At 72.7% G+C, this 110,514-nt stretch carries 102 protein-coding genes and 1 riboswitch (1 of these 103 only partly in view); of the genes, 43 read left to right on the top strand and 59 right to left on the bottom strand.

The genetic code is table 11. From position 1 onward, the window contains the following. The 3 genes in view from WFI16_RS17240 to WFI16_RS17230 are tightly spaced (at most 13 nt apart) and all read left to right on the top strand, a layout consistent with a single transcriptional unit that may run on beyond the window. Positions 1–360, top strand: the 3' end of a protein-coding gene (locus WFI16_RS17240) for an ABC transporter ATP-binding protein (RefSeq protein ID WP_419899074.1). 594 nt of this gene lie to the left of the window's left edge; the window shows 360 of its 954 coding nt (coding positions 595–954); its start codon lies beyond the left edge, outside the window; its stop codon occupies positions 358–360. Beyond that, entirely contained in the window at positions 353–1,135 is a 783-nt protein-coding gene (locus tag WFI16_RS17235) for an ATP-binding cassette domain-containing protein (protein WP_419899073.1), read from the top strand. The genes WFI16_RS17240 and WFI16_RS17235 overlap by 8 nt, the downstream gene beginning before the upstream one ends. Before the next feature lie 13 nt (positions 1,136–1,148). After that, on the top strand, positions 1,149–2,471 hold the full coding sequence (locus WFI16_RS17230) for an LLM class flavin-dependent oxidoreductase (protein WP_419899072.1): 1,323 nt from the start codon (positions 1,149–1,151) through the stop codon (positions 2,469–2,471). 145 nt (positions 2,472–2,616) lie between these two features. Here the strand turns inward: WFI16_RS17230 and WFI16_RS17225 are convergent, their stop codons facing one another. The 5 genes from WFI16_RS17225 to WFI16_RS17205 all read right to left on the bottom strand — a co-directional run bounded on the left by WFI16_RS17225 (position 2,617) and on the right by WFI16_RS17205 (position 5,573). Continuing rightward, positions 2,617–3,336, bottom strand: a complete 720-nt coding sequence (locus WFI16_RS17225; RefSeq protein ID WP_442970704.1) for a YoaK family protein — start codon at positions 3,334–3,336, stop codon at positions 2,617–2,619. 103 nt (positions 3,337–3,439) lie between these two features. Beyond that, positions 3,440–3,790 carry a hypothetical protein gene (locus WFI16_RS17220; protein WP_419899071.1) on the bottom strand — a complete coding sequence of 117 codons (351 nt, stop codon included), beginning with the start codon at positions 3,788–3,790 and terminating at the stop codon, positions 3,440–3,442. Positions 3,791–3,938: 148 nt separating this feature from the next. Continuing rightward, positions 3,939–4,532 carry a peroxidase-related enzyme gene (locus tag WFI16_RS17215; protein WP_419899070.1) on the bottom strand — a complete coding sequence of 198 codons (594 nt, stop codon included), beginning with the start codon at positions 4,530–4,532 and terminating at the stop codon, positions 3,939–3,941. Next, positions 4,529–5,035, bottom strand: coding sequence for a CMD domain-containing protein (locus WFI16_RS17210; protein WP_419899069.1), 507 nt, complete (start codon positions 5,033–5,035; stop codon positions 4,529–4,531). The genes WFI16_RS17215 and WFI16_RS17210 overlap by 4 nt, the downstream gene beginning before the upstream one ends. An 82-nt stretch (positions 5,036–5,117) precedes the next feature. Next, positions 5,118–5,573, bottom strand: coding sequence for a winged helix-turn-helix transcriptional regulator (locus tag WFI16_RS17205; RefSeq protein WP_419899068.1), 456 nt, complete (start codon positions 5,571–5,573; stop codon positions 5,118–5,120). 195 nt (positions 5,574–5,768) lie between these two features. Between WFI16_RS17205 and WFI16_RS17200 the strand changes: the two genes are divergently transcribed. The 3 genes from WFI16_RS17200 (at position 5,769) to WFI16_RS17190 (ending at position 9,362) form a co-directional block, all read left to right on the top strand. Continuing rightward, positions 5,769–6,872 (top strand): hemin-degrading factor, encoded by a 1,104-nt coding sequence (locus tag WFI16_RS17200; protein ID WP_419899067.1) that lies wholly within the window; start codon positions 5,769–5,771, stop codon positions 6,870–6,872. A 101-nt stretch (positions 6,873–6,973) separates the two neighbouring features. After that, positions 6,974–8,968 (top strand): TonB-dependent receptor domain-containing protein, encoded by a 1,995-nt coding sequence (locus WFI16_RS17195; protein ID WP_419899066.1) that lies wholly within the window; start codon positions 6,974–6,976, stop codon positions 8,966–8,968. A 91-nt stretch (positions 8,969–9,059) separates the two neighbouring features. Continuing rightward, positions 9,060–9,362 (top strand): hypothetical protein, encoded by a 303-nt coding sequence (locus WFI16_RS17190; protein WP_419899065.1) that lies wholly within the window; start codon positions 9,060–9,062, stop codon positions 9,360–9,362. Here the strand turns inward: WFI16_RS17190 and WFI16_RS17185 are convergent, their stop codons facing one another. The 3 genes from WFI16_RS17185 to WFI16_RS17175 all read right to left on the bottom strand — a co-directional run bounded on the left by WFI16_RS17185 (position 9,363) and on the right by WFI16_RS17175 (position 11,846). Beyond that, positions 9,363–10,679 (bottom strand): sensor histidine kinase, encoded by a 1,317-nt coding sequence (locus WFI16_RS17185; RefSeq protein WP_419899064.1) that lies wholly within the window; start codon positions 10,677–10,679, stop codon positions 9,363–9,365. It abuts the gene before it with no gap. Between the two features lie 11 nt (positions 10,680–10,690). Next, a complete protein-coding gene (locus WFI16_RS17180) occupies positions 10,691–11,107 on the bottom strand; it encodes a hypothetical protein (protein ID WP_419899063.1) in 417 nt (138 codons plus the stop codon). Positions 11,108–11,261: 154 nt separating this feature from the next. After that, positions 11,262–11,846: a class I SAM-dependent DNA methyltransferase gene (locus tag WFI16_RS17175; RefSeq protein WP_419899062.1), complete on the bottom strand. Its 585-nt coding sequence runs from the start codon at positions 11,844–11,846 to the stop codon at positions 11,262–11,264. 266 nt (positions 11,847–12,112) lie between these two features. Between WFI16_RS17175 and WFI16_RS17170 the strand changes: the two genes are divergently transcribed. Both WFI16_RS17170 and WFI16_RS17165 read left to right on the top strand, forming a co-directional pair. Then, the gene (locus WFI16_RS17170; RefSeq protein ID WP_419899061.1) at positions 12,113–13,138 is read left to right on the top strand and encodes a 4-hydroxyproline epimerase; all 1,026 of its coding nucleotides are present in this window, start codon (positions 12,113–12,115) and stop codon (positions 13,136–13,138) included. Between the two features lie 5 nt (positions 13,139–13,143). Further along, entirely contained in the window at positions 13,144–14,382 is a 1,239-nt protein-coding gene (locus tag WFI16_RS17165; protein ID WP_419899060.1) for an NAD(P)/FAD-dependent oxidoreductase, read from the top strand. On the opposite strand, the gene WFI16_RS17160 is transcribed toward WFI16_RS17165, so the two are convergent. Further along, entirely contained in the window at positions 14,353–15,564 is a 1,212-nt protein-coding gene (locus WFI16_RS17160) for an MFS transporter (RefSeq protein WP_419899059.1), read from the bottom strand. The genes WFI16_RS17165 and WFI16_RS17160 overlap by 30 nt on opposite strands. A gap of 225 nt (positions 15,565–15,789) precedes the next feature. On the opposite strand from WFI16_RS17160, the gene ada reads away from it, so the two are divergent. The 3 genes from ada to WFI16_RS17145 all read left to right on the top strand — a co-directional run bounded on the left by ada (position 15,790) and on the right by WFI16_RS17145 (position 19,230). Then, positions 15,790–16,899: a bifunctional DNA-binding transcriptional regulator/O6-methylguanine-DNA methyltransferase Ada gene (gene ada / locus WFI16_RS17155; RefSeq protein ID WP_419899058.1), complete on the top strand. Its 1,110-nt coding sequence runs from the start codon at positions 15,790–15,792 to the stop codon at positions 16,897–16,899. Beyond that, complete coding sequence (locus WFI16_RS17150) at positions 16,896–17,615, top strand: 2OG-Fe(II) oxygenase (RefSeq protein ID WP_419899057.1); 720 nt, start codon at positions 16,896–16,898, stop codon at positions 17,613–17,615. The genes ada and WFI16_RS17150 overlap by 4 nt, the downstream gene beginning before the upstream one ends. Before the next feature lie 118 nt (positions 17,616–17,733). After that, positions 17,734–19,230, top strand: coding sequence for a calcium-binding protein (locus WFI16_RS17145; protein ID WP_419899056.1), 1,497 nt, complete (start codon positions 17,734–17,736; stop codon positions 19,228–19,230). Here the strand turns inward: WFI16_RS17145 and WFI16_RS17140 are convergent, their stop codons facing one another. Beyond that, on the bottom strand, positions 19,231–19,479 hold the full coding sequence (locus WFI16_RS17140) for a hypothetical protein (protein WP_419899055.1): 249 nt from the start codon (positions 19,477–19,479) through the stop codon (positions 19,231–19,233). 304 nt (positions 19,480–19,783) lie between these two features. On the opposite strand from WFI16_RS17140, the gene WFI16_RS17135 reads away from it, so the two are divergent. Both WFI16_RS17135 and WFI16_RS17130 read left to right on the top strand, forming a co-directional pair. After that, positions 19,784–20,644, top strand: a complete 861-nt coding sequence (locus tag WFI16_RS17135; RefSeq protein WP_419899054.1) for an IclR family transcriptional regulator — start codon at positions 19,784–19,786, stop codon at positions 20,642–20,644. Positions 20,645–20,668: 24 nt separating this feature from the next. After that, entirely contained in the window at positions 20,669–21,685 is a 1,017-nt protein-coding gene (locus WFI16_RS17130; RefSeq protein WP_419899053.1) for a Bug family tripartite tricarboxylate transporter substrate binding protein, read from the top strand. A 144-nt stretch (positions 21,686–21,829) separates the two neighbouring features. Here WFI16_RS17130 and WFI16_RS17125 read toward each other — a convergent pair whose 3' ends face one another. The 11 genes from WFI16_RS17125 to WFI16_RS17075 form a co-directional block, all read right to left on the bottom strand. Then, a complete protein-coding gene (locus WFI16_RS17125; protein WP_419899052.1) occupies positions 21,830–22,705 on the bottom strand; it encodes a LysR family transcriptional regulator in 876 nt (291 codons plus the stop codon). A 61-nt stretch (positions 22,706–22,766) separates the two neighbouring features. Then, complete coding sequence (locus WFI16_RS17120) at positions 22,767–24,725, bottom strand: hydantoinase B/oxoprolinase family protein (RefSeq protein ID WP_419899051.1); 1,959 nt, start codon at positions 24,723–24,725, stop codon at positions 22,767–22,769. Beyond that, complete coding sequence (locus tag WFI16_RS17115) at positions 24,725–26,761, bottom strand: hydantoinase/oxoprolinase family protein (RefSeq protein ID WP_419899050.1); 2,037 nt, start codon at positions 26,759–26,761, stop codon at positions 24,725–24,727. Before WFI16_RS17115 ends, WFI16_RS17120 begins: the two co-directional genes overlap by 1 nt. A gap of 184 nt (positions 26,762–26,945) precedes the next feature. Further along, on the bottom strand, positions 26,946–27,704 hold the full coding sequence (locus WFI16_RS17110; RefSeq protein WP_419899049.1) for an alpha/beta hydrolase: 759 nt from the start codon (positions 27,702–27,704) through the stop codon (positions 26,946–26,948). A gap of 5 nt (positions 27,705–27,709) precedes the next feature. Continuing rightward, positions 27,710–28,936 (bottom strand): flavin-dependent oxidoreductase, encoded by a 1,227-nt coding sequence (locus tag WFI16_RS17105; protein WP_419899048.1) that lies wholly within the window; start codon positions 28,934–28,936, stop codon positions 27,710–27,712. Positions 28,937–28,943: 7 nt separating this feature from the next. Next, on the bottom strand, positions 28,944–29,393 hold the full coding sequence (locus tag WFI16_RS17100; RefSeq protein ID WP_419899047.1) for a cupin domain-containing protein: 450 nt from the start codon (positions 29,391–29,393) through the stop codon (positions 28,944–28,946). Positions 29,394–29,461: 68 nt separating this feature from the next. Next, positions 29,462–30,217 carry an ABC transporter ATP-binding protein gene (locus WFI16_RS17095; RefSeq protein ID WP_419899046.1) on the bottom strand — a complete coding sequence of 252 codons (756 nt, stop codon included), beginning with the start codon at positions 30,215–30,217 and terminating at the stop codon, positions 29,462–29,464. Continuing rightward, on the bottom strand, positions 30,210–31,229 hold the full coding sequence (locus WFI16_RS17090) for a branched-chain amino acid ABC transporter permease (RefSeq protein WP_419899045.1): 1,020 nt from the start codon (positions 31,227–31,229) through the stop codon (positions 30,210–30,212). The genes WFI16_RS17095 and WFI16_RS17090 overlap by 8 nt, the downstream gene beginning before the upstream one ends. Then, a complete protein-coding gene (locus WFI16_RS17085) occupies positions 31,226–32,149 on the bottom strand; it encodes a branched-chain amino acid ABC transporter permease (RefSeq protein WP_419899044.1) in 924 nt (307 codons plus the stop codon). Before WFI16_RS17085 ends, WFI16_RS17090 begins: the two co-directional genes overlap by 4 nt. Beyond that, positions 32,149–33,333: an ABC transporter substrate-binding protein gene (locus WFI16_RS17080; RefSeq protein WP_419899043.1), complete on the bottom strand. Its 1,185-nt coding sequence runs from the start codon at positions 33,331–33,333 to the stop codon at positions 32,149–32,151. Before WFI16_RS17080 ends, WFI16_RS17085 begins: the two co-directional genes overlap by 1 nt. Positions 33,334–33,434: 101 nt before the next feature. Continuing rightward, the gene (locus tag WFI16_RS17075; protein ID WP_419899042.1) at positions 33,435–34,868 is read right to left on the bottom strand and encodes an amidase; all 1,434 of its coding nucleotides are present in this window, start codon (positions 34,866–34,868) and stop codon (positions 33,435–33,437) included. A gap of 143 nt (positions 34,869–35,011) precedes the next feature. Between WFI16_RS17075 and WFI16_RS17070 the strand changes: the two genes are divergently transcribed. Beyond that, complete coding sequence (locus WFI16_RS17070) at positions 35,012–36,592, top strand: ABC transporter substrate-binding protein (protein WP_419899041.1); 1,581 nt, start codon at positions 35,012–35,014, stop codon at positions 36,590–36,592. Between the two features lie 55 nt (positions 36,593–36,647). Here the strand turns inward: WFI16_RS17070 and WFI16_RS17065 are convergent, their stop codons facing one another. From WFI16_RS17065 to WFI16_RS17020, 10 genes are all read right to left on the bottom strand, one after another. Further along, on the bottom strand, positions 36,648–37,463 hold the full coding sequence (locus tag WFI16_RS17065; protein WP_419899040.1) for a methyltransferase domain-containing protein: 816 nt from the start codon (positions 37,461–37,463) through the stop codon (positions 36,648–36,650). Between the two features lie 241 nt (positions 37,464–37,704). Further along, positions 37,705–38,943, bottom strand: a complete 1,239-nt coding sequence (locus WFI16_RS17060; protein WP_419899039.1) for an aminotransferase class III-fold pyridoxal phosphate-dependent enzyme — start codon at positions 38,941–38,943, stop codon at positions 37,705–37,707. A 63-nt stretch (positions 38,944–39,006) separates the two neighbouring features. After that, on the bottom strand, positions 39,007–41,175 hold the full coding sequence (locus WFI16_RS17055) for an alpha-ketoacid dehydrogenase subunit alpha/beta (protein ID WP_419899038.1): 2,169 nt from the start codon (positions 41,173–41,175) through the stop codon (positions 39,007–39,009). A gap of 73 nt (positions 41,176–41,248) precedes the next feature. After that, on the bottom strand, positions 41,249–43,498 hold the full coding sequence (locus WFI16_RS17050) for a N,N-dimethylformamidase beta subunit family domain-containing protein (protein WP_419899037.1): 2,250 nt from the start codon (positions 43,496–43,498) through the stop codon (positions 41,249–41,251). Next, entirely contained in the window at positions 43,495–43,839 is a 345-nt protein-coding gene (locus tag WFI16_RS17045) for a hypothetical protein (RefSeq protein WP_419899036.1), read from the bottom strand. Before WFI16_RS17045 ends, WFI16_RS17050 begins: the two co-directional genes overlap by 4 nt. A 15-nt stretch (positions 43,840–43,854) precedes the next feature. Beyond that, the gene (locus tag WFI16_RS17040) at positions 43,855–44,910 is read right to left on the bottom strand and encodes an extracellular solute-binding protein (protein WP_419899035.1); all 1,056 of its coding nucleotides are present in this window, start codon (positions 44,908–44,910) and stop codon (positions 43,855–43,857) included. A 25-nt stretch (positions 44,911–44,935) separates the two neighbouring features. Beyond that, the gene (locus tag WFI16_RS17035; protein WP_419899034.1) at positions 44,936–45,649 is read right to left on the bottom strand and encodes a GntR family transcriptional regulator; all 714 of its coding nucleotides are present in this window, start codon (positions 45,647–45,649) and stop codon (positions 44,936–44,938) included. Beyond that, positions 45,642–46,478, bottom strand: coding sequence for an ABC transporter permease (locus WFI16_RS17030; RefSeq protein ID WP_419899033.1), 837 nt, complete (start codon positions 46,476–46,478; stop codon positions 45,642–45,644). The genes WFI16_RS17035 and WFI16_RS17030 overlap by 8 nt, the downstream gene beginning before the upstream one ends. Next, complete coding sequence (locus WFI16_RS17025) at positions 46,478–47,344, bottom strand: ABC transporter permease (RefSeq protein WP_419899032.1); 867 nt, start codon at positions 47,342–47,344, stop codon at positions 46,478–46,480. Before WFI16_RS17025 ends, WFI16_RS17030 begins: the two co-directional genes overlap by 1 nt. Further along, positions 47,344–48,441, bottom strand: coding sequence for an ABC transporter ATP-binding protein (locus WFI16_RS17020; RefSeq protein WP_419899031.1), 1,098 nt, complete (start codon positions 48,439–48,441; stop codon positions 47,344–47,346). The genes WFI16_RS17025 and WFI16_RS17020 overlap by 1 nt, the downstream gene beginning before the upstream one ends. 107 nt (positions 48,442–48,548) lie before the next feature. Here WFI16_RS17020 and WFI16_RS17015 point away from each other — a divergent pair, with 107 nt between their 5' ends. Both WFI16_RS17015 and WFI16_RS17010 read left to right on the top strand, forming a co-directional pair. Beyond that, the gene (locus WFI16_RS17015; protein ID WP_419899030.1) at positions 48,549–50,891 is read left to right on the top strand and encodes a penicillin acylase family protein; all 2,343 of its coding nucleotides are present in this window, start codon (positions 48,549–48,551) and stop codon (positions 50,889–50,891) included. Positions 50,892–51,063: 172 nt separating this feature from the next. Beyond that, positions 51,064–52,752, top strand: coding sequence for a methyl-accepting chemotaxis protein (locus WFI16_RS17010; protein ID WP_419899029.1), 1,689 nt, complete (start codon positions 51,064–51,066; stop codon positions 52,750–52,752). Between the two features lie 25 nt (positions 52,753–52,777). On the opposite strand, the gene WFI16_RS17005 is transcribed toward WFI16_RS17010, so the two are convergent. Beyond that, positions 52,778–53,437, bottom strand: a complete 660-nt coding sequence (locus tag WFI16_RS17005; RefSeq protein WP_419899028.1) for a flavin reductase family protein — start codon at positions 53,435–53,437, stop codon at positions 52,778–52,780. Then, positions 53,434–54,162, bottom strand: coding sequence for a GntR family transcriptional regulator (locus WFI16_RS17000; RefSeq protein ID WP_419899027.1), 729 nt, complete (start codon positions 54,160–54,162; stop codon positions 53,434–53,436). The genes WFI16_RS17005 and WFI16_RS17000 overlap by 4 nt, the downstream gene beginning before the upstream one ends. Positions 54,163–54,291: 129 nt before the next feature. Here WFI16_RS17000 and WFI16_RS16995 point away from each other — a divergent pair, with 129 nt between their 5' ends. Both WFI16_RS16995 and WFI16_RS16990 read left to right on the top strand, forming a co-directional pair. Then, positions 54,292–55,503 (top strand): amidohydrolase family protein, encoded by a 1,212-nt coding sequence (locus WFI16_RS16995; RefSeq protein ID WP_419899026.1) that lies wholly within the window; start codon positions 54,292–54,294, stop codon positions 55,501–55,503. Continuing rightward, positions 55,500–56,969: an amidohydrolase family protein gene (locus WFI16_RS16990; RefSeq protein WP_419899025.1), complete on the top strand. Its 1,470-nt coding sequence runs from the start codon at positions 55,500–55,502 to the stop codon at positions 56,967–56,969. Before WFI16_RS16995 ends, WFI16_RS16990 begins: the two co-directional genes overlap by 4 nt. Here WFI16_RS16990 and WFI16_RS16985 read toward each other — a convergent pair. After that, positions 56,966–57,829 carry an alpha/beta fold hydrolase gene (locus tag WFI16_RS16985; protein ID WP_419899024.1) on the bottom strand — a complete coding sequence of 288 codons (864 nt, stop codon included), beginning with the start codon at positions 57,827–57,829 and terminating at the stop codon, positions 56,966–56,968. The genes WFI16_RS16990 and WFI16_RS16985 overlap by 4 nt on opposite strands. 102 nt (positions 57,830–57,931) lie before the next feature. Here WFI16_RS16985 and eutC point away from each other — a divergent pair, with 102 nt between their 5' ends. After that, positions 57,932–58,696, top strand: a complete 765-nt coding sequence (eutC, locus tag WFI16_RS16980) for an ethanolamine ammonia-lyase subunit EutC (protein WP_419899023.1) — start codon at positions 57,932–57,934, stop codon at positions 58,694–58,696. Here eutC and WFI16_RS16975 read toward each other — a convergent pair whose 3' ends face one another. Beyond that, the gene (locus WFI16_RS16975; protein ID WP_419899022.1) at positions 58,697–59,137 is read right to left on the bottom strand and encodes a VOC family protein; all 441 of its coding nucleotides are present in this window, start codon (positions 59,135–59,137) and stop codon (positions 58,697–58,699) included. Between the two features lie 81 nt (positions 59,138–59,218). Then, positions 59,219–59,641 carry a nickel-responsive transcriptional regulator NikR gene (nikR, locus tag WFI16_RS16970; protein ID WP_419899021.1) on the bottom strand — a complete coding sequence of 141 codons (423 nt, stop codon included), beginning with the start codon at positions 59,639–59,641 and terminating at the stop codon, positions 59,219–59,221. 74 nt (positions 59,642–59,715) lie between these two features. On the opposite strand from nikR, the gene nikA reads away from it, so the two are divergent. From nikA to WFI16_RS16925, 9 genes are all read left to right on the top strand, one after another. Next, the gene (nikA, locus tag WFI16_RS16965) at positions 59,716–61,305 is read left to right on the top strand and encodes a nickel ABC transporter substrate-binding protein (RefSeq protein WP_419899020.1); all 1,590 of its coding nucleotides are present in this window, start codon (positions 59,716–59,718) and stop codon (positions 61,303–61,305) included. A 4-nt stretch (positions 61,306–61,309) separates the two neighbouring features. Then, positions 61,310–62,248, top strand: a complete 939-nt coding sequence (nikB, locus tag WFI16_RS16960; RefSeq protein WP_419899019.1) for a nickel ABC transporter permease subunit NikB — start codon at positions 61,310–61,312, stop codon at positions 62,246–62,248. Next, complete coding sequence (nikC, locus tag WFI16_RS16955) at positions 62,245–63,060, top strand: nickel ABC transporter permease subunit NikC (protein WP_419899018.1); 816 nt, start codon at positions 62,245–62,247, stop codon at positions 63,058–63,060. The genes nikB and nikC overlap by 4 nt, the downstream gene beginning before the upstream one ends. Further along, positions 63,057–63,818, top strand: coding sequence for an ATP-binding cassette domain-containing protein (locus tag WFI16_RS16950; protein ID WP_419899017.1), 762 nt, complete (start codon positions 63,057–63,059; stop codon positions 63,816–63,818). The genes nikC and WFI16_RS16950 overlap by 4 nt, the downstream gene beginning before the upstream one ends. Continuing rightward, positions 63,815–64,612, top strand: a complete 798-nt coding sequence (locus WFI16_RS16945; protein WP_419899016.1) for an ABC transporter ATP-binding protein — start codon at positions 63,815–63,817, stop codon at positions 64,610–64,612. The genes WFI16_RS16950 and WFI16_RS16945 overlap by 4 nt, the downstream gene beginning before the upstream one ends. Then, positions 64,607–64,803, top strand: a riboswitch (cobalamin riboswitch). It overlaps the preceding gene by 6 nt. A gap of 32 nt (positions 64,804–64,835) precedes the next feature. Further along, the gene (locus WFI16_RS16940; RefSeq protein ID WP_419899015.1) at positions 64,836–65,882 is read left to right on the top strand and encodes an ABC transporter substrate-binding protein; all 1,047 of its coding nucleotides are present in this window, start codon (positions 64,836–64,838) and stop codon (positions 65,880–65,882) included. Next, positions 65,879–66,937, top strand: a complete 1,059-nt coding sequence (locus tag WFI16_RS16935) for a FecCD family ABC transporter permease (RefSeq protein WP_442970703.1) — start codon at positions 65,879–65,881, stop codon at positions 66,935–66,937. The genes WFI16_RS16940 and WFI16_RS16935 overlap by 4 nt, the downstream gene beginning before the upstream one ends. Then, positions 66,934–67,698 carry an ABC transporter ATP-binding protein gene (locus WFI16_RS16930; protein ID WP_419899014.1) on the top strand — a complete coding sequence of 255 codons (765 nt, stop codon included), beginning with the start codon at positions 66,934–66,936 and terminating at the stop codon, positions 67,696–67,698. The genes WFI16_RS16935 and WFI16_RS16930 overlap by 4 nt, the downstream gene beginning before the upstream one ends. Before the next feature lie 12 nt (positions 67,699–67,710). Beyond that, positions 67,711–68,151: a pseudoazurin gene (locus tag WFI16_RS16925; RefSeq protein WP_419899013.1), complete on the top strand. Its 441-nt coding sequence runs from the start codon at positions 67,711–67,713 to the stop codon at positions 68,149–68,151. On the opposite strand, the gene metF is transcribed toward WFI16_RS16925, so the two are convergent. Beyond that, positions 68,120–69,061, bottom strand: a complete 942-nt coding sequence (gene metF / locus WFI16_RS16920) for a methylenetetrahydrofolate reductase [NAD(P)H] (protein WP_419899303.1) — start codon at positions 69,059–69,061, stop codon at positions 68,120–68,122. The genes WFI16_RS16925 and metF overlap by 32 nt on opposite strands. A 239-nt stretch (positions 69,062–69,300) precedes the next feature. On the opposite strand from metF, the gene WFI16_RS16915 reads away from it, so the two are divergent. From WFI16_RS16915 to arsH, 4 genes are all read left to right on the top strand, one after another. Beyond that, complete coding sequence (locus WFI16_RS16915) at positions 69,301–69,654, top strand: ArsR/SmtB family transcription factor (RefSeq protein ID WP_419899012.1); 354 nt, start codon at positions 69,301–69,303, stop codon at positions 69,652–69,654. Continuing rightward, positions 69,651–70,079, top strand: coding sequence for an arsenate reductase (glutaredoxin) (gene arsC, locus WFI16_RS16910; RefSeq protein WP_419899011.1), 429 nt, complete (start codon positions 69,651–69,653; stop codon positions 70,077–70,079). Before WFI16_RS16915 ends, arsC begins: the two co-directional genes overlap by 4 nt. 70 nt (positions 70,080–70,149) lie before the next feature. Further along, positions 70,150–71,463, top strand: coding sequence for an arsenic transporter (locus WFI16_RS16905; RefSeq protein ID WP_419899010.1), 1,314 nt, complete (start codon positions 70,150–70,152; stop codon positions 71,461–71,463). Between the two features lie 57 nt (positions 71,464–71,520). Further along, on the top strand, positions 71,521–72,336 hold the full coding sequence (arsH, locus tag WFI16_RS16900) for an arsenical resistance protein ArsH (RefSeq protein WP_419899009.1): 816 nt from the start codon (positions 71,521–71,523) through the stop codon (positions 72,334–72,336). On the opposite strand, the gene WFI16_RS16895 is transcribed toward arsH, so the two are convergent. Further along, positions 72,275–73,528: an MFS transporter gene (locus tag WFI16_RS16895; RefSeq protein ID WP_419899008.1), complete on the bottom strand. Its 1,254-nt coding sequence runs from the start codon at positions 73,526–73,528 to the stop codon at positions 72,275–72,277. The genes arsH and WFI16_RS16895 overlap by 62 nt on opposite strands. 16 nt (positions 73,529–73,544) lie before the next feature. Further along, the gene (locus WFI16_RS16890; protein ID WP_419899007.1) at positions 73,545–73,967 is read right to left on the bottom strand and encodes a PadR family transcriptional regulator; all 423 of its coding nucleotides are present in this window, start codon (positions 73,965–73,967) and stop codon (positions 73,545–73,547) included. Between the two features lie 225 nt (positions 73,968–74,192). Between WFI16_RS16890 and WFI16_RS16885 the strand changes: the two genes are divergently transcribed. Continuing rightward, positions 74,193–76,331: a PAS domain S-box protein gene (locus WFI16_RS16885; protein WP_419899006.1), complete on the top strand. Its 2,139-nt coding sequence runs from the start codon at positions 74,193–74,195 to the stop codon at positions 76,329–76,331. A gap of 5 nt (positions 76,332–76,336) precedes the next feature. Here WFI16_RS16885 and modC read toward each other — a convergent pair whose 3' ends face one another. From modC to modA, 3 genes are read right to left on the bottom strand one after another with little or no spacing between them, the layout of a single operon-like run. After that, entirely contained in the window at positions 76,337–77,455 is a 1,119-nt protein-coding gene (gene modC / locus WFI16_RS16880; RefSeq protein ID WP_419899005.1) for a molybdenum ABC transporter ATP-binding protein, read from the bottom strand. Further along, the gene (gene modB / locus WFI16_RS16875) at positions 77,455–78,171 is read right to left on the bottom strand and encodes a molybdate ABC transporter permease subunit (protein ID WP_419899004.1); all 717 of its coding nucleotides are present in this window, start codon (positions 78,169–78,171) and stop codon (positions 77,455–77,457) included. The genes modC and modB overlap by 1 nt, the downstream gene beginning before the upstream one ends. Before the next feature lie 18 nt (positions 78,172–78,189). Further along, a complete protein-coding gene (gene modA / locus WFI16_RS16870; RefSeq protein WP_419899003.1) occupies positions 78,190–78,999 on the bottom strand; it encodes a molybdate ABC transporter substrate-binding protein in 810 nt (269 codons plus the stop codon). Between the two features lie 151 nt (positions 79,000–79,150). Between modA and WFI16_RS16865 the strand changes: the two genes are divergently transcribed. After that, positions 79,151–80,029, top strand: coding sequence for a Suppressor of fused protein (SUFU) (locus WFI16_RS16865; RefSeq protein WP_419899002.1), 879 nt, complete (start codon positions 79,151–79,153; stop codon positions 80,027–80,029). A 41-nt stretch (positions 80,030–80,070) separates the two neighbouring features. Here WFI16_RS16865 and WFI16_RS16860 read toward each other — a convergent pair whose 3' ends face one another. The 6 genes from WFI16_RS16860 to putA all read right to left on the bottom strand — a co-directional run bounded on the left by WFI16_RS16860 (position 80,071) and on the right by putA (position 88,584). Continuing rightward, entirely contained in the window at positions 80,071–80,514 is a 444-nt protein-coding gene (locus WFI16_RS16860; RefSeq protein WP_419899001.1) for a MucR family transcriptional regulator, read from the bottom strand. 118 nt (positions 80,515–80,632) lie between these two features. Then, positions 80,633–81,319, bottom strand: a complete 687-nt coding sequence (locus WFI16_RS16855; protein WP_419899000.1) for a CBS domain-containing protein — start codon at positions 81,317–81,319, stop codon at positions 80,633–80,635. Between the two features lie 112 nt (positions 81,320–81,431). Next, positions 81,432–82,751, bottom strand: coding sequence for a leucine-rich repeat-containing protein kinase family protein (locus tag WFI16_RS16850; RefSeq protein ID WP_419898999.1), 1,320 nt, complete (start codon positions 82,749–82,751; stop codon positions 81,432–81,434). Positions 82,752–82,802: 51 nt separating this feature from the next. After that, positions 82,803–83,294: a peptide deformylase gene (locus tag WFI16_RS16845; protein ID WP_419898998.1), complete on the bottom strand. Its 492-nt coding sequence runs from the start codon at positions 83,292–83,294 to the stop codon at positions 82,803–82,805. A gap of 24 nt (positions 83,295–83,318) precedes the next feature. Next, positions 83,319–84,905: an ABC transporter substrate-binding protein gene (locus WFI16_RS16840; RefSeq protein WP_419898997.1), complete on the bottom strand. Its 1,587-nt coding sequence runs from the start codon at positions 84,903–84,905 to the stop codon at positions 83,319–83,321. A 64-nt stretch (positions 84,906–84,969) separates the two neighbouring features. Further along, on the bottom strand, positions 84,970–88,584 hold the full coding sequence (gene putA / locus WFI16_RS16835; protein WP_419898996.1) for a trifunctional transcriptional regulator/proline dehydrogenase/L-glutamate gamma-semialdehyde dehydrogenase: 3,615 nt from the start codon (positions 88,582–88,584) through the stop codon (positions 84,970–84,972). 119 nt (positions 88,585–88,703) lie between these two features. On the opposite strand from putA, the gene WFI16_RS16830 reads away from it, so the two are divergent. After that, positions 88,704–89,168, top strand: coding sequence for an Lrp/AsnC ligand binding domain-containing protein (locus tag WFI16_RS16830; RefSeq protein ID WP_419898995.1), 465 nt, complete (start codon positions 88,704–88,706; stop codon positions 89,166–89,168). On the opposite strand, the gene WFI16_RS16825 is transcribed toward WFI16_RS16830, so the two are convergent. The 5 genes from WFI16_RS16825 to WFI16_RS16805 form a co-directional block, all read right to left on the bottom strand. Next, entirely contained in the window at positions 89,161–91,479 is a 2,319-nt protein-coding gene (locus tag WFI16_RS16825; RefSeq protein WP_419898994.1) for a xanthine dehydrogenase family protein molybdopterin-binding subunit, read from the bottom strand. The two genes, WFI16_RS16830 and WFI16_RS16825, sit on opposite strands and share 8 nt — an antisense overlap. Then, positions 91,476–92,201: a 2-phosphosulfolactate phosphatase gene (locus WFI16_RS16820; protein ID WP_419898993.1), complete on the bottom strand. Its 726-nt coding sequence runs from the start codon at positions 92,199–92,201 to the stop codon at positions 91,476–91,478. The genes WFI16_RS16825 and WFI16_RS16820 overlap by 4 nt, the downstream gene beginning before the upstream one ends. 342 nt (positions 92,202–92,543) lie before the next feature. Then, on the bottom strand, positions 92,544–93,665 hold the full coding sequence (locus tag WFI16_RS16815) for a siderophore-interacting protein (protein WP_419898992.1): 1,122 nt from the start codon (positions 93,663–93,665) through the stop codon (positions 92,544–92,546). A 5-nt stretch (positions 93,666–93,670) separates the two neighbouring features. Next, the gene (locus tag WFI16_RS16810) at positions 93,671–94,783 is read right to left on the bottom strand and encodes an ABC transporter substrate-binding protein (protein WP_419898991.1); all 1,113 of its coding nucleotides are present in this window, start codon (positions 94,781–94,783) and stop codon (positions 93,671–93,673) included. A gap of 92 nt (positions 94,784–94,875) precedes the next feature. Continuing rightward, positions 94,876–97,065 (bottom strand): TonB-dependent siderophore receptor, encoded by a 2,190-nt coding sequence (locus WFI16_RS16805; RefSeq protein ID WP_419898990.1) that lies wholly within the window; start codon positions 97,063–97,065, stop codon positions 94,876–94,878. A 229-nt stretch (positions 97,066–97,294) separates the two neighbouring features. On the opposite strand from WFI16_RS16805, the gene WFI16_RS16800 reads away from it, so the two are divergent. The 3 genes from WFI16_RS16800 to WFI16_RS16790 all read left to right on the top strand — a co-directional run bounded on the left by WFI16_RS16800 (position 97,295) and on the right by WFI16_RS16790 (position 100,039). After that, positions 97,295–98,587, top strand: a complete 1,293-nt coding sequence (locus tag WFI16_RS16800; RefSeq protein ID WP_419898989.1) for a D-amino acid dehydrogenase — start codon at positions 97,295–97,297, stop codon at positions 98,585–98,587. Further along, positions 98,584–99,489, top strand: a complete 906-nt coding sequence (locus WFI16_RS16795; protein ID WP_419898988.1) for a LysR family transcriptional regulator — start codon at positions 98,584–98,586, stop codon at positions 99,487–99,489. The genes WFI16_RS16800 and WFI16_RS16795 overlap by 4 nt, the downstream gene beginning before the upstream one ends. A 148-nt stretch (positions 99,490–99,637) precedes the next feature. Beyond that, entirely contained in the window at positions 99,638–100,039 is a 402-nt protein-coding gene (locus tag WFI16_RS16790) for a hypothetical protein (RefSeq protein WP_419898987.1), read from the top strand. Positions 100,040–100,074: 35 nt separating this feature from the next. On the opposite strand, the gene WFI16_RS16785 is transcribed toward WFI16_RS16790, so the two are convergent. Genes WFI16_RS16785 through WFI16_RS16765 form a run of 5 tightly spaced genes read right to left on the bottom strand, consistent with a single transcriptional unit; the run spans position 100,075 to position 105,091 of the window. Further along, entirely contained in the window at positions 100,075–101,055 is a 981-nt protein-coding gene (locus WFI16_RS16785; protein WP_419898986.1) for a Bug family tripartite tricarboxylate transporter substrate binding protein, read from the bottom strand. 22 nt (positions 101,056–101,077) lie between these two features. Further along, the gene (locus WFI16_RS16780) at positions 101,078–102,310 is read right to left on the bottom strand and encodes a CaiB/BaiF CoA transferase family protein (protein WP_419898985.1); all 1,233 of its coding nucleotides are present in this window, start codon (positions 102,308–102,310) and stop codon (positions 101,078–101,080) included. Between the two features lie 10 nt (positions 102,311–102,320). Beyond that, on the bottom strand, positions 102,321–103,310 hold the full coding sequence (locus tag WFI16_RS16775; protein WP_419898984.1) for a Bug family tripartite tricarboxylate transporter substrate binding protein: 990 nt from the start codon (positions 103,308–103,310) through the stop codon (positions 102,321–102,323). A 37-nt stretch (positions 103,311–103,347) separates the two neighbouring features. Then, complete coding sequence (locus tag WFI16_RS16770) at positions 103,348–104,244, bottom strand: HpcH/HpaI aldolase/citrate lyase family protein (protein ID WP_419898983.1); 897 nt, start codon at positions 104,242–104,244, stop codon at positions 103,348–103,350. Positions 104,245–104,254: 10 nt separating this feature from the next. Then, positions 104,255–105,091 carry an amidohydrolase family protein gene (locus WFI16_RS16765; protein ID WP_419898982.1) on the bottom strand — a complete coding sequence of 279 codons (837 nt, stop codon included), beginning with the start codon at positions 105,089–105,091 and terminating at the stop codon, positions 104,255–104,257. A 169-nt stretch (positions 105,092–105,260) separates the two neighbouring features. Here WFI16_RS16765 and WFI16_RS16760 point away from each other — a divergent pair, with 169 nt between their 5' ends. The 4 genes from WFI16_RS16760 (at position 105,261) to WFI16_RS16745 (ending at position 108,067) form a co-directional block, all read left to right on the top strand. Next, positions 105,261–106,175 carry a LysR family transcriptional regulator gene (locus WFI16_RS16760; RefSeq protein ID WP_419898981.1) on the top strand — a complete coding sequence of 305 codons (915 nt, stop codon included), beginning with the start codon at positions 105,261–105,263 and terminating at the stop codon, positions 106,173–106,175. A 58-nt stretch (positions 106,176–106,233) separates the two neighbouring features. Then, on the top strand, positions 106,234–106,536 hold the full coding sequence (locus WFI16_RS16755; protein WP_419898980.1) for a hypothetical protein: 303 nt from the start codon (positions 106,234–106,236) through the stop codon (positions 106,534–106,536). 93 nt (positions 106,537–106,629) lie between these two features. Then, a complete protein-coding gene (locus WFI16_RS16750) occupies positions 106,630–106,929 on the top strand; it encodes a hypothetical protein (protein ID WP_419898979.1) in 300 nt (99 codons plus the stop codon). Between the two features lie 88 nt (positions 106,930–107,017). Beyond that, on the top strand, positions 107,018–108,067 hold the full coding sequence (locus tag WFI16_RS16745; protein WP_419898978.1) for an Ldh family oxidoreductase: 1,050 nt from the start codon (positions 107,018–107,020) through the stop codon (positions 108,065–108,067). Here WFI16_RS16745 and WFI16_RS16740 read toward each other — a convergent pair. Beyond that, positions 108,064–108,978 (bottom strand): SH3 domain-containing protein, encoded by a 915-nt coding sequence (locus WFI16_RS16740; RefSeq protein WP_419898977.1) that lies wholly within the window; start codon positions 108,976–108,978, stop codon positions 108,064–108,066. The genes WFI16_RS16745 and WFI16_RS16740 overlap by 4 nt on opposite strands. Before the next feature lie 98 nt (positions 108,979–109,076). On the opposite strand from WFI16_RS16740, the gene WFI16_RS16735 reads away from it, so the two are divergent. After that, positions 109,077–110,069, top strand: coding sequence for a hypothetical protein (locus WFI16_RS16735; protein ID WP_419898976.1), 993 nt, complete (start codon positions 109,077–109,079; stop codon positions 110,067–110,069). The last annotated feature ends 445 nt before the right edge of the window (positions 110,070–110,514 follow it).

Raw genomic sequence — 110,514 nt, 5'->3', positions numbered from 1 at the left:
CGGAAGCGGCTGTCGGCGGCCTTCGTCTTCATCACCCATGACATCGGCATCGCCGGCCAGATCAGCGACCGCATCGCGGTGATGTATGCCGGCGAGATCGTCGAGCAGGGCCCCGCCGCCGAGATGCTGGCCGCCCCCCGCCATCCCTATACGCGCGGCCTGATCGCGACCGCCCGCGCGCTGGCCGCCCGCGCCGGGCAGCTGGCCGAGATCCCCGGCCATCTGCCGGGTCCCGGCCAGCGGCCCTCGGGCTGCGTCTTCCGCCCGCGCTGTTCGGAGGCGCGCCCCGGCTGCGAGGCGCCGCAGCCGCTGCGCGAGATCGCCCCCGGACGCCAGATGCGGTGCCTGCTCGATGCCTGACGCGCTGCTCGACCTCCAGGACCTCGGCGTCCACTTCCCCGACCGCAACCGCCCGGGCGGCGTGCTGAAGGCGGTGGACGGCGTCAGCCTCTCCGTCGCCCCCGGCGAAATCCTGGGCCTTGTCGGTGAATCCGGCAGCGGCAAGACGACGCTCGGGAAGACGCTGCTGCGGCTCTACGAGCCGGTGGCCGGAAAAATCCTGCTGAACGGCCGCGACATCACCCATCTGGACGAGGCGGCGCTGCGCCCGCATCGCCGCGCCATGCAGATGGTCTTCCAGGACCCGCTGTCCTCCTTCAATCCGCGGCAGACCATCTTCACCGCGATCGCGACGCCGCTGCTGCTGCACCGCCTCTGTAGCAGGGCCGAGCTGCCCGCGCGGATCGCCGCGATCCTGGCCGAGGTCGGGCTGCCGGCCGACTTCGCCGCCCGCTACCCGCACCAGATGTCAGGCGGCCAGCTGCAGCGCGCCGCCATCGGCCGCGCCCTGGCGCTGGCGCCGCAGCTGATCGTCGCCGACGAGGCGGTCTCCAAGCTCGACGTCTCGGTGCGCGCGCAGATCCTCAACCTGCTGCGCCGCCTGCAGGCCGAGCGCGGCCTGGCCATGGTCTTCATCACCCACGACCTGCATGTGGCGCGCTTCCTCTGCCACCGCATCGCGGTGATGCATTTCGGCAAGCTGCTGGAGCTCGGCCCCACCGAGCAGATCTTCGAGAACCCCGCCCACGACTATACGCGCGCCCTGATCGGCACGCTGCACGACCTGCCCGCCTGAGGAGACGCCCGCCATGACCCGACAGATGAGCCTCGGCCTGTCGATGCGCTATCTCGGCTACCACGCCGCCGCCTGGCGGCATCCGCAGGTCGATCCCGGCGGCGCCTCCGACTTCCGCCACTTCCTGCGCGTGGCGCAGCTGGCCGAGGCCGCCAAGTTCGACATGGTCTTCCTGGCCGATGGCATCGGCATCCGCGCCAAGGACGAACCGCCGGGCTCGCTCTGCCGCTCCGCCCAGACCGCGGAGCTGGAGCCGCTGACGCTGCTCTCGGCGCTGGCCCCGATGACCAGCCGCATCGGCCTGGTGGCCACCGCGTCGACCACCTACAACGAGCCCTTCCACATCGCGCGGAAATACGCCTCGCTCGACAAGATCAGCGGCGGCCGCGCCGGCTGGAACATCGTCACCAGCTGGTCCGATGCCGAGGCGCAGAACTTCAACCGCGACGCCCATCTCGACTACGGCACCCGCTACGAGCGCGCCGGCGAGTTCGTCGAGGTGGTCAAGGGCCTCTGGGACAGCTGGGACGCCGACGCCTTCGCGATCCGCGACAAGGAAAGCGGCATCTTCTTCGACGCCGACAAGCTCCATGTGCTGAACCACCAGGGCAAGCACTTCAAGGTCAAGGGCCCGCTCAGCGTCGCGCGCAGCCCGCAGACCCGGCCGATCCTGGTGCAGGCCGGCGCCTCCGAGGCCGGCATGGAGATCGCCGCCACCAGCGCCGAGGTGGTCTATGCCGTCCCGCACGAGCTGGAGACCGGCCGCAGCTACTACGCCGACCTCAAGCAGCGCACGGCCAAGGCCGGCCGCGACCAGAACGGGCTGAAGATCATGCCCGGCATCACCCCCTTCATCGGCGCGACCGAGGCCGAGGCGCGGGAGAAATACGACCTGCTCAACGCCCTGGTCGCCCCCGAGCTGGGCCTGTCCTACCTCTATGCCCAGATGGGCGACCTCTCGGCCTATCCGCTGGACGGCCCGGTGCCGGAGCCGAACGATCCCCGCGTCCGCAGCATCGCGCAGAACCTGCTGAAGCTGGCCCGCCGCGACAACCTGACGATCCGCGGCCTCTACACCACCATCGCGGCCGGCTTCGGCTCCCGCATCCTGATCGGCACCGCGACGCAGATCGCCGACGAGATGCAGGCCTGGATGGAGGCCGGGGCCGCCGATGGCTTCAACATCTGCCCGCCGGCGCTGCCGATCGGGCTCGAGGATTTCGCGGCCACGGTGATCCCCGAGCTCCAGCGTCGGGGGATCTTCCGGAGAGAATACGAAGGCACCACACTGCGCGAGCATCTTGGAGTGCCAGTGCCGGTCAGCCGGTACGCCTGAAGAAGAGGCAGGCCAGGGGAATGAATTCCCCTGGACCCCTTCTTTTTTCTGTCGGATTGCCATGTCCACGTGGAAACGGCCGGTGACAGAAGAAGATGATGGGGGTCCGGGGGAAGAATTCATTCTTCCCCCGGCCTTCGAAGGCTTACTGGACTTCTGCTTCCCCCAGCAGCAGCACCACCCCCGCGAGCGGCAGGCAGCAGACGAAGCCCAGCCGGCCGAAGCCCAGCGCCCCGGCGACGCCGCCCAGGAAGAAGCCGCCCAGCAGCACCCCCAGCAGCCGCAGCTTGCCGCGGTCGGCGCGGACGAAGCGGGCTTCGCTGCCGCGGTTCCAGTAGAGCAGCTTGCCCAGCTCGATGCCGATATCGGTGGCGATGCCGGTCACATGGGTGGTGCGGATGCGGGCGCCGGAGATCTTGGTGATGGTGGCGTTCTGCAGCCCCATCAGGAAGCAGAGCAGCGGCACGGCGGGGACGATCACCAGCGGGCTGTCCTGCCAGAGCGCGCCGAGCAGGCCGAAGCCCAGCAGCAGCGCCGCCTCCAGCCGCACCGGCAGGGCGTGGCTGCGGCGGTGGGCGTGGCGGCGGGCCCAGTTGACCAGCATAGCCGAGGTGGCAGCGCCGGCCAGGAAGGGCAGCAGCGCCGCCAGCCCGCCCAGCACCGCGGCCCAGGCGCCGAGCGCCAGGTGGTCGGCCAGCGCCGAGACCGTGCCGGTCATGTGCGAGGTGTACTGCCCCACCAGCAGCAGCCCGCCGGCATTGATGGCGCCGGCGACGACGGTCAGCGCCAGGCCGAAGCCCGCCTCGGTCAGGCGCGGCCGCGCCCGGCCCTGGCGCGCGATCGGGCGCGGCATCGTCGACGGCATGGGCGGCCTCCCTGGGCTGGCAGGGACAGCATAGGCCGGGCCGCGGGCAAAAAAAGAGCCCGGCGGGCGCTCGCCCCCGGGCTCCGGTCGGTCGGGGCGGCCCTCAGGCCTCCTCGTCCTCCTCGCTGTCGTCGTCCGGATCGGTGATCGGGATCAGGAACAGGACCACGGCGGCATCGTCGTCGTCCTCGTCCTCCTCGTCATCCGCCTCGTCATCGGCCGCATCGGCGAAATCGTCTTCCTCGCCCTCGTCGCTGGCCTCAAACTCGGCGATCTCCTCCTCGGTCGCGGCGCGCACGGTCAGGGCGGCCTGGCCGTCCCAGATCGGCTTGTCCTCGCTCAGCAGGCGCTTCAGGTCTTCGCGGAAGGGGGCGCTGTCGACCAGCTCGCGCGCATCCTCCTCGTCGGTGTCGATGACGGCAATCGGCCGGCCGCCGATCTCGAGCGTGAACATGGCTATGGGTACTCCCGTTGGCAGGCGCCCGTCCGCGCCGCGGTCGCGACGGGCCGGGCGCTTCGCCGGCCATGAAGCACAGCTGGCCGGCCGCTGTCAGCCACCGGGCGTCGGGAATCCCCCCGATGGGCCCGATTTCATGACTTTTTCAAGCGGGGGCGCCGCCATCCTCGCCCTCCGGCGGCAGCGAGCGGCCCAGCGCCTGCATCAGCCGGTTGGCATTGGCGAACATCGCCACGGCATGGATCAGGTCGAGGATCTCGAGGTCGGAGAGCCCCGCCGCGCGCAGCGGCGCCAGCTCGCCCGCCGTGGTGGCGGCGGGGTCGCGGGTCAGGCTGGCGGCATAGTCGACGATCGCCCGCTGCCGCGCGTCCAGCCCCTGCACCGCGACGCCGTGCTCGAGCAGGGCGCGCATCACCGCCTCCTGCTTGCTGAGCTCGACGAAGCGGCGGGCATGCACCGAGGTGCAATAGACGCAGCCATTGACGATCGAGACCACGGCGGTGGCCAGCTCGCGCTCGGCCCGCGGCAGGCCCTTCGGCGCGTACATCACCTTGGTGAACAGCGCGCCGCGCTCGCCGAGCGAGGCCGGGTCATGCACCAGGGTGCGGAAATAGATCGAGTGGCGCTGCCCCGGCGGGCAGGCCTCCAGGGCGGCGAGCTGCGCCGGGGTGGCGGTGGCGGTCTCGACCGGCGGCAGGCGGGGCTCCCAGCCGACCTCCTCCAGGGTGAAGCGGCTCATGCGGCGGGCTCCTGCTGCAGCTGGCGCAGCCCGGCCAGCAGCCGGGTCTGGTAGGGGATGAAGGCGACCAGCTGGGTCACCGCGACGATGTCCTGCGGCGTCAGGCCGAAGCCCGTCAGCCGGTCGATATCCGCCTGGCCGCAATCGGCCGGGCGCTCGGCCACCATGTCGGCATAGCGGAACAGCACGGCCAGGCGGTCCTCGCCCGGCGGCGCCGGGAAGATCTCGGCCGCGGCGATCAGGGCCGCGTCGCCGCTGGCCGCCAGCAGGGCGCGGTAATGCGCGGCCAGTGCCGTCTCGCGCTCGATCAGGGCGCCGCGCAGCGCCAGGGCGGCGCGCTCGGCCAGGCTGACCTGGCCGGGATCCTCCGGCAGCACCAGGGCGCGATAGGTCCCCTCCTCATGGCCGAGGATCTCGGCGCGCTGGCGGCGCAGCTGGCCGAGCGGGGAGGCGGCGTCGAGGCCGAGCAGATGCTCGGCGAGGTCGGGAATGCGGGTGGGCATGGCGGGCGACCTTCCGGGATGGCGGGCGCGGGCATCATAGACCAGCCCGCCGCGCTGCCCAGCGGCGGCGGCGGACCGGCTTTCAGCCGGGTCCGGCGCCCGCGTCGTAGCGCTGCCGGGCGCCGTGCATGGCGCCGCCGTTGCGCGCCGCCCAGTCGATGATGCCGAGCAGCGGCGGCAGCAGCGACATGCCCATCGGCGACAGCCGGTAGTCGACCCGCGGCGGCACCGCGGCATGCAGCGCGCGCTCGACCAGCCCGAGGCGTTCCAGGTCGCGCAGCGTCCGGGTCAGCATGCGCTGCGAGATGTCAGGGATCTCCCGCCGCAATTCGCTGAAGCGGCGGGTCCGCCGGCTGAGCGCGATCACCACCAGCACCGTCCAGCGGCTGCCCAGATGGTCCAGCATGTCGCGGATCGGGCAGCCGCGCGGCGGGTCGGGCGCCGGCCTGGCGGCGCCGCGGCCGGGACAGCCGTCCAGGCTGCTCTGCAGCGCGGCGGCGGCGGGGAGGAGATGGTTACCTGGAGAATACTTGGTCACGCGAAACTGCCTTCTTTCCTGGTTTCGACGAATACCCTAACCCTGTCAGGGCGATTTGCTCCGCCGCCCCATCGTCAAGTGAAGCCGCAATAGAGCCCATGCCGGGCCGGGCGGCGTCCTCTCGTGTGGAATGATAATGATAATGACTCTCATTCACAAGAATTCTCGCCCGCGCCGCCTTTGGGCCGCCGGCTGATGCCCCGCTCGGTCCCCCCGGATAGCCTGGCGCGGCTGGCCGCGGCGTATCAGGCGCTGCGCGATGGCGGCAGCCGGCTGCGCCCGCGCGACGCCGCCGCGGCGCTCGGCGTCACCGAGGCGGCGCTGCTCGCCTCCGGCGCGCTCGGCCCGGTGACCCGGCTGCGCCCCGACTGGCTGGCGCTGCTGCGCGGCCTGGCGCCGCTCGGCCGGGTCATGGCGCTGACCCGCAACGCGCTGGCGGTGCATGAGCGCCAGGGCGTCTATGAACGCGTCGAACCGGCCGGGGCGGCGCTGCTGGTGCTCGGCCCGGAGATCGACCTGCGGCTCTTCCCGCGTGGCTGGGGGCAGGCCTATGCGCTGCAGGGCGAGCGGCCCTCGCTGCAGATCTTCGCCGCCGATGGCAGCGCCGTGCACAAGGTGTATGCGACCGAGGCGACCGACCGCGCCGCGTGGGCGGCGCTGGTCGCGGCCTTCGCCGACCCGGCGACCGACGCCCCGCCGATCGCCGCCCCCTCTGCCGCAGCCCCGCCTGACGAAACCCAGTCTGACGAGACGCCGTCTGACGAGACGCCGGCCGGGGCCGCGGCGCTGCGCGCGGACTGGCTGGCGCTGCGCGACCCGCATGACTTCCACGGCCTGCTGCGCCGCCACGGGGTGAGCCGCCGCCAGGCCTTCCGCCTGGCCGGCCCCGATCTGGCCCGGCGGCTGCCGGCCGGGTCGGCCGCGCAGGCGCTGCGCCGGGCCGCCGCCGCGGCGCTGCCGCTGATGGTCTTCGTCGGCAACCGCCACGCCATCCAGATCCATACCGGCCCGGTCAGCCGCCTGGTCGAGGCGCAGGGCTGGTTCAACGTGCTCGACCCGGCCTTCAACCTGCACCTGCGGGAGGCGGCGGTGGCCGAGACCTGGCGCGTGGTGAAGCCCACCGCCGAGGGCGGCGTGACCTCGATCGAGCTGCTCGACGCGGCGGGCGAGGTGGTCGCCCTGCTGTTCGGCGCCCGCAAGCCCGGCCAGCCCGAGCTGCCCGCCTGGCGCGCCCTGGCCGAGGGGCTGGCCGAAGATCCGGCCGGGGCAGCGACGCCGGAGCGCCGCTTTTCGTATTGATACTGAGAATCATTCGCATATAAGCGGGAGCCTGACCGCGCGGCGCAGGCGGCAGCCACCGCCCGCCGCGCCGCCGCCCGCGCCGAGAGAGGACCGACCGCATGAGGACCACCCTGCCTTCGCTGATGGCGAGCACCGCCATGGCCGCGGCGCTCGCCGTCGCGGCGCCGGCCGCCGCGCAGACCGCGCCGATGGCCATCCCGCAGGTCGATGTCCCGGCCGAGGCGGGCGAGGCCGCTGGCAATGCCAGCAGCCTCGGCCGCGAGCGGCTGACCAGCGAGGGCGTCAACCGCATCGGCGACGTGCTGCGCACCCTGCCCGGCGTCTTCACCCGCGAGAACGCGCAGCAGCCCGGCGTCGCGGTGAACATCCGCGGCTTCGAGGGGCAGGGCCGGGTCACCACCATGATCGACGGCGTGCGCCAGAGCTTCCGCTTCACCGGGCATGAGGCCGGCGGCTTCACCTATGTCGATCCGAACCTGCTGGCCGGCATCGACGTGATGCGCGGCGCCGTGGTCGGCACCGGCGGCGGCGGGCTGGCCGGCAGCGTCAACCTGCGCACCCTCGATGTCGAGGATGTGCTGCTGCCGGGCCGCGAGATCGGCGTGCTGTCGCGCCTCGGCTGGGGCAGCAATGGCGTCGATTTCCAGGAGATGGTCGCCGGCGCCGCCAAGGCCGGCCCGGTCGGCATCGTTGGCGCGATCAGCGCCCGCTCGTCGCGCAACTACCAGGACGGCGGCGGCAATTCGGTCGCCGGCACCGGGCAGGACCTGATGTCGGGGCTGGTGAAGGCGCGCGTCGATCTTGGCGGCGGGCACAGCCTGGGCCTTGGCGTCGTCGCCTATGACAACGACTTCTTCGCCAATTCCTATGCCCAGACCGTCAACAACAAGACGGCGACGGCGAACTACCGCTACAATGCCGGCGATCCGCTGGTCGATCTGCGGATCAACGGCTTCTACAACGACCTGACGATGAAATACACCGGCGGCACCGGCAGCGCCGTCGGCCGCGTCATCGAGGACCAGGGGCTCGGCTTCGACGTTTCCAACACCTCGCGCTTCAGCCTGGGCGCGGTGAATGTCGTCAGCACCAACGGCGTCGAGTTCTTCCACGACGATGTCAGCTCGACCAATGGCGGCGTCAATCCGGGCAGCGGCACCGCCAGCCAGTGGGGCGTCTTCAGCAACACCACCTTCAGCCACGGCATTTTCGAGCTGACGCCGGGGCTGCGCTACAACCACTACGCGCTGCAGGGCTCGGGCTATACCAGCACCCGCTTCGGCGCCTATGACGTCGATATCGCCAAGGGCTCGCTGGACCCGCGCCTCACCCTGGCGGCGAATGTCACCCCCTGGCTGCAGCCCTATGTCACCTGGTCGCGCAGCCAGCGCGCGCCGACGCTGCAGGAGACCATGCTGGGCGGCGACCATCCCGGCGGCGCCTCGGCCAGCTACATCCCCAATCCGAACCTGGTGCCGGAGAAGCAGCAGGGCTGGGAATTCGGCGTCAACATCCACCGCCGCGGCCTGCTGCGCGACAATGACGCGCTGCGGGCGCGGGCCGCCTATTTCGTCATGGATGTCGAGGACTATATCGCCGCCCGCTATGTCACCGCGCAGCGCGTCTTCCAGAACACCAACATCCCCGGCACGACGAAGCAGCAGGGCTTCGAGGCGGAGCTCAGCTACGACGCCCGCATCCTCTTCGCCAGCCTGAGCTACACCCATATCGACAGCGACCTGCCGAGCCAGATGCCCGGCATCGGCGCCAGCCAGTACCTGCCGGACGACGTGGTCTCGGCCAGCCTGGGCGGCCGCTTCCTGGAGGAGCGGCTGACCCTCGGCGCCCGCTATGATTATGTCTCGGGCGGCCTGGTCTCGGGCACCAACCGGACCTTCACCGCGCCGGCGGTCAGCGACAACACCGAGGGCTACCACTTGGTCGGGCTCTTCGCTGTGGCCAGGGTGACCGAGAATGTCGAGCTGAACGCCCGGGTCAGCAACCTGCTGGACGAGAAGTACGTCCCCTTCCTCAGCACCACCGGCAATGGCCAGGGCCGCACCTTCTATCTCGGCACCCAGCTGCGCTTCTGAGGGAAGGGAGGGGCATTACCGCTCACGGCGGCGCGAGCCCGGCAAACCGGCAGGGGGCTCGGCCGTTGCTGGCGCAAAGGAGATTTGCGCCATGCCCGCCGCCACCCCGTCCGAGACCCCGCTGCAGACCGCCGCCGCCGCGCTGACCAGCCGCGGCTTCCTGACCGACGAGCACGAGGTGGTCGACCGCCGCGGCCAGCTCGCCGCCGCACCCGAGGCGCTGGAGCAGGCGCTGCGCGAGGCCGGCCATGCCACCCGGCTGCAGGGCATCACCCTGGAGCACCAGGCCATGGGCCGGGTCGGCGCGGTCTGGAACCGCGACGTCTTCGACAGCGAGGCGGCGGCGCGCGACGCCATCCGCAACTGGCTCGACGTCAACTTCGACCAGAGCTGATCAGCGCCGCGCCGCGCTCGTCGCCGCCGGGCAGGCGGTGCCGGGGGCGGCCGGCGCGGCCAGGGGGGCGGCGGTGACGATCGCCGGCGCCCCCGGCCGGTGCTGCGCCAGCAGCGGCGCCGTCGCCGGGGAGAGCATTGCCGCCGGGCGCGCCGCGCTGCCGGCCGGCGTCGCCGCCACCACCCGCTCGCGCGGCAGCCGCAGCTCGCAGACCAGCCCTTCCGGCCGCCAGCAGCGGGTCACCGTGCCGCCCAGCTGCAGCGTCGCCGTGGTCTGGATCAGCCGCATGCCCAGCCCCTGGCCATCCGGCGGCGCCACCAGCGGCGGCCCGCCGCTTTCCGTCCAGACCAGCAGGAAGTCGCTGCCCTCGACCTGCCAGCGCAGCGTCACCCGACCGGCCGGCCGGGCCAGGCTGCCATGCCGCGCCGCGTTGGTGGCGAGCTCGTGCAGCACCATGGCCAGCGGCTGCACCGCCGCCGAGAGGATCGGCGTCGCCGTGCCCAGCAGGGCAATGCGCCCGGCATCGGCCGGCCCCGCCTTGTCGGAGGCCAGCTCCTGCTCGGCCAGGCGGCGGAACTCGGTGTCGCGCCATTCGCCGCTGGCCAGCAGGTCATGCGCCCGGCCGAGCGCCGCGACGCGCGCCAGCACCGAGCGGGCGAAGCTCTCCGGGTCCGACTTGCGCGCCAGCCGGACGATCGACTGCACCACCGCCAGCACATTCTTGGCGCGGTGGTCGACCTCGCGCGCGACCAGCATGCGCTCCTCCTCGGCGCGGCGGCGGTCGTCGATATCCTCCAGCACGCCGGTCCATTCGACGATCGCGCCGGCCGCGTACGGGCTGCCGAGGGGGGCGCGGATCGGCACGCCGCGGGCGCGGCACCAGTGCCAGCCGCCGCTGGCGGTGCGGGCGCGGAATTCGAGGGCCAGCGGCTCGCCGCTGCGCAGCGCGTCGCGCCAGGCAGCGCCGGCGGCGGCGCGGTCCTCCGGATGCACCATCACCATCCAGCCGTGCCGCGCGGCGGCGGCGGCGGTCTGGCCGGTCAGCCGGGTCCAGCCCTCGGCGGCGGTGATGCGGCCCTGCGGATCGGCGCGCCACAGCGCCAGGGCGCCGGCCTCGGCCAGGGCGCGATGGCGCCGCTCGCTGGCGGCGAGCGCGTCGGTGGCCTGCCGCGCCACCGCCTCGCGCCGGGCGATCATCGCCAGCGCCTCGGCGGTCTCGCGCCGCACCCGCCGCTCCCACAGCGCGAAGACGATCAGCGTGGCGAGGCCCGCGAGCAGCAGCACCAGCAGCAGCGCGAGCAGGAAGCCGACCGGCATCGCCGCCTCCCTCAGCCCGACCGGGCCAGCAGGCGGCCGGCCAGGCCGGCGATCTCGCTGCCGTGCCGCAGCAGGCCGAGCGCGGTGGCCAGGCTGGCGATCAGGGTGACGCTGCAGGCGGCGGCGTCCAGCCAATAGGCCCAGCCGCCGACGAACAGGGTCAGCACCTTGGTCAGGTGCGAGGCGCCGCAGGCCAGGATGAAGAGGACGAACATCACCAGCACCGAGCGGAAGGGCAGCAGCGCGGTCTGCCGCAGCAGCCGCGCCAGGCAGAGCGGGATGGCGAAATAGGCCAGCGCCACGCCGAGATGGGTGACCGCGGTGAGGGCGAGCAGCGCCGGGTCCTGCAGCAGGCAGACCGCGTGCGGCGGCATGGCGCCGCCATACTGCGCCAGCGCATAGGCGGCATCGGCGACACGGTCGAGCATGGCGGCGCTTCCCCTTTCCTGGCCGCCGGCGATCCCGTGCCGGCGCCGGTCGGCAGGCTAGGCGGCCTGGCTGGCGAAGCGGTTAGCGCCTGGCCCGCCGGGCGGGCACTGCCGCGTGCTTGACGGGCATGTGAAGCGGCGGGCGGCATCGCGCTCAACCGCGCCGCAGCAGGTCCATGCGGTAGCGCGGCGCACGCGACTGCCACTGGAGCGTCAGGGTGGGGGCGGTGGCGGCGATGAAGGCCTCGGCCGCCGCGTCGCCGGAGAGCGGATAGTCGGTGGTGCCGGTCCAGTGCACCATCAGGATCTCGCCGCCCGGCTGCAGCGCGCGGCGGCACTGCGCCGCTACCTGGGCCAGGTCCTCGGCGTCCCAGTAGTAGATGACCTCGGAGAGCAGGATCAGGTCGAAGCGGCCGGCCGGCCATTGCCGCGGCACCTCGCGCTGCTCGAAGGTGAGGCCGGGCAGCGGGCCGACATCGCGCCGGGCGGTCGCCAGGGCGCGCGCCGAGCCGTCGATCGCCAGCAGCCGGTCGCAGCGCGGCGCCAGCAGCCGGGTCAGCACGCCGATCGAGCAGCCGATCTCGAGGGCCGCGGCATAGCGCGGCCGCGGCAGGGCGGCGAGGGTCGCGGCGTATTTCTCCGCCTCGTACTGGCTGGTGCGGAAGTCCCAGGGGTCGGGGTCGCCGGCATAGAGCGCCTCGAAATAGGCGGCCGGCAGGGAGGGGACGGTGGTGGTCAAGCGCGGGCTCCTGATGCGCTGCGATGCAAACGCCGCGCGGCGGCCGCCGTCCACTCAAGCCGTGGGGAGGCCGCCGCCTTTCCGTTCAACAGACGGACAGGAGCCGTCCGGCCAATGCTTTCCAGCCGCGACTTCCCAGCCGCGACTTCCCAGTCGCATCGGGGGATGCCAGACTTCAGCGCCGCCGTGCTGGCGGGCGAAGGAGGAACCGGCATGCGCGCCTGCCCCGCCCCTGTGGTCCGGCCCGCCTCGCGGCGCGGCGGCTGATGCAGGGCGCTCCCCTGCCGGTGCCGCCCGGCAATCACAGCTTCGCCTGCATCGACGGGCATACCTGCGGCAATCCGGTGCGGCTGGTCACCGGCGGCGCGCCCTTCCTGCGCGGCGCCACGATGCGCGAGAAGCGCCAGGACTTCCTGCAGCACCATGACTGGATCCGCCGCGCGTTGATGTTCGAGCCGCGCGGCCATGCGGTGATGTCGGGCTCGATCCTCTACCCGCCGACCCGCGACGACTGCGACGTCGCCGTGCTGTTCATCGAGGTCTCCGGCTGCCTGCCGATGTGCGGCCATGGCAGCATCGGCACCGTCACCATGGCGCTGGAGAACGGGCTGGCGCGCCCGGCGGTCGAGGGGGTGCTGAACCTCGACACCCCGGCCGGCCGCGTCACCGCCCACTACGCGCGCAACGGCGAGCACATCGACAGCGTCCGGCTGCGCAACGTCGCCTCCTACCTGGCGCTGCCCGAGGTCGAGGTGGAGATGCCGGGCCTCGGGCGGCTCCGCGTCGACATCGCCTATGGCGGCAATTTCTACGCCATCATCGAGCCGCAGCCGGGCTTCGCCGGGCTGGAGAGCCTCTCGGCCGATGACGTGCTGCGCTTCAGCCCGGAGCTGCGCCGCCGGCTGAACGCCCTGGTCAGCGTCGCCCATCCGGACGACCCCACCATCCACGGCGTCAGCCATGTGATGTGGACCGGCGCGCCGCGCGACCCGCGCGCCCATGCGCGCAACGCCGTCTTCTATGGCGACCGCGCCATCGACCGCTCGCCCTGCGGCACCGGCACCTCGGCGCGCATGGCGCAGCTGGCGGCGCGGGGCAGGCTCGCGGTCGGCGACGACTTCATCCATGAGAGCATCATCGGCACCCTGTTCGACGGCCGCGTCGAGGCGGCCACCCGCCTCGGCGGCCATGACGCCATCATCCCGAGCATCGCCGGCTGGGCCCGCATGCACGGGCTGAACACCCTCTTCGTGCGCGAGCGCGACCCGCTGCGCGCCGGCTTCCTGGTCTGACCCGCATGGCCCCGCCCCTTCCGATCGGCGTGGTCGGCGCCGGCATCATCGGCGTCGCCTGCGCCCGCGCCCTGCAGCGCGCCGGGCACCGCGTGCTGCTGGTCGATCCGGCGCCGCCCGGCAGCCTCTGCTCGGCCGGCAATGCCGGGCATATCGCCATCGACCATATCCGCCCGCTGGCGCGGCCCGAGGTGCTGCGCGCCGTGCCCGCCATGCTGCTGCGGCCGCTCGGGCCGCTGACGCTGCGCTGGTCCGGCCTGCCGGCGATGCTGCCCTGGCTGCGGCATTTCGCCGCCGCCAGCCGGCCCGGCCGGGTCGAGGCCGGCACCACGGCGCTGGCCGGGCTGCTGGCCACGGCGCGGGCGGATTGGGAGACCGAGCTCGGCCTGTCCGGCCTGGCCTCGATCCTGCGCCAGCAGGGCGCGCTGAACGTCTTCGAGACCGAGGCCGGCCAGGCCGCCGCCCTGGCGGAGACGCCGGTGCTGGCGCGCTTCGGCATCCGCACCCGCGACCTGTCGCCGGACGAGGTGCTCGCCCTGCTGCCGGGCTTGAGGAAGAAGCCGGCGGGGGGGCGGATCTTCACCGATGCCGCCCATGTGCTGAACCCCTATCGCCTGGCGCGGGCGCTGGCGGAGAAATTCGTGGTCGAGGGCGGCGGGCTGCTGGCCCGGCCTGTCACCGGCTTCCGGCGCGAGGGCGGCCGCATCGCCGCGCTGACCCTGCCGCAGGGCGAGCAGCCGGTCAGCGGCCTGGTGCTGGCCAGCGGGATCGCCAGCGCCGGGCTGGCGCGGCAGCTCGGCGTCCACCTGCCGCTGACCGCCGAGCGTGGCTACCACGTCATGCTGGCGCCCGGCGGGCCGGATTTCGCCCTGCCCACCACCTTCAACGAGCGCGGCTTCGTCGCGACGCCGATGGAGATGGGCACCCGGCTGGCCGGCACGGTGGAATTCGGCGCCGGCGGCCGGCCGCCCAACTGGCGCCGGGCCGAGGTGCTGGCCCGCCACGTCCAGGACCTCTATGGCGCTGCCCCCGGCATCGCCGAGCGCTGGAGCGGCGACCGCCCGACCCTGCCCGACTACCTGCCGGCGCTGGGCCGGCTGCCGGGGCTGGAGAATGCCGTGGTCGCCACCGGCCACCAGCATCTGGGCCTGACGCTGGCCGCCACCAGCGCCCGGCTGGTGGCGGCGCTGTTCGGCGGCGGCCCGGCCCCGGCGCTAGCCGCCTTCGACCCCGGCCGCTTCTGAGCGCCGCGCCGGGGCCAGGCCGATCACCAGCAGGGAGGCGCCGAAGCAGGCCAGGGCCAGGCCAAGCCCGGCCGCCGGGCCGCTGGACGCCGCCAGCCACCCCGCCGCCAGCGCGCCGAAGGGCCGCACGCCGTAATTGGCCAGTTGCAGCACCGCGCCCACCCGGCCGAGCAGCGCCGGCGGCACCAGCGCCTGGCGGATCGACATCTGGCAGACCAGCCAGAGCATCGGCCCGAAGCCGACCAGGAACTGCGCCAGCAGCGCCAGCGCCAGCCCCATCGTGCCGGCCGGGGCGGCCAGCAGCAGCGCCGGGGCCAGCGCCGAGAGCGCCGGCCCCTGCAGCAGCACCGGCGCATCGCCGAAGCGCGCCAGGCACCAGGGGGCGAGGGCCGCCCCGGCCAGCAGCCCGGCGCCCAGCCCCGCCTGGGCCAGCCCGGCCTGCCCCGGCAGCAGCCCGAGCGGGCCGAGCGCGAAGGGCACGAAGGCGGTCAGCAGCGCGAAGAAGCCCATGTTCCAGAACAGCGCGCAGAGCCCGATGGCGCGCAGCAGCGGATGCCGCAGCAGGAAGCCGGCGCCGTCGCGCAACTGGGCGAGCGGGCTGCCGCCGGCCGGCGCCGAGGCCGCTGCGCTGGCCGGCAGCAGCAGCGCGCCGGCCAGCGCCAGCAGCGCGCCGGCAAGCCCCAGCGCATAGGCCAGCGGCAAGGCGCCGCGCGCCGCCAGCGCCCCGGCCGCGACCGGCGCGGCCAGGGTGACCAGGGCGCGGGCCAGTTCCAGCCGGGCATTGGCGCGCCGCCGCCCGGCCGGCGGCACCAGCGCCGGCACCGCCGCCCCCGCCGCCAGCACGAAGAGCGCGGTGCCGCTGGCGCCGGCGAAGCTGCCGAGGCCGAGCAGCCAGGCCTGCCCCGCCTGCAGCCCGGCCAGGGACAGCGCCAGCCCGGCCGCCGCCGCCGCTGCCGCCAGCGCCAGCATCCGGCGGCGCGGCCAGCGATCGACCAGCAGCCCGGCCGGCAGCGACCAGACCAGCCAGGCCAGGCCCTGCAGCGCCAGCAGCCGGCCGAGCAGCCCGGCATCGCCGCCGAGCCCCAGCACCACGGCCAAAGGCAGGGCGGCGACCGCCAGCTGGTCGGCCGCATGCAGCCCGGCGGCGGCGCCGAGCAGGGAGGGGAAAGGGGAAGGGGGCATCGGCACGGGCTCCGGAGGAGGGTCCTCTTGTCGTGCCGCGCCGGGGCCCGGCGCGGCGCTCCGCTTCTTGCGGCCATTGCCGAAAAACCCCGGGTCGGCCAAATCCGGGTGACGCCAAATCCGAATTCGCCCGCAAGCGGCGGAGCGCGGCGGCCCGGCCCGGGCGGCAGACTGGCGGGCACCGGGCGCCGGCATCCCGCCGCGCCGCCGCACAGGAGGGGGATCATGGCCCTGGACGCGACCGCGGGCTCGCCGCAGGATTTCTCGACCGAGGCCGCGCGCTGGGAGGCGGTGCGGCAGCGCGACCGCGCCGCCGATGGCCGCTTCGTCTATGCGGTGCTGACCACCGGCATCTATTGCCGGCCGAGCTGCCCCTCGCGGCCGAAGCGCGCCGAGAACGTCTCCTTCCACGCCAGCCCGGCGGCGGCCGAGCAGGCCGGCTACCGCCCCTGCAAGCGCTGCCGCCCGGACGGCCCGGCGCCCGAGGCAGCGGAAGCCGCCGCCATCGCCCGCGCCTGCCGGATCATCGAGGAGTCGGAAGAGATCCCCGCGCTGGAAAGCCTGGCGGCGGCGGTCAGACTCAGCCGCTTCCATTTCCACCGCCGCTTCCGGGCGCTGACCGGGGTGACGCCGCGCGACTATGCGGCGGCGCACCGCGCCGCCCGGCTGCGCGACGGGTTGGACAGCGGGCAGACGGTGACGGCGGCCTATCACCGGGCCGGCTTCGGCTCGAACGGCCGCTTCTATGCCGAGGCCGGCGGGCTGCTCGGCATGCGCCCCGGCGCCTGGCGCGATGGCGGCCGCGACGCGGCGATCCGCTTCGCGCTCGGCGACTGCTCGCTGGGCGCCATCCTGGTGGCGGCGACCGAGCGCGGCCTCTGCGCCATCCAGTTCGGCGACGCGCCGGAGCCGCTGCTGGAGGCGCTGCAGGCCCGCTTCCCGAAGGCCCGGCTGATCGGCGGCGACGCGGATTTCGAGGCGCTGGTCGCCCGTGTCGTCGCCCTGGTCGAGCAGCCGGCGGGGCCCGGCGCCGACAGCCTGCCGCTGGATATCCGCGGCACCGCCTTCCAGCAGCGGGTCTGGAAGGCGCTGAGAGACATCCCGGCGGGAAAGACGGAAAGCTATGCCGAGCTCGCCGCGCGGCTGGGCCAGCCGACGGCCGTGCGCGCCGTCGCCCGTGCCTGCGCCAGCAACGAGATCGCGCTGGCCATCCCCTGCCACCGGGTGGTGCGCACCGGCGGCGCGCTGGCCGGCTATCGCTGGGGCATCGCCCGGAAACAGGCGCTGCTCGAGCGGGAGGCGGGCCGCGAGACAGGCCGGGAGGGGGGGCGGTGAGGGCGGTGCTCGACGGGCTCGACTGGGAGGCGATCGGCGCGCGGCTGGATGCGGAGGGCCATGCCACCACCGGCCCGCTGCTGACCCCGGCGCAATGCGCGGAACTGGCCGCCCTCTATGCCGACCCGCCCGAGGGCCGTTTCCGCAGCCGCATCGTCATGGCCCGGCACGGCTTCGGCCGCGGCGAGTACCAGTATTTCGCCACTCCGCTGCCGCCGCTGGTGCAGGCACTGCGGGAGGGGCTCTATGCGCGGCTGGCGCCGGTGGCGAACCGCTGGCAGGCGGCGCTGGGGCAGGAGACGCGCTTCCCGCCGGCGCATGGCGACTTCCTGGCGCGCTGCCACGCGGCCGGGCAGTTGCGGCCGACGCCGCTGCTGCTGCGCTACGGCACCGGCGACTACAACGCGTTGCATCAGGATTTGTATGGGGAGAATGTCTTCCCGCTGCAGGTGGCCTTCCTGCTCTCCACCCCCGGCGAGGATTTCGCGGGCGGCGAATTCGTCCTCACCGAGCAGCGGCCGCGGATGCAGTCGCGCGCCATGGTGGTGCCGCTGGCCCAGGGCGAGGCGGTGATCTTCGCCGTCCACCACCGCCCGGCGCGCGGCACGCGCGGGACCTACCGTGTCACCCTGCGGCACGGCGTCTCGGCGCTGCGGCCGGGGCGGCAGAAGGCCGAGCGCTACACCCTCGGCATCATCCTGCACGACGCCGCCTGACGGCGGCCGGCGGCCGGCCCCGTAACCCTTTCTTCACCGACCGGGCGGCAGACTGCCGCCCGGCCCATGACGGGCCGCGCCGTCTCGCGGCGGACACCAGAAGGGAAGGGGCGCGCGGATGGCGGTGCGATCGGCGATCCTGGCGCAGCGCCTGGCGACCGGCACCGCCGGTCCCGACCGGCTGGAGGGGACCGAGGGCGACGACACCCTCGACGGCGCCGGCGGCGACGATCTGCTCTACGGCTTCGGTGGCGCCGATACGCTGATCGGCGGCGACGGCAACGATACCCTGGATGGCGGCAGCGGCGCCGATCTGCTGCAGGGCGGGCCGGGCGACGACCTGTTCATCGTCGACCATCCGGGCGACCGGGTGCGGGAGGCGCCGGGCCAGGGCAGCGACACGCTGCGCGCCAGCGTCAGCTTCAGCCTCGCCGGCCAGTTCATCGAGCATCTGCAGCTCACCGGCCTCGCCGCCATCGACGGCACCGGCAATTCCCTGAACAACCGCCTGACCGGCAACCGCATGGCCAATACGCTCCATGGCCTGGGCGGCAACGACATCCTCGATGGCGGGGCGGGGGCGGACCGGCTGCATGGCGGGCCGGGCGACGATCTCTTCTATGTCGACGATCCGGGCGACCGGGTGATCGAGCGCAGCGGCGAGGGCAGCGACACCGTCATCGCCAGCATCGACTTCACCCTGGCCGGCCAGTTCATCGAGAAGCTGACGCTCGCCGGCACCGCCCTGGCCGGCACCGGCAACAGCCTGGCCAATACCCTGACCGGCAATGCGTTGGGCAACCGGCTGGAGGGGCTCGGGGCCAATGACCGGCTGCTCGGGATGGGCGGCGACGACTGGCTGCTGGGCGGCGATGGCGCCGATATCCTGGAGGGCGGCGAGGGCGACGACCGGCTGGATGGCGGCCCTGGCGCCGACCGCATGATCGGCGGCCCGGGCAATGACAGCTTCTTCGTCGACGACCCCGGCGACCGGGTGATCGAGACCAGCCCCGAGGGCCTCGACACCGTCTACAGCATCCTCGACTTCTCGCTGGCCGGCGGCTTCGTCAACGACCTGGTGCTGCTGGGCTTCGCCGACCTGCAGGGCATCGGCAACGGCACCGCCAACCGCCTGCTGGGCAATGCCGGGGCCAACCGGCTGGCGGGCGGCGACGGCAACGACATGCTGGATGGCGGCGACGGCAACGATATCCTGGAGGGCGGGGCGGGGGCGGACCGGCTGCTCGGCGGGGCGGGCGACGACATCCTGATCGGCGGCGCCGGCTACGACATCCTCGAGGGCGGCGCCGGCATCGACCGCTACCGCATCCTGGCGCCGAATGACGGCTATGACAGCCTGGCCTATGTCCCCGGCGAGGATGTCATCGAGATTTCCGCCGCGGCCTTCGGCGGCGGGCTGGTCGCCGGCATGGATCTCGGCGCCAGCGGCTACTACCTGCCCGGCGCCACCACGGCGACGGCGGCACACGGCCAGTTCCTCTCGGTCGGCGGGGTGCTGAGCTACGACGCCAATGGCAGCGCCCCGGGCGGCAGCATCCTGGTCGCCCGCACCGGCGTGCCGGTGGCCTTCGACGACCTGGTGATCATCGCCTGATCACTCGAAGGGGCTGGTGTAGTTCCGGACCGGCATGACGCCGCCGGCGATGCCGTCCAGCGCGTCGTCGTCCAGCATCGCCTCGCTCTGCCGCAGATGCTCGGGCCCGATGCGGTAGCCGGCGGATTGCAGCAGCACCGCGGCCTCCAGCGGCGGCGCGCCGGGCGCAAGGGCCGGGGCCAGCCGCGCCCGCAGCGCCACGTCCCGGCTCAGATCCATCGTCAGCCGCTGCATTTCCGACGTGCTCATGCCGGCCCCTCTTGCTGGCCAATGTCACCCTGGCTGGCACCATCCCGCACCGATGGCAGGATGGCAGCCGGCGCGGCCGAGTCCCGGCCTGGCGACTCGGCCCGCCCGCCCAGTCTAGCAAGCGGGACGGCGCAGGCCATGACCGCTGTATCTCGAAATTATTACGTAATGTCTCAGGCCCCGCGCGCCAGGCGATACTGTCGCGGTCCGGCTTATTGTTTCCGCAGGTTGGAAGAAAAAAACCACTTCCTTCCACATTAGGGAATTGCTGCGCTGCCGTTGCGCTGGCTAGTCTGCCAGCGAAATGGACAATCTTTCTTCTCTGCAGGGCGTCGATGCCGAGCCGACCGGCGGCGACACCCCCTCGGGCCGCGCGGAATCCGGCATCCAGGTGCTGGACCGCGCCATCGGCCTGCTGCAGGCCCTGGGGCAGACCGGCAATAACGGGCTGCAGCTGTCCCGCCTGGCGGCGCAGCAGGGGCTGAGCCTCTCGACCACCCACCGCCTGCTGACCGCGCTGGAGCGGCATGGCTGGGTCGAGCGCGTCGCCGGTAGCAAGCGGCTGCGCCTCGGCCTGGCGCTGCTCGGCCTGTCCGGCCAGGCGGCCGATGGCAGCGGGCTGCGCCGGCTGTGCCGTCCCGCGCTGCTGCAGCTGTCGGGCGAATTTGGAGAAACCTTCTACCTGATCGTGCGCAGCGGGCTGAACGCCCTGGTCGTCGACCGCCAGGAAGGCGCCTATGTCATCGAGAGCCTGACCCAGGGCATCGGCGGCATGATGCCGCTCGGCATCGGCGCCGGCAGCGCCGCCATCCTGGCCTCGCAGCCCGCCGCCGAGGTCGAGGCGGTGCTGGCCGCCAATGCCGCGCGCTACCCCCAGTTCGGCACCAGCCTGGCCCAGGTGCGCCGGCGGGTCGAGCAGGTGCGGCAGGACGGCCATCTGCTGAGCGATGATTCGCTGATCGCCGGCCTCGCCGTGCTGAGCGTGCCGATCCGCCCGAAAGGCCACGCGGTCACCGCCGCGCTGGCCACCAATTTCATCGCCAGCCGCCACGATGCCGCCGGCCGCCTGGCCTTCCTGGCCCGCATCCGCCAGGAGGTCGCCACCATCGAGGCCGGGCTGACCGCCAGCGCCGCGGCGCATGCCAGCTTCAATCCCGGGCGCTGAGCGCCTCTCGCCGGAGAACGCCGCATGAAGACTTCCCCGCTGTGCCGCCGCAGCCTGCTGGCGGTGACGCCGGCGCTGCTCGCCGCCCCGGCTGTCCCCCTGGTCACTTCGCCGGCCGTGGCGCAGGAGGCCGCCGGCTGGCCGAACCGTCCGATCCGCATCGTGGTGCCCTTCGCCGCCGGCGGCGCCTCGGACGTCTCGACCCGCGTGCTGTCGCAGAAGCTGGCCGAGCTGCTGGGCCAGCCGGTGGTGGTCGAGAACCGCCCCGGCGCCGGCGGCACCACGGCCACCGACTACGTCGCCAAGGCGCCGGGCGATGGCTACACCTTCATCATGGCCTCGGTCTCGACCACGGCGCTGGCGCTCGGCCTCTACAGCAAGCTGCCCTATGACCCGGTGAAGGATTTGGCGCCCGTGGCGCCCGCCGTGCTGGCGCCGATCGGCATCGCCGTGCGCAAGGATCTGGGCGCCAGCACGCTGCAGGAATTCATCGCGCTGCTGAAGGCCAATCCGGGCAAGTTCACCTATGGCAGCGCCGGCAATGGCAGCTCGGGCCATATCTCCTGCGTCGCCTTCCTGCAGAAGACCGGCACCCAGGCGATCCACGTGCCCTATCGCGGCAGCGGCCCGGTGTTCAACGATCTCCTCGCCGGCCATGTCGACTTCACCGCCGACGTGCCCGGCCTGATGAAGCCGCATGTCGAGACCGGCGCGCTGAAGGCGCTGGTGATGGCGACCGAGCAGCGTTCCTCGGTGCTGCCGGAGGTGCCGACCAGCGCCGAGGCCGGCCTGCCGGGCTACAAGGCCTATTCCTGGTTCGGCCTGTTCGCGCCGCCGGCGACGTCCCCGGCGGTGATCGACAGGCTGGCCAAGGCGGTCGACACGGCGCTGCGCGATCCTCATGTCATCGCCCGGCTGGACAGGGACATGGGCCTGCCGCCCTTCCACGACTACACCCCGGCCCGCTTCGCCACCTTCCTGCGCGAGGAGATCGACTACTGGGTGCCGATCGTGAAGGCTTCGGGCGCGCGGGCAGACTGAAGCGAAGGCCAGTGCGCAGGGCGACCTTTGATGGCGTCCCGCCGTGATGCCCGCGTGTCGGTGTCGGTGAGGTACTGGTCTGGACACGGCCGGTGATCAGAAAAAAGAAGGGGTCCAGGGGAATTCATTCCCCTGGCCTTCTCTTTATTTCAGCTTCTCAACGAGAAGATCTTTCAGCCGATCCACCAAGGCCGAGGCCCCCAAAGCCTCGCTCTGCAGCATCAGCACATCCCGCCGCACTTCCGGCAGGAAGCGGCGCGCCACCACGCCGGCCGGCAGGTGCCGCGCCGCCAGCCCGTCGAGGATGGCGAAGCCGAGGCCTTCCTGGACCAGCGCCAGCGCGCTGACCGTCGTGCCCACCTCCACCGCCAGGTTGCGCTGCGCGCCCTGCTGGGCGAAGGCCAGGTCGAGGCTGTGGCCGAAATCCTGCCAGCCGGCGAAGCCCACCTCGGGCTCGTCGCGCAGCTCGGCCGGGGTCAGGGTGGCGTGCCGGGCGAGGCGGTGGGCGGCGGGCAGCACCACGACGCAGGGCAGGCTGCCGAGCGCGGTGGTGCGCAGCCCGGGCAGCGGCATCGGCGTCATCGCCAGGCCGACATCCAGGCGACGCGCCTGCAGCGCCTCGCCGAGCTCGCGCGCCGGCAGCAGATGCAGGGTGAGGCGAGCTTCCTGGCGCTCGCGCTTCAGCGCGGCGATGGCCTGCGGCAGCACGGAGACGGCGAGCGATGAGGTGGCGCCGAGCCGCAGCAGCCCGCCGCGATGGCTGCCCAGGTCGCGGGCGAAGCTCTTGAAGCCCTGCAGCTCCTGGAACAGCCGCTCGGCCTCGGGCAGCAGGGTCTGCGCCTCGGCGGTCGGCACCAGCCGGCCGGAGCGGCGCTGGAACAGCTGGAAGCCGAGGCGGTCCTCGCAATGGCGCAGCGCCTTGGACAGCGCCGGCTGCGAGACGTGCAGCACCTGCGCCGCCGCGCTCAGCGAGCCGCTCTGCATGACGGCGCGGAAGATCTCGATGTCGCGGGCGTTCACCGCCATAGCATAGACCGGAAACCGGCCCGGCCGCAGGGGGTGTGCTGCGGCCGGGGCCGGGTCAGGCGCCGCGGGCCTTGGGCGCGGCGAAGCCGGCGATCACCTCGGCGGCGCTGCGGTCCGGGGCGGCGCGCACGGCGGCGAAGACCTGCCGCTTCAGGCGGCCGCGCCAGGCCGGCGGCTGGCTGGCCATCAGCCGGCCGAAGGCGGCATAGGCCGCCTCGGTCCAGCGCGCCTCATGCGCGCGGCGGGCGCGGCCGCCGTCGAAGCCTTCCCGCCGGGTCATGCAGGCGCGGCGGGCGGTGGTGGCGGCCTCGTCCAGGCTGCCGGTGGCATCGACCACCACGCCGTAATCCTCCTTGGCCGCGCCCGGGCTCAGGCGGCCGGCGCGCAGGTCGCGCAGCACCGCCTCGACCGGGCGGGTGGCCGGGTCGCCGCGGCCGCCGCCGCCAGGCGAGACGATGCGCACCACGTCGCCGGGGGCGGGGTTCAGCAGGTCGGTATTGCCGAGGTCCTTCTCCTGCGGCGTGCCGGGGTTCAGGGTGAAGCTGCTGGGCGCGCCGGGCCTGCCGCCGAGGATGCCCCAGGGCTGGAAGATCGAGCGGTCGCGGTTGCGGGCGGTCACCGTCGCATCCGGCGCGTCGGTGGTGAATTCCAGCACGGTGGCCAGCCCGCCGCGATGCGCGCCCGGGCCGCCGGTGTCGGGCATCAGCCCGTAGCGCAGGATGCGCACCGGCGCCTCGGCCTCGGTGATCTCGATCGGGCTGTTCTTGAGGTAGGCGGCGTCCGCCCCGGAGCCGTCGGTGCCGTCGCGATGCGGCATGCCGCCGCCGCCGCCGACGATCGGCGCGATGGCGGCGATGCTGCGCCGGCCGGTGCGGATGTTCTCGGCGGCGAGGTTGAGGATCGAGGAGGAGCCGGCGGGGGCGGCCGGCAGCCGCTCCGGCGCCGCCTGGGCGAAGGCGCCGAAGACCAGGCTGCGCAGCCGGGCGCAGGTCAGGCTGCGCATGCCGACGGCGGCGGGCGCCAGCGGGTTCACCACGCTGCCTTCCGGCAGGATGCAGGTGAAGGGCCGCGTCGTGCCGAAGTTCAGCGTGATGCCCGGATGCAGCGCCGAGAGCACGTAATAGACGCCGACCAGCACCAGCGAATGCCGCGGATGCCCGCCGGTCGGCACGTTCATCGAGCAGAGCGTCTGCGGATCGGTGCCGGTGAAGTCGAGCTCGGCGGCATCGCCCTGGATGCGCAGCGTCAGGTTCAGCCGCAGCGGATCGCCGCCGACGCCGTCCTCGTCGCAATAGTCGGTGAAGCGGTAGGCGCCGTCGGGCAGGCTGGCCAGGACGGCGCGCGCCTGCTTCTCGCCATAGTCGAGCAGGTCGGCCAGCCCGTCGACCAGGGTGGCGACGCCGAAGCGGCGCACCAGGTCGAGGATGCGGCGCTCGCCGGTGTTGACGGCGGCGACCAGCGCCTTCAGGTCGCCCCAGTTCTGGTCGGGCACGCGCACATTGGTCTGGATGGTGCGCAGCAGCGTCTCGTCGAGGCGGCCGGCGTGGTAGAGCTTGCTCGGCGGAATGCGCAGCCCTTCCTGATGCACCTCTGTCAGTGTCCGCGACAGGCTGGCCGGGACCGCGCCGCCGACATCGACATTGTGGATATGGCCGCCGGCGAAGGCGATGATTCTGCCTTCGTGGAACACCGGCTTCCACATGTTCGTGTCAGGCGAGTGCGTCGACAGGTAGCCGGAATAGGGATCGCTGGTCATGGCGATGTCGCCGGGCTGATAGCCGCCCGGGACCAGCGCGATCGCCGCCTCGTAGTCGACGCCGGGATACCAGGTGGCGCCCAGGTCCAGCGGCACGGCGCAGGTCTTTCCCTGCGCATCCAGCAGCTGAATGGTAAAATCTTCCGTCTCTTTGACGAAGGTCGAATGCGCGGTGCGGTAGAGCGTGGTCGCCATGCTCTCGGCGGCGGCGCGGCAATGGTTGCGCAGCACCTGCAGGGTGACGGGATCGGTGCGCATCAGATCTGCTCCATCACGAGGTTGCCGAGTTCGTCGGTGCTGGCGCTCCAGCCGGCCGGGATCAGCACGGTGCAATCGGACTGGGTGACGATGGCCGGGCCGGACAGGCGGCCGCCCGGATGCAGCTGGGCGCGGCGATACAGCCCGGCCTCGCGCCAGGCGCCGTCGAGCCGCAGCTGAATCGTCTTCTCGGGGGCGATGACGGCGTCCACCAGCGGGTGGCGCGGCATCGGCACCGGGGGTGCCGCGCGGCGGGCGGCGGCGCGCAGGCTGACCACCTCGATCGGCGCGCCCGGGTCGCTATGGCCGAAGGCCTCGTCATGCGCGGCATGGAACAGCGCGGCCAGCGCGGCGGCCGAGGGCGTCTCCAGCAGGCTGGGGGCCACCGGCACCTCCAGCTCGAAGGACTGGCCGCGATAGCGCAGGTCGGCCGCCATCTGCAGGCTGCTCTCGCCAGCGCCGCCCATCTCGGCCAGCGCCGCCTCGGCCTCGCCGGCGATCGCCGCGAAGCCGGCGGCGATCTGCGGCCAGGAAGCATCCTCCAGCGGCAGCAGCACGGTGCGCATGGTGTCGCGCCGCAGGTCGGCGGCCAGTGCGCCCAGCGCGCAGAGCGTGCCCGGCACCGGCGGCACCAGCACGCGGCGGATGCCGGCGGTCTCGGCCAGCAGCGCGCCCAGCATCGGGCCGGCGCCGCCGAAGGGCATCAGCACCAGCTCGCTGGCATGCAGCCCGGCGCGGGCCAGCAGCTTGTCGATCTCGACCAGCATGCCGCTGATCGCGACCTGCAGCACGCCCTCGGCGGCGGCGGCGGCCTCCACGCCCAGCGCGCTGGCGATCGGCGCGATGGCGGCTTCCGACAGGCTGCGGTCGGGCGCGATGGCGCCGAAGCCGAGCTCGCCCTGGCCGAGGATGCCGCAGAGCAGCGCCGCATCGGTCACCGTGCAGCGCGCCCCGCCGCGGCCGAAGCAGGCCGGGCCGGGGGTCGAGCCCGCACTCTCCGGCCCCACCTGCAGCACGCCTTGCGCGTCGAGATGCGCGATCGAGCCGCCGCCCTGGCCGCTGGAGATGACGGCCACGGTCGGGATAGCGAGAGGAAACTCGCCGATGGTCTGGCCGCTGCCGAAGGCGGGGACGCCGTCGATCAGCAGCGCCACATCCGCGCTGGTGCCGCCGACATCGAGCGTCAGCACCGCCGGCACCCCGGCCGCCTTGGCGACGACCCCGGCGCCGACGACGCCGGACGCCGTGCCCGACAGCAGCATGCCGACGCAGTCCCGCCGCCCGCGCTGCGCCGTCATCGTCCCACCCGCCGAGGTGGTCAGCAGCAGCGGCGCCGCGATCCCCGCCGCCTGCAGCTGGCCCTCGACCCGCTCCAGATAGGCGTCGATGCGCGGATGCACATAGCCGTTCAGCACCGCTGTCGTGGTGCGCTCGTATTCGCGGATCGCGGGCCAGACCTCGCTGCCGCGGAACACGAAGATCTCGGGCGCCAGCTCGGCCAGCAGGCTGGCGACCGCCTGTTCATGCGCGTCGTTGCGCCAGGCATGCAGGAAGGAGACGACGATGCCCTCGCAGCCCGCCGCCCGCGCCGCCGCCAGCGCCGCCTTGACGGAAGCGGCCTCGGGGGCCGTCACTGTCCGGCCCTCGGCATCCATGCGCTCGGCGATGCCGAAGACATGCTCGCGCGGCACCAGCGGCGCGGGGCGCTCGCAGAACAGGCTGTAGGGGTCCGGCATGCGCAGCCGCGCCAGCTCCAGCAGGTCGGTGAAGCCGGCGGTGGTGAACAGCGCCAGCCGCGTGCCGCGCCGCTGGATGATGGTGTTCACGCCGACCGTGGTGCCATGCACGAAACGCTCGACCGCCGCCGGCACCAGCCCGGCATCGGCCACCAGCCGGCGCAGCCCGGCCGCCACATCCTCGCCCGGGGCGGTGGGGGTGGTGAGCACCTTCAGCGTCGAAAGCCGCCCGCTCTCCAGGTCCAGCGCGGCGAAATCCGCGAAAGTGCCACCAATATCCACGCCGACGCGCCAGGCCATGCGCAACCCCTCTCCATAACCGGGGCGACAAGGTGGGACGCAAAAATGCCGTCCGCCATTGCTATGATGACGGTCGGCTATAGCCAAGGGTTATAGACGAAGGTCGGGGGAAGGAATTCCCCCGAACCCCCATCTTCCTTCTGTCAGTGCTGCCGCCCAGGGCAACACCGCGGGACACCCCAACTCAGGCGTCGAGCCAGCCTTGGAGCAGGCCAGGCACGGCGTCCAACAGGGAAAAATGGTCGGCGCCGGGCACCACCACGGGCGCCACGCCCCAGGCCACGGCCATCGCGGCATTCTGCGCCAGAAAGGCCGGCGTCTCCGCCCCGCCCACCGCGAACAACCCGCGTGGCAACGCGCCCTGCACCCGGAACAGGGGCGACAACCGCCGCGCCGCCGCCGCATCCAGCCGCAGCTTGTCGTTCAGCGGCGTCCCCAGCAGCGGCACCAGGTCATAGACGCCGGAAAACGCCGCCACCCCCGCCAGCGGAATCCCGGCCAGCGCCAGCTCCGCCGCGATATGCCCGCCCGCCGAATGGCCGGCGGTGATAAGGCCCGCGCCGCCGCGCCCGGCCCAGTCGGCCACCGCCGGCACCGCCTGCCGCGTCGCCGCCAGCAGCGCGTCCAGGGACACGTCGGGGCAGAGCGGATAATTCACCACCGCCACGTCCAACCCCATCGCCACCAGCGGTGGGGCCAGGAAGCGGAACAGCGCCTTGTCGCGCGACTGCCAGTAGCCGGCATGGAACCACAGCAGCGTCCCGCGCCAGGGCGCCGTGGCGCGGAAGCCGTCAAAGACCATGCGCGGATGCGCGCCATAGGCCAGGTCCAGATCGGGACCGAGCTCGGCCACCGCTGTGGCGCTGTCGGCCAGGAAGCGGTCCAGCAGCGCCGGATGGCCGGGGCGCAGCTGGCCGTCCAGGTAGTTCCAGCGGGCATCCATCGCGGTCAGCCTCCGGCCGGCCGGGCGAAGCCGGCGAGCTGCGCATAGCCGCCGCAGATGGCGGCGATCTCTTCCGGGGTGGCGATCTCGCCGATGTCGCGGAAGCCGCCCGGCGCGCGCTGCGCCACCAGCCCGATCACCCGCTCCGGCCCGCCGCTGCGGTTCGACTGCACGATGGCCGTCGTCGCCGGGCGGCGCGCGGCGTCATAACCGGCCAGGGCTTCTGGCGCGGCGTGGCCGGCCAGCAGATCGGCCAGGCAGCGCGCATCCAGCACCGCCTGCGAGGCGCCGTTGGAGCCCACCGGATACATGGCATGCGCCGCATCGCCCAGCAGGCTGACGCGGCCCTGCGTCCACCAGGGCAGCGGGTCGCGGTCGACCATCGGGTATTCGAAGATGTCCGCCGTCGCGCCGATCATGGCGGCCGTGTCGTTGAAGGGCAGCGACAGCCGGTCGACCAGATGGCGGAAATCATCCAGCCGGCCGCGGCGCGACCAGTCCTCGCGCTTCGGAGGCGCCGAGCCGTCCTCGCCGGTCTTGGCGTAGATCACCCAGTTGGTCAGGCGGGTCTCCGGCGTCAGGCCGGGGGCGATGGGATAGAGGACCAGCTTGGCCATCGCGTCGCCGGCGATCACCATGGCGTCGCCGCCGTCGAATTCCGGCCAGTCCACCGCGCCGCGCCACATCTGGATGCCGTTCCAGCGGATGCCGCCATCCGCCGGATGCAGCAGGGCGCGCAGCGTCGAATGGATGCCGTCGGCGCCGATCAGCGCATCGCCGGTCAGGGAAACCTCGCCCGAGGCCGTGGCGAAACGGGCGGTGATGCCGTCCCCGTCCTGGGTGAAGCCCAGCAGGCGGTGGCCGCAGCGCAGCGCGCCTGGCGGCAGGCGCTCGGCGGCGGCCTGCCAGAGCATCGCCTGCAGCCGCCCGCGATGGATCGAGAATTGCGGCATGTCATGGCCGCCGAAGGTGCCGCGCGGCTCGGACCAGATGGTCTGGCCCAGGTGGTTGGCATAGGTCAGCTGCCGCGTGCGGATGGCGATGGCATCCAGCCGCGGCAGCAGGTCGAGCGCGGCCAGCTCGCGGATGCAATGCGGCAGGGCGTTGATCCCGACGCCGAGCGGGCGGATGTCCTCCGCCGCCTCCAGCAGCGTGCAGGCGATGCCGCGTTGCTGGAGCATCAGGGCCAGGGTCAGCCCGCCGATGCCGCCCCCGGCGATCAGGATCGACACGGCAGCCTCAGCCCGGCGGCGGCAGGAAGTGGATGTTGTGCTCGGCGGAGACGCGGACCACCTCGGCCGGGTCGGTCAGGCGGTCGAGCCTGGTGAACAGCTCGAACAGCTTGCGCGAGGGGGCGACCCAGAACAGCGCGCGGACCGGCGCATCGCTGCGGTTGAAGATGCCATGGGTCGAGCCCTTCGGCATGCGGATCAGGTCGCCGGCCGCGGCCTTGATCTCCTCGCCGTCGAGGATCAGCTCGAACCGGCCTTCCAGGATGCGGATGAATTCGTCCTGGTCGGGATGGATATGCGGCGGCACGAAGGTGCCGGGCGGGAACAGCGTGTCGAAGGCGAAGGAGGCTTCCGACAGCTGCACCGGCTTGTAGGTCTGGCCGAGGATATCCCAGGAGATGCCGCCGAGGCCTTCGCCGGCGCGCGTCACGCCTGCTTCAGGGAAGGGGAAGGTCATCCTCGTTGTTTCCTCTTACTGGCAGAAAAAAGAAGGGGTCTGGGGAATTCATTCCCCGGCCTTTCTTACTATGCGAATTCGTCCTCGCCCAGGTAGGCGGTCTGGACTTCGGGGTGCGCCTGGATTTGTGCCGCTGATCCCGTGACGATCAGCCGGCCCTGGTTGAGCACCGAGATGCGGTCGGCGAGCGCGAAGACCGCCTGCATGTCGTGCTCGACCAGCAGGATCGGGCAGCGGGCTTTCAGCCGTTCGAGCAGGGCGATCAGCCGCTCGGTCTCTTCCGGCCCGGCGCCGGCCAGCGGCTCGTCGAGCAGCAGCAGGCGGGGCCGGGTGGCGATGGCGACGGCGAGTTCGAGCTGGCGGCGCTCGCCATGCGACAGGGCGCCGGCCGGGATGCCGGCCCGCGCGCCGAGGCCGACCTCGTCCAGCACCGCCTGGGCGGCGTCGTTCAGCCGGGTCTCGCGATGCGCGGCGCGGAAGAAGCGAAAGGAGGAGCCGTCCTGGGCCTGGACCGCCAGGGCGACGTTTTCCAGCGCCGAGAAGCCAGGGATGACGCAGGTGATCTGGAAGCTGCGGGCCAGGCCGAGCCGCGCGCGCTGCGGCAGGGAGAGCCGCGTCACGTCGCGCCCGTCGAGCAGCACGCGGCCGGCATCCGGGCGCAGCGTGCCGCTGACCAGGTGAATCAGCGTGGTCTTGCCGGCGCCGTTCGGCCCGATCAGCGCGTGGATCTCGCCGGGGCGCAGGTCGAGCGAGACCTGCTGCGTCACCGCCAGCCCGCCAAAATGCTTTTCGAGGTTGTCGAGGACCAGGATGGGCTCAGGCATCGGCGCGGCGCTCCCCCGGGCTCTTGGGGCGGCGGCGCCAGGGCAGCCACCCGGCCAGGCGGCCGCTCCGCCCGCCGGGCAGCCCGCCGGCGATCCCCCCGGTCAGGCCGCCGGGCAGGAAGATCACCGCCAGCACCAGCAGCGGGCCGAAGACCAGCTTCCAAGCGGTCATGACATGGGCCAGGCCCTCCTCCAGCAGGACGAAGGCCAGGGCGCCGACCAGCGCGCCGGGCAGCTGCGCCACGCCGCCGAGGACGACCATGAACAGCAGCTCGGCCGAGCGCGGCCAGGAGGCCAGGGCCGGGGAGACGAATTCCATGGCGTTCGCCAGCAGCGCGCCGGCGAGGCCGGCGATGCCGCCGGCAATGACATAGGCCAGCAGCCGGTAGGGGTAGGGGGAGAAGCCGAGCGCCTCGACGCGCAGCGGGGTCTCGCGGGCGGCGCGCAGCACCCGGCCGAAGCGGCTGCGCGAGAGCAGGGCGCAGAGCCCCCAGCTGGCGGCCAGCAGGCCGAGGCAGAGGAAGTGGAAGTTCAGCCGCGGGGCCAGGAGATCGGCGCCGAACAGGGTGTTGCGGCCGTACAGCGTATAGCCGTCATCCCCCCCGAGAGCCGACAGGGCGGAGAGCGTGAAGAACAGCATCTGGCCGAAGGCCAGGGTGATCATGATGAAATAGACGCCGCTGGTGCGCAGCGCGACCAGCCCGGTGATCCCGGCGAAGCAGGCGGCGGCCAGGATGGCGGCGGGGAAGGCGATGGCGCCCTCGGTGATGCCGGCGAGGTCGAGGGCGGCCACCACATAGGCGCCGATCCCCATCATCGCCGCATGGCCGAGGGAGGCGAGGCCGGCGCCGCCGACCAGCAGCGACAGGCTGACCGCGGCCATGCCGAGGATCATCGCCCGCGCCAGCAGGGTCAGCGCGAAACGGTCGCCGAAGCCGAGGAAGGGCGCGGCGGCCAGCGCGGCAAGCGCCAGCAGCGGCAGCAGCAGCGCGGGGCGCAGCAGCCGGCTCATGCCCGCGCCGCCGGGAACAGGCCGGCCGGGCGCCAGGCCAGCACCGCCGCCATCACCGCATAGACCAGCATCGAGGCGATCGCCGCCCCCGCCTGCCGCGCGGCGGAGGCGTCGAGGAAGAGGCGCATCAGCTCGGGCATCAGGGCGCGGCCGAGGCTTTCCACCAGGCCGACGGCCAGCGCCGCGATGAAGGCGCCGCGGATCGAGCCGATGCCGCCAATGACGATGACGACGAAGGCCAGGATCAGCACCTGGTCGCCCATCCCCGGCACCACGGCGAAGACCGGCCCGGCCATGGCGCCGGCGAAGCCCGCCAGCATGGCGCCGACGCCGATGACGCCGAGGAACAGCCGGCCGGTATCGACGCCCAGCGCGCGCACCATCGGCGCGTTGCTGGCGCCGGCGCGGATCAGCATGCCGAGGCGGGTGCGCTCGACCACCAGCCACATCAGCGCTGCCACAGCCAGGCCCGCCGCGATGATCGCCAGGCGGAAGCTGGGATAGGTCAGGCCGGCCATCAGCGTGATGCCGCCGGAAAACCCCTCGGGCTGGGGGACGTTGAGCGGCGCGCTGCCCCAGAGCTGGCGGACGCCCTCGTCGATCACCAGGATGACGCCGAAGGTGGCCAGCACCTGGGCCAGGTGGTCGCGGGCATAGAGATGGCGGAAGACCAGCCATTCCAGCGCCAGGCCGAAGCCGAGCGACAGCGGCAGGGCGATGAGCAGCCCCAGCCAGAAGCTGCCCAGCGCGCCGCCGACCGAGGCCGCCAGATAGGCGCCCAGCATGTATTGCGCGCCATGCGCCAGGTTGATGAAGTCCATCACCCCGAAGACCAGGGTCAGCCCGGCGGCGACGAGGAACAGCAGGATACCCAGCTGCAGCCCGTTGAGGAGCTGCAGCATCAGCAGGGACGCCGTCATCAGGTGGCGCGCATCCGGCAGTCGCCCGCATAGGGGTCGACATCGTCGGACAGCACTTTCCGGACGGTCGAGGTGGCGAACTTCCCATCGGGGCGCTGCACCACCTTGCACAGGTAGAAATCCTGCACCGGGTAGTGGTTCCGGCCGATGCGGAAATTGCCGCGCAGCGAGGTGAAGGCGGCCTTCTCCATCGCCGCCCGCAGCCCGGCCTTGTCCGACAGCTTGCCGCCGACCGCCTTCACCGCGGAATCGATCAGGGAGGCGGCGTCATAGGCCTGGGCGGCGTAGTTGCCGGGGACATAGTTGTACTCGGCCATGAAGTCCTGCACGAAGCGCTGGCTCTGCGCATTGGCGAAGTCCGGCGCCCAGGTGGCGGCGGTGTAGAAGCCGAGCGCCGCCTCGCGCTGGGCGGGCAGGGTGGCCTCGTCCACCGTGAAGGTCGACAGGAACGGAATCTCGGCCAGGCCGGCCTGGCGGTACTGGCGGACCAGGGCGACGCCGAGGCCGCCCGGCATGAAGGTGAAGACGGCGTCGGGCTTGAGGGCGGCGATCTTCGCCACCTCATTGGCGAAGTCGAGCTGGTTCAGGGGGACATAGATCTCGTCCACCACCTCGCCCTTGAAGCGGCTGCGGAAGCCGGCGGCGGCATCCTTGCCGGCCTGGTAGTTGGGCACCAGGACGAGGACGCGCTTGTAGCCGAAATCCTGCGCCACCTGGCCCATGGTCGCGTGCGGCTGGTCGTTCTGATAGGCCGTCGTGAAGAAATACGGGCTGCAGCCGCGGCCGGCGAAGGTCGAGGGGCCGGCATTGGCGGTGACCAGGAAGGTCTCGTTCTCGGTGACCGGCCGGAAGATCGCCTGCAGCATGTTGCTGAAGACCACGCCGACCACGAAATCGACCTTGTCGCGCTCCAGCGCGGCGCGGACGCGGGTCAGGGCGGTCTCGGGCTTCAGCTCGTCATCGATCACCAGGGTCTCGACCGGCAGCCCGCCCAGCCTGCCGCCCAGATGCTTGATGCCGGCCGCCCAGCCGTCGCGCAGCTGCACGCCGAGCGCTGCCGCCGGGCCGGAGAGGGTGGCGACGAAGGCCACCTTCACGCCGGCCGACTGCGCACGCGCCGCCGGGATGATCGCCGGCATGGCCAGCAGCGAGGCGCCGGCGCCGAGGAAGGAGCGTCTGTCCATGAAAGCCACCCTGAGTTTGTGAACAAAGTGCAAAGGGGGGAGGCCGGCAGGCAAGGCCCCCGGATGGCCGTGGCGCTTTTTTTTCTGTTTGTGGCGCCGTTTCAGGCCCCGGGCGGCCAGTAATCGGCCCAGGGGGCGGCCGCCTCCAGCAGCCCGGCCAGCCGCAGCAGGTCGAGGTCGCCGCCCCAGGGGCCGACCAGCTGCACCGCCGTCGGCAGCCCGTCGGTGCCGAAGCCGTTCGGCACGGTCAGCGCCGGATGGCCGGTCAGGTTGAAGGGATAGACATAGCTGCTCCAGCCCTGGCGGGTGATGCCGCAGAGCTCGCCCTCGACCTCCACCTCGTCATCGGCGGCGTCGAAATCGGCCGGCAGGGCGGTGCGGCTGAGGGTCGGGGTGACCAGCAGGTCGAAGCGCTCGAACAGCGCCTGGATGCTGCGGAACAGTCGCGTCCTTGCGTATTGGCCCTGCCGGAACTCGTGCAGGCCGAAGCCGTTCCCTCGCTCGACGAAGGCCAGCAGCACCGGGTCCATCCGGTCCTGCCACTGGGGAAGATGGCGGGCCATGGAGACGGCATAGTTCGCCTGGTAGAGGATGCGGGCCGGGAACTCGATCCAGTCGATCGGATCGGTGACCGGGGTGACCACGGCGCCCAGCCCCTCCAGCACGGCGAGCGAGCGCCGGGTGGCCTCCGCCATGTCGGCCGCGAGCCGCGGATTGGTGGCGCGCTCGATATAGCCGATGCGCAGGCCGGAGAGGTCGTTGCCGGCCAGCGCCGGGTTCAGCCGCGGCGGCGAGCCCGCCTGGGCCAGGCTCCAGGGATCGGCCGGGGAGGGGCCGGCCATGGCGGTGAACATGACGGCGGCATCGGTGACGCTGCGGGTCATCGGCCCCGCATAGGTGTAGTTGCCGAAGGTGTCGCTGCCCTGCTGCCAGGGCAGGGTGCCGAGCGTCGGCTTCAGCCCGACCAGCCCGCAGCAGGCCGCCGGGATGCGCACCGAGCCGGCGCCGTCGGTGCCGAGCGCGACCGGCCCGATCCCCGCCGCCACCGCGACCGCCGCGCCGCCGCTGCTGCCGCCCGCGGTGCGGGACGTGTCCCAGGGATTGGCGGTCAGCCCATAGACCGGGCTGTCGGTCAGGCCCTTGTGGCCGAATTCCGGCAGCCGGGTCTTGCCGAAGATGATGGCGCCGGCCTCGCGCAGCCGGCGGACCAGGATATCGTCGCCAGCGGCCGTGTTGTCGGCATAGACTGCCGAGCCATGGCCGGTGACCACGCCCGCCATGTCCACCTGGTCCTTCACGCTGACCGGCACGCCATGCAGCGGCCCGAGCGGGCGGCCGTCCATCACCGCCTGCTCGGCCGCGCGGGCGGCGGCCAGCGCCTGTTCGGGCAGCAGGGTGGCGAAGGCGTTCAGGTCGGCGCGGCGCCCGGCCTGGTCGAGCACCGCCTGGGTGTATTCGACCGGGGAGAGCTGCTTCGCCCGGATCAGGGCGGCGGCGCGGGCGGCGGTGAGCTGCGTCGGCTGGGTCTCGGGCATGGTCCTGGCGGCCTCCGGCTTTCCTGTTGGCCGCAGTCTGATATTGGATATATCATCCTTGCAAGCCTGCGCCGGCGAGAGGTCCGCAGAAGCCTCCCCGCGCAGCCCGCCAGAGACAGCGGCCACAGGGAGAGACTCTCACCATGCACCCCATCCGCCCTTCCGCAGGCCCCGGCCGCCGGCAGATCCTGGCCGCCGGCGCGGCGCTGCCCTTCCTCGCCGCCCCCCGCCTGGCGCGGGCCGCCGGCGGCACCGTCACCGCCGTGCTGGAATCCGAGGTCGTCATCCTCGACCCGCATGTCACCACGGCGGCGATCACCCGCAGCTTCGGCTACCATGTCTTCGACACGCTCTTCGCCATGGACGGCCAGGGGCGGATCCGGCCGCAGATGCTGGAGGGCCACACCGTCTCGGCCGACCAGCTGACCTGGGATTTTGCCCTGCGTCCGGGCCTGACCTTCCATGACGGCGCGCCGGTGACTGCGGCCGATTGCGTCGCCTCGCTGAACCGCTGGGCGGCGCGCGACAGCCTCGGCCGGATGCTGCTGGCCTCGCTGGACAAGCTGGAAGCGGTCGACGCCACCCGCTTCCGGATGAATCTGAAAAAACCCTTCCCGCTGATGCTGGACGTGCTGGGCAAGCCGAACGCGCCGGTGCCCTTCATCATGCCGGCCCGCGTGGTCCAGGCCGCCGGCGAGCAGCGGATCAAGGAGATCATCGGCTCCGGCCCGTTCCGCTTCCGCCCCGACCAGTTCCGCCCCGGCGACCGCATGCTGCTGGAACGTTTTTCCGCCTACTCGCCCCGCGCCGAGGAGCCCGATTTCCTCGCTGGCGGCAAGGCCGTGCGCATCGAGCAGCTGCTGCTGAAGACCATGCCGGACGATGCCACCGGCGCCAGCGCGCTGACCGCCGGCGAGATCGACTACATGCAGTACCTGCCCTTCGACCACCTGGCGCCGCTCGGCCGCAACCGGCAGGTGAAGCTGATCGGGCTGGGCGGCATCCACATGTTCCAGGGCAATTTCCGCCTGAACCATGCCAGCGGCCCCTTCGCCGATCCGGCGGTGCGCCGGGTGCTGTGGAAGCTGGTCGACCAGGCGCAGATCCTGCAGGCGATCGGCATCCCCGAGCAGTACCGCCTGGACAGCTGCCCCAGCTTCTGGATGTGCGGCACGCCGCTGGAGACCGCGGCCGGCGGCGAGGTCGCCAGGCTGGACATCGCTGGCGCCCGCGCCGAGCTGGCCCGCACCGGCTACAAGGGCGAGCCGGTGGTGATGCTGGAGGTGCAGGGCTCGATCTCGCAGACCGCCGGCCAGGTGCTGGCGCAGAACATGAAGCAGGCCGGCTTCACGGTCGACGAGCAGGTGATGGACTGGGGCACCGTGCTGGCCCGCCGCGCCCGCAAGGAGGGATGGAGCCTGTTTCCGGTCTATTCCAACGGCGTCGACAATGTCTCGCCGCTGACGCATTTCTATGTCGCCAACAACTGCGCCGACTATCCGGGCTGGAGCTGCGACACCGGCATCACCGGCCTGCTGGAACAGTTCGCCGCCGCGCCCGACCTCGCGGCGCGCAAGGTTCTGGCGGAGAAGATCCAGGCGGCGTCCTATGCGCTGACACCCTCGGTGATGTGGGGCCAGTTCGCGCGGCCGGCCGGCTATCGCGCGCGGCTGAAGAACTTCGTGGAGTCGAGCTTCCCGATGTTCTGGCAGGTCGAGGTGTAGGCAAGAGAAGGAAGGCTGGGGGAAGGAATTCCCCCAGACCCCCATCTTCTTTCTGTCAGACAGCCTTGGCCTTGCGGGTCATCCAGAGCCACGGCGTCGGCCCGGCGCGCCATTCCCACAGCGCCAGCAGCCGGTCGAGATCCGACAGGCTTTCCATCCAGCCGGGCAGGGCGGCGTCACTGACCGCCCGGTCGATCCTTTGCACGTGATGCGAGGGGGCGAAGCGCCCGGCGATCCGTGCCGACAGGCCGGGGCTGAAGCAGTCATGGCATTCGACCAGGATGTCCGCCTGCCGCAGCCCGGGCGCCAGGTCAGGATCCAGCAGCCGCTCCTCCTCCCCCTCGATGTCGCAGACCACCACCGTCGGCTGCGCCTCGGCCAGGGCGAAATCGGCATGGGTGAAGGCGCCCCCGACCTCGACCCGTCCGGCCACGCCATTGGCTTCCGCCAGCGCGGCGCAGAGCTCCCGCGCCGCCGGGTCCAGGTCGCGCGCCAGCACGCGCGCCGCCGGCATCCGCCGCGCCAGGCCGACGGCGTAATAGCCCTCGGCGCAGCCCACATCGATCACCAGGGGATAGTCCCGGGCCACGATCGCCTCGATCACCGGGGCCAGCGATGCCTCGTAGAGGCCCAGGATCCGGGCCGCCGCGGCGCCCTCGCTGGCCTGCACCGGGTAGTGCATCCCGGCGAAGGGGCCCTGCGGCAGCACCGGGTCACCCCGGGCTGCCAGCGTGTTGGCGATCACCTGGCTGCGCCACTTCGCCAGGTCGCGCAGCGCCAGCTCCAGCATCCTGGGCGAGGGCGCGCCGTCCAGGCGGCTTTTCAGCAGCTCGACCACATGCAGCGTCAGGGGCGATGCGGCCTGGCTCAACGGCTCGCCTCCCGCTCCGCCATGGTCCCGCCGAGGGCGGTTGCGAGGTCAAAGGCCGGCATCGCGATGGTTCCCCTGTTCCGGACCGTGGTCAGCGCCCGCGCCGCCTGCGGAACACGCCATCCCGGCGGGAGGGAGGGGGCGAGGTGTCCGGCGGAGGCGATGCTGCCGGCCTCGCCCCACACTACCCGGTGACCCGGCCGGCTTGAAGCCCCGCGCCCGGGGATGCCCGCTGTCCTGCCTATCCCAGGCTTTTCTTCACCGCCGCGAACCCAGCCTCCGCCGCGACGAGGGCGGCGTCGATATCCGCCTCGCCATGCGCGCAGGACAGGAACATGTTGTGGCGCGGGTGGAAATAGGCGCCATGGCGCAGCGCCGCGCTGCAGAAGGTGTCGCCCATCTTCCAGTCCACATCGCCCGCGAAGGTCATCAGCGGCATCTGCGCCGGGCCGGTCTGGTTGACCGCCAGGTTGTGGCGGCGGGCGAGCAGGCCCAGCCCGTCGCGCAGGCGCTGGCCCATGGCGCGCATCCGCTCCGGCCCGTCGATGCGCTTCAGCTCCTGCAGCGTCGCCAGGGCGGCCGCCATCGGCACCGCGCCGCACCAGAAGGAGCCGGTGGTATAGACCTGGGTCGCTGCCTCGCGGAAGCGCTCGCGCCCGGCCAGCGCCGCCAGCGCATGGCCGTTGGCGATCGCCTTGCTGTAGGCCGAGAGATCCGGCCGCACGCCGAGCGGCTCCCAGGAGCCGCCGAGATCGATGCGGAAGCCGGCGCGCACATCGTCGAGGATCAGCGCGGCGCCGGTGGTGTCGCAGACCTGCCGCGCGTGGCGGGCGAAGTCGACGGTGGGCAGCTCCTGGTCGCGGGCGAAGTCGTGGCGGAAGGCGGTGACGATGATCCCGGCCAGGTCGCCGCCCGCCTCGGCCACCGCACGGTCGAGGCTGTCGGTGTCGTTGTAGTCGAAGGCGATCAGATGGGCGCGGTCCTCGGCGGTGACGCCGGCGACCGAGGGCGAGCACCAGGGCACCGCGCCATGATAGCTGCCGCGGGCGATCAGGATCTTGCGGCGGCCGGTGGCGGCGCGGGCGATGGTGACGCAGGCGGTGGTGGCGTCGGTGCCGTTCTTGCCGAGCACCACCCAGTCGGCATGCGGGATCATCGCCACCATGGTCTCGGCCAGCTCGACCAGCACCGGCGCGGGGCCGTTCATGGTGTCGCCGCGCTCGGCCTGGGCGCGGGCGGCGGCCTCGACCGCCGGATGCTTGTGGCCGAGCACGATCGGGCCCCAGGAGCACATGAAGTCGATGGTCTCGCGCCCGTCGACGTCGCGCAGCCGGCAGCCCTCGGCCTCGGCGAAGAACTGCGGATAGCCCTCCGGCAGCTTCGCCGCGTTGAGATGGCCCCAGAGACCGCCGGGGATCACCTGGCGGGCACGGGCGCGCAGGGCGGCGTCGCGGCCGGGGGAGAGGTTGAGCTCGGACATGGCGCTATCCCGTTGTTTCAGGCCGTGGTCACGAGTCGATATATCATATTTCCTAACGCCGAGTCACGCGACCAGGCGCCGCAGCGCGGCTTCGACCCGCGTCTGGTCGCCGAGCGCCGCCAGGTTCAGCGGCAGCGAGACCACCGGCGCCGCCTCGCTGCCGCTGACCCGCAGGATCTCGGCGTCGAGCCAGTCGAAGCAGCGCTCCTGGATCTCCTGCGCCAGCCGCGCGCCATGGCTGGTGCCGCGCGCCGTCTGCTCGGCGATCAGCACGCGGTTGGTGCGGCGGATGCTGGCGGCGACCCCCTCCCAGTCGAGGCCGGTGGGGTCGAGGCTGCGCAGGTCGATCACCTCCGCATCGATGCCGGTGGCCTCGGCGGCGGCGATGCTGGGCGCCACCATGGCGGCATAGGTCAGCACCGTGCAGGCCTGGCCCGGCCGCGCCACCCGCGCCCGGCCGAGCGGCACGCAATAGTCGAGGTCGTCGCGCGGCACCGGGCCGCTGGTCTGGAACAGCCCCTGGTGCTCGATCACCAGCACCGGGTCGTCGCAGCGCAGCGCCGCGTTCATCAGCCCGATATAGTCGTGCGGCGTCGCGGGCGAGACGATCCGCCAGCCGGGATAGAGCGCGAACAGCGCCGAGGGGTCCATCGAATGCTGCGAGCCGTAGCCGGCGGCCGGCGAGACGCGCGCGCGCACCACCACCGGCACGCCGAAGCCGCCGCCGAACATATGCGCGAACTTGCCGATGCCGTTGAACATCTGGTCGGCGGCAACGATGCAGAAATCGCCGAACATGATGTCGACCACCGGCCGCAGCCCGCAGACCGCGGCGCCGAGCGCCATGCCGGTGAAGCCGTTCTCGCAGATCGGCGTGGCGAAGACGCGCTCGGGGAAGCGCTCCACCACCCCGCGCGAGGAGCCGGAGACGCCGCCGCGCAGCCGGTGGACATCCTCGCCGATCAGCACGATGCGCGGGTCGCGCGCCATGTTGTGCAGCAGCACCTCGGCCACCGCATCGATGTATTTCTTCTCGACGGTCGCGGTGGCGGGCAGCGCGGCGGCCTCGACGAAGCGCTCGCCGCGCAGCTCGGAGAGGTCGCCGCGGATCCCCTCATCCACCCGCGCCGCCTCGGGATAGGCGCCGGCGCGGATACGCGGCTGGTTGGAATCGCGCGGCAGCTCGGTCAGCGCGGCGGCGGCGGCCTCGACCATGGCGTGCGCCCGCCGGTCGAGCGCCGCCAGCCCGGCGGCATCCAGCACGCCCATCGCCTGCAGCCGCTCCGGCATCCGCGCCACCGGGTCGCGGGCGCGCCAGGCCTCCTCCTCCGCCTTGTCGCGGTAGCCGAACTGGCTGCCGAGCAGCGGGCCGCTCTGGTGCAGGAAGCGGTAGCACAGCGCCTCGACGAAGACCGGGCCGCCGGTCTCGCGGATCTGCGCGCGCGCCCATTGCATGGCGCGGCGCACCGCCACCAGGTCCATCCCGTCGCATTCGACCGAGGGCACGCCGAACATCGCGCCGCGCGTGGTCAGCCGGGTCTCGCGTGTCTGCTCGGCGACATGGGTGGAGACGGCGTAGAAATTGTTCTCCAGGAAGAAGATCACCGGCAGCCGGTAGAGCGCGGCCAGGTTGATCGCCTCCATCGACTGGCCAGCCATCAGCGTGCCGTCGCCGAAGAAGGCGACCGAGACCTGGTCGCGCCCCAGCACCTTGTCGGCCAGCGCATAGCCCACCGCATGCGGCAGATTGCCGCCGATGATGGCGCTGGTGCCGACGATGCCCGCCTCGGCCCAGCGCATGTGCATCGAGCCGCCGCGGCCGCCGCAGAACCCTTCCTGCAGCCCCATGATCTCGGCCATGGCGCGGCGCAGCAGGTCGCCTGCGGCCTCGACCGGCGCGTCGCGGCGCGGGTCGTAGCCCTCGGGCAGCGCGCTGTTCAGCAGCTTGGCCAGGATCTGGTGATGCGCCCGGTGGGTGCCGTTCAGCTTGTCGGCGGTGCCCAGCACCGACATGGCGCCGACCGCGCCGGCCTCCTGGCCGATCGAGGCATGCGCCGGGCCATGCACCAGGCCCTGGCCGTGCAGTTCGAGGATCTTCTCCTCGAAGCGGCGGATCAGCAGCAGCTGCTCCATCCAGCGGGCGAGCTGCGCCGGGTCCTCGGCGCGCCAGTCCGCCTCGTCGACCTCCAGGCGGAACCAGGGGACGGTGGTGGTCAGGTCGGTCTGCTTCATGGCGGCTCCTCCCGGGAGCGCGGGGATGGCGGGGGGAAGACGATCCCCCGCGCCCCTTTTTCTCTTGTCGGTTCTAGAAGCCCGCGAAGGGGCTTTCGTCGAGGAAGCGGCGCAGCACATTGCCGGTCAGCCGGGCGACGGCATTGTCATAGCCCTGGCAGGACAGGGCGCAGGCCCAGGCGATCGAGCCGGTGGAGAAGACGGCGCCGCCGCGCGCCGTCGGCGTGAAGGCGATATCGGCGCGCACCCGGGCATTCTGGTCGCCCATGGCGCCGCGATGCAGGGTGCGCAGCTCCTCCAGCGTCGGCACGCCGCCATAGTCGAGCCGGTCGGCGGTGGCGATCCAGACCTGGCCAGGGGCCGAGCCCAGGGTCGGGTCGACGCGGTCCACCTCGAGCCCCGCCGCGCCGCCGCCGCGCAGGCCGAAATCGCCGAGCGGCGCCGCGAGATCGAGCCCCTCGACCAGCCAGGCGAGACGCGGGTCGCGCGCCCCCTCCAGCCAGCGATAGGGGTAGGAGCGGGTGAAGACCTGGGCGTCGAAGCCGACGCCGACCAGCCGCTGCGGCGGCCGGCCATTGGCGCGCCACAGGCCGGAGGGCTCGCCGGAGAAGGACAGCGAATGCTCGCCCGCCTCGCCCTCCCAGGTGCGCAGGCCGAGCATGCCGCGGCGGATCTCCATGGCATGCGGCATCGTCGGGTGGAAGGCGATGCGCCAGTAGAAGCCGTTGCCGCCGAGATAGAGGTGCCGCCCGCCATCGCGCTGATAGGCGTCGAAGGCATCCAGCATGGCGCGGGAGAAATACTCGGGATGCGAGCCGGTGATGACGCAGCGGTAGCCGGCCAGCAGCTGCGCGCCGTGCCGGTCGATGTCGTCATCGGTGATGACGTCGTATTCCTGGCCGATCTGCTCCAGCCAGTCGATGATGTGGGTGTCGTTGCCGTAGTTGAAGGTGGCGCCGCGCGGCCGCATGTTCAGCACCGGGCGCTTGGCGGTGGAATAGCACCAGCCGCTGCCGTCGCTGTGGGTGTCGTAGGTCGAGAGGCCGAGCTCGCGATGCTCCTGCAGGTAGACATCGTCGCGCGACAGCGCGATCAGCCCCTCCAGCATCGATTCGGCATGCACCTGGTCGAGCCGCAGCGCGCTGTTGGCATAGGCCAGGAAGGTCGCGGTGCTGGCGACGAAGGCCAGCGGCGCGCGCGCCTGGCCGAGCGGGGCGCGGACGAAGAAGGCGACGAAGCTCTCGACCGGATCGTCGCTGTCCTGGCGGGCGCGCAGGCGCAGCGCGTAGAAGCCGCTCTTCCAGTCGCGCGGCACCCGGAATTCCAGGTCGGCGTCCCAGCCGGCATCGTGCATGTCGTCGCGGTGGAAATGGATGGCGCCGTAGAGATGCGGCTTCTCGGTCCATTGCTGGGTGCTGCCGTCCCAGTTGGCGCCGGTCATGGCGCGGGCCGGGCATTGCCGCAGCCAGCCATCCAGCCGGTTGGCCGAGAGATCGTGCAGCAGATCGGTCGACATGCCGCGCGAAAAGTCCCAGGCGCCGAGCAGGTCGGGGTCGCCCGGGGGCGGGTTCAGCGCCTCGGCCAGGGCGCGCAGCCGGTCGAAGGACCAGGCGCCGGCGCCGAGCCGCGGCCGGTCGATCTTGCCGTCGTAATGCGCGGTGGTCAGCGGCGCGACGCCGGTCTCCAGCGCCTGCGCCGCGAAGACCAGCGCCACGTCGGCGGGCGGCGTGAAATGGCGCGGCCCCTCGGCGCGGGCCGTCTCGCCGGTGTCGCGGCCGCCCTGCGGGTCCAGGCTCTGCTGCTGCAGCAGCAGCGCGCCGGCCTCGGCGTCATAGACGGCGGCGACGAAGACCCATTCGCGCTCGCGCAGCGGCCGGGCCGTGGCGACGCGCCACTGCCGCTGCCCGTCGCCGAGCACGAATTCCAGGCAGCCGGTCGCATCGAGGCCGAGCCGCCAGCCCGCTGACGTGTCGTCGCGCCAGCGCGCCATGACCGCCTGCGCCGCGCTGCCCGGCGCGGTCGGCCAGAGGAAGCCGCCGAGCGAGAAGGAGCCAGCGCGGCGCAGCGCCGGCGCGTCGCCGACGAGGCCGCAGGAACCCGGGCGCAGCGGCTGGTGGCGCAGCGGCACGCGCCCGTCGAGCGGCGTGCCCGGCGTCTCGAAGCGCAGCCCCGGCCCATCGGGGTCGGGATCGGCGCAGCGCACCCGCAGCAGCGTCGCTTCCGCCTCCGGCAGGGTGGCGCTGGAGAGATGGAAGCGCACCGCCTCGCCGGGCGAGACGGTGAGCGGCCAGGCATAGCCGAGGACGGCGGTGGTGTCGGTCATGGGCTCGGCTTCTCATCCTGCAGCGGCACGCCGGTCAGCGCTTCCCAGCGCAGCACGAAGACGGCCCATTCCGCCTCGGCCAGGCTGGTGAAGACCCGGTTCGGAAAGGTCTCGATGGGCGCGCCGCGCGTCGCGGGCATGCGCGCCAGCATCCAGCGGCGGTTCGGCTCCAGCACCACCAGCACGTGGCGCCGGCCGACGCCGGACCAGCGCATGCGGTGCAGCAGTTTTTGGAGCGCATCGCTGTGCGGGCCCCGGGGAGCGCGGCGGAACTCTTCCACCAGATCAAGGCGAGTGGGATCGACCGGCCAATGCGCGGCCTCGGGATCGTTGACCAGCATCGGCCGGGACCTTCCTTACTGGGTCAGCCAGGTCACCCAGCGCTCGCGCAGCGCGGTGCGGTTGGCGGCGATCCAGGCATAGTCGGCGATCACCAGCTTCTCCCAGTTCGCCGGCCAGGAGGCGCGGTAGCGGCGCTCGCCCTCCGGCACCATGGTCGGCGCCTCGCGGTTGTTGGAGTCGAAGCTGACCTTCTCGCTGAAGGCGAGATGCTCCTGCGGGTTCTGCACGAAGAAGTCGAGGAAGCGCATGGCATTGGCCGTGTTCGGCCCGCCCTTCAGCACCGCCCAGTTGCCGACGTCGCGGATCGCCTGGTTCCAGGTGAAGTCGAACTCGCCCGACTTGGCCAGCGGCACGGCGCGGCTGGAATAGACCATGGTCATCACGGCATCGCCGCCGCGCATGATCTGCATCGAATTGTCGCCGCTCTTCCACCAGGCGGCGACATGGCGCTTGAGGGTGTCGAGCTTGCGATAGGCCCGGTCCACATCCATCGGAAACAGTTTTTCCCGTTCGACGCCATCGGCCATCAGTGCCGCCAGCGGCACCCACCATTCGCGGTCGCCGGTGTCGGGCAGCGAGCGGGAGCCGGGGAACTTCTGGACATCGAAGAAATCGGCCCAGCTCTGCGGCCCGCCATTGGGGAAGGCCTTCTTGCTCCAGGTCAGCGCCATGCCGCCGGCGGTGCGGATGATGCCTTCGGGGAAGCAGCCATTGGGCAGGGCATGCGCGGCGATGCCGGGCATGCTGCAGTCGACCGGGGCCAGGATGTCGGCGTGCTGGATCAGGTCGGGCGGCGTCGCGGTGACCACGTCGAAGGGAACATTGCCGCTGCGCTGGCCGGCGCGCGCCCGCGCCCACTGGTCGGGCAGCTCGATCGGCACCGAGCGGACGCGGATGCCGACCTCGGATTCGAAGCGCTTGTAGAAATGCTCCTGCAGGCTGCGTTCCATCAGCCCGCCGGTGGCGGCAACGATGACCTCGCCCGAGCCGCGCTGGGCGAGGGCAGGGCGGGCGAGCGGCGTGATGCCGGCGGCGCCCAGGGCAAGAAGGTGTCTCCGCAGCAAGGCCATGATGCAGCTCCTTCGGGGAGTGACGTTATTTGGGAGGCGTCCAGGCGGCCTCGCGCTCCAGCCGGCCGAGATAGGCGACCAGATTGGCGCCGCCCTCGGTCAGGTCGGCGCAGAGCGCGAGGCGCGTCGCCGCCGGGTCGCGCGCGCGCAGCCCGTCGAGGATGTCGAGATGGCGGTGCCGCCCCGGATAGCTCGGCCGCGCATGCGGATAGAGCAGGGCGTGCATCGGCCCGTTGCGCAGCCAGATGCTCTCGATGATGGCGAGCAGCTCGGGCATGGCGGCGGCGCGGTAGAGGCCGTGGTGGAAATCCCAGTTGGCGCGGTTGGCGGCGATCGGCTCGCCGGACTCCTCCGCCGCCATCAGGCGTTCATGCGCCTCGGCCAGCGCGTCGATGGCACTGGGCTGGATGCGCAGCGCCGCCGCCTCGGCGGCCAGCGCCTCGAGCTCGAGGCGGATGGTGCGCAGCTCCAGATACTGCTCCAGGCTGAGGCCGGCCACGGTGATCGAGCGCGCCGCCTCCATGCGCAGCGCCCGCTCGCGCGCCAGCTGCACCACGGCCTCGCGCACCGGGGTCTCGGAGACCTGCATGGCGGCGGCCAGGTCGCGGATCTTCAGCCGCTGGCCGGGGCGCATGCGGCCCTCGAACAGCGCCGATTGCAGCTCGGCATAGACCTTCGCCGCCAGGTTCTCGCGCCCCACCGGGGCGACGAAGGGAAAGATTTCTGCGCTGTCAGCCATGGTCACCACCTTCTCCCGCCGCCGCGGCGGCGCGCCGCTCCATAGCACGCTTCAGCGCATAGCCGAGCAGCAGGGCGGCGACCGTCAGCACCGTCAGCATGGTGGCCACCGCCGCCAAAGTGGGGGAGATGTTGTAGTCGATATCCTCGAACATCTTGCGGGGCAGGGTCTTGCGGTCGAGGCCGGAGATGAAGAAGGAGACCACCGCCTCGTCGAAGGAGATGACGAAGGCGAAAAGCGCGGCCGAAACGACGCCGGGCGCGATCAGCGGCAGGGTGACGTGGAAGAAGCCGCGCACCGGCCCGGCGCCGCAGGACAGCGCCGCGCGCTCCAGCTCGGCATCGAAGCGGTAGAGGGCGGCGAGCACGGTGAAGACCACGAAGGGCAGGGCCAGTACCGTATGCGCCATGGCGAAGCCGAGCAGCGTGCCGGTCAGCCGCAGCTGCTCGAAGACCAGGAACATCGCCACCGCCAGCGCCACATGCGGCACGATGACCGGGCCCACCACCAGCAGCTCGATCAGACCGCGTCCGGGCAGGCGGCCGCGAACCAGCGCGAGGGCCAGCAGGGTGCCGACCAGCGTGGCGCAGACCGCCGAGATCACCCCGGCCTCCAGGCTGAAGAAGGTGGCGCGCAGCCATTCCTCGTCGCGGAAATATTCCAGGTACCAGCGCAGCGAGAAGCCGTTAGGCGGAAACTGGAGAAAACGTTCCGGCCCGAAGGACATCGGGATGATGATCAGCGTCGGCAGCAGCAGGAAGACGGTGACGGCATAGGCCGCGGCGTTCAGCGCCAGGCGGCCGGCCCGGTTCGGCGCGGTGCGCGTCATCAGCCCTGCCCCACGAAGCGGTCGAGCCGCACGGCGCGGCGGAAGACCACCGTCAGCAGCAGGACGAAGGCCAGAAGGATGCCGACCAGGGCGCCGGCGAAGGACCAGTCCAGCATCTCGCGCACCTGCTGCGAGACCAGGGTCGCGATCATCATCTGCTGCGGCCCGCCGATCAGCGCCGGCGTGACGAAGAAGCCCAGCGCCAGAAGAAAAACCATCAGGCAGCCGGAGGTGACGCCGGGCAGCGCCAGTGGCCAGATCACCTCGCGGAAGCTGGCCCAGGCCGAGGCGCCCAGCATCTGCGCGGCGCGGGTATAGTCCTCGGGGATGCCCTTCAGCGCCGAATAGATCGGCAGCACCATGAAGGGCAGCAGCACATGGCTCATCGCCAGCACCACGGCGGGCTCGGTGTAGAGCAGCTTCAGCGGCGCGTCAGTCAGCCCCAGCTTCTGCAGCCACTGGTTGATGACGCCGTTGCGTTGCAGCAGCACCATCCAGGCATAGGTGCGCACGAGAACCGAGGTCCAGAGCGGCAGCAGCACGGCCGCGGCCAGCAGCGCCAGGCCCAGCCCCTTGCTGCGCGCCATCACCCAGGCCAGCGGCCAGGCCAGCAGCAGGGCCAGAACCGTCACCTGCGCCGCGATGCGCAGGGTGCGCAGCATGACCCGCAGATAGACCGGCTCGGCCAGGGCGCGCTCGTAATGCTGCAGCCCGGGCGTCGGCAGGAACAGCGATTCATGCAGCAGCGTCGCCAGCGGCAGCAGGAAGACGACGATGATCAGCAGCAGGAAAGGGGCCGCCAGCAGCAGGCTGGCCGCCGGGCTGTAGCGGCGGCCGGCGAGACGGAAGGAGGCCGGGCGCCGCATCAGGCGGCCACCGGGAAGGCGCGGGCATCGCCGGCTTCCCATTGCAGGGTGACCTGTTCCCCCGGCACCGGCTCGGCGAAGCCGGCGCCGGCGGGGATGCGGGCGCGCAGCGTCGCGCCGCCGGGCCCCTGCAGCAGCAGGGTGGTGGCATTGCCGACATAGATCGCCTCGCGCACCTCGGCCGCCAGGCCCGGCGCGCCGGCCGGCGCCAGGCGCAGCCGCTCCGGCCGCAGGGCGAGGGTCAGCTTCGTGCCGGCGGCGATCGGACCGACGGCCAGGGCACCGGTCGCGGTGCCGTCCTCCAGCTGCACGGGGAACAGCTGGCCATCCGCCGCCGCGCCCCCGGCGCGGCCCTGAAAGAAATTTGTCTCGCCGATGAAGCGGGCGACGAAGGGGGTTTCCGGCGCCTCGTAGAGGGCGCGCGGCGCGCCGAGCTGCTGCAGCCGGCCATGGTCGAGCACGGCGACGCGGTCGGCCATGGTCAGCGCCTCGGTCTGGTCATGCGTGACGAAGACCACGGTGATGCCGATCTCGCGCTGCAGCTGCTTGATCTCGATCTGCATCTCCTCGCGCAGGTTCTTGTCCAGCGCCGAGAGCGGCTCGTCCATCAGCAGCACGCGCGGGCGATAGACGATGGCGCGGGCGATGGCGACACGCTGCTGCTGGCCGCCCGAGAGCTGCGCCGGGCGGCGCTCGCCGAAGGCCTCCAGCCGCACGGTGCGCAGGGCGGCGCGCGCCCGCTCCTCCCGCTCGGCGCGGCCGACGCCGCGCATCTTCAGCGGGAAGGCGATGTTCTCCAGCACCGTCATGTGCGGGAACAGGGTGTAGCGCTGGAACACCATGCCCAGGTTGCGGCGGTTGGGCGGCGTCCAGGTGACGTCCTCGCCGCCGATCACCACCCGCCCGGCATCGGGGAACTCGAACCCGGCGATGGTCATCAGAATCGACGTCTTGCCGGAGCCGGAGGGGCCGAGCAGCGCCAGGAACTCGCCGGGCTGCACCGCCAGCGAGACGCCGTCGATCGCCGCCACCGGCCCGAAGCGCTTCACCAGCCCTTCCAGCAGAATCCCGCCCTGGTCGCGCGCCGCTTCCGCCATGCCCCGCTTGCCCAACCCCGTTTCCCGATAGACTATTTGATATATCGTCGAGCCTGCAAGCGGGTCGAAGCCCGCCGAAGCGGCCCAAGCAGCCAGGAGGGACCGGGATGCTGCCCAAGATTTCCGCCGAAAGCCTCAGCCCTGAGCAGATCGCCGCCTGCCTGCCGCCGCTGGACGGGAGCGTGGCCCTGCCCGGGCTCTCGGGGCCGGTCGCGCTGCTGCGCGACTCCTGGGGCATCCCGCATCTGAAGGCGGCGACCGCGCGGGACGCCTGGATGGCGCTGGGCTTCACCCATGCCCAGGACCGGCTGTTCCAGATGGAGCTGACCCGGCGCCGGGCGCTGGGCCGCGCCGCGGAATGGCTGGGGGAGGGGGCGGTGGCCTCCGACATGCTGGCCCGCCGCCTCGGCATGGAGGCGGCCTGCCGGCGCGATTTCGCGGCGCTGGGCGAGGCCGCGACGGCGATGCTCGAGGCCTATGCGGCCGGGGTGAACGGCTTCCTGGCCTCGGGCGCGCCGCTGCCGGTGGAATACCGCCTGCTGGGCGAAACGCCCGAGGCCTGGGAGCCCTGGCACAGCATTGCTGTGATGCGGCGGCTCGGGCTGCTGATGGGCTCGGTCTGGTTCAAGCTGTGGCGCGCCGCCGCCCTGCCGGTGGTGGGGGCCGAGCATGTCGGCAAGCTGCGCTACGATGATGGCGGGCGCGACCTGCTGGCCATCCCGCCCGGCACCGAGGCCGCCCGCCATCAGGCCGATCTCGCGGCGCTGGCCCCGGCGATCGGCGCGCTGCTCGAGTCGCTCGGCCGCGAGGGGCCGGGCGACGAGACCGCCGGCGGCAGCAACAACTGGGCGGTGGGCCCTGCGCGCAGCGGCAGCGGGCGGCCGGTGCTGGCCGGCGACCCGCACCGGGTCTTCGAGATCCCCAACATGTATGCGCAGCACCATGTCGCCTGCGACGATTTCGACATGGTGGGGCTGACCGTTCCGGGCGTGCCCGGCTTCCCGCATTTCGCCCATAACGGCCGCATCGCCTATTGCGTCACCCATGCCTTCATGGACATCCACGACCTGTTCCTGGAGCGCTTCTCCGAGGATGGCAGCGCCACCCGGCATGGGGACGGCCTGGCCCCGGTCACGCGGCGGCGCGACAGCATCAAGGTGCGCGATGCGGCCGACCGCGACTTCGAGATCGTCGAGACGATCCATGGCCCGGTGATCGCCGGCGACCCGGCCAGCGGCACCGCGCTGGCGCTCCGCTCGGTGCAGTTCGCCGAAGCCGATCTGTCCTTCGACTGCCTGCCGCGGATGACGCAGGCGAAGACGGTGGCCGGGCTGTTCGAGGCGACCCGCGGCTGGGGGCTGATCGACCACAATCTGGTCGCCGCCGACACGGCCGGCCAGATCGGCCATCTGGTGCGCGCCCGGGTGCCGCGCCGCACCGCCGCGCATGGCTGGCTGCCGCTGCCCGGCTGGGACCCGGCCCATGACTGGCAGGGCTGGATCGCGCATGAAGAGATGCCGCAGGTGATCGACCCGCCCGAGGGGCTGATCGTCACCGCCAACAACCGCGTCGTCGCCGACGACCATCCGGATTATCTCTGCACCGACTGCCACCCGCCCTATCGCGCGTCGCGTATCCTGGAGCGGCTGCGCGCCATGCCCGGCTTTACGCCCGGGGATGCGGCGGCGCTGCATGGCGACACGCTCTCGCCCAATGCGCTGCTGCTGCGCGACCGCCTCGGCGGGCTGGCCCAACCGGCCGATCCGGCCGCCGCCGCGCTGCGCCGGAAGCTGCTCGGCTGGGACGGGCAGATGCGGGCCGGCGACCCGCGGCCCGTCGCCTATATCGCGCTGCGCCGGGCGGCGACGCGGCAGCTGGCCGAGCGCAGCGGCCTCGCCGAGGTCGGAAAGCACCCCTGGACCGCGGTGGCGCCGGGCGTGGTGCCGCAGAACCAGCTGTGGTGGACGCTGCCCGACCTGATCCGCCGCGACGATGCTTCCCTGCTGGGCGGCGCCGGCTGGGACGCGGTGCTGCAGGAGGCCCTGGCCGAGGCCGCCGCCGCGCCCGAGGTGGTCGCCGGGACGCCCTGGGGCGAGGTGCACCAGCCCCGCTTCGTGCATCCTCTGTCCGAAAGATATCCGGCGGCGGCGGCGCTGCTCGACCCGCCCTCGCGCCCGGTCGGCGGCGATGGCGACACGGTGCTGGCCAACGGGTTGCTCTGCGGCGCCGGGCCGCGCGCCACCTATGGCGCGCTCGCCCGCTATGTCTTCGATGTCGGCGCCTGGGAGAACTGCCGCTGGGCGGTGTTCCACGGCGCCTCCGGCCAGCCCGGCAGCCCCTTCTACACCAACCAGAACGAGGCCTGGTCGGACTGCGCCATGGTGCCGATGCTCTATGACTGGCCGAGCATCGAGGGGCAGGCCCGCCACCGGCAGCAGCTGACGCCCTGAGACCCGCCTGCCCGGATCGGCGCCGCCAAGGGGCGGCGCCGGGGAGGCGCTGGGGGACCGGGGGAGACCTGCTGCGCTCGCGACGGAGCGATCATTGCTTAATCAGTGACCGCTAGTCTGGCGGGCGCGGCACGGCGGCGCCGATCCGCCCCCCCCGGCCCAGGACCTGACGATGCTCTCTCCGGCCCATCTCAGCGTGCGCGGCAAGCTTGCCGCCGCCTTCGGCGCCCTCCTCCTCGTCCTCGTCGGGGTGGGCGCCACCGGGCTGCGCCAGGCGCAGGAACTGAACGGCGCGGCCGAGCGCATCGGCCGCACCGAGCTGCCGACCGTGCGCGTCCTCGGCGAGCTCGGCCAGGGCATGATGCGCTACCGCCAGCTGCAGGGCTCGCTGATCCTCTCGGCCGATGCCGAGAGCCGCCGCCAGGTCGCCGCCCGCGCCCGCGACACGGCGCAGCGGCTGGAGCAGGACTGGGCGCGCTACACCGCGCTGGTGCGCCCCGGCCCGCAGCAGGCGCTGACCACCGCGCTGCGCGGCGCCTGGGACGCCTATCTCGGCCAGGAGGCGCGGCTGACGGCGCTGATCGAGGCGGGTCGGGCGGCCGAGGCAGGGCATTTCTACAATATCGACATGGCCCGCTTCTCGGCGCAGCTGCGCGAGGCGCTGGCGGCGGCGGTGGAATTCAGCGACCGGACGGCGCAGGCCGAGGTCGAGGGCGCCGATGCCGCCTATGGCCGGACGCTGGCGGTGATCCTGGGCGCCACCCTGCTGGCCGGGGTGATCGCGCTGCTCTCGGCGCTCTGGCTGAACCGCAGCGTCGCCGGCCGGGTGGTGGCGCTGGCGGCGGGGATGCGGCGGCTGGCGCGGCGCGACTACGGCTTCGCCCTGCCCGGCCGCGCCATGCTGGACGAGATCGGCGAGATGACCCGCGCCATCGAGGAATGCCGCAACGGGCTGCAGCGCGCCGATGCCCTGGCCGAGGAACAGGCGCGCGAGCAGGCCCGCCAGCTGGCGCGGGCCGAGGCGCTGGAGCGGCTGACCCGGGAATTCGAGGCCTCGGCGCGCGAGATGGTCGGGCTGCTGGACGCCTCGGCCGGCGCGCTGCACGGCACCGCGCGCACCATGCATGACAGCAGCGGCACGGCGACGCGGGAGGCCGATGCGGTGGCCAGCGCCGCCCGCGCCGCCTCGGTCAATGTGCAGACCGTCGCCGCCGCGGCCGAGGAGCTTTCCGCCTCGATCGCCGAGATCGCCCGCCAGGTCGGCCAGTCCGCCAGCGTCGCCGGCCGCGCCGCCGCCGATGCCCGCCGCACCGACGCCACCGTGCGCGCCCTGGCCGAGGGCGCCGCGCGCATCGGCGAGGTGGTCGGGCTGATCAGCCAGATCGCGCGGCAGACCAACCTGCTGGCGCTGAATGCCACGATCGAGGCCGCCCGTGCGGGCGAAGCCGGCAAGGGCTTCGCGGTCGTCGCCAGCGAGGTGAAGACCCTGGCCACCGAGACCGCCCGCGCCACCGAGGAGATCGGCAGCCAGATCGGCGCCATCCAGGCGGCGACGCGGGAGGCGGTGGCGGCGATCGGCGGCATCGCCGGCACCATCGACGCGGTCAACCAGATCGCCGGCGCGATCAGCGCGGCGGTGGAGGAGCAGGGTGCCGCCACCCAGGAGATCGCCCGCAATGTCGCCGGCGCGGCCGAGGGCACGCGGGCGGTGACCGAGCGCATCGGCACCGTCAGCCGCGCCGCGGCGGAAACCGGCGAGGCCGCCGGCGAGGTGCTGCGCGCCGCCGGCGAGCTGTCGCGCCAGTCCGAGCGGCTGGGCGCCGAGGTGCGCGGCTTCCTGCAGGGCGTGCAGGCGGCCTGAGCCGCGCGGCCGGGGGGAGGGCGGTTCAGCCCGGGCGGATCCGCCCCTGCGGCAGGCCCTCCTCGAAGGCGGCCAGGCTCATCGTCGGCAGGTCGAAATAGTCGCGGGTCGAGACATAGCCATGCCCGCCCATCCGCCCCACCGCGTCGATCAGCCGGGGATCGATGTGCAGCTGGGCATTCACCGCGTCGGCACGGATATGCGCCTGCACCACCTCGCCCAGGATGATCTCGCGCGAGCTGCCGATCTCCAGGAAGGAATGCAGCCGGCATTCCAGCGCCGCCGGGGCCAGCGCGATGCGCGGGCAGGCGATGGCGGTGCCCGGCACCATGGCGAGGCCGGCGCGCTCCAGCTCGTCCACCTCGGGGCCGAAGGGCACGGCGCAGACATTCATCGCCTCGACCAGCGCGTCGGAGACGATGTTGACGGTGAAGCAGCCGGTGGCCCGGATGTTGCGGCCGGTGTCCTTCGGCGCGCCATCCGCCTTGACCTCGACGCCCAGCGCCACGATCGCCGGATCGGCCGAGAGGCAGTTGAAGAAGCTGAAGGGCGCCGCATTGGCGCGCCCCTCGGGGCTCGCCGTGGTGACCAGCGCGATCGGCCGCGGCACCACCGTGCCGATCAGGATCTTGTAGCGCTCGCGGGGCGTGAGCTGGGCGAAGTCGAAGCTGGCAACATCGGTCATGCGGATCGGGCCTTTGCGCGGCGCGGCGGGGAAGGGGGGGTGGGGCCGGCATAGCGGGCCAGGACCGCGCGCATGTCGCCGGGCGGCTGCGGCAGCAGGGCGCGGCCCATCACCGCATCCAGGTGGTGCTCCATCAGGGCGCGGCAGGCGGGGGCGTCGCCCGCGCGCAGCGCCGCGATCAGCGCGCGATGCTCCTCCACCGCGCAATCGGCCGAATGCGGCCGGCCATACAGCGACAGGATCAGCGAGCAGCGCGAGGCGAGCTCGGTGACATAGCGCTGCAGCAGGGCATTGCCGGTCAGCTCGGCCAGCAGCAGGTGGAATTCCCCGGCCAGCCGGATCGAGGTGGCATCGCCCAGCGGCTGCGCCGCCGCCTCGGCCTCGACATGCGCCAGCAGCCGCGCCTCCTGCGCAGGCTCCAGCCGGCCGCAGAGCGCGTCGACGGCCAGCAGCTCCATGGCGCGGCGGATGGCGAAGACGTCGCGCGCCTCGGCCAGGCTCGGCGCGGCGACGCTGGCGCCGCGGTTGTGCCGCAGCTCGACCAGCCCCTCGCCGGCCAGCCGCCCCAGCGCCTCGCGCACCAGGGTGCGGCTGACGCCGAACTGGCTGGCGATCAGGTCCTCCGGCAGCTTGGCGCCGGGCGCCAGGGCCTGTTCCAGGATGGCGCGGCGCAGGGCCTCGTGGATCGCGGCGGCGCGGGAGTTCTTCGGCGGGTTCTCGGTCATCCGGGCAGGGGCTGGCGGTCGAAGGGCGCGGAACAGGGTGGCGCCGGAACAAGATCGCCATTGCCGGCCCCACGGATTGCATACAATACTGCGGGAAATTGTTGAACATTTTTTGTGACGGAGCCGGCCATGTCCCCTGCATCCTCCCAGGACCTGCTGCTGAAGACCGTCCGCCCGATGGGCGGGGCCAGCACCGACGTGCTGATCCGTGGCGGCCGCATCGCCCGCATCGCGCCCGACCAGACGCCGCCCGACGGTGTCCATGTCGAGGATGGCTGGGACGCGCTGCTGCTGCCCGGCCTGGTCGAGGCGCATACCCATCTGGACAAGACGCTCTGGGGCATGCGCTGGGTGCCGAATGGCGCGGGGCCGCGGCTGATCGACAAGATCGACAATGAGCGGCAGAACCGCCAGGCGCTGGGCATTGACCCGGCGCGGCAATCGGCCCGCCAGCTGGTGCAGTCGCTGGCCAAGGGCACGACGCATATCCGCACCCATGTCGATGTCGATACCGTGGTGGGCCTGGCCGGCATCGAGGGGCTGCTGGCCACCCGCGAGCGCTACCGCGACGTCATGGATGTGGAGATCGTCGCCTTCCCGCAATCCGGCCTGCTGGTCCGCCCCGGCACGCTGGAGCTGATGGCGGAGGCGATGAAGCTGGGCAGCGAGGTGGTCGGCGGCCTCGATCCCTGCGGCATCGACCGCGATCCGAAGGGGCATCTGGACGCGGTCTTCGAGCTCGCCCAGCGCTTCGGCAGGCCGGTCGACATCCACCTGCACGAGGCCGGGCTGCTCGGCGCCTTCAGCATGGAGCTGATCTTCGAGCGCACCCGCGCGCTCGGCATGCAGGGGCAGGTGGTAATCAGCCATGCCTTCTGCCTGGGCGACCCCGACACGGCGATGGTCGACGGGCTGCTGGACGAGATCGCGGCGCTGGACATCGCCATCATGTCGACCGGCTCGGCCAGCCGGCCGGTGCCGCCGGTGGCGAAGCTGACCGCGCGCGGCATCCGCATCTGCGCCGGCAATGACGGCATCCGCGACAGCTGGGGCCCCTATGGCAATGGCGACATGCTGGAGCGCGCCATGCTGCTCGGCCTGCGCAACAATTTCCGCACCGACCCGGAGGTGGAACTGGCCCTGGCCGTCTGCACCACCGGCGGCGCCGGGACGATGCGCCTGCAGGATTACGGCGTCGCCGAGGGCTGCCAGGCGGATCTCGTGCTGGTCGATGGCGAGACCCTGGCGGAGGCGGTGGTCAACCGCCCCGAGCGCCGCCTGGTGGTCAAGCGCGGCCGCGTCGTCGCCCGCGCCGGCCGCGCCCTGGTCGACGCGCCGTGAGCGCGGCGCCCCGCACCCTGCTGACCGCCCGCTGGGTGCTGGGCCATGCGGAGGGCCGGCACCAGCTGCTGCGCGATGGCGAGCTGGTGGTGCAGGGCGACCGCATCCTTTTCGCCGGCCGGCACTTTCCCGGCGCGGTCGATGCCCGCTTCGACGCCGGCGAGGCGCTGATCGCGCCGGGCTTCATCGACCTGGATGCGCTGGCCGATCTCGACACCACCATCCTGGCGCTGGACAACCAGCCCGGCTGGCGCAAGGGGCGGGTCTGGCCGCGCAGCTACCAGGAGGCCGGCCCGGCCGAGATGTACTCGGCGGAGGAACTGGCCTTCCAGAAGAGGCACGCCTTCGCGCAGCTGATCCGCAACGGCGTCACCTCGGCGCTGCCCATCTCGTCGTTGTTCTATCGGGAATGGGGCGAGACCGTCGAGGAATTCGAGGCGGCGGCCGAGGCGGCCATCGCGCTGGGGCTGCGCGTCTGGCTGGGGCCGGCCTATCGCACCGGCCACCTGCTGGTCGACGAGGCCGGCGCCATCAGCGAATATTTCGACGAGGCGCGCGGGCTGGCCGAGCTGGACAACGCCCTCCGCTTCTGCCGCGACCAGGCCGGGCGCGGCGGCGGGCTGGTCTCCGCCATGCTGACCCCCGACCGGATCGAGACCTGCACGCCCGCGCTGCTGCGCCGCACCGCCGAGGCGGGCCGCGAGCTCGGCGTGCCCGTTCGTCTGCATTGCTGCCAGAGCCTGCTGGAATACCAGACGGTGCTGCGGCTGCGCGGGATGACGCCGCCGGAATGGCTGGACAGCCTGGGCTTCCTGCGCCCCGGCGTGCTGCTGCCGCATGGCGTCTGGACCAATGACAGCCCTGGCATCGCCCGCCCCGGCCGCGACCTGGAGATCATCGCGCAGTCGGGCGCCAGTATCGTGCATTGCCCGCTGGTGATGGCGCGCGGCGGCAGCATGCTGCGGTCGTTTCCGAAGCTGCGGGCCCTGGGCATCAATATCGGGCTCGGCACCGACACCGCGCCGCCGGACTTTTTTCTCAATATGCAGCTCGGGCTGATGCTGGCGCGGATCGCCGAGGGCTCGCCGACCGCCTGCCGCTCGGAGGACATGCTGGACGCGGCGACGCTGGGCGGGGCGATCGCGCTGGGCCGCGACGATCTCGGCCGGCTGCAGCCGGGCGCCAGGGCCGATCTGATCGTGGTCGAGCTCGGCCGGCCGCAGCATGGCCAGGTGATCGACCCGGTGCAGACGCTGATGGTGGCCGGCCAGGGCCGCGACGTGCGCGACGTGATGATCGACGGCCGCTGGGTGATGCGCGACCGCGTCATCCCCGGCGTCGACGAGCTGGCCGATGCCGCCCGCGCCCAGGCGCAGTTCGACCGGCTGGTCTCGCGCTACCCGCAGCGCACCCTCGGCCACCCGCCGGTGGCCGAGATCTTCTCCAGCAGCTATCCCAGAGGCTAGCGGCCGACAAAGCCGGTGATCGCGTCGAGCAGCGCCTCGGGCTCGTCGGCGCGGATCGAGTGGCTGCTGTGCTCGAAGATGCGCAGCGCGCTGCCCGGGATCAGCCGGTGGATCTCCTCCGAGAATTCCGGCGGGCAGATCCAGTCATGCCGCCCGGCGAGGATCAGCGTCCTCGCCGTGATCTTCGCCAACTCGTCGCGGATGTCGTAGTCGCGCAGGAAGCCACCGGGGCCGAAGGCGCGGTTGAGGGCGGCGGGCTCGTGCAGGGTGCGGGCGCGGGCATCGGCGCCGGCCGCCGGATCCTGGCCCTTCACCGAATAGAGCGGCCCCATCACGGCGTAGTAGTGCTTCAGCTTCTCCACCGTATCCAGCGCGCCGTCCCACAGCATGGCGCTCACCCGCTGCTGCTCGGGCGTGCCGCGCGCGGCGACGATCCGCTCGGCCGCCTGGCGGAAGCCGCCATGCGCCGCGGTGACGATGGCGATCAGGTGCGAGACGCTGTCCGGATAGCGCGCGGCATGCGCCATCGACACCATGCCGCCATAGCTGGTGCCGATCGAGACGAATGTCTCGATGCCGAGATACTGGCGCAGCGCCTCCAGGTCCTCGACATTCTCGTCCAGCGTATAGCCGTCCGGGTCGCCCTTCTGCGAGCGCCCCTGGCCGCGATGGTCGACATAGACCAGCTGCATCCGCGCGGCCAAGGGCGAGAAGGCCGGCTTGAAGCCGCTATGGTCGCCGCCCGGTCCGCCGTGCAGGATGAAGGCCACCGGCCGCTGCCGCATGGCCGGGCCGTCGGGCACCAGCCCGGCGCCCTCGATATCGAAGAAGATCCTGGTGCCGCGAATGCTGGCATACATGGCGGGGCCTCGTGCTGATCGGGGCATGATCCTGGCCCCGGCCCCTGGTCCCGGCAAGCCGGCTGCGGCAAGCTGGCGCTCCTGCGACAGCGGAGCCGGACGATGACCACCGACACCCCTGCCAATCCTGCCACCGACCCCGCCACCGACCCTTGGGCGCGGCTGCGCCAGGCGACGCCGGCCCGCATCGGCCTGGGCCGCGCCGGCGACGCGCCGCCGCTGCAGGCGGTGCTGGCCTTCCAGCTGGCGCATGCCCGGGCGCGCGACGCGGTGCATGCGCCGCTCGACATCCCGGCCATCCTGGCCGGGCTGGGCGGCACGCCGCACCATCTCGTGCAGAGCCGGGCGGTGGAGCGCGGCCTCTATCTGCGCCGCCCCGATCTCGGCCGGAGGCTGGCCGAGGACAGCCGCGCCGCGCTGCCGGCGGGGCAGTGGGACGCGGTCTTCATCATCGCCGACGGGCTCTCGGCCACCGCCGTGCAGCGCCATGCCGTGCCGCTCTGGGAGGCGACGGTCGCCAGGCTGCCGGGCTGGAAGCTGGCGCCGGTGGTGGTGGCGACCGGCGCGCGCGTGGCGCTGAGCGACGAGATCGGCGCGGCGCTCGGGGCGGAGCTGGCGGTGATGCTGATCGGCGAGCGGCCGGGCCTGTCGGTGGCCGACAGCCTCGGCGTCTACCTGACCTGGGGGCCGAAGCCAGGGCTCCGGGATGCTGCCCGCAACTGCATCTCGAACATCCACCTCTCGGGCGGGCTGTCCTACCAGGCGGCCTCGGCCAAGCTGGCCTGGCTGATGACCGAGGCGCGGCAGCGCCGCCTGACCGGCGTCGCCCTGAAGGACGAGCAGCCGGCGGCGCTGCCGGGCGCCTGATCAGACGGCGGCGAGCGCCGGCTGCGCCGCGAAGATCGCCGCGTCGTCGGTGAAGCCCTTGAACTCCAGCGCATTGCCGGAGGGGTCGAGGACGAAGAGCGTCGCCTGCTCGCCCGGCTGGCCCTCGAAGCGGATCTTCGGCTTCAGGCACCAGACGGTGGAGGGCTCGGCCTCGAGCCGCGCGGCCAGCTCGCGCCAGGCCGGCATGTCGAGCACCACGCCGAAATGCGGGATCGGCACGGCATCGCCGTCGACGCCGCCGCGCACCGGGGCGCGCGGCGCGTCGGGCAGCAGGTGCGCCGACATCTGGTGGCCATAGAGATCGAAGTCGATCCACTTGCCCGGGCTCTCGCGGCCGATCGCGCAGCCCATGACCTCGGCATAGAAGTGGCGGGTGGCCTCCAGGTCGGAGACGGGGAAGGCCAGGTGGAACGGACGCATTGACAAACAATCCTGTGCAGGCCGAGGCAGTTCGGCGGGCGGCTGACTAGCCGCTCGGCACGCCGAAGGAAAGTTGCGGCCTCATTCCCCGTGGTGGTGGTGGCCCATCGTATCCGGCGCCACCACCAGCAGGCGGCCGTGGCGGACGCCGCGCTGGCCGGTCACGGCCTCGGCGAAGCGGCGGATCTCGGCGCCCTCGCCCTTCAGCACGGCGACCTCCAGGCAGTTGTGGTGGTCGAGATGCACATGCAGCGTCGCCACCGACAGGTCGTGATGGTCGTGGAAGGCGCTGGTCAGCCGTTCCGGCAGCTCGCGCCGGTGGTGGTCGTAGACATAGGCGATGGCGGCGGCGCAGCGGCCTTCCGGCGGGCGCTCCGCCTCGGCCTGGCGCAGCCCGGCGCGGAGCAGGTCGCGGATGGTCTCCGAGCGGTTGCCGCCGGGCGGCGAGGCGGCATCGACCGCCTGCAGCAGATCCTCGTCCAGGGTGATGGTGATCCGCTGCATGCCGGTCCGATTCCGCCTGTTGATATGACGTTTCGCCGAAATTAGCATACGCGCCGGATCGAGGAACCCGCCGGATGCTGCGTCGCCGCCTGCTGCAAAGCCTGCCCCTCCTGGCGACACCCGCCCTGGCAACCTCTCTGGCGGTACCGACCGCCGGGACAGCGCGCGCGCAGCCGGCCGGGAAGCGGCTGGTCTTCTCCTGGCCCAGCCATGCCGGGCCGCTGCATCCGCATCTCTATTCGCCGAACCAGATGTATGCGCAAGCCATGCTCTACGAGCCACTGGTGCGCTATGTCGAGGGCGGCGGCCTGGCGCCTGGCCTGGCGACCTCCTGGGAACTGGAGCCGGATGGCCGCAGCTGGCGCTTCGCGCTGCGGCCGGGCGTGCGCTTCTCCGACGGCACGCCCTTCGACGCGGCGGCGGTGGTCGCCAATGTCGAGGCGGTGCTGGCCAACCGCCCGCGTCACGCCTGGCTGGCGCTGGTCGAGCGGATCGAGGGCGTCGAGGCGTTCGATCCGATGACCGTGCGGCTGCGGCTGAAGGGCGCCTATTATCCGGCCCTGCCGGAACTCGCCCTGCCGCGGCCGCTGCGCTTCGCCTCGCCGGCGGCGCTGCGGCCGGATGGCAGCCTGGCGGCGCCGATCGGCACCGGCCCCTGGCTGCTGGCCGAGACCAGCCGCGGCCGGCACGACCTGTTCCGCCGCAACCCGCATTACTGGGGCGCGCCGCCGGCGCTGGAGGAGGTGCTGGTGCGGGTGGTGGGCGACAGCAATGCGCGGGCGCTGGCGCTCGAAGCCGGCGAGATCGACCTGGCCTATGGCACCGACCAGCTGGATGGCGACAGCTTCCGCCGCTTCGCCGCCGACCGGCGCTTCGTCACCGCCGTCTCGCCGCCGCTGGCGACACGGCTGCTGGCGGTGAATTCCGCCCGCTTCCCGACCGATGACCTTGCCGTCCGCCAGGCCATCGCCCAGGGCATCGACCGCGCCGCGCTGGTGAAACACGTCCTGCTCGACAGCGAGCCGGCGGCCGAGACGCTGTTCGCCACGAATTTCCCCTATACCGATCTCGGCCTGCGCGCCCCCGCCTTCGACCGCGCCGCCGCCATCGCCCGGCTGGAGGCGGCGGGCTGGCGGCTGCCCGCCGGCGGCCGGGTGCGGATGCGCGAGGGCAGGGCGCTCAGCCTCGACCTCTGCTTCACCGGCAGCGACGCGCTGCAGAAGGCGCTGGCCGAGGCGATCCAGGGCGACCTCGCCCGGATCGGCATCGAAGGAAAACTGATCGGCGAGGATGCCGGCACCTATCAGGGCCGCCAGCGTTCCGGCGAATTCGGCATGATCTTCGGCGATACCTGGGGCGCGCCCTATGACCCGCATGCCTTCATGGGCTCGATGCGGGCGCCGGCGCATGCCGACTACCAGGCGCAGCGCGGCCTGGCGATGAAGGCAGAGATCGACCGCCGCATCACCGGCGTGCTGACCACCACCGACGAGACGGCGCGGGCCGGGGAATACCGCTGGCTGCTGACCACCCTGCACGAGCAGGCGGTGTATTTCCCGGTCTCCTTCCTGACCAACAAGATCGTCCATCGCCGGGAACTCGGCAGGGTGCCGTTCGGCGCGACGCAGACCGACATTCCCTTCGAGCTGATCGGGCGCGTCTGACCCGATGCTGCGCTTCGCCCTGCGCCGGCTGGCCAGCCTGCTGCCGCTGCTGCTGTTCCTGTCCTTCGGCTTCTTCGCCATGCTGCGGCTCGGCCGCGGCGATCCGGCGCTGGACTATCTGCGCCTGGCGCAGATCCCGCCGACCGATGCCGCGCTCGCCCTGGCGCGCGCCGAGCTCGGCCTCGATCGGTCGATCCCGGCGCAATACCTCGCCTGGCTGGCCGGGGCGCTGCGCGGCAATCTGGGCGACTCCTGGTTCACCGGGCGGCCGGTGCTGGAGGAGATCGCGCATTACCTGCCGGCGACCCTGCAGCTGGCGGGCACGGCGATGCTGGTGACCATCGCGCTGGGCGTGCCGCTTGGCCTCTGGGCGGCGCTGCACCGCGACCGCTGGCCGGACCAGCTGACGCGGGCGATCTCCTTCCTCGGCGTGTCGCTGCCGAATTTCTGGCTGGGGTTCCTCTTCGTGCTGGTCTTCGCCGTCACGCTCGGCTGGCTGCCGGCGATCGGCCGCGACGGGCCCTCCAGCATCATCCTGCCGGCGCTGGCCACCGCCACCATGTCGGCCTGCGTCATGCTGCGGCTGGTGCGCGCCTCGGTGCTCGGCGTGCTCGGCGAGCCGCATCTGCGCTTCGCCCGCGCCCGCGGCCTGCCGCGGCGGATTCTGATCGGGCGGCACGTCATGCTGAACGCGCTGCTGCCGCCGCTGACCGCCATCGGCCTGCATCTGGGCGAGCTGATGGGCGGCGCGATGGTGGTGGAAAGCGTCTTCGGCTGGCCCGGCCTTGGCCGCTATGCGCTGGCCGCCATCGCCAACCGCGACTATCCGGTGCTGCAGGGCTTCGTCCTGGTGATGACCACCATCTTCGTGCTCTGCAACCTGGTGGTCGATATCGCCTATGCCTGGCTCGACCCGCGCATCCGGCTGGAGGGCGCGGCATGAAGCGCCTCGTCATCCCGGCCGCCGCCGGGCTGGTCGCGCTGCTGCTGCTGGCGGCGGCGCTCGCCCCCTGGATCGCGCCCTATGATCCGACGCTGACCGACCTGCCCGGCCGGCTGCAGCCGCCCTCGGCCGCGCATTGGCTGGGCACCGACCATCTCGGCCGCGACATGCTGTCCCGGCTCCTGTGGGGTGCGCGGGCCTCGTTCGGTGCGGTGGGGATGATCCTGCTGCTGGTGCTGAGCTTCGGCTGCGCGGTCGGCCTGCTGGCGGGGCTGGCGGGGGGCGTGGTGGATGCGGTGCTGATGCGGCTCTGCGATGCCTTCATGACGGTGCCGACCCTGGTGCTGGCGCTGTTCATGATCGGCGCGCTGGGCACCGGCCTGACCAATGTCGTCGTCGCCATCGCGCTCTCCCACTGGGCCTGGTATGCGCGGCTGGTGCGCGGCGTCACCCTGTCGCTGCGGAGCCGCGACCATATCGCCGCCGCCCGCATCGCCGGGCTGTCGCGCCTGGCCATCGCGCGGCGCCACCTGCTGCCGGCGCTGGCCGGGCCGCTGGCGGTGCTGGCCAGCCTCGATCTCGGCCACTGGATGCTGCATGTGGCGGGACTTTCCTTCCTGGGCCTCGGCCTGGCGCCGCCGGCCGCCGAATGGGGCATCATGATCAACGACGCGCGGCCCTTCTTCCGCGCGGCGCCGCTGCTGGTGCTGCTGCCCGGCGCCGCCATCCTGCTGACCGTGCTGGGCTGCAACCTGCTGGGCGACGCGCTGCGCGACCGGCTGGACCCCGGCATGCCGGACCACCTGCATTGAGCCCGCGCAGCCTCTCCCTCCTCGCGCTGCACCTGCATGACGGCGGGCATGCGCTGGTGCGCGATGTCAGCCTGACGCTGCGCCGCGGCCGTGTGCTCGGCCTGGTCGGCCCCAGCGGCGGCGGCAAGAGCCTGACGACGCTGGCCATCCTCGACCTGCTGCCGCCGGGGGTCAGGCGGGTCGCCGGGCTGGTGGCGCTCGACAGCCAGCCGGTCGAGCCGGCCTCGCTGCGCGGCCGCACCGTCGGGCTGGTGCAGCAGGCGCCGCGCGGCGGCTTTAACCCGCTGGTCAGCATCGGCCGCCACTTCCTCGAGACCTTCGCCTGCGACGGGCTGCGCGGCGCCCCGGCGCGCGAGAAGATGCAGGCCCTGCTGGCCGAGGTCGGCTTCGAGCGGCCGGGGGAGATCGCGCCGCTCTACCCCTCGCAGCTCAGCGGCGGGATGCTGCAGCGGGTGATGCTGGCCCTCGCTTTGGCGCGCGACCCGCTGTTCCTGCTGGCCGACGAGCCGACCACCGATCTCGATTTGGTGGTGCAGGCCCGGCTGCTCGACCTGCTGGAGGGGCTGGTGCAGCGCCGCGGCATCGGCCTGCTGCTGGTGACCCATGATCTCTCGGTTATCGCCCGCCTGGCCGACACGGTGGCGGTGATGGACCAGGGCCGCATCGTCGAGCTGCAATCCGCCACAAGCCTGTTCGAGGACCCGGCGCATCCGCGCGCCCAGGCGCTGGTCGCGGCGCACCGGGCGCTCTACGCATGACGCTGCTGCGGCTCGACGACGTCCACCACGCCTATCGCCAGGGCGGCATCTTTGCGCGACGCCGCCGCCACCCGGTGCTGGAAGGCGCGACGCTGACCATCGGCGCCGGCGAATGCGTGGCGCTGCTCGGCCCCACCGGCTCGGGCAAGAGCACGCTGGGCCGGCTGGTGCTGGGGCTGGAACGGCCCGATGCCGGCCGCATCCTGGTCGACGGCGCGCCGCTGACCGATGCGCGGGGCCGCATGGCGCCGGACACCCGCCGCGCCCTCCAGGCGGTCTTCCAGGACCCGCAGGCCGCCACCAGCCCGCGCTTCACCGGCTATGAGGTGGTCGCCGAGCCGCTGACCGTCCGCGGCGAGGCCAGCCGCGACCGCGTCGCCGCGCTGCTGGCCGAGGTCGACCTGCCGGCCGCGCTGCTCGACCGCCCGGCGCACCGGATGAGCGGCGGCCAGCTGCAGCGGCTCTGCATCGCCCGCGCGCTGGCGACGCGGCCACGGCTGGTGGTGCTGGACGAGGCGGTGAACAGCCTGGACCTGGAGACCCAGGCGACGGTGCTGGCCCTGTTGAAGCGCCTGCGCGAACAGCACGGCATGGCCTTCCTGTTCATCACCCATGACCTGCGGCTGCTGCGCGGCTTCGCCGACCGCAGCTACGTCATGCAGGACCGCCGCCCGGTGGAGGTGGCCGATCCCTTCGGCCCCGGCCCGCTGCCGCCGGTGCTGCAGGCCCTGCGCGACGCCATCCTGCCCGAGATGCCGCGCCCGCGCTTGCCGGCCCGCCGCGCCGTCGGCTAGACAGGCGGCGCCGGTTTCCGAGAGGAATCAAAAGGGAATCCGCTGGGGTCCGCCAGGGCCCCGAACCGGAACTGCCCCCGCAACTGTAGGCGGCGAGCCTGCTCCGAACACGCCACTGGGAGCCATCCCGGGAAGGCCGGAGAGGGCGTCGACCCGCCAGTCAGGAGACCTGCCGGCATCGTGCAACAGCCCATCCGGCGGGGTGTCCGGGGAGGATTTTTCTATGCGTTATCCGCAGGGCCGCGCGCGTCGCGGCCTCTTCCTGCCTGGCGTCTTCTCGCTGGGCCTCGGCGCCGCGCTGCTGGCCGGCGCGCCCGCCGTCGCGCAATCCACGGGCTATCCGCTGACCGTCGAGAATTGCGGCCAGACGCTGCGCTTCCCGGCGGCGCCGCGCAACGTGGTGACCATCGGCCAGGCGGCGACCGAGACGCTCTATGCGCTCGGCCTCGGCGAGCGCATGGCCGGCACCTCGCTCTGGTTCAACGCGGTGCTGCCGGAATTCGCCGCGCAGAACGACCGCGTGCCACGGCTCGACAACAACGCGCCGAGCTTCGAATCCGTCATCAACAGGCGTCCCGGCCTGGTCGCCACCCAGTTCGAATGGATGATCGGCGCCCAGGGCGTGGTCGGCACCCGGCCGCAATTCCATGAGCTCGGCGTGCCGACCTACATCATGCCCTCCGACTGCGAGGGCAAGAACAACCTGGTCGGCGCCGACGGCACCCGCACGGCGCCCTTCACCACGGCCACCATCTACAAGGGCATCGAGCAGCTGGCCGCCATCTTCGACCGCCAGGCCGAGGGCGCCAGGCTGGTCGCCGATCTGCGCGCCCGCGAGGCGGCCGCCGTGGCGCGCGCCCGGGCGCTGCGGCTGGCCGATGCCTCGGCCGCCTTCTGGTTCTCCAGCGCCGACCTGGACATGGACCCCTACATGGCCGGCCAGAAGGGCATCCCCGGCTACATGATGCGCACGCTTGGCCTGCGCAACGTCGTGCAGTCGGACGAGGAATGGCCGACCGTCGGCTGGGAGAGCATCGCCCGCGCCAACCCGTCCGTTCTCGTCATCGCCCGCATGGACCGCCGCCGCTTCCCCGCCGACGATGTCGAGAAGAAGCTCGCCTTCCTGCGCGGCGACCCGGTGACGCGGGAGATGCGCGCGGTGCGCGAGGGCCGCATCGTCATCCTCGACGCCCATGCCATGCAGGCCACCATCCGCCTGGTCGGCGGGCTGGAGGCGCTGACCGAGGCCATGGCCCAGCTGCGGCCGTGACCCCGCTGGCGCGGCCGCTCGCCAGGCTGGCGGCCCGCTGCGCCCTGCAGGCCGGCGGGATCGGGCTGGTGCTGGCCGCCGCCATCCTGGCCGGCATCTGCATCGGCGAGACCGCCATCCCGCTGGCCAGCGTCTGGCAGACCCTGGCCAACCGGCTGTTCGATGCGGGCCATGCCCTCGACCGCATCGACCAGGGCATCATCTGGAACTACCGGCTGACGCGGGCGATCATCGCCGCCTGCTGCGGCGCTGCGCTCGCGGTCTCCGGCGTCATCCTGCAGGCGCTGCTGCGCAACGCGCTGGCGGAGCCCTATCTGCTGGGGATTTCCGCCGGGGCCTCGACCGGCGCGGTGCTGGTCACGGTGGCCGGCCTCGGCGCCGGGGCGGTGTCGCTCTCCGCCGGGGCGCTGGGCGGCGCGCTCTCGGCCTTCCTGCTGGTGGCGCTGCTGGCGCGCGCCTCGGGCGGCGGCGCCGGACCGCGCGCGGCGGGGCAGATCGTGCTGGCCGGCATCGCCGGCTCGCAGCTGTTCAACGCGCTGACCGCCTTCATCATCACCCGCTCGGCCAGCGCCGAGCAGGCGCGCGGCATCATGTTCTGGCTGCTCGGCAATCTCAGCGGCGCGCGCTGGGACAATGTCGGGGCCGCCGTGCCGGTGGCGCTGGCGGTGACGCTGGCCGGGCTGTGGCAGGCGCGCGCGCTGGACGCCTTCACCTTCGGCGCCGAGTCGGCCCTGTCGCTCGGCGTGCCGGTGAAGCGGGTGCAGGCGCTGCTGATCCTGGCGGCCGCGCTCGCCACCGCGGTGATGGTCAGCATCGTCGGCTCGGTGGGCTTCGTCGGCCTCGTGGTGCCGCATGCGGCGCGCTTCCTGGTCGGCGTCCGGCATGCCCGTCTGGTGCCGGCCTCCGCCCTGATCGGCGCGGTCTTCCTGATCGGCGCCGATGTGGTCTCGCGCGTCGCGGTGCCCGGCCAGGTGCTGCCGATCGGCGTGGTCACCGCGCTGGTCGGCGCGCCGGTCTTCGCGCTGATCCTGGTGCGGCGGAGGCCGGTCAGATGAGGCTGGAGGCGGAGAACCTGTCCTGGTCGGCCCGCGGCCAGCCCATCGTCGAGCGGGTCGCGCTGCGCGTCGAGCCCGGCGAGCGCCTCGGCCTGATCGGCCCGAACGGCTCCGGCAAGTCGACGCTGCTGCGTCTGCTGGCCGGCGTGCTGGCGCCGGGCGCCGGCCGCGTGCTACTCGATGGCCGCCCCCTGTCGGCGCTGCGCCGGCGCGAGGTGGCGCAGGTGCTGGCCCTGGTCGAGCAGCAGGCGGAGACCGCCGACCGCATCACCGTGCGCGACGCGGTGGAGCTCGGCCGCACGCCATTCCTCTCCGTGCTGCGGCCCTGGGGGCCCGAGGACGATGCCATCGTCCGGCGCGCCCTCGCGGTGGTCGAGATGGCCGACCGCGCGGCGCGCGACTGGATCACCCTCTCGGGCGGCGAGCGGCAGCGGGTGCACATCGCCCGCGCCCTGGCCCAGCAGCCGCGCATCCTGCTGCTGGACGAGCCGACCAACCATCTCGACATCCACCACCAGCTCGGGATTCTCGGGCTGGTGGCGGGGCTCGGCGTCACCACGGTGATCGCGCTGCACGACCTGAACCAGGCGATGGGCTGCGACCGGCTGGGGGTGATGCAGGGTGGCCGGCTGGTGGCGCTGGGGCGGCCGGCGGACATCCTGACGCCCGGCCTGCTGCGCGACGTCTTCGGCGTGCGCGCCAGCTTCCTCACCGATCCGGCGGATGGCAGCCGGATCCTGCGTTTCCAACCGCTCGACTGAAGGCTGTTCCCGATGCGAATGATGCTGGCGCTCGCCGCCACCCTGCTGCTGGCCCGTCCCGCGATGGCCGAGACGCACGAGGTCCGCATGCTGAACCGCAACGACACTGGTGGCATGGTCTATGAGCCCGACTACCTGCGGATCGCGCCGGGCGACACGGTGAAGTTCATCGCCACCAACGTCTCGCACAACGCGGCGACGATCCCTGGCTTCTGGCCGGAGGGCGCGGCGACCTTCCGCGGCCGCATCAACGAGGAGATCGAGGTCACCTTCACCACGCCCGGCTTCTACGGCATCCAGTGCATCCCGCATTACGCCATGGGCATGGTGATGCTCGTGCAGGTGGGGACGGAGAAGCCTTCGGCCGCCGCCGTGCCCGAAAGCCTTCCCCCCCGCGTGCGTCAGCGGTTTGCCGACATCATCACCCGGGCGGAGGCGGCGCCGGCGCCCTGACGCCCAGCACATGCGCGATGGCCAAAGTGAGTTCCGGCCGGTTCAACGTGTAGAAATGGAACTCGTCGATGCCGTTGGCCTGCAGGGTGCGCACCTGCTCGGCGGCGACGATGCTGGCGACGATGCGGCGGATCTCCGGCGCATCGTCGGTGCCCTCGAAGAGATCGGCGAGCCAGCCCGGCACGCGGGTGCCGCACATCGCCGAGAATTTCTTGGCGTTCGCGAAATTGGAGACCGGCATGATGCCCGGCACGATCGGCGCGGTGATGCCGGCGGCGAGGCAGCGGTCGAGGAAGCGCAGATAGCTGCCGGTATCGAAGAAATACTGGGTGATGGCGCGCGTCGCCCCGGCATCCAGCTTGCGCTTCAGATTGTCGAGATCGGCCTGGGCGCTGGCGGCGCCGGGATGCACCTCCGGATAGGCGGCGACCGAGATCTCGAAATCGCCGATCCGCCGGAGCCCCGCGACCAGGTCGCTGGCATAGGCATAGCCCTGCGGGTGCGGGGCATAGTCGGTGCCGGCCGGCGCATCGCCGCGCAGCGCGACGATATGGCGCACCCCCGCCTCCCAGTAGCCGCGCGCGACCTCGTCGATCGCCGCGCGCGTGGCGCCGACGCAGGTCAGGTGGGCAGCGGGCACCAGGTCGGTCTCGCGCGCCAGCCGGGCCACCGTCGCATGGGTGCGCGCCTGCGTCGTGCCGCCGGCGCCATAGGTCACCGAGACGAAGCGCGGCCGCAGCGGCGCCAGCCGCCCGATGCAGGACCAGAGCTGCTGCTCCAGCGCCTCGGTGCGCGGCGGGAAGAACTCGAAGGACAGCAGCGGCAGCGGCTGCGTCGCGTCGCGGGCGGGCAGCGGCGCATGGCGCTCGCCGGCCAGCCAGCGTTCCAGCACCGGCGGCACCCGGGTCATGTTGGACATGCGTCTCTCCGTCTTGGCAGTCCCGCCACGTCCCGCCGCGCTGTCCCGGCGCGTCGGGCGAGGCCCGGCCGCGCCATCTCAACCAGCCGGGGCATTCCTGTCAATTGGCATAAAGATATCTTTATGCGTCAACAGCCCTTCGCCGAGGGGTCATCCCCGCACCGCCGCCGGCCTGCCGGGCAGGGCCGCGCCGCGCTTGACCGCCTCTTCCCATCGATTATTCTCGATACATGGATTCCGAAGAGGCTCTCGCCTGCCTGGGCGCGCTGGCACAGGCCACGCGCCTGGAGACCTTCCGCCTGCTGGTGCGCCACGAGCCCGCCGGCCTGCCCGCCGGCGAGATCGCCCGCCATCTGGCGGTGCCGCAGAACACGCTGTCGACGCATCTCGCCATCCTGGCGCGGGCCGGGCTGCTGCGCCCGGCGCGCCAGGGCCGCGCCATCCTCTACCGCGCCGAGCTGGACCGCCTGCGCGCGATGATGCTGTTCCTGGCGCAGGATTGCTGCGCCGGGCGCGCCGAGCTCTGCGCGCCGCTGATCGCCGCGCTGCTCCCCTGTTGTCCGCCGCAGAAGGCCGCCCCATGACCGACGATGTCGTCATCTATCACAATCCCGCCTGCGGGACCTCGCGCAACGTCCTGGCGATGATCCGCAATGCCGGCCTCGAGCCGCATGTCGTCGAGTACCTGAAGACGCCGCCCTCGCGGGCGATGCTGCTGCAGCTGCTGCAGCGGGCCGGGCTGACGCCGCGCGCGCTGCTGCGGCAGAAGGAGGCGCTCTGCGCCGAGCTCGGCCTGGACGACCCGGCGCTGCCCGATGAGCGCCTGGTGGAGGCCATGCTGCAGCACCCGGTCCTGATCAACCGGCCGCTGGTGGTGACCCGCCTGGGCGTGCGGCTCTGCCGCCCCTCCGAGGCGGTGCTCGAGCTGCTGCCGCGGCCGCAGCAGGGCGCCTTCGCCAAGGAGGACGGCACGCCGGTGGTCGACGGCGCGGGCCACCGGCCCGGCTGACCGCGCCCGCCTTCTCCCCCTGCCGGCGCGGCCGGTGCCGCATCGACCGTCCCGCAGCGAGTGCTTGCCCATGCCCGCCCTGGCCATCTTCGTCCTCACCCTGGTCCTCGTCATCTGGCAGCCGCGCGGCCTGGGCATCGGCTGGTCCGCCATGGGGGGCGCCGCGCTGGCGCTGCTCACCGGCGTGGTCGGCTGGGCCGACGTGCCGGTGGTCTGGGGAATCGTCTGGGATGCCACCTTCACCTTCGTGGCGCTGATCGTCATCTCGCTGCTGCTCGACGAGGCGGGGTTCTTCCAGTGGGCGGCGCTGCATGTGGCGCGCTGGGGCGGCGGCCGGGGACGCCGGCTGTTCCCGCTGGTGGTGCTGCTCGGCGCCGTCATCGCCGCCTTCTTCGCCAATGACGGGGCCGCCCTGCTGCTGACGCCGATCGTCATGGCGATCCTGCTCCGGCTGGACTTCCCGGCCGGCGCCACCCTGGCCTTCATCATCGCCTGCGGCTTCGTCGCCGACACCACCAGCCTGCCGCTGGTGATCTCCAACCTGGTCAACATCGTCTCGGCCAACTACTTCGGCATCGGCTTCGACCGCTATGCCGCGGTGATGGTGCCGGTGAACCTGGTGGCGCTGGCGGCGACGCTGGCGGTGCTCTGGGCCTATTACGGCCGCCAGCTGCCCGCCCGCTACCGGATGGACGCGCTGGAGGCGCCGGGCAGCGCTATCCGCGATCCGCTGGTGTTCCGCGCCGCCTTCCCGCTGCTGGGGCTGCTGCTGCTGGCCTATTTCGTGCTGGCGCCGCTCGGCGTGCCGGTCGCCGCCGTGACCGGCGCCGCCGCCCTGCTGCTGCTGCTGCTGGCCGGGCGCTGGCACCGCGGCGGCGCCGGCCGCGTGGTCTCGGTCCGCAAGGTGCTCGGCGGGGCGCCCTGGCAGATCGTCGTCTTCTCGCTCGGCATGTATCTCGTGGTCTATGGCCTGCGGAATGCCGGGCTGACCGGCCAGCTGGCGGCGGCGCTGCAATGGCTTGCCGGGCACGGGCTCTGGGCCGCCACCCTGGGCACCGGCCTCGGTGCCGCGCTGCTCTCCTCGGTGATGAACAACATGCCCGGCGTGCTGGTGGGGGCGCTGGCCATCGAGCAGGCCGCCGGCATCCCGCCGGCGATCCGCGAGGCGATGATCTACGCCAATGTCATCGGCTGCGACCTCGGCCCGAAGCTCACCCCGATCGGCAGCCTGGCGACGCTGCTCTGGCTGCATGTGCTGGCGCGCAAGGGCACCACCATCAGCTGGGGCCAGTACATGAAGGTCGGCCTGGTCATCACGCCGCCGGTGCTGCTGGTGGTGCTGGCCGCGCTGGCGCTCTGGCTGCCGGTGGTGGCGCCGGGCTGAGCCGCGGCGATTCCTCCGCCCCTCCCGAGCCCCCATCCTGACCCCCGGGAGACCCCGATGCGCGCCGAGCCCGATCCCTCGCTGCCCCAGCTGGCCGCCGACCACCTGCCGCTTCCCGACCCCGCCCGCCTCGGCCCCGGCGGCGCCACGCACCCGCCGCGCATCCTGCTGCTCTACGGCTCGCTGCGCGAGCGCTCCTACAGCCGTTTCCTGACGCTGGAGGCCGAGCGCATCCTGCGCCATCTCGGCGCCGAGACGCGGGTCTTCGATCCGCGCGACCTGCCGCTCGCGGACAGCGTGCCGGACGGGCATCCCCGCGTCGCCGCGCTGCGCGAGGCGTCGCTGTGGTCCGAGGGGCAGGTCTGGTGCAGCCCGGAGCGGCACGGCGCCGTCACCGGCATCCTGAAGAACCAGATCGACTGGCTGCCGCTGGAGAGCCGCGGGCTGCGGCCGACCCAGGGGCGCACCCTGGCGGTGATGCAGGTCTCCGGCGGCTCGCAGAGCTTCAACGCGGTCAATACCCTGCGCCTGCTCGGCCGCTGGATGCGGATGATCACCATCCCCAACCAGTCCTCGGTGCCCCGGGCCTATGAACAGTTCGACGCGGCGGGGCGCATGCTGCCGGGCCCGCTCTATGACCGCGTGGTCGATGTCATGGAGGAGCTGGTGAAGTTCACCCTGCTGACGCGGGGCGTCGCCGGCCAGCTGACCGACCGCTACAGCGAGCGCAAGGAGCGGGCGGAAGGCCAGGCGCGGGCGGACCTGGCCAGCCTGTCCGGCGCCGTCGCCCCACCCGTGGCCAGTCCCGTAACTACCCCGTCGCCCGGCCCCGGCGCGCCGCCGGCAGCAGGGCCGCCACCAGCAGGATGTTGAGCAGGGCGCCGCCGCCCAGCACGCCCAGCGTGGCGGCGGCGCCGAGCCCGTCCAGCAGCCAGGCGCCCAGGAAGGGCGAGGCCGCCTGGGCGATGAGGGTCGGCATGGCGATGCGCCCCATCAGCACCGCGTAGCCCTCGCGGCCGAACAGGGCGAGGGGCACCGTGCCGCGGGCGATGGAGCGGATGCCGCTGCCCATGCCGTAGAGGACGATGCCGGCGGCGGCGACGCCCGGCGCCACCAGCCCGGCGGCGGCCAGCATCCCGAGGCCGGCCGCCACCAGCACGGTCGAGGCAAGCAGGCTCCAGATCGGATGCGCCCGCTGGCCGAAGACCATTTCCAGCAGCCGCGCGCCGACCTGGGCGGGGCCGATCAGCGTGCCCAGCGCCACCGCCATGGCCAGCGGCAGCCCCTGCGACTGCAGCAGGGTCAGCAGGTGGACCGAGACCACGGTCATGATTACCGCCGCCAGGGTGAAGCCGGCCGCCAGCAGCAGGAAGGCGCTGCCCGGGCCGGGCTGCCGCCGGCTCCGCGGCGCGGCGGCCTGCGGCGCCGGCGCGGGCCTGGCCGCCTCGCGCGGGATGCCGGCCAGGTAGAGCGGCAGCACCACCGCCAGGTGGATCGCCGCATAGCTCAGGCAGGCGCCGCGCCAGCCGAGATGCTCGACCAGGAAGGCGCTCAGCGGCCAGCAGACGGTGCTGGCGAAGCCGCCGAACAGGGTGACATGGGTAATCGCCGGCCGCGCCTGCTCGCCATAGAGCCGGCCCAGCGTCGAGAAGGCGGGATCGTAGAGCCCGGCGCCCATCGCCAGCCCGAGCACCACCCAGGCCAGCACGAAGACCGGCAGGCTCGGCGCCAGGCCGAGCAGCAGCAGGCCGGCGCAGAGCAGGGCGGCGCTGGCGGCCAGCACCGGCCGGCCGCCGCGCCGGTCGATGAGGTGGCCGATGCGCGGCGAGACCAGGCCGGAGACCAGCATGCCGAGGGAGAGGGCGCCCATGATCCAGGTCAGCGGCCAGCCGGTATCCGCGGCGATCGGCCCGGCGAGGACGGCCAGCAGGTAGTAGGAGGAGCCCCAGGCCAGGATCTGGCCGATACCGATGGCCGAGACCACCCGCAGCCGGCGTGGCGGCGCCGCGGCGGGGCCGCCGGTCATCGCCCGGCCGCCCGGACAGGGCCGCGCCAGGCGCAGCATCGGGGCGCGGCGCCGCTCAGCATCCGCAGGCCCCGCCTGCGCGGCCGCGGGCGGCGGCGCTGCGGTCGGTCTCGGCCAGGGTGGCGGTCGCTTCCATCCAGGCGGCCAGGCCGGTCCGGAAGGCCTCGCGGCCCTTGTCGGTCAGCGTATAGACCTTGCGCTCCCGGCCGGAGACGATCTCGGCGGCGCCGGTGACGTAGCCGCCCTGCTCGAATTCGCGCAGCGTCGGATAGAGGGCGCCCTCCGAGGGCGAGCAGCAGCCGCGGGTGGTGCGCTCCACGGCGCGGGCGATGTCGTAGCCATGCGCCGGCCCGTCATGCAGCACCTGGAGGACGAAGAACCGGCTGAGCGCCATCTTGATGGTCCCCGCCCAATAGGCGCGGTCGGTGAGGTCCGGCGCGGGACGCGGCAGGGCGGCAGGGGCGGCCTCGCGGGACATGCCGCCAGGCTATGCCTTGGGGGGCGATGCATCAAGACGGTTCCGCATCGCCCGCCGCCCTTCATGGGAGACACGGAACAGGAAATGAGACGATCCCCCGGGAAACTTGCGCCGTGGTGAGTCGCTTGATCATATGATATTCGTATCTTCCTATCGAGCCGAGGGCAGGGGTTCTCTCTCCCGCAGGGCGCACGGTGCACGCTCAGCGGAGAGCGAAGGGCTGAAATGCCAGACAGTGCGGATCAGCCGGAGCGCCAGCCGACCAGCCGCCTCCGCCTCAGCCTGAGAACCTGTCTCGGCCTGCTCGCCGCCGCCGCCCTGCTGCCGGCGCTGACGGTCGGCGCCGCCTCGCTGAAGACGGCGCTGGACGGCCAGCGCACCGCTTTCGAGGTCGGCCTGCGCAGCAATGCGCGCACCCTGGCGCTGGCGCTGGACGCCGAGATCGCCTCGCATGTCTCGATCCTGACCGGCCTGGCCACCTCGCGGCGGATGGATGCGGAGGCGACCGAGGCCGACATCGTCGAATTCAGCCAGCGCGCCAAGGAACTGGCCGATTCCCTGGGAACCTGGCTGCGGGTGATCGGCCCGCCGCCCGAGTTCCGGACGCTGGCCCATACCGGCGTGCCGGCGGGGACGCCGATGGGCCGCGGGCTGCGGCTGCCCGAGGCCGACGCGCCGCTGCCGCGCGTCTTCGCCACCGGCCGGCCGGCGGTCGGCGGCTTCGCCCAGGGCAGCATGCTGCGCCGCCCGACCGGCGCCATCTTCGCGCCGGTGATGCGGAACGGCCAGGTCATCCGCGCGCTCGGCATGGGGCTCGAGCCGGATCGCCTCTCCACCCTGCTGACCGCGCAGGCGCGCGGCGGCTCCTTCGCCACGGTGATCGACAGCCGCAACATCATCGTCGCCCGCTCGCGCGACTACGACCGGGTGGCCGGGCAGGAGATCTCGCCCTGGATCGCGGCGGGCACGGCGGGGCAGCAGACCGGCCTGCTGCGCGGCACCAACCGGCTGGAGGAGGAGGTGATCATCGCCTTCCACCGCCTCGCCAGCGCGCCCGGCTGGATGGTCGTCGTCGGCGAGCCGCTCGCCGCCCAGCAGGAGGCGGTGTGGCGGCCGACGCGCGCCCTGCTCTATGGCGGGCTGGCGGCGCTCGGCCTGGCGCTGCTAACCACCTATGGCATCGGCCGCTTCATCCTGCGGCCGGTGCGCGACCTGACCCGGCAGGCGGAGGCGATCGCCACCAGCGGCGGCGAGCGGGTCGGCGAGAGCGGCCGCCCCTCCGGCGTGGCCGAGTTCGAGCGCCTGCGCGCGGCGGCGCAGCAGGCCCATGCGGCGCTCCGCGCGCGGCTCGCCGACATCGCGCTGGGCGAGGCCCGGCTGCGCGCCGTCCTCGACACCGCCGCCGACGCCATCGTGGTGATCGACGAGGCGGGCACGGTCCTCTCGCTCAACCGCGCCGCCGAGGCGATCTTCGGCTATGCGGAGGGGGAGATGGCCGGGCAGGCGGCCGCCGCCCTCTTCGCCGGCGACCAGGACGTCCTGCGGCAGGCCGGCGACCCGGCCGGGGAGGCCGGCGGCCGCCGCGAGGTGGTCGGGCAGCGCCGGGATGGCACCCTCTTCCCGCTCGAGCTGGCGGTCGCGGCCTGGCAGGGCGCCGACGGGCGGCGCGGCCTGACCGCCACCATGCGCGACATCACCGCGCGCAAATGGACCGAGGAGCAGCAGCGCCTGCTGGTGCGCGAGGTCGACCACCGGGCGAAGAACGCCCTGGCCGTGGTGCAGTCGATCCTGCGCCTCACCCCGGCCGGCGAGCCGGCGCTGTTCCGCGCCGCCGTCGAGCAGCGGGTCGCCGCCCTGGCCCGTACCCACAGCCTGCTGGCGCAGCATGGCTGGGCGGCGACCGAGCTGCGCGACCTGCTGGCGGTCGAGCTGTCGCCGCACCGGCCGGCCGAGGGCCTGGCCGTCCAGTTCGAGGGGCCGTCGGTGATGATCGCCGCCCGGGCGGGCCAGCCGGTCGCCATCCTGGTGCACGAGCTGGCGACCAATGCGGCGAAATACGGCGCGCTCTCCGTGCCGGGCGGCCGCGTCGCGGTGACCTGGCGGATCGACGCCGCCGCGCCGCGGCCGAGCCTGCTGCTGCGCTGGGCGGAGAGCGGCGGCCCGCCGGCCGGCGTGCCGTCGCGGCAGGGCTTCGGCTCGCGGGTGATCGCCGCCACCGCGCGCCGGCAGCTCGGCGGGTCGGTGGCCTGGCACTGGGAGCCGGGCGGCCTGGTCGTCGACATCGTCCTGCCGCTCGCCGCCGTGCTGAACGAGGCCGAGCCGGCCCGCAGCCCGGAGCCGTCCGGCAGCGCGCTCCGCTCCTGAAACGGTCAGCCGGCGCCGCGCGCCGCCGCGCTGCCTTCCGCGCTCCCGGCCGCGACGAAGGCGACGGCCTTGATCAGCGCCCAGACCGGCAGGCCGGGGACCAGGCCGAGCCGCGCCACCGCCTCCACCGTCACCCGGCTCAGCAGCGTGCTCTCTCCGACCGCCAGCCGCAGCAGGACGTCCTGCGCGCCGCCGGGCTCGATCGCCTGCAGCCGGGCGGGCAGCACGTTCTGCACCGAGATCCCCTGCGGCGCCACGGTGGCGACGGCGATGTCGCGCGCCTGCAGGCGCAGCCGCACCATCTCGCCGGGCGCCGGTTGGGGTGCCGCCTGGGGCACCAGCAGGCTGCCGCCGGCGAAATCCAGCCGCGTCAGCCCGCCCGGCGCCGGCCCGGCGACGCGGCAGGACAGCACCACGCCGGCATCCTGCCGCCCGGCCAGCAGGGGCAGGTCGGTGCGCGCCGACAGCGCCTCCAGCGGCCCGGCCGCCAGCACGCGGCCGGCCTGCATCAGCACCAGCGTGTCGGCCAGGCGGTCGACCTCGTCCAGCGCATGGGTGACGTAGAGCAGCGGGATGCGCAGCCGGTGCCGCAGCCGCGCCAGATAGGGCAGCAGCTCGGCCTTGCGCGCGGCGTCGAGCGCCGCCAGCGGCTCGTCCATCAGCAGCAGCGCCGGGCGCGCCAGCAGGGCGCGGCCGAGCGCCACGCGCTGCTTCTCGCCGCCCGACAGCGCCGCCGGCCGGCGGCCGAGCAGCGCGCCGATGCCGAGGAGGGCGACCACCTCCTCGAAATCCGGGCCCTCGGCCCCGCGCGGCGCGCGGCGCAGCCCGAAGCGCAGGTTGCCCTCGACCGAGAGATGCGGGAACAGCCGCGAATCCTGGAAGACCACGCCGCAGCGCCGCCGCTCGGGCGGCACGGCGATGCGGGCCGCGGCATCGAACAGCGCGACGCCGTCCAGCGCGATGCGGCCGTGATCGGGCCGCAGCAGCCCGGCGATGGCGGCCAGCACGGTCGACTTGCCGCAGCCCGAGGGGCCGAAGATCGCGGTGACGCCGGGGGTCGGCGCGGTGAAGGCGGCGTCCAGCGCGAAGCCGGGGAAGCGGTGGCGCAGCGCGACCTCCAGCATCAGCCGCGCTCGCGCCCGAGCAGGCGCTGCATCCGGCGCGACACCAGCTCGGCCAGCAGCAGCCCGCCGACCGCCAGCGCGAAGGAGACGGCGGCCAGCCGCGCCGCCGTCGCCTCGCCGCCCGGCGTCTGCGTGGCGGCATAGATCGCCAGCGGCAGGGTCTGGGTCTCGCCGGGGATGTTGGAGGCGAAGGTGATCACCGCGCCGAACTCGCCGAGCCCGGCGGCGAAGGCGGTGATCGCCCCGGAGAGAATGCCCGGCGAGATCAGCGGCAGGGTGATGCTGACGAAGCGGTCGAGCGGCCCGGCGCCGAGGCTGCGGGCGGCCTCCTCCAGCCCCTGGTCGACCGTCTCCAGGCTGAGCCGCACGGCGCGCACGATCAGCGGGAAGGACATCACCGCGGTGGCCAGCGCGGCGCCGCCGGTGGTGAAGACCAGCCGCAGGCCGAACCAGTCGTCGAGCAGGCTGCCGACCGGGCCGCGTACCCCGAAGGTCACCAGCAGCAGCCAGCCGACCACCACCGGCGGCATGACCAGCGGCAGGTGCACCAGCGCATCCAGCAGCGCCCGGCCGGGAAAGCGGCGGCGCGCCAGCAGCCAGGCCACCAGCACCGCCGGCGGCAGGCCGAACACCACCGAGCGCAGCGCGACGCCGAGGCTGAGCCGCACCGCCTGCCACTCCTCGGCCGTCAGCCAGCCGGTCGCGGCCTCGATCATCTCGCGGCCTCGATCATCTCAGGGCGCGCGCCAGGTGAAGCCCAGGCGGCGATAGGTCGCGGCCGCCTCTGGCCCGGTCAGGAAGGCCAGGAAGCCGCGCGCCGCCGGATTTTCGGCGGCGCGCCGGGTCAGGGCGAAGGGATAGGTCACCGGCGGGTGGCTGCCGGCCGGGAAGCTGGCGACCACGCGCACGCCGCGCGAGGCGGCGGCGTCGGTGGCATAGACGATGCCGAGCGGCGCCTCGCCGCGCTCGACCAGCAGCAGGGCGGCGCGGACATTGTCGGCGCGCGCCAGCCGCGGCGCCAGCGCCGGCCACTGCCCCATCCAGGTCAGCGCCGCCTCGGCATAGCGGCCGACCGGCACATGCGCGGGATCGCCGGTGGCCAGCCGCCCGTTGGCGCCGAGCACGGCGGCGAGGTCGGTCGTGCGGTCGAGGGTGATGGCCGGCACCGGGCGGTCGGCCGGGGCGATCAGCACCAGCGCATTGGCCAGCGGGCTGCTGCGGCTCGCCTCGACGATCAGGCCGCGCTGCTGGACATAATCCATCCAGGGCTCGTCGGCCGAGGCGAAGAGATCGGCCGGCGCGCCCTGCTCGATCTGCCGGGCCAGCGCCGAGGAGGCGGCGAAGCTCAGCCGGGGCGCCGGATGGCCCTGAGCGCGCCACTGCTCGGCCAGCGCGCGCAGGGCATCGGTCAGGCTGGCGGCGGCGAAGACCGTCGGACCTTCGGCACCGGCCGGAGGACGGCCCTGGGCGCGCAGCGGCCGGACGCCGGACAGCGCCCCGGCGGCGGCTGCGGCGGCGGCGGCGAGCAGGGGGCGACGGCGCATCGGGCGGGCTCCGCACGTTGTTCCCGATCGGCTATATCGCTGCCACCCGCAGGGCACAAGCGGCTTTGACGGGGCGGGGGCTGGACGGGGACTGGGCGGGCGCGGCCGGATCGGGCATCAGCGAGGCCAGCATGGAGCAAGGAGGCTGCCGGTGGGTCTGCTGACATGGCTGCGGGAAAGGCTTGGGCTGCAGGCGCCGGCCGCGGGTCCGCCCGCCGGCGCCGCGCCGCCCCAGGCGGCGCCCCCCCCGAGCATTCCCCCGGCGATCCCTCCTTCGGCCGCCGCGCCGGCCGAGGCGCCGGTCGCCGCCCCGCTCCGGGAGGAGGCGGATGCCGCCGCCTTCCAGGCCGGCTGCGACCGCCGCCACGCCTTCTGGCAGGCGGTGGGCCAGGTCGAGGACGACGTGCTGACCCCCCTGATCAGCCCATCCTTCACCGGCGGCCCGGCCTGGCCCTCGACGCGCCAGGCCTATCGCGTGGTGCGGCGTGGCCACGCGCTGGTGCTGGCGACCGACGGGCTGTCCGATCCCTTCGACGGGGTCCAGGGCGCCGGCAACGGCTTCGGCCTGGAGCTGTTCCTGGAGACCGGCGACATCGCCGCCGAATTCGCCGGCCTGCCGGGCGATGTCAGCGGCCTCAGCCGCTCCTGGGCCTTCGAGCTGCTGAGCCATGTCGCCGGCACCGTCGCCGGGGCGGGCGGCATCCTGCCCCAGCTGGAGCGGCATGGCGTGCTGTCGATGGAGCTGCCAGGCGTCAGCCGGGCGCGCAGCCTGCCCGACCAGCTGCCGCCGGGCTTCGTCACCGAGGATGACGCGCTGGGCCTGCTGCTCGGCGGGCCGGAACCCGACTTCCCGACACTGATCGCGGACATGCCGCTGTCGCCGGTGCGGATGGTGCCGGTGGTGCTGCTGAAGGCGGCGGAGCTCACCGCGCTGCGCCAGGGCGGCGCCGAGGCGCGCCACCGCCTGGCCGGGCGGCTGGCCGCCAGCACCGGCCATCGCAGCAGCCTGGGCCGCCCGGCGGTGAACTGAGGGAACCCGGGCGGGTGCATCCCGCCCGGGCCCGCGCGGCCTCAGGCGGCGCGGGTGCGGCCGCCGGTGCCCTTGCCGAGGCCGATCTGCTTGGCCAGCGAGGAACGCTTGGCGGCATAGTCCGGCGCCACCATGGGATAGTCGGCCGGCAGGTTCCAGCGCTCACGATACTGCGCCGGGGTCATGCCATAGGCGGTCTGCAGATGCCGCTTCAGCATCTTCAGCTTCTTCCCGTCCTCCAGGCAGACCAGATATTCCGGCATCACCGACTTCTTGATCGGCACCGCCGGCTGCGGCCGCTCGGCGACCTCGGCGACCTCGGCGACGGGCTGCGCCGGGGCGGCGCCGAGCCCGGCCAGGCTGCGATAGACCTGCTCGATCAGCAGCGGGAGCTCGCCCGCCGGGACGGCGTTGTGCCCGGCATGGGCGGCAACGATCTTGGCGGTGAGGGTCAGCAGATCCGTCTGCGTTGCGTCGTCGGGCATGTCTCGGACACCATCGGTGGTGGGGGGAAGCCCGGTCTAGAAGGGGCAGCGCCGTATGTAAATCCGGTGTAAATTTTAACGCCGTCAAACTACTGCGGCGCCCCCCGCTACCGCCGCGTCAGTCGAGAACGAAAGCCGGCCGTGGCGCCAGGTCCAGCTTCACCGCCTTGACCCCCGGAATGCCCTCGGCCAGCACGCGCAGACCCCGCCCGATGGCCTCGCCGCGGCTGAAACCGTGGAAGGTGACCACGCCGCCACTGACATCGACGAAGATCAGCGCGGAATCGGCCCAGGGCTGTTCGGCCATGGCGTCGCGCAGGCGCTGGTGGATCTCGCGGTCGCTGCTGGCCGTCGCCGCCGCCTCGGGCGGGGCCAGCACCGCGCGCATCAGGTCGGCGCGCGACAGGATGCCGACCAGCCGGCCGTCGCGCAGTACCGGCAGCCGCCGCACCTGGCGGGACTCGAGCAGCGCCGCCGCCTCGGCCAGGCTGGCCTGCTCGGTGGTGTGCACCAGCTCGGTCGACATCAGGTCGCGGGCGGTGCGGCCATGCGTGCGGGCATAATGCTCGGCCTGCTGCGTCGCCGAGTCGAGCAGGCGGCGGAACCAGCCGCGCGGCGCCTCGCCCTCGGCCGCCAGGCGCCGGATCAGGTCGCCCTCGGTCACCATGCCGAGCAGCCGGCCCGCCTCGTCCACCACCGGCACGCCGGAGATCCCGCGCTCGGCGAACAGCCGGGCCAGCGTCACCGCCGGGGTGTCCGGCCCCACGGTCATGGCATCGCGGGTCATCACATCGCGAACGAACATCTTTTTCCTCCCTCTCGGCCGGGCGTCGAAGGGCGGTCCCGACGCGGCGACCGGACTGTCATGACATGAAGGAAAGTTAATCCGCCTTGATCTGGATCAAGCCCGCGTCGCCTCACGCTTCCGGGATCTGCGCCAGCACGGCCGCTGCCAGGGGCCGCCGCGCCGGCACCGGCTTCAGGCAGGCCGCCGCCAGCCCGCCCAGGGGCGCTTCCAGTGCCGGGCAGGCGGCGACCAGCTCCTGCAGCAGGATGCCCAGCGCCCGGCTCTCCAGCCCCGCCAGGCCGGGCCGGCCGGCCGGCAGGAAGCTGGCGGCACCGAAATCGGAGAGCACCGCCGCGCCGCGCGCCCCGTCCCAGAGCAGGTTGTGCGCGTAGAAATCGCCATGCAGCAGGCCGCGCCCGTGCAGATGCGCCGCGGCCGCGGCGGCGGCGCGGGCCAGATGCAGCCCGGCCTCGGGGGCGAGCCACTGTCCCTGCGGCCAGACGTCGCGCGTGCAGCTGGCGAGCGAAGGCGGCGCAGCCAGCGCCTGCCAGCCCGCCGGCAGGCGCGGCATGACCAGCCCGGCCCGCTGCTGCGGATGCCCCTCGATGCGGCCCAGCGCGCCGGTCAGCTGCGGATGCGCGCCGGCCGCCAGGCAGGCGGCCATCTCGCGCTCCGGTAGGCCGTCGCTGGTCATGGCGCCCTTGAACAGCTTCAGGGCAACCGGGTGCTCGCCGCCGCCGGGCTGCCGCCAGTCCGCGGCGAAGACCTCGCCGGAGGCGCCCTCGCCGAGCAGCGGGCCGGGCCGCAGCGCCGCCCAGGGGATCACCGGCGCCACCGGCGCCGGCCCGCCCGCCTCGAAGGGATTGCCCGACCAGCCGAGCCAGGCGAGCGCCGGCATCGCCTCCAGCCAGCCGGGCAGGTCCTCGAGAGCATTGGCGGCGAGGCGCAGCAGCTCGAGCCGCGCCGCGCCGGCCAGGCTGTCCGGCAGCGCCCGCAGCCGGTTGCCGGCCAGCAGCAGCTTCTGCAGGCCGCCGCGCTCGCCCAGCGCGGCGGGCAAGGCGGCCAGGGCATTGTCGGTCAGGGTCAGCCAGCGCAGGCCGGCGGGCAGCGCCTCGGCGGGCACCTCCGCCATGCCGCAGCCGCGCGCGCCGATCTGGCCGAGCGCCGGGCAGTCGCCCAGCACCGGCGGCAGCCGCCGCAGCGGATTGCCGGAGAGGAAGACCGCGTTGAGCCGCAGGAGCCGCGCGCACTCCGCCGGCAGATCGGTCAGCCGGTTGCCGCTGAGATCGAGAACCTCAAGACTGGGGGCGAGGGCGAGGACCTCCGGCGGCAGCTGCGCCAGGCCGAGCCCGGGCAGCCGCAGCACGCGGAGCCCCGCCAGTTGCCCGGCGCGCAGCGCGGCGAGGCGGTCGGCCGGGGCGAGGCCGGCGGCGGCGGTATCGGCATCCATGCGGCCCTTCTCCGCCGCGGCCACCGCCCTGGCAAGCCCGCCGGGTCGCGCTCAGCCGAGCTTCTGGAACTTCCTGACCAGCCGGTCGCGCTTCAGCCGCGACAGGCGCTGCGTCCAGAAGATCCCATCGAGCTGGTCGATCTCGTGCTGGTGGCAGATGGCATGCAGGCCTTCCGACGCTTCCTCGGCGGGCGTGCCGTCGAGCTGCTGATAGGCGACGCGCACCGCCGCCGCGCGCTCCACCGTCTCGCTGACGCCGGGCATGCAGACGCTGCCCTCGGGATGGGTGATACGCATTTCGGAGGCCCAGAGCAGCCGTGGATTGGCGTAGAAGCGGGGGCCCTCCCAGCCCTCCAGCTCCAGCACCACCAGCCGCAGCGGGATGCCGAGATGGCCGGCGGTCAGGCCGATGCCCGGCGCCGCGCGCATGGTCTCCAGGAGGTCCTGCGCCAGGAGGGCGAGCGCCTCGTCGAAGCGCTCGACGGGGGCGGCCGGCTGGCGCAGGCGCGGATCGGGGAAGCGGAGCAGCGGGCGGAGGGTCATCGGCCCGCTTCTACGCGGCGCCGCTCAGGCGAGGAAGACGTCGTCGAAGCTGGCATGCACCCCGGTGCCGAGCTGCACCGTGTTGTGCAGCCGCTTGTCGGTGACCGTCGGATAGTTCACCTCGACCACCCAGAGCAGCGGCATGTCCTCCACCAGGATCTTCTGCACGTCGCTGAAGGCGGTGCGACGCTCGGCCTCCGTCGCCGCGGTGCGCGCCCTGGCGAAGAGCTCGTCCACCTTCGGGTTGGCGTAGCCCGCCGTGTTCGTGAACAGGATCTTCTGGATATTGGAAGACACGTAGGAACGTTCGACGCCCAGCGTCGGGTCGCCATACTGGTAGAGCACGTTCGACGTCGCCTCGTAGTCCCAATTGGCGATGCGCGAGGCCCAGGTGCCGGCATCGGTCGATTCCAGCGTCACCTCGAAGCCGATCTGCCGCATCGCCTGGCGGAAATACTCGCCCATGCGGGTCCAGATCTCGCCATAGGGCGGGATGACGTATTTGAAGGCGCCGCGCACGCCCTGGCCATTGGCCTTCACCCCGGCCTCGTCCAGCAGGGCGCGCGCCTTGGCGACATCGAAGGGCGCAAGCTTGGCACTGGCATCGTGGAAGCGGGTGGTGGAGGCGACCGGGCCGGTGGCGGCTTTGCCCAGGCCGAACCACAGCCGGTTGACGATGAAGTTGCGGTCCAGCGCCATCGACATCGCCTGGCGCACGCGACGGTCGTCGAAGGGCTTCACCCGGTGGTTCAGCTCGAACCAGAAGAGCGGCGAAAAATATTCCCAGCCCTTGGTGGTGACGTTCAGGTTGGGCGCCTGGCGCAGCGCCGGGATGTCGAAGGGCTCGATGTCGGTGGCCGTGGTCATCTGCACCTGGCCGCTCTCGATCGCCAGCCGCCGGCTCTGCCCGTCCGGGATGACGCGCCAGAGGATGCCGTCCAGATAGGGCTGCTGCGGCTTCCAGTAGTCGGCGAAGCGCTCCATCTTGATGAAGTTGCCGCGCTGCCACTCGACGAAACGGAAGGGACCGGTGCCGATTGGCCGCGCATTGGCCGGGTTGGCGCGGATATCGCCGCCTTCATAGACATGCTTGGCGACGATCGGCAGCGCCGTCGCGTCGAAGCATAGAAGAAACGGTTGAAACGCCTGCTTCAGCACGAAGCGCACGGTCAGCGGATCGGGCGCTGTCGCCTCGGCGATGCCGGCGATCACGCCGCGCAGGCGGGGCGCGATCTCGCGGTTGAACTGCATCACCGAGTAGATGACATCGTCGGCGGTGAAGGGGCGGCCGTCATGCCACTTCACGTTCTCCTGCAGGCGGAAGACATATTCGAGACCGTCCGGGCTGACGGTCCAGCTTTTCGCCAGCTCCGGCTGCGGCTCCAATGTCGGAGAAAATTTCAGCAGCCCCTGGGTGATCTTGCTGCCGCAGATCAGCGTCGGCGTCTGGTTGTTGACGCCGATCTGCAGGATCGGCGGCTCGGGGTTCAGGATGACGTTCAGCGTGCCGCCCCGCTTCGGCTGCACCCCCTGGGCCAGCGCCTCGCTGGCGGAGAGCAGCAGGGGCGCCGTGCCCATGGCCCCGAGCAGATGGCGGCGTGTGATGGTCATCCTGGCCTCTCCAACGCTGATGCAGCGGAGAGGCTAGGATGAAACCGCCCTGGCGGGGAAGCGGCTACAGGCTCATCAGGCTGGCATTGCCGCCGGCGGCGGCGGTGTTGGTGCTGGTGGCGCGCTCGGTCATCAGCAGCTCGGCCGGGTAGAGCCCGCCCTCGCGCAGCGCCAGCAGCGGCCGGATCGGGCCGGGTTCCTTGGCCAGGGACGCGTTGAGCGCCTGCAGCGTGGCAGCATCGCCCTCGAACAGCACCGCATCCGGCGGCGATCCGGCGGGCGCCAGCAGCGCGGCGAGCGCCGGCGGCAGCGCGCGCGGCGGGGCGCCATCGGGGGCGTAGCGGTTGCCGGTGGCAAGACAGGCCGCGAATTGCAGCCAGAAGCCCTCGGCGGTGGCGCTGACGCCGCGCACCGTGCCGCGCGGCGCCAGGCTGTATTCGTTGAGCTCGCCGACCGGCCCGTCCAGCACCAGCCGCAGCCCCGGGCGGGCCAGCGCGGCCTGGGCGGCGGCGCGGGCGGCGATTGCGGGCTGCTCGGCGCGCAGCCAGTCCAGGAGCTGGGTCACGGCGGCCGGCAGCGGGGTCGGCGGCAGTGGCGGCGGCGCCGGGTGCGACGCCATCAGCCGGCGCAGGTAGAGCGGCCCGCCCGCCTTCGGCCCGGTGCCGGACAGGCCATGCCCGCCGAAGGGCTGCACGCCGACCACCGCGCCGATCAGGTTGCGGTTGACATAGACATTGCCGGCGCCCGAGGCGGCGACCAGGGCAGCGATGCCATGGTCGATGCGCGAATGCACGCCGAAGGTCAGGCCATAGCCGGTGCCGTTGATGGCGCGCAGCAGCGCCGCCTCGGTGCCGCGGCGATAGCGCAGCACATGCAGCACCGGCCCGAACACTTCCCGCTGGAGATCATCGACCGAGGCGATCTCGATCAGGGTCGGCGGGACGAAATGGCCCTTCGCGCAGGCCGCCGGCAGTTCCACCGCATGCACGGCGCGGCCCTTGGCGCGCATCGCCTCGACATGCTCGCCGATGCCCCTGGCGGCCTCGGCGGTGATCACCGGGCCGATATCGACCGACAGCCGGTCGGGGCAACCGAGAGAAAGCTCGGCCATGGCACCGCGCAGCATGGCGAGCACGCGGTCGGCCACCTCCTCCTGCAGGCAGAGCAGGCGCAGCGCCGAGCAGCGCTGCCCGGCGCTGTCGAAGGCCGAGGCGATGACATCGCCCACCACCTGCTCGGCCAGCGCCGAGGAATCGACGACCAGCGCATTCTGCCCGCCGGTCTCGGCGATCAGCGGCACCGGCGCGCCGGTCGCGCCGAGGCGCTGCGACAGGGTGGCCTGGATCAGCCGCGCCACCTCGGTGGAGCCGGTGAACATCACCCCCTGCACCCGTGCATCGGCGACCAGCGCGGCGCCGACCTCGCCCTGGCCGGGCAGCAGCTGCAGCGCGGCGCGCGGGATGCCGGCGGCGTGGAACAGGGCGACGGCGGCGGCGGCGATCAGCGGCACTTCCTCGGCCGGCTTGGCCAGCACCGGATTGCCGGCGGCCAGCGCCGCCGCCACCTGGCCGGTGAAGATGGCCAGCGGAAAGTTCCAGGGCGAAATGCAGGCGATGGGGCCAAGCGGCGCGTGCTCGGCCGTGAAGCCGCGCGCCTGGGCGGCGTAGTAGCGCAGGAAATCGATGGCCTCGCGCACCTCGCCCACCGCATTGGGCAGCGACTTGCCGGCCTCGCGCACGATCGGGCCGAGCAGGGCCGGCAGTTGCTGCTGCATCAGATCGGCGGTGCGGTCGAGCAGCGCGGCGCGCTCCCCCGGCGGCACGGCGGCCCAGGCGGGTGCGAAGCGGGCGGCGGCGGAGAGCGCCGCCTCGACCGAGGCGGTCCCGGCCTCGCGCGCCTCGCCGACGATGTCGTCCTGGTCGGCAGGGTTCCTCACCAGGAAGGGCGCGGCGTCCTCGGCCACATCCTCGGCCAGCATCGGCGCCGCCGTGGAGCGGGCAGGGGCCGCCGTCAGGGTGGCGGCGAGGCCGGCCAGCACCTGCTCATCCGCCAGGTCCAGCCCGGCCGAGTTGCGGCGCGACGCGCCGAACAGGGCGGGCGGGGCCGCGATGCCGTCATGCGGCCGGCCGGGCGGGGTCAGCGCCGCGGCCTCGGCGACCGGATCGGCGGTCAGCGCCGCGACGGGCACGTCCGGATCGTTGATCCGGTTGACGAAGGAGGAATTGGCGCCGTTCTCCAGCAGTCGCCGCACCAGATAGGCCAGCAGCGTCTCATGCGTGCCGACGGGGGCGTAGATGCGGCAGGGGCGGTCGAGCCTCTCGGGGCCGACGACCTCCTCGTAGAGCGGCTCGCCCATGCCGTGCAGGCACTGGAACTCGTACTGGCCGGGCTGCCAGGCGGCCGGGTCGGCCATCTGGTGGATCGCCGCCAGGGTGCGCGCATTGTGCGTCGCGAATTGCGGGAAGACCGCGTCGGGCGCCGCCAGCAGCTTCCGCGCGCAGGCCAGGTAGGAGACGTCGGTGTGGATCTTCCGCGTGAAGACCGGGAAGCTTTCCAACCCGTCGAGCTGGGCGCGCTTGATCTCGCTGTCCCAATAGGCGCCCTTGACCAGGCGGACCATCATCCGCCGGCGGGTGCGGCGCGCCAGCTCGATGACGAAATCCACCACGAAAGGCGCGCGGCGCTGATAGGCCTGGATGACGAAGCCGAGCCCGTCCCAGCCGGCCAGCCGCGGGTCGGAGGCCAGCGCCTCCAGCAGGTCGAGCGACAGCTCCAGCCGGTCGGCCTCCTCGGCGTCGATGTTCAGCCCGATATCGTGGCGGCGGGCCAGCAGGGCGAGGGAGGCGACGCGCGGCAGCAGCTCGGCCATGACGCGCGCATGCTGGGCGCGGGCATAGCGCGGATGCAGCGCCGAGAGCTTGATGGAGATGCCCGGCCCCGCCTGGATGCCGCGCCCGGCCGAGGCGGCGCCGATCGCCGCGATCGCCGTCTCGTAGTCCTTCAGGTAGCGGGCGGCATCCGCCGCGGTGACCGCCGCCTCGCCCAGCATGTCGTAGGAATAGCGGAAGCCCTTCTGCTCCATGGCTTTCGCCCGGGACAGCGCCTCCTCGATGGTCTGGCCGGTGACGAATTGCTGGCCCATCAGCCGCATCGCCATGTCGACGCCGCGGCGGATCACCGGCGCCCCGGCGCGGCCGATCAGCCGGGTCAGCGCCGCGCCCAGCCCCGCCTCGGTGTCCGGCACGGCGAGGCGCCCGGTGACCACCAGCCCCCAGGTCGCCGCATTGACGAAGAGGGACGACGCCTGGCCGAGATGCGCGCCCCAGTCGCCGCCGCCGATCTTGTCGCGGATCAGCGCGTCGCGGGTGGCGGCATCAGGGATGCGCAGCAGCGCCTCCGCCAGGCACATCAGCGCGACGCCTTCCTGGCTGGAGAGCGAGAATTCCTGCACCAGCGCCTCGACGCCGCGGCCGGGCGGCTTCCGCCGCAGCGCGGTGACCAGCTGCTCGGCCAGCGCCGTCGCCGCCGCATCCTGCGCCGGCGCCAGCCGGGCGGCGGCGAGCAGCGGCGGCAGGCATTCGGTTTCCGGGCGACGGAAGGCCGCGGTGATGGCGGCGCGCAACGGCGGTTGCGGCAGCAGCTCGGCAGCCAGGGGGGCAAAGGGTGCGGCGTCGCGCATGGCGCGGGATCCTCGGCAAACGAAGGAAAAACCTAGCGAGGCATCGGGCGGATCAGTATCGGTTGATTTGGCGGGATGGCCGGATAAAACGCGGTGAAGAGGCCAGGGCGTAGGGAAAAATGCAGGATATCGACCGGATCGACCGCAGCATCCTGGACATCCTGCAGCGCGACGGCCGCATCACCAACCAGGAGCTGGCCGAGCGCATCGGCCTCTCCCCCACCGCCACCAGCGAGCGGATGCGCCGCCTGCTGCGCGAGGGCTTCGTCAGCGGCTTCGGCGCCCGGCTGGACCCGCAGCGGCTGGGCTTCGGGCTGCTGGTCTTCGTCGAGGTCCTGCTCGACAAGACCACGCCGGACATCTTCGAGAAATTCGCCGCCGCCGTCATCCGCGCCCCCGAGGTGCTGGAATGCCACATGGTGGCGGGCGGCTTCGACTATCTGATCAAGACGCGGCTGCGCGACATGGCCGCCTATCGCGCCTTCCTGGGCGAGGTGCTGCTGAACCTGCCCGGGGTGAAGGAGACGCGCACCTATGCCGTGATGGAGGAGGTGAAGAACGACGGGCCGCTGCCGCTCAGGTGAGGCGGTCCTGGCAGGCCCGCCCCTGGCAGGCACGCCAGACGCGCTCCGGCGTCAGCGGCATGTCGAGATGGGCGAGGCCCAGCGCATCGGCGACCGCGCCGACCACGGTCTGCGGCGCGCCGATGCAGCCGGCCTGGCCGGCGCCCTTGACGCCGAGCGGGTTGCGCGCCGTCGGGTGCTCGTTGAAGCGCACCTCGAGCCAGGGCAGGTCGGCGGCGCGCGGCAGGCAGTAGTCGTTCAGCGAGGCGCTGAGCAGCTGGCCGCTCTCGGGGTCGTAGCGGATCGCCTCCAGCAGCGCCTGGCCGATGCCCTGGGCCAGACCGCCCTGCACCTGGCCGGCGGTCAGCAGCGGATTGACCAGGGTGCCGTAGTCATCGACCGCCAGGTAGCTCTGGAGAAAGACCTCGCCGGTCTCGGGATCGACCTCGACCTCGGCCAGGTGGCAGCCATTGGGGAAGACGATCTGGTCGTTCGGGTTGTGCGCGTCGCTGTCCAGCGCCGCCGCCCCGCCTTCCTCGATGATCCTCGTCAAGGCGACCGTGGCGCCGTCGGGGGAGGTGAAGCGGGCCCCGGCGAAGACCAGCGACGCGGGCTCGGCCTGCAGCAGGGTGGCGGCCAGGGCGCGCGCCTTGTCCAGGAAGACGTCGAGGGCGAGGACCAGGGCGGTGCCGGCCAATGGCAGGCTGCGCGCCCCGCCATGCCCGCCGCCGCGCGGCAGCAGGTCGCTGTCGGCCTGCAGCAGGGTGAAGGAATCCTCGGGCAGGCCGAGCCGGCGGGCGGCGATCTGCGCGAAGCTGGTGGCCAGCCCCTGGCCGTTCGACTGGGTGCCGGTCAGCAGGCCGATCCGGCCGCCGGCCAGGATGCGGATGGCGCCTTCCTCGGTGGGCGCGCCGCGCGAGGTCTCGAGGAAGCAGGCCAGCCCCAGCCCGCGCAGCCGCCCCCGTGCCGCCGAGGCCGCCCGGCGCGCCGGGAAGCCGGCCCGGTCGGCGGCGGCCAGGGCGGTGGCCAGATTGTCGGGGAAGCGCGCCGTGTCCATCGGGATGCCGAGCGCGCTGCGATAGGGGAAGGCGTCGATGAAGTTGCGGGCGCGCAGCTCGGCGCGGTCGAGGCCGAGCTGCAGCGCGGCGACATCGATCAGCCGCTCGATGATGTAGTTGGCTTCCGGCTTGCCGGCGCCGCGATAGGCATCGACCGGCGCGGTGTTGGTCAGCGCCCCGCGCGAGGACAGGGTCACCGCCGGGATGGCATAGACACCGCCCATCGCCGCCATCGGCGCCGTGGTATGCGCCCCCGGCCCGAGGGCGGAGACATAGGCGCCGAGGCCGCCGATGATCTCGACCTCCAGCGCCAGGAATTTCCCATCCGCATCGAGCGCCAGCCGCGCGCTGCTGACATTGTCGCGGCCCTGGGCGGCGGCGGCGAAATCCTCCATCCGCTGCGCCACCCAGCGCAGCGGCCGCCCGAGCTGCCGCGCCGCCCAGAGCAGCGCGACATATTCGGGATGCAGCACGTTCTTCATGCCGAAGCCACCGCCGACATCGGGGCAGGTGACCTGGATGCGCGCCGGCGGCAGGCCCAGGCAATGCGCCAGGTCGCGGCGCAGGCCATGCACGTCCTGGCCGCTGACCACCAGCCGCAGCCGGTCCGTCGCCGTATCGTGCCATGCCAGCACGCCGCGATTCTCCAGCGGCGCCGCGGTGACCCGGTTGTTCACCAGGGTCAGGCTGGCCTGGTGCGCGGCGGCGGCGAAGGCAGCGGCCACCGGCTCCGGCGCGCCACGACGGAAGTGGAAGGCGCAATTGCCGGGGATCTCCGGGAACAGCAGCGGCGCACCGGGGGCCAGGGCGGCGGCGGTGTCGGTGACCGCGGGCAGCGGGTCGTACTCGACCGCCACCAGCTCCGCCGCATCGCGGGCGACTGACAGGGTATCGGCCAGGACCAGGGCGACGGGTTCGCCGACATGGCGGACGCGGTCGACCGCCAGGGCATGGCGCGGCGGCACCACCAGGCCCGTGACGATCTCCGGCGACATGGCGCAGGGCAGCGGCTGCACGCCGGCCGCCAGCAGCTCGGCGCCGGTGATGACGGCGACGACGCCGGGCAGGCGCAGCGCCGCGGCCGCGTCGATGGCGCCGAGCCGCGCATGGGCATGCGGCGAGCGCAGGAAGACCGCCTGCAGCGCGCCCTCCGCCGGCAGGTCCTCGAGATAGCCCCCCTCGCCGCGCAGGAAGCGCGCATCCTCCAGCCGGCGGCGCGAGCGCGGGTCGCGGAGGATCAGGTCGGAGGCGGCATCGGCATCGGCAGGGGTCATCCCCCCATCTTTGACCAGTCCGGCGCGGGGCGGAAGGCGCCGTCCCGCAGCCAGGGCGTGGCGGTGCTCACCGCCAGCGCCGCGGCCAGGGCGACATCGCCGGCAAAGCCGCGGCCGATCAGCTCCTGGCCGGAGACGCAGTCCTCCAGCAGCCGGCCGAGCGCCGGGGCCGCCGCCTCGAAGCCGTCCCGCGCCAGCTCCGCCTCCGGGGTCAGCGGGCCGGGCAGATGCGCGAGGATGGCGCCGGCGCCCAGCCAGTCCTCGACGGCGGGGCGCAGGCGGCCATCCGGCCAGCGCTCGCCGGCCGGGACCAGGCCGATCGGGCCACCTTGCGCCCGCCGCAGGGCAGCGCGCGCCACGCTGGCGGCATTGCGCAGGCAGCCGGCCAGCAGCGGCGTGTCGCCGGCCGCCAGCGACAGCCGCGCGCCATTGGGCGAGGGCAGCAGCAGCGAGGACCCTTCGGGCAGGCTGGCCAGGCTGGCGGGGGAGAGGCTCCATTGTCCGCCAGCCGCGCGGCGCGGCCGGGCCAGCAGCGCGCCCAGTTCGGCGGCACGGGCGGCGGCGGCGACCTCGTCGCCCAGCGGGAAGGGATGCACGGTGACGCCGCGCGACAGCGCCACGTCCAGCGCGGTGCCGAAGGACAGCACATCGACCACCACCAGCACGGCGACCTGGTCGCGCAGCGCCTCGAGCCCCGCCAGGCCCCATTCCAGCCGGATCATCCTGACCCTCGTCCTGCCAGTCGCCGCGGCCAAAAAAAAGGCGGTGCCGAAGCACCGCCGAGTTTAGGGAGGAAACGTCCAAGAAAGAGCGACCGAGGCGAAGCCGTCGATCGCTGAAGAGCAATATAGGGAAGACATGACGCTCACGCAAGTGTGAGGGTGCGCCGCAGCAAGATGGCTGGAATACCGCCAGCGCAGGGCTCGACGGTCCGGTTTACGCTGCGTTTTCAACAGCCTGGACTTGGCTGTTGCAGGCCGGATGCGCCTGCCGCGCGCGGTCGGCCCGGTTCAAGTATTGGTGAAGCGATACTCGTCAAGCCCCTGATATCGCGGCAGCGCCGCTCAGGCCGCCCCTGACTCCGCCGCGCCCTCGGCCAGGCCCTGCCGCCAATAGCCCGCCGCCCGGAAGGCGCCGCGCGGCAGGCCGAGCGCCTGGCCGAAATGCTCGCGCAGCGCCCGGGCGGTCGCCGCCTCGCAGGCCGCCCAGGCCGAGGCGGTGCCGGGCTGGTCGCGCCCGGCCGGCCAGTCCACCGCCCGCACCGCCGCCAGCAGCCGCTCGCCGTGGGCGGCACCGTCGCGCGGCAGCCAGGTCACCGGCATGCCGGGCGGATGGGCCAGGGGCTGGCGCTCCGCCGCGTCGGCCACCTCGATCAGCACCTGGCCGCGTGCCCCGGCCGGCATGGCCTCCAGCGCGCGGGCGATGGCGGGCAGCGCCGTCTCGTCGCCGGCCAGCAGGGTCCAGCCCTGCAGCGGGATATTGCCGCCGCCCGGCCCGGCGACGCCCAGCCAGTCGCCCGGCCGCGCCCGCAGCGCGAAGCGGGACCCGGGGCTGCCGTCGCCATGCGTGACGAAGTCGATGTCGAGCTCGCTGCGGGCCAGGTCGACCCGCCGCAGCGTGTAGGTCCGCCGCGCCAGCGCACAGTCGGAAAAATCCGGCTGGCCGCTGGCGGTCAGCACCGGCCAGCGCGGCTCGGGCGCGGTGCCGCTGCCGGTGCCTTCCTCGGGCAGCAGCAGCTTCACATGCATCATCTCGGCGTCGAAGCGGTCGAAGCCCTGGCCGGTGACGGTGACGCGGCGCATCCGCGGCGTCACCTCGACCACCCGCGCCACGCGCGCCACGCGGAAGTTATGCGGCCGGCGGCCGAGGTCACCCGCCACGGGGCCGCCCTCGCCGAGGCCGCGCCAGACGATGCCGAGCTGTTCCTCCGGCGCGAAGGCCTCGAGATGGCCGGCGAGGGTCGACTTGGCATCGGCCAGCCGGTCGGGCTCGGCGGCCTCGATGCGCAGCGCGATGCCGCCGGGCTCCAGCGTCAGGAAGGCGCTGCCGCCGGGGAAGTCGATGCGGGTGTCGGCCGGCGGGCCGAGGATGGTCAGGCCATGCCCGGCCATGTGCTCGCGGAAGCGCAGCACCAGCGCCTCGGGCTGGCGGGCGCGGGCGCGCGCCTCGGCGATCAGGCCGGCCAAGCCGGCTACAGCCCGCCGGCCGGCAGGTCGGCCCAATGGGCGCCCTGCATCGGGATGGCCAGGAAGCGCTCGTTGAGCTGCGCCAGGGTCGCCGCCGGGTCGAGGTCGCCGCACCGGTCGGGATGGCACCAGCGGGCCAGCGCCTGCAGCATCACCAGATGCGCCGGCGTGTCGTTGAAGCCGTGCCAGATGGCGTGCGCCCGGCCGGCCTGCACCGCCGGCAGCACCTCGAGCCGGCTGCGGCGGATCACCGCGGCCAGCGCCGTGGCGGCCGCCTCCGGCGCGATGCCCTGGCCCAGCGGGATGCCGCCGCGCGTGCCATAGGGCCCGCCGGTCGCGACATAGAGCCAGGGATCGGCCGCGATCACCTGTTCCAGCGAGAGGTCGCCGGTGTTGGTCGGCAGCAGGTCGGCGCCGATATTGTGGCCGCCGGCGAAGCCGATCATGGTGCTGAAGGCGCCGCGCCCGGGCGAGCTGCAGCAGGGTATGCCGCCGGCATGGGCATGCACGAAGACGCGCGGCCGCTGCGTCACGCCCCGCAGCCGGCCAGCGATCTGCTGCCGGCCGCCCGCATAGAATTCCTCAAACCTGCGGGCTTCCGCCTCGCGCCCCAGGACCTGGCCGAGGATCGCCATGCTGCGCTCGGTGTTCGCCATCGGGTCGACGAAGAAGTCGATCACCACGACCGGGATGCCCATCGCCGTCAGCCGGTCCGGCAGGTCGCCGCCATAGGGGCCGAGCGAGGCGAGGCTGGCGATCACCAGCTCCGGCGCGCCGGCCAGCAGCGCCTCGACCGAGAGGCCGCCATTGCGGCCGCGGGCGATCACCGGCACCGCCTCGGCCGCCGGGAAGCGGCTGCGCACGGCGGCATAGTCGGGCGGGTTCATGGTGCGCAGGTCGTCGCCCCAGCCGGTGACCAGGGAGACCGGCTCGGGATGGATCAGCCCCATGGCCAGCACGTGGCGCGCCTGGGTCAGCGCGATGCGGGTGGCGGGCTTCGCCAGCCGCACCTTGCGGCCCATGATGTCGGTGATCTCGACCGGGCCGGCGGCGCGCGCCAGGCGGGGGGCGGCGAGGGTTGCGGCCAGCAGGCCGGCGATCAGCGAACGACGATGCATGCGGCACTCCTGCGCGCGGTCCTGCCGCGCGGTATCGGCCGCGGTCCCGGCCAGGGCAAGCCGGCCGCCCGCTGGGCCGCCCCCTGGGCCGCTCACCAGCGCACCCGCAGCGAGCCCAGCACCATCCGGCCATTGCCGAAATAGCAGGCGGTGGTGGTGGAGCAGCTGGCGACATAGTCCTTGTCGGCGATGTTGCTGGCATTCACCGCCAGCTCCAGCCCGCGGGCGCTCTCGAAGCGCTCGCCGAAATCATAGCGCAGCGCGGCGTCGAACAGCGTCACCGCATCGACCTTGAAGGTGTTGGTGTCGTTGCCGTAGGTCTCGCCGACATAGCGGACGCCGCCGCCGATGGAGAGGCCGCGCAGCGCGCCGTCGCGGAAGCGGTAGTTCGCCCAGCCGCTGGCCATGTGGCGCGGCACCTGCGGCACGTCGCTGCCCTTCACCGCGGTGGTGTTGGATTCGGTGATCTCGGCGTTGGTGTAGGCATAGGCGCCGATCAGGTCGAGGCTGTCGGTCAGGCTGGCGCGCGCCTCCAGCTCGATGCCCCGCGAGCGGATCTCGCCCTGGGCGATGCTGTAGGTCAGGTACTGCGCGTCCTGGGTCAGCACGTTCTGCTGGGTGATCTGGAAGGCGGCCAGCTGGACGAAGCTGTTCATCCCCGGCGGCTGGTACTTGATGCCGAGCTCGAACTGCTCGCCGGTGGTCGGCTCGAAGGTGCCGCCGCCGCGCTGCGGGGCCTGGGTGCCGGTATTGGGCAGGAAGGAGGTCGAGTAGCTGGCATAGGGTGCCAACCCGTTGTCGAACAGGTAGAGCGCCCCGGCGCGCCAGGTCAGCTTGTCGTCGGCCTGCGAGGAAATGACATTGTCGGCGCCGCTGGCCAGATGCGTCGTGCTGCCGATGCTGGCGCGGTCGTAGCGCAGGCCGAGGTTGAAGCGCCAGCGGCCCAGCGCGATCTGGTCCTGCGCATAGAAGCCGAGCTGGTCCAGGTTCTGGTTGGTCAGCCCGGCCGGCGTGGTCAGGATCGCCGGGATGGTCTGCCAATAGACCGGCGCGAAGAGGTCGATGCTGGGCGCGGTGCCCAGCCCCTGGCGTGCGCGGGCCGAGGTGCGCTGCCAGTCGACGCCGAACAGCGCGGTATGCCGCAGCGCCCCGGTGGTGAAGCTGGCCTGGGCCTGGTTGTCCAGCGCATAGGCATTGGCATGGTCGGAGACATAGGTGGCGCTGCGCGTCCCCGTCCGCCCATCGGCGCCGACCGAGCGGATCGAGAGGACGTTCACCTCGGCATCGACATGGCTGTAGCGGAAGTTCTGCCGGAGCGTCCAGGTATCGTCCAGCCGGTGCTCCAGCTGGTAGCCGATGGCGGCCTGCTCGCGCTGGTACTTGTCGAAGGCCGGGTCGCCGCCGAAGAAGCTGCGCGGCAGCCTTCCATTGCGGTTGGCCAGCACCGTGCCGGTGGCGGGCACGAAGTTGTAGAAGCCGCCCTTCGGATCGTTCTGGTAGGAGGCCAGCAGGGTGATGCTGGTGTTGTCATCCGGCCGCCAGGTCAAAGCGGGCGCGATGGCGATGCGCTCCTCCTCGGCCACGTCGTATTGCGTGTCGGCCTTCCGCGCCATGCCGGTCAGGCGATAGCTGAAGGTGCCGTCCGAGGTCAGCGGCCCGCCGAAATCGAACAGCGTCTGCATCAGCCCGTTGCTGCCGGTCTCCAGCCGCACCTCATGCGTGGGCGTGCCGGTCGGGCGGCGGCTGACCAGGTTGACCAGCCCGCCGGCGCCGGTCTGGCCATAGAGCACGCTGGCCGGGCCGCGCAGCACCTCGATCCGCTCCATCAGCCAGGGATCGGTGTTGGGCACGCCGAAATATAGGCCGCGGCCCTGGCGCAGCCCGTCCTGGAAATTGACGAAGGCGGCGCTGGTGCCCTGGCCGCCGAAGCCGCGCACGAAGACGCTGTCATAGCGGGCCGAGGGCCGCACCTCGCCCAGCACGCCGGCGGTGTAGCGCAGCGCCTGGCTGACGCTGAGCGCGCCCTGGTCGTCGATCTGGTCGCGGGTGACGACGCCGACCGATTGCGGCGCCTCGATCAGCGGCGTGTCGGTCTTCGAGCCCGTGGTCGTCACCGGCGCCACATAGCCCGGCGTGTGCTCCCAGGCGCGCCAGGCGGTGGCCTGGACATCGACATCGGGCAGCACCACGGCGGTCTGCGCCCGCGCGCCGGCCGGCAGCCCCAGCGCCATCGCCGCGGCCGAGGCCAGGAGGAGGGAACGCAAGGGCAGCGGGCGCGGCATGGCGGAAATCCGTTCGTGGCGTCTGGCGGGACGGGCGATGCCGTCTTCTTCCACGAATGAGACTTAGTCGCAACAAGCCCGGGATGGTTTCGCGCCACGCTGTGGCGGCGGCGCCACAGCGCCAGGCAGGCGCATAGCCCCAGGCTATGAAAGCGCCGCATTCGCCATTTGAACCGGCATGCGGCGCCGGGCAGACTGCCGGCCACCCCCCCCCCTCGGAGCCCGGCCCATGCATGTCTGCGTCCTCGGCGGCGGCGTCATCGGCGTCACCACCGCCTATTCCCTGGCCCGCCGCGGCTGCCAGGTGACGCTGCTGGAAGCCGGGTCCAGCCTGGCCCAGGGCGCCAGCCAGGCGAATGGGGCGCAGCTCTCCTACAGCTATGTGGCGCCGCTCGCCTCGCCCGACACGCTGAAGCACCTGCCCGCCATGCTGCTGCAGGGCGAGGGCGCGCTGCGCTTCCGCCCCGAGCTCAGCCCCGCGCAATGGCGCTGGTGCCTGGCCTTCCTGCGCGCCTGCACCGGCAGCCGCGCCGCCCGCACCACCGCCGAGCTGCTGGCGCTCGGCGCCTATAGCCGCCAGCAGCTGCACGCCCTGCTGGCCGAGGCGCCGATCGAGTTCGACCACACCGCCTCCGGCAAGCTGGTGCTGTATCGCGACCCGGCCGCCTTCGCGGTGGCCTGCGCGCAGATGGCGCTGCAGGCGCGGCTGGGCAGCGAGCAGGCGGCGCTCGACCGCGACGCCTGCATCGCCCTCGAGCCGGCGCTGGCCGGCTTCGGCGGGCCGCTGACCGGGGCCATCCACACCCCCTCGGAAGAGACCGGCGACTGCCGCCGCTTCACCGAGGGCCTCGCCACCCTGGCCGCTTCGCGGCACGGCGTGCGCTTCCTGACCGGCCAGCCCGCCCGCCGCCTGCGCCACGCGGGCGGGCGCCTGCGCGCGGTGGAGACCGAAGGCGGCGCCATCGGGGCGGATGGCTTCGTGCTCGCCGCCGGCACCGGCAGCGCCGCGCTGCTGGCCCCCCTCGGCCTCGACCTGCCGGTCTATCCGCTGCGCGGCTACAGCCTGACCGCGCCGATCACCGCGCAGGGTCCGCGCCTGTCGATCACCGACCTGCACCACAAGATCGTCTTCGCGCCGCTCGGTGGCCGGCTGCGCGTCGCCGGCATGGTCGATCTCGGCCGCGCCGCCCCGGCGACGGAGGCGGCGCGCCTGGCCCTGCTGCAGCGCCAGGCGCGCACGGCCCTGCCCGAGGCCGCCGAGTACGATCGGGCGGAAACCTGGCGCGGCGCCCGCCCGGCCTCGCCGGACAGCAAGCCCTTCCTGGGCGCCACGCCCTTCGCCAATCTCTGGCTCAACACCGGCCATGGGGCGTTGGGCTTCACCTTCGCCGCCGGCAGCGCCGCCCTGGTCGCCGACCTGGCGACGGGCGCCGCACCCGCGCTGCCGCTCGATCCCTTCAGCCTGGACCGCCGCGTTCCCCTGGCCGCCCCCCTGGCCGCGTCGCTGCCGCGGGCCGCGTGACCGGCGCGGGCCGCCCGCGCATCCCGATGCGGCTGCGCCATATCGAGCTGTTCCATGCGGTGATGCAGGCGGGCTCGCTGTCGGGCGCGGCGGCGGCGCTGGGCATCGCCCAGCCCTCGGCCAGCAAGATGCTGGCGGGGGCCGAGGCCGATCTCGGCCTTCTTCTCTTCGTGCGCCGCCAGGGCTCGCTGCGGCCGACGCCGGAAGCCCTGGCGCTGTTCGAACAGACCAAGCGATTCCAGCAGAGCCTGGACCAGGTGCGCCGCGTCGCCGGCAACCTGGCCGAGCATCCCGGCGGGCGGCTGCGCATCGGCTGCATCCCGAGCCTCGGCCTGAACCTGATCCCGCGCGCCGTCGCTGGCTTCCAGCCGCGCTTCCCCGAGGTGATGCTGGAGATCCGCACGCATCACGCGGAGGAGCTCTGCGCCCAGCTGCTGCGCCGCGACCTCGACATCGCCATCGCCTTCGACCCCGGCCTGCCGCCCGGCATCCGCGCCAGCCCGCTCGGCCGCGCCCGCGTCGTCTACCTGCCGCCCGCCGGCGCGCCGCCGCCGGCCGGCCCGGTGCGGCTGGAGGACCTGCCGGCGCAGGGCTGGATCGGCATCGGCCGTGAGGACCCGCTGGGCCGCGTCCTGGCCGCCGCCCTGGAGGCGCGCGGCCTCGGCGAGCGCGCCCCGGCGATGGAGGTGCGCACCTACTACCTGGCGCAGGCGCTGGTGGATTGCGGGCTGGGCCATGCCGTGGTCGACGAGTTCACCGCCGCCGCCCGGCCGGGTGCCCCCCTGCACCTGCTGCAGCCGCCGCTGTCGATCGGCGTCTTCGCCCTGGGCACGCCGGACGGCCAGGCGATGCCCGCCTTCGGCCGCTTCGCCGCAGCGGTCGCGGCGCTGCTGCCCAACTGATCCTGCCCCCCTGATCCTGTCCCATTGATCCTGCGGGCTGATAGCGGTTCCCTATCGCCGCCATAGAAGCGCTCACCTGGACGCGGGGACCGGTTCCCTTCAATCTGGCCTGGTCAGTCCGACGCAACGAACCCCGGGAAACCCTGCCATGCGCAGCCTCCACGCCGCCCTCCTGCTGGCCCTGGCCCCCGCCGCCCTGGCGAGCACCCTGGCCGCCACCCCCGCCGCCGCCCAGACCCAGCAGTGGAGCGGGTCCAGCCTGGCCTTCACCACCCCGGCCAGCTGCCGCCTGGCGGTGGACCGCGCCTATCTGGCCGGCTCCGGCTGGAGCGCCACGGTGCGCGTGGTGCTGCGCAACCGCGGCACCACGGCGATGCGGGTCTCCGGCCAGGCCGAGCTGGCGGGCGACGGCCAGCGCAAATCGGGCAATTTCGGCCCGAGCGCCGTGCCGGCCAACGGCACCGCCGAGATCCAGCTGATGAACCCCTATGGCGGCTCGCTGGCCAACAGCCGGCTGACGGTCACCGTCGCCGCCTGCCCCGCCGGCTGAGGCGGAGCAGGACGGCCGGGATCAGCCACCCGGGATCAGCCGATGGTGATCCCGGCCTCCTTGATCAGCTTGCCCCACTTCTCCAGCTCGCCGCGCAGGAAGGCGGCGAAGGCGTCGGGGGCCATCGGGCTGGCGCGCACGCCGATGCCGGCCAGGCGCTCGACCAGCTCGGGCTCGGCCAGCACCTGGCCGAGCGCCGTGTTCATCGTCGTGACGATGGCGGGCGGCAGGCCGGCCGGGGCGTAGAGCCCGTGCCATTCCAGGCTGCGATAGCCCGGCAGCGTCTCGGCGACCGCGGGCACGCCGGGCAGGCGGGCGACCGGCGTGTCATCGGTATGCGCGATCACCCGCAGCCTGTCCTGCCCGTGCAGCGGCAGGGCCGAGGTCGCGGTCGACAGGATCATGCTGATCCGGCCGGCGCGCAGGTCGTTCTGCGCCGCCGGGGCGTCGCGATAGGGAACGTGGGTGATCTCGACATCGGCGGTGCGGTTGAACAGCTCCAGCGCCAGGTGCTGCGAGGAGCCGGTGCCGGTGCTGGCGCAGGTCAGCTCGCCGGGCGACTTCTTCGCCAGCGCGATCAGCTCGGCGATGGTATTGGCCGGGCACGCCGGGCCGAGCAGGAAGGTGTTCGGCACGGTGACGATGGCGCCGACCGGGGTGAAGTCGCGCAGCGGGTCATAGGGCAGGCGCGGCAGCAGCGCCGGGTTGATGGCGAAGCCGCTGGCATCGTGCAGGAAGCTGTAGCCGTCCGGCTTCGACTGGGCGACGGCCGAGGCGGCGATGCTGCCGCCGGCGCCGGCGCGGTTCTCGATGACGAAGGGCTGGCCGAGCTTCTTCTCGACGCGCTGGAAGACCAGCCGCGCCACCGTGTCGACCGCGCCGCCGGCGCCGTAGCTGACGACGATGCGCACCGGCCGCGCCGGCCAGCTCTCCTGCGCGCGGGCGGCGGCGGGCAGCAGCGACAGCCCGGCACCGGCGAGCAGGCCGCGGCGGCCGAAGGGCGTGTTGGCGATCATTCTCTGGAATTCCATTCGTTGTTCAGCCGCGGATCACGCCGGCAGCGGAGAGCCGCGAGAATTCGTCCCCGCCCAGCGCCGGGCGGAGGATTTCGTCATTGTGCTCGCCGAGCTTCGGCGCGCGCCGCGCCAGCACGCCCGGCGTCGCCGAGAGCCGCGGCACCATGCCGTGCATCGGCACAAAGCCGCCCGGCATGTCCTCGTCCGGCAGCTCGATCAGCGCCTCGCGCTCGGCGACGTAGTCGTCCTGCAGCAGGTCGGCGGCATCCATGATCGGGCCGATGGTGACGCCGGCCTTGTCGAAATGCGCCAGCACCTCGGATTTGTCGCGGGCGCCGATATACTCGCCGATGATGGCGTCGAGTTCCTGCCAGTTGGCCAGCCGGTCCGGGTTGGTGCGGAAGCGCGGATCGGTGATCAGCTCCTCCCGCCCGATCGAGCGCAGCAGCTTCTCGGTCATGCCCTGGGTCGAGGAGGAAAGACAGACCCAGCCGCCATCGCGGCAGCGATAGGCGTTGCGCGGCGCCGTGTTGGTGCTGCGGCTGCCCGTCCTGACCTTCGTCTTCCCGGTCAGCCGGTAGTTCGCCGTCTGCGGGTCCATCACCGCCAGCATCGGGTCGATCAAGGATAGATCAATGACCTGGCCCTGGCCGGTCAGCTCGGCATGGCGCAGCGCGATGGTGGCCGAGGCCGCGCCATAGATGCCGGCATAGCAGTCGCCCATGAACATCGGTGGCAGCACCGGCTCGCGGTCGGCGAAGCCGTTGACGGCGGCGAAGCCGGAATAGCCCTCGACCAGCGTGCCGAAGCCCGGCTTGTGGCGGAACGGCCCGTCCTGGCCCCAGCCGCTGATGCGCACGATCACCAGGCGCGGGTTGATCGCGTGCAGGACGTCAGGGCCGAGGCCCATCGCCTCCAGCACGCCGGGGCGGAAGCTCTCCAGCAGGATGCCCGCCTCGCGCGCCAGCTGGCGGACCACCTCCTGCGCTTCCGGATGGCGCAGCTCCAGGCAGATGCTCTTCTTGTTGCGGCACCAGCTCTTCCAGGAGGTCTCGACGCCCTTGACCTTCCAGGCGCGCAGCGTGTCGCCCTCCGGCGGCTCGACCTTGATCACCTCGGCGCCGTGGTCGGCCAGCACCATGCTGAGCGTGTTGCCGGCGACGAGACGCGCCAGGTCGAGCACGCGCACACCGTCGAGGGGGCCGCGCGCCGTGGCGTCGAACTGCTTGCGGTGCAGGCGGGATGGCTGGTCCATGCGGCTCATCCTATTCGATGCGGATATTGGCGGCGGCGGCCACCTGCTTCCAGCGGCCGACATCCTCGCGCAGGAAGCCGTCGAAGGCCGCCGCGTCGCGGGTCTGCGGCTCGGCGCCCTCGCTGCGCAGGTATTGCGCCAGGCGCCCTTCGCCCAGTGCCTCGCTGGCGACCTTGTTCAGCTGGTCGATGATGGCCTTTGGCGTGCCGCGCCGCGCCATCAGCCCCCACCAGATCGCGGCGCTGTAGTCGAGGCCGCTTTCCTTCGGCGTCGGCGCCTGCGGCCCGGTGGCCGGCCGCGCCTCCGAGGTCCAGCCCAGGATCTTCACCGTCTGGTCCTTCACCAGGCCTGCCGCCGAGGGCACCGTGGTAAACAGCAGCTGGATGGTGCCGGCGACCAGGTCGGTGGTCGCCGGGCCCATCCCGCGATAGGGAATATGCACCAGCTGCAGCCCGCCGGCGCGCTGCGCGAAGAGTTCCGCGGAGAGCTGGTTGATGCTGCCGGGCCCGGCCGAGCCGTAATCCACCTTGCCCGGATTGGCGCGGATATAGGCCACCGCCTCGGCCAGGGTATTGGGCGGGAAGTCCTTCGAGGCCAGCACCAGCAGCGGCGCGGTGGCGCAGAGCGCGACGCCCTCGAAATCGCCGAGCGCGTCATAGGGCGTCTTCTGCGTCGCGGCGCTGGTCGAGAAGGTCGAGGAGGTGACCAGCAGCGTATAGCCGTCGGGCGCCGAGCGGGCGACCTCGGCCGAGCCCAGCGTGCTGCCGGCGCCGGGGCGGTTCTCGACGACGAAGGGCTGGCCCAGGCGGCGCTGGAAATGCTCGGCCAGGGGACGGGCCACGGCGTCGTTCGAGCCGCCCGGCGTGAAGGGGACGATGACGCGGACGCTGCGCTGCGGCCAGGATCCTTGCGCGCGGCCGACCGCCGGCAGGGCCAGCGCGCCGGCGGCGGCGCCCAGCAGCAGGCGGCGCGTCGGCGCCGCGATCAGAGACTTGGACATGATGTTCGGTTCCCGGACTTCTTTGTTCTTCAGGAGATCAGGCTGCGGGCGGCTGCAGCCCCAGGCGGGCGGCCAGCGCCAGCAGCGCGCGGGCGCTGGCGACGAAGGGGGCGTCGACCATCTGGCCATCGACGGTATAGGCGCCAAGGCCGCGCGCCTCGGCGTCCTCGGCAGCGGCGACCACGCGGGCGGCATGCGCCAGCGCCTTGGGCTGCGGCTGGAAGGCGGCGTTGACCACGGCGATCTGGCTCGGATGGATGCAGGATTTTCCCGCGAAGCCCAGGCGGCGCGCGGCCTCCGCCTCGGCGCCGCAACGCTCGGGCGTGGCGATGGCGGCCAGCGCGCCGTCGAAGGCGGGGATGCCGCCTTCGGCCGCGGCCAGCCGCACCTGCAGGCGCACCGATTGCAGTGCTGATTCCTCGTCGCGGGCGATGCCATAGGGCTCGAACAGGTCGCCATAGCCGATCTGCAGCCCGGCCAGGCGCGGATCGGCGGTGGCGATGTCCGCCGCCAGGCGCAGGCCCTTCGGCGTCTCGATATTGGCCAGGAGGGCGACCGGGCCGATCCCGGCGGCCTTTTCCGCCGCGGCAATCACGGCGACGGCGGCGCGGATGTCCTCGGCGCTCTCGACCATCGGCAGGTTGATGACGTCGAGGCCCGGCCCGACGATGGCGGCGATGTCCTCGGCGAAATGCGCGGTGCGGAGCGCATTGACGCGGACGATGGCGATCTTGCCGGCGGCCGCGGGCGGCGCCTCGCGCAGCGTCCTCGCCACCGCCGCCCGCGCCTCGGGCTTGCGCGCCTCGGCGACGGCGTCTTCCAGATCGTAGCTCAGCGCGTCGGCGGCCGAGGCCAGGGCCTTGGAAAAGAGCTCGGGCCGGCTGCCGGGGACGAAAAGCTTGCTGCGCATGGCAGCGAGGGAGGTGATGGTCATGCGGCCCTCCTCAGGCGAAACCGTAGAGCTGCGCCGGATTGTCGCGCAGGATGCGGGCGGCGCTGGCCTGCCCCGCCCAGTCGCCCAGCAGGTCGAGCAGCTGCGCGTCGTCGGGCTTGTGCGTCCGCTCGGTGACATGCGGCCAGTCGCTGCCCCAGAGCATGCGGTCCGGCGCCTCGGCCAGGAAGGCGCGGGCGATGCGGCCGGCATCGGCATAGGGCGGGCCCGACCGCGTGTTCAGATAGGCGCCCGACAGCTTCACCCAGACATCGCCGCGCGCCAGCAGCCGCGCCACCACGGCGAAGCCAGCATGGTCGGGGCCCTCGGCCACCGGCAGCCGCGCCATGTGGTCGAAGACGAGGGGGCAGGGCAGGTTGGACAGGATCGCCTCGGCCTCGACGATCTGCGCGCCGGTCATGTGGATCTGCGCATGCCAGCCGAGCGGCGCGATCCGCGCCACCAGCGGCCGCAGCATTGCCAGCGTCACCAGCTGGTCGGCCGGGTTCCACAGGCTGAAGCGCAGGCCGCGCACCCCGGCATCATGCAGCGTCCGCAGCAGCGCCGGCGTCGCCTGCTCCGGCGTCAGCACCGCGATGCCACGACCCTCCTCGCCGAGCTGCGCCAGCGCATCCAGCAGACAGGAAGGATCGGTGCCGTGGTGCTTGGCCTGCACCAGCACGGCGCGGGTGACGCCCAGGCGCCGCTGCAGCCGGCGATAATCGGCCAGCGTCATGCCGGGGGAGGGGCCAGCGCCGGGGAAGCGGTCGTCGATGATGTGCAGATGCGCGTCGCAGGCGCCCGGCGGCACCGCCAAGCGCGGCGCCGCGCTGCCCGCGGAATGCGGCACGGAATGGCTCATGGCCTGCCCTTGGCGGCGTGCCAGCGTTTCCTCGTCCCGCGCATCCGGCGTGGATCCTGTTCTCTGTGGCGCCGTCGCCAGCGCAATGAGCGGCATCCTGGCGCAGCCGCCGCCCGTCGTATAATGCAATTATGTGATCGATTGATGCGGGACGCTCATGCATCTGCCCATGGACGACATCCAGGCCTTCGTGAAGGTCGCCGAGCTGGGCAGCTTCAGCCGCGCCGCCGAGCAGCTGGCCCTGACCCAGACCGGGCTGACCCGGCGCATCCAGCGGCTGGAGGCCTATGTCGGCCTGGCGCTGCTCGACCGCACCACGCGGCGCACCAGCCTGACCGCCGTCGGGCGCGAGTTCTTCCCGGTGGCGCAGCGGCTGGTCGGCGACCTGACCGAGGGGCTGCAGCGGCTGCGCACCACGGCGCGGCTCTCGGCCGGCGACGTGACGCTGGCCACCATGCCCTCGGTCGCCTATCAGCGGCTGCCGCAGCTGCTGGCCGACTACGCCCGCCGCTTCCCGGCCAACCGGGTGATGCTGCTGGAACGCTCCGGCACCCAGGTCACCGAGGCGGTGCGGCGCGGCGAGGCCGAGTTCGGCATCCACATCGCCGGCGAGCCGCTGCCGGACCTGGCCGAGGCGCTGCTCTCCACCGATCCCATGGTGCTGGTCTGTCGCCCCGACCATCCGCTGGCCGGGGCCGCGCAGGTGGCCTGGGCGGATCTCGCCGGGCACGACCTGGCGACGCTCGGCGGCGGCAGCGGCAACCGCGCCGCCATCGAGCGGCAGCTGCGCCAGGCCGGCCTGCCCGGCCGCGGCCGCTATGTCGTCGAGAGCACGCCGAGCGCCATGGCCCTGGCCGCCGCGGGCCTCGCCGCCGCCATCCTGCCGGCGCTGCCTGGCGGCAGCCCGCTGCTGCCGCGCCTGGTCGAGGTGCCGCTGGTCGCGCCGGTGATCCGCCGCTCGCTCAGCCTGGTGCGGCGGCGCGGCGAGAGCCTGGCCCCGGCGGCCGAGGCGCTCTACGCCATGATCCGCGCCAGCGCCGCGCGGGCCGTGCCTGAGCCAGCCGTGACTTGACCCCTGGCGGCGCCCTGCCGGAGCCTGCGGCGGTGACCGCAACCGAGCCGAGGCCGCCATGGGCAACCGCGCCGCGCTGATCCTCTGCTCCGGCGCCAGGCCGGGGCAGGGCAGGGCCGAGCTGGCCTATGGCACCAACAACTACACCGCGCCCTTCTGGTATGCCGCGCTGGCGGAGGCTGATCTGGCGGGCTGGGAGGCGCGCTGGCAGCGGCTGACGGCAGCGGACCCCTCGCCCGAAGACTACGACGCCGCGACGCTCTGGCTGCCCTGGCCGGCGGCCGAGGCGCGGCTGGCCGCCGCCGCCGCCCGCGCCGCCGCCGAGGCGCCGCCCTGGGGCCCGCGCTTCATCGCCTGGTAGCAGGCCCTGCGCGACCGCGCGGCCGCGCTGCAGGCCCTCTGGCTGGGCCTCGACCTAACCGAGATCTTCGCCTTCCACGAGGAGCCGGCGGCGATGGTGGCCGAGGCGCGCGAGGGCCTGCTGGCCTTCCATGGCGCGGCGCCCATGCGTCTCGCCATGCCCGAGGATCCCGAGCAGCTCGGTGGCGCGCCCGAGGCGCCGGTGCCGGGCGCCCCCCCACCGCCGCGCCCGCGCCCACGCCATTGGCGCGAGCTGAAGCACCTGCCGGCCGCCCTGCTGATCATCGCCGGCCTCTGGGTGCTGACGCAGTCGGTGCTGGCGACCGCCGCCGCGGCAGTGGTGATCCTGGGCGGGCTCGGCCTGCTGGTGGCGCGCGGTCCGCGCGGCGCCTGAGCTGGCGGCGCTGAGTCCCGGGGATTTGTCGGGGCAGCCGAATGCGCGCAGGCTCGCCAGCAGAAAAGCACCCGGAGGACCGCCCCGCATGACTGCCATCGCCGCCGCGCCGCTGCTGGCCTTCGCCACCGACAGCTATCGCCGCGCCGGGCTGGGCGAGGCCGAGGCGGCGCTCTGCGCCGACACGCTGGTGCAGGCCGATCTCTGGGGCCACCAGTCGCATGGGGTGATGCGGCTGCCCTGGTATGTCGCCCGGCTGCAGAGCGGCGCCTGCCGGGCGGAGGCGACCCCGACGGTGGTGGTCGATGCCGGGGCGATCGCCGTGGTCGACGGCCAGGACGGCATGGGCCAGGTGATGGCCGGCTTCGCCGTGGGCGAGGCGGTGCGGCGCGCGAAAGCGCATGGCGTCGGCGTGGTGGCGCTGCGCCATTCCGGCCATTTCGGCACGGCGATGTATTTCACCCGGCAGATCGCCGCCGCCGGCTGCATCGGCTTCCTCACCACCACTGCCAGCCCCTCCATGGCCCCCTGGGGCGGGCGTGACAAGAGAATCGGCAACAATCCCTGGTCCTGGGCGGCGCCGGTGAGGCAGGGGCGGCCGCCGATGGTGCTGGACATCGCCAATAGCGGCGTCGCGCGCGGCAAGGTCTATCTGGCGCAGAAGCGCGGCGAGGCGATCCCGCCCGGCTGGGCGCTGGATGCCGACGGCCGCCCCACCACCGACCCGGCGGCGGCCATCGAGGGCATCATTCTGCCGATGGCCGGGCACAAGGGCTCCGGCATCGCGGTGATGATGGATGTGCTGGCCGGCGTGCTGCCGGGCGGCGTCTTCGGTGCGGGCGTTGTTGGTCCCTACCGGGCCGAAGGGCGCAGCGGCGCCGGGCAGCTGATGATCGCCCTCGACATTGCGCGCTTCCTGCCACTGGAGGAATTCTGCGCCCGGATGCAGGCGCTGGTGGCCGAGCTGAAATCCGTGCCGCGCGCCGAGGGGGTGGAAGAAATCTTCCACCCCGGCGAGATCGAGGCGCGCGCCGAGGAACGGCAGCGGCGCGAGGGCATTCTGCTGCCTGACGACACCCGCGCCGCGCTGCGGGTCCTGGCCGAGGCGCTCGGCCAGGATGGTGCGCTGTTCGCCTAGCCGACGTCCGCCAGCCAGAAGCCGTGCTGCTTGTATTTCGATGCCTGATACCAATTCGCGCTGAGGTGGCCGAATGTGAAGTTTTCCGACCCGGCATTGCTCTGTAGCGGCTGCACGACTTTCGAGCCGGAGCGCTTCGCCTTATGGGAGCCGTGTTCCGGGGCGGCGATCTGGATATGGCCAGGGGTCTCCATGTCTTTGCGCTGCGCGCAGACAACGCCGATGCGTCCGGCGTTCGCCCCATCCTGCAAGGCGTCCAGGTCGAAGACCCGCTCCCAGCCGAAGTCCTCCCCGTATTCAACGAGCCAGTTAAAGATGTAGTTAGCCCGCATCTCCATAACTGTTTCGCCGTAGATAGCCTTAATGGTCGCGCCCTTGCTGAGCTGCACCAGCGCTTTGGACGTCCACCAGACCCTCGGGATGTAGACCCCTGCAAGCGCACAGACATCATACACATACACGTTGCAGAACGTCTTGCCGCCCACCCCCTTCCAGCGAAGATGCTTGTCCGTGTCCCCGACATCCAGCCAATCGAGAATCTTCACGATCCCCGCGGCCTTTCCAGCCCCTTCAGTCGACGGACGGCCCGGCCGGTCGGGCTCGCCGACGGAATTGGCGCGCGCGCCGGTGCTGCTGCGTTTCGCCTTCTCGGACGGCCCCAGGTCCGCTTCCTTTGGCTCGCCGGCAGCGGCGGTCACCGCCGGAAAGGAGGTGGTGCCCGCCGGGGCCACATGCGCGCCGTTCAGGAAGCCGTGGATGGCCTGGCCGGCAATGGTGGTATCCACCTCGATCCAGCCCGCCATCTCCGCCTCGCGAACCTTTGTGACCTCCGTGCCCTGCGGCAGCGTGGCGATGACGTTTTTCTTGTCGGGGTCAGGCGCGGACCGGAGATTAAGGTGAAAGGCGGTCACCACGAATGTTACCACTGGTCCCTCCGAAAGTGGTCCGTTACGATTTCAACACGAAATGATCTGGCGTGCAACAAAAACTGGTTTAAGGGAGCAGGATTATGTGGGCAGACCTTGTCGACGAGTTCCTGGTGCAAGGCCAGTGGTCGCCTTACGCCGACGACAATGCGAAGGATGAGGCGCTCTCTACGGATTTTCTGCGCCGACTAGTGAAGGCCTACACCGAGCAGCCGGACAGCCAGGACGGTAGGCGGGCCCTGGGCCTCTTCGTGCTCGCCCTCGCTGTGGCCGAGTGGGGCGTGCGCGACCCGGAGGCGTTCGAGGAGAAAGACAGCAACGGCAGGCTGAAGGACAGCGACCCGAAGGGGGCGCGATGGAAGAGCGACAGCAACGCCGTGTCCGGCAAGCATCTTATGGCCTACTCTATTGGCGGTATCGGCATCTCGCATGCCGATGATAGCGAGATGGTCGCCTTCGTGAATGGAGCGGCTAAGCTCCCCGACCTCGATGAAGACCAGCGCGAGGCGCTGCTCCGCACTGTGAAAACTTCACGGTACAAGGACGGCAAAGTCAAGTTCGACCAGCTACGCGCTGCGGGCCTCTGCCGTGAGGGCGCGGAGATCGTCGGAACGGACCTGCTTGGCTTACCGTTTCAGCATCATGAGATTCGAGGAGGCGACCAGTACTGTTCTCGCTTCTTCGGCAGCCCGCAGCTCACCGCACGTGACTGGGCTGTCTTTCGCACCTGGGCGCGCTTCGCGCTGCGACGGCGCGATTTCCAGGAGTGGCTTCTCGTTCGCTGGATGGAGAAATACTGGGAGAAGTCCATCGCGCAGATGCAACTCGGCGAGGGCCGTGAGGAAGAAGCCTTCATCAACGTCCGGTTCCGAAACTCCGCGAGCAATGCAGCAGACCAGTTCGCCTCCTCCACAGACACACCAGTGGAGAAGCGGATCGCAAAGCAGATGGTCCGCTATCGTGAGGTGAGCGGCAATCGCGTGGTGCGCCGTACGGACATCATACAGCGCCCGGTGGTCCTCTACCGCACGCTACTCGGCAAGCCCGCCATCCGGACATTCCGGTTCGCCGATTGAGTGCCGTCTATCGCTCCATGGCGACCAACGCATGACCTTCCCCTGATTTGATGGACAGGGAGTATGCAGCGGCGCGCTCCGTGTCGTCTGGGGTTCTATATCCAAGGGCGGCGTGGATGCGCTGCCGGTTCTAATACTCTTTGATGTAGGCGAACACGTCGCGCTCGGCCTCTTACCGCGTGACCCACCGGCGTTACTGGGCGAGTTCGAGCTTAAAGGTGTTGAAAAAGCTTTCCGTGGGCGCGCTGCCCAAGCAATTGCCGCGGAAAATCATGGACTGCTGCATCCCAGCTCTTCAAGGGCCGACGATAAGCCTTGCTTATCGCACCCCTGCGAGCAGGCTAGAGCATAATCCGATCATTCTGGTTCATATCCTGCGGCGGTGAAGTAGCTGGCACACTCCTGCGGTGAGAACTGCGGGAGGGCGTCACGGATGGCATCCCAG

This window comes from Roseomonas sp. USHLN139 (assembly GCF_037145735.1).
Lineage (GTDB): Bacteria > Pseudomonadota > Alphaproteobacteria > Acetobacterales > Acetobacteraceae > Pseudoroseomonas.
Note: the sequence above shows the minus strand (reverse complement) of the source record. Positions and strands in the feature narration are given on the sequence as shown.

Bases quoted from the DNA above. Each gene is read 5' to 3' on its own strand.
- WFI16_RS16895 (WP_419899008.1), bottom strand. From the start codon at position 73,528: ATGCTGCGCCTGGCGCGGCCCTGTCCGGGCGGCCGGGCGATGACCGGC.
- WFI16_RS17080 (WP_419899043.1), bottom strand. From the start codon at position 33,333: ATGGACAGACGCTCCTTCCTCGGCGCCGGCGCCTCGCTGCTGGCCATG.
- WFI16_RS17140 (WP_419899055.1), bottom strand. From the start codon at position 19,479: ATGAGCACGTCGGAAATGCAGCGGCTGACGATGGATCTGAGCCGGGAC.
- WFI16_RS16915 (WP_419899012.1), top strand. From the start codon at position 69,301: ATGGATTCCGAAGAGGCTCTCGCCTGCCTGGGCGCGCTGGCACAGGCC.
- WFI16_RS16855 (WP_419899000.1), bottom strand. From the start codon at position 81,319: ATGTTCGTTCGCGATGTGATGACCCGCGATGCCATGACCGTGGGGCCG.
- WFI16_RS17100 (WP_419899047.1), bottom strand. From the start codon at position 29,393: ATGACCTTCCCCTTCCCTGAAGCAGGCGTGACGCGCGCCGGCGAAGGC.
- WFI16_RS16810 (WP_419898991.1), bottom strand. From the start codon at position 94,783: ATGCATCGTCGTTCGCTGATCGCCGGCCTGCTGGCCGCAACCCTCGCC.
- WFI16_RS17020 (WP_419899031.1), bottom strand. From the start codon at position 48,441: ATGGCGGAAGCGGCGCGCGACCAGGGCGGGATTCTGCTGGAAGGGCTG.
- WFI16_RS17050 (WP_419899037.1), bottom strand. From the start codon at position 43,498: ATGACCGACACCACCGCCGTCCTCGGCTATGCCTGGCCGCTCACCGTC.
- WFI16_RS17170 (WP_419899061.1), top strand. From the start codon at position 12,113: ATGCAGGGCGCTCCCCTGCCGGTGCCGCCCGGCAATCACAGCTTCGCC.
- WFI16_RS17135 (WP_419899054.1), top strand. From the start codon at position 19,784: ATGGACAATCTTTCTTCTCTGCAGGGCGTCGATGCCGAGCCGACCGGC.
- nikR (WP_419899021.1), bottom strand. From the start codon at position 59,641: ATGCAGCGGATCACCATCACCCTGGACGAGGATCTGCTGCAGGCGGTC.
- WFI16_RS16995 (WP_419899026.1), top strand. From the start codon at position 54,292: ATGTCCCCTGCATCCTCCCAGGACCTGCTGCTGAAGACCGTCCGCCCG.
- WFI16_RS17060 (WP_419899039.1), bottom strand. From the start codon at position 38,943: ATGTCCGAGCTCAACCTCTCCCCCGGCCGCGACGCCGCCCTGCGCGCC.
- WFI16_RS16825 (WP_419898994.1), bottom strand. From the start codon at position 91,479: ATGACCCCTGCCGATGCCGATGCCGCCTCCGACCTGATCCTCCGCGAC.
- WFI16_RS17235 (WP_419899073.1), top strand. From the start codon at position 353: ATGCCTGACGCGCTGCTCGACCTCCAGGACCTCGGCGTCCACTTCCCC.
- WFI16_RS16940 (WP_419899015.1), top strand. From the start codon at position 64,836: ATGCGTTATCCGCAGGGCCGCGCGCGTCGCGGCCTCTTCCTGCCTGGC.
- WFI16_RS17190 (WP_419899065.1), top strand. From the start codon at position 9,060: ATGCCCGCCGCCACCCCGTCCGAGACCCCGCTGCAGACCGCCGCCGCC.
- modC (WP_419899005.1), bottom strand. From the start codon at position 77,455: ATGCTGGAGGTCGCGCTGCGCCACCGCTTCCCCGGCTTCGCGCTGGAC.
- WFI16_RS17090 (WP_419899045.1), bottom strand. From the start codon at position 31,229: ATGAGCCGGCTGCTGCGCCCCGCGCTGCTGCTGCCGCTGCTGGCGCTT.
- WFI16_RS17070 (WP_419899041.1), top strand. From the start codon at position 35,012: ATGCACCCCATCCGCCCTTCCGCAGGCCCCGGCCGCCGGCAGATCCTG.
- WFI16_RS16890 (WP_419899007.1), bottom strand. From the start codon at position 73,967: ATGTCCCGCGAGGCCGCCCCTGCCGCCCTGCCGCGTCCCGCGCCGGAC.
- WFI16_RS16850 (WP_419898999.1), bottom strand. From the start codon at position 82,751: ATGGATGCCGATACCGCCGCCGCCGGCCTCGCCCCGGCCGACCGCCTC.
- eutC (WP_419899023.1), top strand. From the start codon at position 57,932: ATGACCACCGACACCCCTGCCAATCCTGCCACCGACCCCGCCACCGAC.
- WFI16_RS16785 (WP_419898986.1), bottom strand. From the start codon at position 101,055: ATGATCGCCAACACGCCCTTCGGCCGCCGCGGCCTGCTCGCCGGTGCC.
- WFI16_RS17230 (WP_419899072.1), top strand. From the start codon at position 1,149: ATGACCCGACAGATGAGCCTCGGCCTGTCGATGCGCTATCTCGGCTAC.
- WFI16_RS16755 (WP_419898980.1), top strand. From the start codon at position 106,234: ATGGGCAACCGCGCCGCGCTGATCCTCTGCTCCGGCGCCAGGCCGGGG.
- metF (WP_419899303.1), bottom strand. From the start codon at position 69,061: ATGACCCGGGTGCCGCCGGTGCTGGAACGCTGGCTGGCCGGCGAGCGC.
- WFI16_RS16780 (WP_419898985.1), bottom strand. From the start codon at position 102,310: ATGGACCAGCCATCCCGCCTGCACCGCAAGCAGTTCGACGCCACGGCG.
- WFI16_RS16790 (WP_419898987.1), top strand. From the start codon at position 99,638: ATGCGCAGCCTCCACGCCGCCCTCCTGCTGGCCCTGGCCCCCGCCGCC.
- WFI16_RS17185 (WP_419899064.1), bottom strand. From the start codon at position 10,679: ATGCCGGTCGGCTTCCTGCTCGCGCTGCTGCTGGTGCTGCTGCTCGCG.
- WFI16_RS16745 (WP_419898978.1), top strand. From the start codon at position 107,018: ATGACTGCCATCGCCGCCGCGCCGCTGCTGGCCTTCGCCACCGACAGC.
- WFI16_RS16775 (WP_419898984.1), bottom strand. From the start codon at position 103,310: ATGTCCAAGTCTCTGATCGCGGCGCCGACGCGCCGCCTGCTGCTGGGC.
- WFI16_RS17115 (WP_419899050.1), bottom strand. From the start codon at position 26,761: ATGGCCTGGCGCGTCGGCGTGGATATTGGTGGCACTTTCGCGGATTTC.
- modB (WP_419899004.1), bottom strand. From the start codon at position 78,171: ATGATCGAGGCCGCGACCGGCTGGCTGACGGCCGAGGAGTGGCAGGCG.
- WFI16_RS17200 (WP_419899067.1), top strand. From the start codon at position 5,769: ATGCCCCGCTCGGTCCCCCCGGATAGCCTGGCGCGGCTGGCCGCGGCG.
- putA (WP_419898996.1), bottom strand. From the start codon at position 88,584: ATGCGCGACGCCGCACCCTTTGCCCCCCTGGCTGCCGAGCTGCTGCCG.
- WFI16_RS16845 (WP_419898998.1), bottom strand. From the start codon at position 83,294: ATGACCCTCCGCCCGCTGCTCCGCTTCCCCGATCCGCGCCTGCGCCAG.
- WFI16_RS17165 (WP_419899060.1), top strand. From the start codon at position 13,144: ATGGCCCCGCCCCTTCCGATCGGCGTGGTCGGCGCCGGCATCATCGGC.
- nikB (WP_419899019.1), top strand. From the start codon at position 61,310: ATGCTGCGCTTCGCCCTGCGCCGGCTGGCCAGCCTGCTGCCGCTGCTG.
- modA (WP_419899003.1), bottom strand. From the start codon at position 78,999: ATGCGCCGTCGCCCCCTGCTCGCCGCCGCCGCCGCAGCCGCCGCCGGG.
- WFI16_RS17075 (WP_419899042.1), bottom strand. From the start codon at position 34,868: ATGCCCGAGACCCAGCCGACGCAGCTCACCGCCGCCCGCGCCGCCGCC.
- WFI16_RS16985 (WP_419899024.1), bottom strand. From the start codon at position 57,829: ATGTATGCCAGCATTCGCGGCACCAGGATCTTCTTCGATATCGAGGGC.
- WFI16_RS17210 (WP_419899069.1), bottom strand. From the start codon at position 5,035: ATGCCCACCCGCATTCCCGACCTCGCCGAGCATCTGCTCGGCCTCGAC.
- WFI16_RS17130 (WP_419899053.1), top strand. From the start codon at position 20,669: ATGAAGACTTCCCCGCTGTGCCGCCGCAGCCTGCTGGCGGTGACGCCG.
- WFI16_RS17045 (WP_419899036.1), bottom strand. From the start codon at position 43,839: ATGCTGGTCAACGATCCCGAGGCCGCGCATTGGCCGGTCGATCCCACT.
- WFI16_RS16885 (WP_419899006.1), top strand. From the start codon at position 74,193: ATGCCAGACAGTGCGGATCAGCCGGAGCGCCAGCCGACCAGCCGCCTC.
- WFI16_RS16945 (WP_419899016.1), top strand. From the start codon at position 63,815: ATGACGCTGCTGCGGCTCGACGACGTCCACCACGCCTATCGCCAGGGC.
- WFI16_RS17145 (WP_419899056.1), top strand. From the start codon at position 17,734: ATGGCGGTGCGATCGGCGATCCTGGCGCAGCGCCTGGCGACCGGCACC.
- WFI16_RS17040 (WP_419899035.1), bottom strand. From the start codon at position 44,910: ATGGCCTTGCTGCGGAGACACCTTCTTGCCCTGGGCGCCGCCGGCATC.
- nikC (WP_419899018.1), top strand. From the start codon at position 62,245: ATGAAGCGCCTCGTCATCCCGGCCGCCGCCGGGCTGGTCGCGCTGCTG.
- WFI16_RS17015 (WP_419899030.1), top strand. From the start codon at position 48,549: ATGCTGCCCAAGATTTCCGCCGAAAGCCTCAGCCCTGAGCAGATCGCC.
- WFI16_RS16735 (WP_419898976.1), top strand. From the start codon at position 109,077: ATGTGGGCAGACCTTGTCGACGAGTTCCTGGTGCAAGGCCAGTGGTCG.
- WFI16_RS17005 (WP_419899028.1), bottom strand. From the start codon at position 53,437: ATGACCGATGTTGCCAGCTTCGACTTCGCCCAGCTCACGCCCCGCGAG.
- WFI16_RS17215 (WP_419899070.1), bottom strand. From the start codon at position 4,532: ATGAGCCGCTTCACCCTGGAGGAGGTCGGCTGGGAGCCCCGCCTGCCG.
- WFI16_RS17225 (WP_442970704.1), bottom strand. From the start codon at position 3,336: ATGCCGTCGACGATGCCGCGCCCGATCGCGCGCCAGGGCCGGGCGCGG.
- WFI16_RS17025 (WP_419899032.1), bottom strand. From the start codon at position 47,344: ATGCGGCGCCCGGCCTCCTTCCGTCTCGCCGGCCGCCGCTACAGCCCG.
- WFI16_RS17160 (WP_419899059.1), bottom strand. From the start codon at position 15,564: ATGCCCCCTTCCCCTTTCCCCTCCCTGCTCGGCGCCGCCGCCGGGCTG.
- ada (WP_419899058.1), top strand. From the start codon at position 15,790: ATGGCCCTGGACGCGACCGCGGGCTCGCCGCAGGATTTCTCGACCGAG.
- WFI16_RS16925 (WP_419899013.1), top strand. From the start codon at position 67,711: ATGCGAATGATGCTGGCGCTCGCCGCCACCCTGCTGCTGGCCCGTCCC.
- WFI16_RS17010 (WP_419899029.1), top strand. From the start codon at position 51,064: ATGCTCTCTCCGGCCCATCTCAGCGTGCGCGGCAAGCTTGCCGCCGCC.
- WFI16_RS17055 (WP_419899038.1), bottom strand. From the start codon at position 41,175: ATGAAGCAGACCGACCTGACCACCACCGTCCCCTGGTTCCGCCTGGAG.
- arsH (WP_419899009.1), top strand. From the start codon at position 71,521: ATGCGCGCCGAGCCCGATCCCTCGCTGCCCCAGCTGGCCGCCGACCAC.
- WFI16_RS16770 (WP_419898983.1), bottom strand. From the start codon at position 104,244: ATGACCATCACCTCCCTCGCTGCCATGCGCAGCAAGCTTTTCGTCCCC.
- WFI16_RS16930 (WP_419899014.1), top strand. From the start codon at position 66,934: ATGAGGCTGGAGGCGGAGAACCTGTCCTGGTCGGCCCGCGGCCAGCCC.
- WFI16_RS17095 (WP_419899046.1), bottom strand. From the start codon at position 30,217: ATGCCTGAGCCCATCCTGGTCCTCGACAACCTCGAAAAGCATTTTGGC.
- WFI16_RS17085 (WP_419899044.1), bottom strand. From the start codon at position 32,149: ATGACGGCGTCCCTGCTGATGCTGCAGCTCCTCAACGGGCTGCAGCTG.
- arsC (WP_419899011.1), top strand. From the start codon at position 69,651: ATGACCGACGATGTCGTCATCTATCACAATCCCGCCTGCGGGACCTCG.
- WFI16_RS17180 (WP_419899063.1), bottom strand. From the start codon at position 11,107: ATGCTCGACCGTGTCGCCGATGCCGCCTATGCGCTGGCGCAGTATGGC.
- WFI16_RS16840 (WP_419898997.1), bottom strand. From the start codon at position 84,905: ATGACCATCACACGCCGCCATCTGCTCGGGGCCATGGGCACGGCGCCC.
- WFI16_RS17000 (WP_419899027.1), bottom strand. From the start codon at position 54,162: ATGACCGAGAACCCGCCGAAGAACTCCCGCGCCGCCGCGATCCACGAG.
- WFI16_RS16800 (WP_419898989.1), top strand. From the start codon at position 97,295: ATGCATGTCTGCGTCCTCGGCGGCGGCGTCATCGGCGTCACCACCGCC.
- WFI16_RS16975 (WP_419899022.1), bottom strand. From the start codon at position 59,137: ATGCGTCCGTTCCACCTGGCCTTCCCCGTCTCCGACCTGGAGGCCACC.
- WFI16_RS17120 (WP_419899051.1), bottom strand. From the start codon at position 24,725: ATGCGCACCGATCCCGTCACCCTGCAGGTGCTGCGCAACCATTGCCGC.
- nikA (WP_419899020.1), top strand. From the start codon at position 59,716: ATGCTGCGTCGCCGCCTGCTGCAAAGCCTGCCCCTCCTGGCGACACCC.
- WFI16_RS16805 (WP_419898990.1), bottom strand. From the start codon at position 97,065: ATGCCGCGCCCGCTGCCCTTGCGTTCCCTCCTCCTGGCCTCGGCCGCG.
- WFI16_RS17110 (WP_419899049.1), bottom strand. From the start codon at position 27,704: ATGGATGCCCGCTGGAACTACCTGGACGGCCAGCTGCGCCCCGGCCAT.
- WFI16_RS17220 (WP_419899071.1), bottom strand. From the start codon at position 3,790: ATGTTCACGCTCGAGATCGGCGGCCGGCCGATTGCCGTCATCGACACC.
- WFI16_RS16750 (WP_419898979.1), top strand. From the start codon at position 106,630: ATGGTGGCCGAGGCGCGCGAGGGCCTGCTGGCCTTCCATGGCGCGGCG.
- WFI16_RS16830 (WP_419898995.1), top strand. From the start codon at position 88,704: ATGCAGGATATCGACCGGATCGACCGCAGCATCCTGGACATCCTGCAG.
- WFI16_RS17035 (WP_419899034.1), bottom strand. From the start codon at position 45,649: ATGGCTGACAGCGCAGAAATCTTTCCCTTCGTCGCCCCGGTGGGGCGC.
- WFI16_RS17030 (WP_419899033.1), bottom strand. From the start codon at position 46,478: ATGACGCGCACCGCGCCGAACCGGGCCGGCCGCCTGGCGCTGAACGCC.
- WFI16_RS16760 (WP_419898981.1), top strand. From the start codon at position 105,261: ATGCATCTGCCCATGGACGACATCCAGGCCTTCGTGAAGGTCGCCGAG.
- WFI16_RS17195 (WP_419899066.1), top strand. From the start codon at position 6,974: ATGAGGACCACCCTGCCTTCGCTGATGGCGAGCACCGCCATGGCCGCG.
- WFI16_RS16905 (WP_419899010.1), top strand. From the start codon at position 70,150: ATGCCCGCCCTGGCCATCTTCGTCCTCACCCTGGTCCTCGTCATCTGG.
- WFI16_RS16820 (WP_419898993.1), bottom strand. From the start codon at position 92,201: ATGATCCGGCTGGAATGGGGCCTGGCGGGGCTCGAGGCGCTGCGCGAC.
- WFI16_RS16860 (WP_419899001.1), bottom strand. From the start codon at position 80,514: ATGCCCGACGACGCAACGCAGACGGATCTGCTGACCCTCACCGCCAAG.